104 protein-coding genes, 1 tRNA gene and 1 riboswitch (1 of these 106 running past the window's edge) are annotated in these 115,343 nt (G+C 50.1%); of the genes, 51 read left to right on the top strand and 54 right to left on the bottom strand.

Translation table 11 applies throughout. The features are described from left to right. The 5 genes from KQY15_RS00520 to KQY15_RS00500 form a co-directional block, all read left to right on the top strand. Window positions 1–1,158: the 3' portion of a thiamine pyrophosphate-binding protein gene (locus tag KQY15_RS00520; protein ID WP_217666441.1), read on the top strand. The gene continues 438 nt to the left of window position 1, outside the view; 1,158 of the gene's 1,596 nt are visible here — the last part of the coding sequence; its start codon lies off the left edge, out of view; its stop codon occupies window positions 1,156–1,158. A gap of 88 nt (window positions 1,159–1,246) precedes the next feature. Beyond that, entirely contained in the window at window positions 1,247–2,566 is a 1,320-nt protein-coding gene (gene trhP / locus KQY15_RS00515; protein WP_217666440.1) for a prephenate-dependent tRNA uridine(34) hydroxylase TrhP, read from the top strand. A 2-nt stretch (window positions 2,567–2,568) separates the two neighbouring features. Then, the gene (locus KQY15_RS00510; RefSeq protein ID WP_217666439.1) at window positions 2,569–2,760 is read left to right on the top strand and encodes a YfhL family 4Fe-4S dicluster ferredoxin; all 192 of its coding nucleotides are present in this window, start codon (window positions 2,569–2,571) and stop codon (window positions 2,758–2,760) included. 126 nt (window positions 2,761–2,886) lie between these two features. After that, window positions 2,887–3,072, top strand: coding sequence for a hypothetical protein (locus KQY15_RS00505; protein ID WP_166840753.1), 186 nt, complete (start codon window positions 2,887–2,889; stop codon window positions 3,070–3,072). 98 nt (window positions 3,073–3,170) lie between these two features. Next, on the top strand, window positions 3,171–3,827 hold the full coding sequence (locus tag KQY15_RS00500; protein WP_217666438.1) for a hypothetical protein: 657 nt from the start codon (window positions 3,171–3,173) through the stop codon (window positions 3,825–3,827). 88 nt (window positions 3,828–3,915) lie between these two features. Here the strand turns inward: KQY15_RS00500 and modC are convergent, their stop codons facing one another. The 17 genes from modC to KQY15_RS00415 all read right to left on the bottom strand — a co-directional run bounded on the left by modC (window position 3,916) and on the right by KQY15_RS00415 (window position 19,492). Then, complete coding sequence (gene modC, locus KQY15_RS00495; protein WP_217666437.1) at window positions 3,916–4,986, bottom strand: molybdenum ABC transporter ATP-binding protein; 1,071 nt, start codon at window positions 4,984–4,986, stop codon at window positions 3,916–3,918. Further along, on the bottom strand, window positions 4,983–5,684 hold the full coding sequence (gene modB, locus KQY15_RS00490; RefSeq protein ID WP_217666436.1) for a molybdate ABC transporter permease subunit: 702 nt from the start codon (window positions 5,682–5,684) through the stop codon (window positions 4,983–4,985). The genes modC and modB overlap by 4 nt, the downstream gene beginning before the upstream one ends. 4 nt (window positions 5,685–5,688) lie before the next feature. Beyond that, a complete protein-coding gene (modA, locus tag KQY15_RS00485) occupies window positions 5,689–6,486 on the bottom strand; it encodes a molybdate ABC transporter substrate-binding protein (RefSeq protein ID WP_217666435.1) in 798 nt (265 codons plus the stop codon). 3 nt (window positions 6,487–6,489) lie between these two features. Then, complete coding sequence (moaE, locus tag KQY15_RS00480; protein ID WP_217666434.1) at window positions 6,490–6,939, bottom strand: molybdopterin synthase catalytic subunit MoaE; 450 nt, start codon at window positions 6,937–6,939, stop codon at window positions 6,490–6,492. 1 nt (window position 6,940) lies between these two features. Then, window positions 6,941–7,192, bottom strand: a complete 252-nt coding sequence (locus KQY15_RS00475) for a MoaD/ThiS family protein (protein ID WP_217666433.1) — start codon at window positions 7,190–7,192, stop codon at window positions 6,941–6,943. Continuing rightward, entirely contained in the window at window positions 7,189–7,698 is a 510-nt protein-coding gene (gene moaC / locus KQY15_RS00470) for a cyclic pyranopterin monophosphate synthase MoaC (protein ID WP_217666432.1), read from the bottom strand. The genes KQY15_RS00475 and moaC overlap by 4 nt, the downstream gene beginning before the upstream one ends. A 1-nt stretch (window position 7,699) precedes the next feature. After that, on the bottom strand, window positions 7,700–8,239 hold the full coding sequence (locus KQY15_RS00465) for a molybdenum cofactor synthesis domain-containing protein (RefSeq protein ID WP_217666431.1): 540 nt from the start codon (window positions 8,237–8,239) through the stop codon (window positions 7,700–7,702). Continuing rightward, a complete protein-coding gene (gene mobA / locus KQY15_RS00460) occupies window positions 8,226–8,792 on the bottom strand; it encodes a molybdenum cofactor guanylyltransferase (protein ID WP_217666430.1) in 567 nt (188 codons plus the stop codon). Before mobA ends, KQY15_RS00465 begins: the two co-directional genes overlap by 14 nt. A 1-nt stretch (window position 8,793) precedes the next feature. Further along, the gene (gene moaA / locus KQY15_RS00455) at window positions 8,794–9,765 is read right to left on the bottom strand and encodes a GTP 3',8-cyclase MoaA (RefSeq protein ID WP_217666429.1); all 972 of its coding nucleotides are present in this window, start codon (window positions 9,763–9,765) and stop codon (window positions 8,794–8,796) included. Further along, window positions 9,754–9,899: riboswitch (molybdenum cofactor riboswitch) on the bottom strand. Its footprint overlaps the gene before it by 12 nt. Window positions 9,900–9,949: 50 nt before the next feature. Further along, window positions 9,950–10,336: a nitrite reductase small subunit NirD gene (gene nirD, locus KQY15_RS00450; protein ID WP_217666428.1), complete on the bottom strand. Its 387-nt coding sequence runs from the start codon at window positions 10,334–10,336 to the stop codon at window positions 9,950–9,952. Beyond that, window positions 10,333–12,882: a nitrite reductase large subunit NirB gene (gene nirB, locus KQY15_RS00445; protein ID WP_217666427.1), complete on the bottom strand. Its 2,550-nt coding sequence runs from the start codon at window positions 12,880–12,882 to the stop codon at window positions 10,333–10,335. The genes nirD and nirB overlap by 4 nt, the downstream gene beginning before the upstream one ends. A gap of 21 nt (window positions 12,883–12,903) precedes the next feature. Then, the gene (locus KQY15_RS00440) at window positions 12,904–14,208 is read right to left on the bottom strand and encodes an NAD(P)/FAD-dependent oxidoreductase (RefSeq protein WP_217666426.1); all 1,305 of its coding nucleotides are present in this window, start codon (window positions 14,206–14,208) and stop codon (window positions 12,904–12,906) included. Beyond that, on the bottom strand, window positions 14,205–15,059 hold the full coding sequence (locus KQY15_RS00435) for an ABC transporter ATP-binding protein (protein WP_217666425.1): 855 nt from the start codon (window positions 15,057–15,059) through the stop codon (window positions 14,205–14,207). Before KQY15_RS00435 ends, KQY15_RS00440 begins: the two co-directional genes overlap by 4 nt. 39 nt (window positions 15,060–15,098) lie before the next feature. Then, on the bottom strand, window positions 15,099–16,085 hold the full coding sequence (locus KQY15_RS00430) for an ABC transporter permease (protein ID WP_217666424.1): 987 nt from the start codon (window positions 16,083–16,085) through the stop codon (window positions 15,099–15,101). Beyond that, window positions 16,082–17,488, bottom strand: a complete 1,407-nt coding sequence (locus KQY15_RS00425; protein WP_217666423.1) for a CmpA/NrtA family ABC transporter substrate-binding protein — start codon at window positions 17,486–17,488, stop codon at window positions 16,082–16,084. The genes KQY15_RS00430 and KQY15_RS00425 overlap by 4 nt, the downstream gene beginning before the upstream one ends. A 262-nt stretch (window positions 17,489–17,750) precedes the next feature. After that, entirely contained in the window at window positions 17,751–18,917 is a 1,167-nt protein-coding gene (locus tag KQY15_RS00420) for a CmpA/NrtA family ABC transporter substrate-binding protein (protein WP_217666422.1), read from the bottom strand. Next, window positions 18,914–19,492: an ANTAR domain-containing response regulator gene (locus tag KQY15_RS00415; RefSeq protein ID WP_217666421.1), complete on the bottom strand. Its 579-nt coding sequence runs from the start codon at window positions 19,490–19,492 to the stop codon at window positions 18,914–18,916. Before KQY15_RS00415 ends, KQY15_RS00420 begins: the two co-directional genes overlap by 4 nt. Window positions 19,493–19,880: 388 nt before the next feature. Here KQY15_RS00415 and KQY15_RS00410 point away from each other — a divergent pair, with 388 nt between their 5' ends. Together KQY15_RS00410 and cobA are read left to right on the top strand one after the other, a co-directional pair. Beyond that, the gene (locus tag KQY15_RS00410; protein WP_217666420.1) at window positions 19,881–22,595 is read left to right on the top strand and encodes a nitrate reductase; all 2,715 of its coding nucleotides are present in this window, start codon (window positions 19,881–19,883) and stop codon (window positions 22,593–22,595) included. Further along, the gene (cobA, locus tag KQY15_RS00405; RefSeq protein WP_217666419.1) at window positions 22,582–23,400 is read left to right on the top strand and encodes a uroporphyrinogen-III C-methyltransferase; all 819 of its coding nucleotides are present in this window, start codon (window positions 22,582–22,584) and stop codon (window positions 23,398–23,400) included. The genes KQY15_RS00410 and cobA overlap by 14 nt, the downstream gene beginning before the upstream one ends. Window positions 23,401–23,464: 64 nt before the next feature. Here cobA and KQY15_RS00400 read toward each other — a convergent pair. Then, window positions 23,465–23,541, bottom strand: a tRNA-Val gene (locus KQY15_RS00400). 251 nt (window positions 23,542–23,792) lie between these two features. Between KQY15_RS00400 and KQY15_RS00395 the strand changes: the two genes are divergently transcribed. Further along, a complete protein-coding gene (locus tag KQY15_RS00395) occupies window positions 23,793–26,657 on the top strand; it encodes a S9 family peptidase (protein ID WP_217666418.1) in 2,865 nt (954 codons plus the stop codon). 29 nt (window positions 26,658–26,686) lie between these two features. Here KQY15_RS00395 and KQY15_RS00390 read toward each other — a convergent pair whose 3' ends face one another. Next, window positions 26,687–27,697 (bottom strand): DUF3080 family protein, encoded by a 1,011-nt coding sequence (locus KQY15_RS00390; RefSeq protein ID WP_254795376.1) that lies wholly within the window; start codon window positions 27,695–27,697, stop codon window positions 26,687–26,689. After that, window positions 27,657–29,042, bottom strand: a complete 1,386-nt coding sequence (locus KQY15_RS00385) for an MATE family efflux transporter (protein WP_217666417.1) — start codon at window positions 29,040–29,042, stop codon at window positions 27,657–27,659. The genes KQY15_RS00390 and KQY15_RS00385 overlap by 41 nt, the downstream gene beginning before the upstream one ends. Window positions 29,043–29,098: 56 nt before the next feature. Between KQY15_RS00385 and KQY15_RS00380 the strand changes: the two genes are divergently transcribed. Next, the gene (locus tag KQY15_RS00380; protein WP_217666416.1) at window positions 29,099–29,725 is read left to right on the top strand and encodes a riboflavin synthase subunit alpha; all 627 of its coding nucleotides are present in this window, start codon (window positions 29,099–29,101) and stop codon (window positions 29,723–29,725) included. Window positions 29,726–29,739: 14 nt separating this feature from the next. Here the strand turns inward: KQY15_RS00380 and KQY15_RS00375 are convergent, their stop codons facing one another. From KQY15_RS00375 to KQY15_RS00365, 3 genes are read right to left on the bottom strand one after another with little or no spacing between them, the layout of a single operon-like run. Then, entirely contained in the window at window positions 29,740–29,940 is a 201-nt protein-coding gene (locus KQY15_RS00375; RefSeq protein ID WP_213994714.1) for a CPXCG motif-containing cysteine-rich protein, read from the bottom strand. A gap of 15 nt (window positions 29,941–29,955) precedes the next feature. After that, window positions 29,956–30,708, bottom strand: coding sequence for a pteridine reductase (locus KQY15_RS00370; protein ID WP_217666415.1), 753 nt, complete (start codon window positions 30,706–30,708; stop codon window positions 29,956–29,958). Window positions 30,709–30,717: 9 nt separating this feature from the next. Further along, the gene (locus KQY15_RS00365) at window positions 30,718–31,578 is read right to left on the bottom strand and encodes a fructosamine kinase family protein (RefSeq protein ID WP_217666414.1); all 861 of its coding nucleotides are present in this window, start codon (window positions 31,576–31,578) and stop codon (window positions 30,718–30,720) included. A 173-nt stretch (window positions 31,579–31,751) separates the two neighbouring features. Here KQY15_RS00365 and KQY15_RS00360 point away from each other — a divergent pair, with 173 nt between their 5' ends. The 6 genes from KQY15_RS00360 to rplT all read left to right on the top strand — a co-directional run bounded on the left by KQY15_RS00360 (window position 31,752) and on the right by rplT (window position 37,120). After that, a complete protein-coding gene (locus KQY15_RS00360; RefSeq protein ID WP_308160212.1) occupies window positions 31,752–33,245 on the top strand; it encodes a methyl-accepting chemotaxis protein in 1,494 nt (497 codons plus the stop codon). Window positions 33,246–33,250: 5 nt separating this feature from the next. Beyond that, complete coding sequence (locus KQY15_RS00355) at window positions 33,251–33,778, top strand: DUF6436 domain-containing protein (RefSeq protein ID WP_217666413.1); 528 nt, start codon at window positions 33,251–33,253, stop codon at window positions 33,776–33,778. 185 nt (window positions 33,779–33,963) lie between these two features. Further along, on the top strand, window positions 33,964–35,874 hold the full coding sequence (thrS, locus tag KQY15_RS00350; protein ID WP_217666412.1) for a threonine--tRNA ligase: 1,911 nt from the start codon (window positions 33,964–33,966) through the stop codon (window positions 35,872–35,874). A gap of 41 nt (window positions 35,875–35,915) precedes the next feature. After that, a complete protein-coding gene (infC, locus tag KQY15_RS00345; protein WP_217667606.1) occupies window positions 35,916–36,458 on the top strand; it encodes a translation initiation factor IF-3 in 543 nt (180 codons plus the stop codon). Window positions 36,459–36,549: 91 nt separating this feature from the next. Next, window positions 36,550–36,747, top strand: coding sequence for a 50S ribosomal protein L35 (rpmI, locus tag KQY15_RS00340; RefSeq protein WP_027672243.1), 198 nt, complete (start codon window positions 36,550–36,552; stop codon window positions 36,745–36,747). A 16-nt stretch (window positions 36,748–36,763) separates the two neighbouring features. Further along, window positions 36,764–37,120 (top strand): 50S ribosomal protein L20, encoded by a 357-nt coding sequence (rplT, locus tag KQY15_RS00335; RefSeq protein WP_019676566.1) that lies wholly within the window; start codon window positions 36,764–36,766, stop codon window positions 37,118–37,120. Between the two features lie 141 nt (window positions 37,121–37,261). On the opposite strand, the gene KQY15_RS00330 is transcribed toward rplT, so the two are convergent. The 5 genes from KQY15_RS00330 to KQY15_RS00310 form a co-directional block, all read right to left on the bottom strand. Then, window positions 37,262–38,365, bottom strand: coding sequence for an META domain-containing protein (locus KQY15_RS00330; protein WP_254795375.1), 1,104 nt, complete (start codon window positions 38,363–38,365; stop codon window positions 37,262–37,264). 87 nt (window positions 38,366–38,452) lie between these two features. Beyond that, entirely contained in the window at window positions 38,453–39,334 is an 882-nt protein-coding gene (locus tag KQY15_RS00325; protein WP_217666410.1) for an alpha/beta fold hydrolase, read from the bottom strand. A gap of 65 nt (window positions 39,335–39,399) precedes the next feature. Beyond that, window positions 39,400–40,026, bottom strand: coding sequence for a uracil phosphoribosyltransferase (gene upp, locus KQY15_RS00320; RefSeq protein ID WP_217666409.1), 627 nt, complete (start codon window positions 40,024–40,026; stop codon window positions 39,400–39,402). Between the two features lie 36 nt (window positions 40,027–40,062). Further along, window positions 40,063–41,325, bottom strand: a complete 1,263-nt coding sequence (locus tag KQY15_RS00315; RefSeq protein WP_217666408.1) for an HD-GYP domain-containing protein — start codon at window positions 41,323–41,325, stop codon at window positions 40,063–40,065. Window positions 41,326–41,463: 138 nt separating this feature from the next. After that, window positions 41,464–44,067, bottom strand: a complete 2,604-nt coding sequence (locus KQY15_RS00310) for a TonB-dependent receptor plug domain-containing protein (protein ID WP_217666407.1) — start codon at window positions 44,065–44,067, stop codon at window positions 41,464–41,466. 481 nt (window positions 44,068–44,548) lie between these two features. Here KQY15_RS00310 and psrA point away from each other — a divergent pair, with 481 nt between their 5' ends. Together psrA and KQY15_RS00300 are read left to right on the top strand one after the other, a co-directional pair. Beyond that, a complete protein-coding gene (psrA, locus tag KQY15_RS00305) occupies window positions 44,549–45,223 on the top strand; it encodes a TetR family transcriptional repressor PsrA (RefSeq protein WP_217666406.1) in 675 nt (224 codons plus the stop codon). Window positions 45,224–45,234: 11 nt separating this feature from the next. Beyond that, window positions 45,235–47,556 (top strand): acyl-CoA dehydrogenase, encoded by a 2,322-nt coding sequence (locus KQY15_RS00300; RefSeq protein ID WP_217666405.1) that lies wholly within the window; start codon window positions 45,235–45,237, stop codon window positions 47,554–47,556. Window positions 47,557–47,634: 78 nt separating this feature from the next. Here the strand turns inward: KQY15_RS00300 and KQY15_RS00295 are convergent, their stop codons facing one another. Beyond that, window positions 47,635–48,810: a Leu/Phe/Val dehydrogenase gene (locus KQY15_RS00295; RefSeq protein WP_254795374.1), complete on the bottom strand. Its 1,176-nt coding sequence runs from the start codon at window positions 48,808–48,810 to the stop codon at window positions 47,635–47,637. Window positions 48,811–48,908: 98 nt separating this feature from the next. On the opposite strand from KQY15_RS00295, the gene KQY15_RS00290 reads away from it, so the two are divergent. Continuing rightward, window positions 48,909–49,358, top strand: coding sequence for a DUF4826 family protein (locus tag KQY15_RS00290; RefSeq protein WP_217666404.1), 450 nt, complete (start codon window positions 48,909–48,911; stop codon window positions 49,356–49,358). 94 nt (window positions 49,359–49,452) lie between these two features. On the opposite strand, the gene KQY15_RS00285 is transcribed toward KQY15_RS00290, so the two are convergent. From KQY15_RS00285 to KQY15_RS00265, 5 genes are all read right to left on the bottom strand, one after another. Beyond that, on the bottom strand, window positions 49,453–50,607 hold the full coding sequence (locus tag KQY15_RS00285) for a ribosomal protein uL16 3-hydroxylase (RefSeq protein WP_217666403.1): 1,155 nt from the start codon (window positions 50,605–50,607) through the stop codon (window positions 49,453–49,455). A 68-nt stretch (window positions 50,608–50,675) separates the two neighbouring features. Beyond that, window positions 50,676–52,046: an adenylosuccinate lyase gene (gene purB / locus KQY15_RS00280; RefSeq protein ID WP_217666402.1), complete on the bottom strand. Its 1,371-nt coding sequence runs from the start codon at window positions 52,044–52,046 to the stop codon at window positions 50,676–50,678. Between the two features lie 15 nt (window positions 52,047–52,061). Further along, the gene (hflD, locus tag KQY15_RS00275; protein ID WP_217666401.1) at window positions 52,062–52,691 is read right to left on the bottom strand and encodes a high frequency lysogenization protein HflD; all 630 of its coding nucleotides are present in this window, start codon (window positions 52,689–52,691) and stop codon (window positions 52,062–52,064) included. A 2-nt stretch (window positions 52,692–52,693) separates the two neighbouring features. Next, window positions 52,694–53,797: a tRNA 2-thiouridine(34) synthase MnmA gene (mnmA, locus tag KQY15_RS00270; protein WP_217666400.1), complete on the bottom strand. Its 1,104-nt coding sequence runs from the start codon at window positions 53,795–53,797 to the stop codon at window positions 52,694–52,696. 123 nt (window positions 53,798–53,920) lie between these two features. After that, the gene (locus tag KQY15_RS00265; protein WP_217667602.1) at window positions 53,921–54,466 is read right to left on the bottom strand and encodes a pseudouridine synthase; all 546 of its coding nucleotides are present in this window, start codon (window positions 54,464–54,466) and stop codon (window positions 53,921–53,923) included. Between the two features lie 305 nt (window positions 54,467–54,771). Between KQY15_RS00265 and KQY15_RS00260 the strand changes: the two genes are divergently transcribed. Continuing rightward, on the top strand, window positions 54,772–57,000 hold the full coding sequence (locus tag KQY15_RS00260) for an NADP-dependent isocitrate dehydrogenase (protein ID WP_217666399.1): 2,229 nt from the start codon (window positions 54,772–54,774) through the stop codon (window positions 56,998–57,000). A 138-nt stretch (window positions 57,001–57,138) separates the two neighbouring features. On the opposite strand, the gene cspD is transcribed toward KQY15_RS00260, so the two are convergent. Continuing rightward, window positions 57,139–57,351 carry a cold shock domain-containing protein CspD gene (gene cspD / locus KQY15_RS00255; RefSeq protein ID WP_019676583.1) on the bottom strand — a complete coding sequence of 71 codons (213 nt, stop codon included), beginning with the start codon at window positions 57,349–57,351 and terminating at the stop codon, window positions 57,139–57,141. Window positions 57,352–57,543: 192 nt separating this feature from the next. Here cspD and clpS point away from each other — a divergent pair, with 192 nt between their 5' ends. After that, entirely contained in the window at window positions 57,544–57,864 is a 321-nt protein-coding gene (clpS, locus tag KQY15_RS00250; protein ID WP_213994697.1) for an ATP-dependent Clp protease adapter ClpS, read from the top strand. 52 nt (window positions 57,865–57,916) lie between these two features. Then, a complete protein-coding gene (gene clpA, locus KQY15_RS00245) occupies window positions 57,917–60,184 on the top strand; it encodes an ATP-dependent Clp protease ATP-binding subunit ClpA (protein ID WP_217666398.1) in 2,268 nt (755 codons plus the stop codon). Window positions 60,185–60,255: 71 nt separating this feature from the next. Here the strand turns inward: clpA and infA are convergent, their stop codons facing one another. The 4 genes from infA to trxB all read right to left on the bottom strand — a co-directional run bounded on the left by infA (window position 60,256) and on the right by trxB (window position 62,983). Beyond that, complete coding sequence (gene infA, locus KQY15_RS00240; RefSeq protein WP_019676586.1) at window positions 60,256–60,474, bottom strand: translation initiation factor IF-1; 219 nt, start codon at window positions 60,472–60,474, stop codon at window positions 60,256–60,258. Window positions 60,475–60,570: 96 nt separating this feature from the next. Beyond that, a complete protein-coding gene (locus tag KQY15_RS00235) occupies window positions 60,571–61,299 on the bottom strand; it encodes an arginyltransferase (RefSeq protein WP_217666397.1) in 729 nt (242 codons plus the stop codon). Then, window positions 61,292–62,008: a leucyl/phenylalanyl-tRNA--protein transferase gene (gene aat, locus KQY15_RS00230; protein ID WP_217666396.1), complete on the bottom strand. Its 717-nt coding sequence runs from the start codon at window positions 62,006–62,008 to the stop codon at window positions 61,292–61,294. Before aat ends, KQY15_RS00235 begins: the two co-directional genes overlap by 8 nt. 18 nt (window positions 62,009–62,026) lie before the next feature. Then, window positions 62,027–62,983 (bottom strand): thioredoxin-disulfide reductase, encoded by a 957-nt coding sequence (gene trxB / locus KQY15_RS00225; RefSeq protein WP_217666395.1) that lies wholly within the window; start codon window positions 62,981–62,983, stop codon window positions 62,027–62,029. Window positions 62,984–63,373: 390 nt separating this feature from the next. Here trxB and KQY15_RS00220 point away from each other — a divergent pair, with 390 nt between their 5' ends. Continuing rightward, window positions 63,374–64,912, top strand: a complete 1,539-nt coding sequence (locus KQY15_RS00220) for a S8 family serine peptidase (RefSeq protein ID WP_217666394.1) — start codon at window positions 63,374–63,376, stop codon at window positions 64,910–64,912. 57 nt (window positions 64,913–64,969) lie between these two features. On the opposite strand, the gene trhA is transcribed toward KQY15_RS00220, so the two are convergent. Beyond that, window positions 64,970–65,629, bottom strand: coding sequence for a PAQR family membrane homeostasis protein TrhA (trhA, locus tag KQY15_RS00215; protein ID WP_217666393.1), 660 nt, complete (start codon window positions 65,627–65,629; stop codon window positions 64,970–64,972). A gap of 168 nt (window positions 65,630–65,797) precedes the next feature. Here trhA and KQY15_RS00210 point away from each other — a divergent pair, with 168 nt between their 5' ends. Beyond that, window positions 65,798–67,072: a glycosyltransferase gene (locus KQY15_RS00210; RefSeq protein WP_217666392.1), complete on the top strand. Its 1,275-nt coding sequence runs from the start codon at window positions 65,798–65,800 to the stop codon at window positions 67,070–67,072. Window positions 67,073–67,096: 24 nt separating this feature from the next. On the opposite strand, the gene KQY15_RS00205 is transcribed toward KQY15_RS00210, so the two are convergent. Next, window positions 67,097–67,504 carry a hypothetical protein gene (locus KQY15_RS00205; RefSeq protein ID WP_217666391.1) on the bottom strand — a complete coding sequence of 136 codons (408 nt, stop codon included), beginning with the start codon at window positions 67,502–67,504 and terminating at the stop codon, window positions 67,097–67,099. Window positions 67,505–67,641: 137 nt separating this feature from the next. On the opposite strand from KQY15_RS00205, the gene KQY15_RS00200 reads away from it, so the two are divergent. Together KQY15_RS00200 and KQY15_RS00195 are read left to right on the top strand one after the other, a co-directional pair. Continuing rightward, window positions 67,642–68,403 (top strand): Nif3-like dinuclear metal center hexameric protein, encoded by a 762-nt coding sequence (locus tag KQY15_RS00200; RefSeq protein ID WP_372449304.1) that lies wholly within the window; start codon window positions 67,642–67,644, stop codon window positions 68,401–68,403. After that, window positions 68,400–69,188 carry a methyltransferase domain-containing protein gene (locus KQY15_RS00195; RefSeq protein WP_217666390.1) on the top strand — a complete coding sequence of 263 codons (789 nt, stop codon included), beginning with the start codon at window positions 68,400–68,402 and terminating at the stop codon, window positions 69,186–69,188. The genes KQY15_RS00200 and KQY15_RS00195 overlap by 4 nt, the downstream gene beginning before the upstream one ends. Before the next feature lie 11 nt (window positions 69,189–69,199). On the opposite strand, the gene tamB is transcribed toward KQY15_RS00195, so the two are convergent. Together tamB and tamA are read right to left on the bottom strand one after the other, a co-directional pair. Further along, window positions 69,200–72,820, bottom strand: coding sequence for an autotransporter assembly complex protein TamB (gene tamB, locus KQY15_RS00190; RefSeq protein WP_217666389.1), 3,621 nt, complete (start codon window positions 72,818–72,820; stop codon window positions 69,200–69,202). Further along, entirely contained in the window at window positions 72,817–74,529 is a 1,713-nt protein-coding gene (gene tamA / locus KQY15_RS00185; protein WP_217666388.1) for an autotransporter assembly complex protein TamA, read from the bottom strand. The genes tamB and tamA overlap by 4 nt, the downstream gene beginning before the upstream one ends. Window positions 74,530–74,864: 335 nt before the next feature. Here tamA and KQY15_RS00180 point away from each other — a divergent pair, with 335 nt between their 5' ends. Beyond that, window positions 74,865–75,983, top strand: coding sequence for a beta-ketoacyl-ACP synthase III (locus KQY15_RS00180; protein WP_217666387.1), 1,119 nt, complete (start codon window positions 74,865–74,867; stop codon window positions 75,981–75,983). Window positions 75,984–76,035: 52 nt separating this feature from the next. Here the strand turns inward: KQY15_RS00180 and KQY15_RS00175 are convergent, their stop codons facing one another. Beyond that, on the bottom strand, window positions 76,036–76,344 hold the full coding sequence (locus KQY15_RS00175; protein ID WP_217666386.1) for an isoamylase early set domain-containing protein: 309 nt from the start codon (window positions 76,342–76,344) through the stop codon (window positions 76,036–76,038). A 475-nt stretch (window positions 76,345–76,819) separates the two neighbouring features. Here KQY15_RS00175 and KQY15_RS00170 point away from each other — a divergent pair, with 475 nt between their 5' ends. Genes KQY15_RS00170 through KQY15_RS00155 form a run of 4 tightly spaced genes read left to right on the top strand, consistent with a single transcriptional unit; the run spans window position 76,820 to window position 83,535 of the window. Next, window positions 76,820–78,055 (top strand): efflux RND transporter periplasmic adaptor subunit, encoded by a 1,236-nt coding sequence (locus KQY15_RS00170; protein WP_217666385.1) that lies wholly within the window; start codon window positions 76,820–76,822, stop codon window positions 78,053–78,055. A 1-nt stretch (window position 78,056) separates the two neighbouring features. Next, window positions 78,057–81,578 (top strand): efflux RND transporter permease subunit, encoded by a 3,522-nt coding sequence (locus KQY15_RS00165; RefSeq protein ID WP_254795373.1) that lies wholly within the window; start codon window positions 78,057–78,059, stop codon window positions 81,576–81,578. 38 nt (window positions 81,579–81,616) lie between these two features. Further along, the gene (locus KQY15_RS00160; RefSeq protein WP_217666384.1) at window positions 81,617–83,242 is read left to right on the top strand and encodes an L-lactate permease; all 1,626 of its coding nucleotides are present in this window, start codon (window positions 81,617–81,619) and stop codon (window positions 83,240–83,242) included. 29 nt (window positions 83,243–83,271) lie between these two features. Continuing rightward, window positions 83,272–83,535 (top strand): putative signal transducing protein, encoded by a 264-nt coding sequence (locus tag KQY15_RS00155; RefSeq protein ID WP_217666383.1) that lies wholly within the window; start codon window positions 83,272–83,274, stop codon window positions 83,533–83,535. Between the two features lie 10 nt (window positions 83,536–83,545). Here the strand turns inward: KQY15_RS00155 and KQY15_RS00150 are convergent, their stop codons facing one another. The 3 genes from KQY15_RS00150 to pabB all read right to left on the bottom strand — a co-directional run bounded on the left by KQY15_RS00150 (window position 83,546) and on the right by pabB (window position 87,241). Continuing rightward, on the bottom strand, window positions 83,546–84,928 hold the full coding sequence (locus KQY15_RS00150; protein ID WP_254795372.1) for an L-serine ammonia-lyase: 1,383 nt from the start codon (window positions 84,926–84,928) through the stop codon (window positions 83,546–83,548). A 308-nt stretch (window positions 84,929–85,236) separates the two neighbouring features. Next, window positions 85,237–85,839 carry a CoA pyrophosphatase gene (locus tag KQY15_RS00145; protein WP_217666382.1) on the bottom strand — a complete coding sequence of 201 codons (603 nt, stop codon included), beginning with the start codon at window positions 85,837–85,839 and terminating at the stop codon, window positions 85,237–85,239. Then, window positions 85,829–87,241 (bottom strand): aminodeoxychorismate synthase component I, encoded by a 1,413-nt coding sequence (pabB, locus tag KQY15_RS00140; protein ID WP_217666381.1) that lies wholly within the window; start codon window positions 87,239–87,241, stop codon window positions 85,829–85,831. The genes KQY15_RS00145 and pabB overlap by 11 nt, the downstream gene beginning before the upstream one ends. Window positions 87,242–87,338: 97 nt before the next feature. Here pabB and KQY15_RS00135 point away from each other — a divergent pair, with 97 nt between their 5' ends. From KQY15_RS00135 to bktB, 4 genes are all read left to right on the top strand, one after another. Beyond that, window positions 87,339–88,871, top strand: a complete 1,533-nt coding sequence (locus KQY15_RS00135; protein ID WP_217666380.1) for a fumarate hydratase — start codon at window positions 87,339–87,341, stop codon at window positions 88,869–88,871. 70 nt (window positions 88,872–88,941) lie between these two features. Beyond that, a complete protein-coding gene (locus tag KQY15_RS00130) occupies window positions 88,942–90,978 on the top strand; it encodes a S9 family peptidase (protein WP_217666379.1) in 2,037 nt (678 codons plus the stop codon). A gap of 59 nt (window positions 90,979–91,037) precedes the next feature. Continuing rightward, window positions 91,038–91,397, top strand: coding sequence for an MmcQ/YjbR family DNA-binding protein (locus KQY15_RS00125; RefSeq protein ID WP_217666378.1), 360 nt, complete (start codon window positions 91,038–91,040; stop codon window positions 91,395–91,397). 3 nt (window positions 91,398–91,400) lie between these two features. After that, window positions 91,401–92,588 (top strand): beta-ketothiolase BktB, encoded by a 1,188-nt coding sequence (gene bktB / locus KQY15_RS00120; protein ID WP_217666377.1) that lies wholly within the window; start codon window positions 91,401–91,403, stop codon window positions 92,586–92,588. Between the two features lie 16 nt (window positions 92,589–92,604). Here the strand turns inward: bktB and KQY15_RS00115 are convergent, their stop codons facing one another. Next, entirely contained in the window at window positions 92,605–93,252 is a 648-nt protein-coding gene (locus KQY15_RS00115) for a DsbA family oxidoreductase (protein WP_217666376.1), read from the bottom strand. A gap of 76 nt (window positions 93,253–93,328) precedes the next feature. Continuing rightward, the gene (locus tag KQY15_RS00110) at window positions 93,329–94,198 is read right to left on the bottom strand and encodes a LysR family transcriptional regulator (protein ID WP_217666375.1); all 870 of its coding nucleotides are present in this window, start codon (window positions 94,196–94,198) and stop codon (window positions 93,329–93,331) included. Between the two features lie 316 nt (window positions 94,199–94,514). Between KQY15_RS00110 and KQY15_RS00105 the strand changes: the two genes are divergently transcribed. The 5 genes from KQY15_RS00105 to KQY15_RS00085 all read left to right on the top strand — a co-directional run bounded on the left by KQY15_RS00105 (window position 94,515) and on the right by KQY15_RS00085 (window position 100,954). Continuing rightward, a complete protein-coding gene (locus KQY15_RS00105; RefSeq protein ID WP_443627106.1) occupies window positions 94,515–95,624 on the top strand; it encodes an S-(hydroxymethyl)glutathione dehydrogenase/class III alcohol dehydrogenase in 1,110 nt (369 codons plus the stop codon). A gap of 301 nt (window positions 95,625–95,925) precedes the next feature. Next, window positions 95,926–96,777: an S-formylglutathione hydrolase gene (gene fghA, locus KQY15_RS00100; protein ID WP_217666374.1), complete on the top strand. Its 852-nt coding sequence runs from the start codon at window positions 95,926–95,928 to the stop codon at window positions 96,775–96,777. 129 nt (window positions 96,778–96,906) lie between these two features. Then, window positions 96,907–97,320 (top strand): HIT family protein, encoded by a 414-nt coding sequence (locus KQY15_RS00095; protein WP_217666373.1) that lies wholly within the window; start codon window positions 96,907–96,909, stop codon window positions 97,318–97,320. 68 nt (window positions 97,321–97,388) lie between these two features. Further along, window positions 97,389–98,810, top strand: coding sequence for a sensor domain-containing diguanylate cyclase (locus tag KQY15_RS00090; RefSeq protein ID WP_217666372.1), 1,422 nt, complete (start codon window positions 97,389–97,391; stop codon window positions 98,808–98,810). Window positions 98,811–98,929: 119 nt separating this feature from the next. Beyond that, on the top strand, window positions 98,930–100,954 hold the full coding sequence (locus KQY15_RS00085; RefSeq protein WP_217666371.1) for a bifunctional metallophosphatase/5'-nucleotidase: 2,025 nt from the start codon (window positions 98,930–98,932) through the stop codon (window positions 100,952–100,954). On the opposite strand, the gene chrA is transcribed toward KQY15_RS00085, so the two are convergent. Continuing rightward, complete coding sequence (gene chrA / locus KQY15_RS00080) at window positions 100,951–102,291, bottom strand: chromate efflux transporter (RefSeq protein WP_217666370.1); 1,341 nt, start codon at window positions 102,289–102,291, stop codon at window positions 100,951–100,953. The two genes, KQY15_RS00085 and chrA, sit on opposite strands and share 4 nt — an antisense overlap. A gap of 10 nt (window positions 102,292–102,301) precedes the next feature. Beyond that, complete coding sequence (locus tag KQY15_RS00075; protein ID WP_254795371.1) at window positions 102,302–102,766, bottom strand: Lrp/AsnC family transcriptional regulator; 465 nt, start codon at window positions 102,764–102,766, stop codon at window positions 102,302–102,304. Window positions 102,767–102,921: 155 nt separating this feature from the next. On the opposite strand from KQY15_RS00075, the gene KQY15_RS00070 reads away from it, so the two are divergent. From KQY15_RS00070 to KQY15_RS00040, 7 genes are all read left to right on the top strand, one after another. Beyond that, a complete protein-coding gene (locus KQY15_RS00070; protein WP_217666369.1) occupies window positions 102,922–104,136 on the top strand; it encodes an aspartate aminotransferase family protein in 1,215 nt (404 codons plus the stop codon). A gap of 3 nt (window positions 104,137–104,139) precedes the next feature. Next, window positions 104,140–105,180, top strand: a complete 1,041-nt coding sequence (gene astA / locus KQY15_RS00065; protein ID WP_217666368.1) for an arginine N-succinyltransferase — start codon at window positions 104,140–104,142, stop codon at window positions 105,178–105,180. A gap of 92 nt (window positions 105,181–105,272) precedes the next feature. After that, window positions 105,273–106,076 (top strand): DUF1338 domain-containing protein, encoded by an 804-nt coding sequence (locus KQY15_RS00060; protein WP_217666367.1) that lies wholly within the window; start codon window positions 105,273–105,275, stop codon window positions 106,074–106,076. A gap of 131 nt (window positions 106,077–106,207) precedes the next feature. Further along, window positions 106,208–106,630: a hypothetical protein gene (locus tag KQY15_RS00055; RefSeq protein WP_217666366.1), complete on the top strand. Its 423-nt coding sequence runs from the start codon at window positions 106,208–106,210 to the stop codon at window positions 106,628–106,630. 51 nt (window positions 106,631–106,681) lie between these two features. Then, window positions 106,682–107,935: a serine hydrolase domain-containing protein gene (locus KQY15_RS00050; RefSeq protein ID WP_217666365.1), complete on the top strand. Its 1,254-nt coding sequence runs from the start codon at window positions 106,682–106,684 to the stop codon at window positions 107,933–107,935. Window positions 107,936–107,991: 56 nt separating this feature from the next. Further along, window positions 107,992–108,771: a substrate-binding periplasmic protein gene (locus KQY15_RS00045; RefSeq protein WP_217666364.1), complete on the top strand. Its 780-nt coding sequence runs from the start codon at window positions 107,992–107,994 to the stop codon at window positions 108,769–108,771. 151 nt (window positions 108,772–108,922) lie between these two features. Beyond that, window positions 108,923–110,386 carry an FG-GAP repeat domain-containing protein gene (locus KQY15_RS00040; RefSeq protein ID WP_254795370.1) on the top strand — a complete coding sequence of 488 codons (1,464 nt, stop codon included), beginning with the start codon at window positions 108,923–108,925 and terminating at the stop codon, window positions 110,384–110,386. 32 nt (window positions 110,387–110,418) lie between these two features. Here the strand turns inward: KQY15_RS00040 and KQY15_RS00035 are convergent, their stop codons facing one another. The 3 genes from KQY15_RS00035 to KQY15_RS00025 are packed head-to-tail and all read right to left on the bottom strand — an operon-like array spanning window position 110,419 to window position 112,646. Beyond that, entirely contained in the window at window positions 110,419–110,814 is a 396-nt protein-coding gene (locus KQY15_RS00035) for a CBS domain-containing protein (RefSeq protein WP_217666362.1), read from the bottom strand. Window positions 110,815–110,823: 9 nt separating this feature from the next. Beyond that, window positions 110,824–111,174: a P-II family nitrogen regulator gene (locus KQY15_RS00030; RefSeq protein WP_217666361.1), complete on the bottom strand. Its 351-nt coding sequence runs from the start codon at window positions 111,172–111,174 to the stop codon at window positions 110,824–110,826. Then, window positions 111,171–112,646 carry a DUF1538 domain-containing protein gene (locus KQY15_RS00025; protein ID WP_217666360.1) on the bottom strand — a complete coding sequence of 492 codons (1,476 nt, stop codon included), beginning with the start codon at window positions 112,644–112,646 and terminating at the stop codon, window positions 111,171–111,173. The genes KQY15_RS00030 and KQY15_RS00025 overlap by 4 nt, the downstream gene beginning before the upstream one ends. Before the next feature lie 196 nt (window positions 112,647–112,842). Between KQY15_RS00025 and crcB the strand changes: the two genes are divergently transcribed. From crcB to KQY15_RS19135, 5 genes are all read left to right on the top strand, one after another. Further along, window positions 112,843–113,238 (top strand): fluoride efflux transporter CrcB, encoded by a 396-nt coding sequence (gene crcB / locus KQY15_RS00020; protein WP_217666359.1) that lies wholly within the window; start codon window positions 112,843–112,845, stop codon window positions 113,236–113,238. Further along, a complete protein-coding gene (locus tag KQY15_RS00015; protein WP_217666358.1) occupies window positions 113,232–113,657 on the top strand; it encodes a fluoride efflux transporter FluC in 426 nt (141 codons plus the stop codon). Before crcB ends, KQY15_RS00015 begins: the two co-directional genes overlap by 7 nt. Continuing rightward, complete coding sequence (locus KQY15_RS00010) at window positions 113,647–114,228, top strand: hypothetical protein (protein ID WP_217666357.1); 582 nt, start codon at window positions 113,647–113,649, stop codon at window positions 114,226–114,228. The genes KQY15_RS00015 and KQY15_RS00010 overlap by 11 nt, the downstream gene beginning before the upstream one ends. A 78-nt stretch (window positions 114,229–114,306) precedes the next feature. Beyond that, complete coding sequence (locus tag KQY15_RS00005; RefSeq protein ID WP_217666356.1) at window positions 114,307–114,945, top strand: SOUL family heme-binding protein; 639 nt, start codon at window positions 114,307–114,309, stop codon at window positions 114,943–114,945. 95 nt (window positions 114,946–115,040) lie between these two features. After that, entirely contained in the window at window positions 115,041–115,163 is a 123-nt protein-coding gene (locus tag KQY15_RS19135) for a hypothetical protein (RefSeq protein ID WP_302850286.1), read from the top strand. The last annotated feature ends 180 nt before the right edge of the window (window positions 115,164–115,343 follow it).

Here is a 115,343-nt window from a genome sequence, read left to right as displayed (position 1 = left end):
CTGGCACTGCAAACGGCAAAAGAGCAGAGCCGGCCGGTACTGCTTGAAATTCCCCGGGACGCGGTGCAATTTAATACCAGCCCGGCGGGGGCTTACCAGCCAGCCGTCGTACCACAAGATCAACTGGCGTTGGCGGTGGCGCAGCTAGCCAAGCGGTTAGCCCTGGCTAAGCGGCCGGTGATCCTGGCCGGCGTTGATGTAAGGCGGTTTGATGCCGTCGCTGAGCTGGAAGCCCTAGCCAGCAAACTGAATATTCCCTTGGTCAGTACCCTGATGGGCCGTGCCAGTTTTAATCAGCAACATCCGCTGTACGGCGGTATTTTTCTGGATAAAACCGATGTCCGGCCCACTCAATTGCTGCGTGAAGCTGATCTTATTCTGCAAGTCGGTGTAATTAAAACCGACAGCAACTTTGCTGCCCATGCTGAGTTGTTTCCCCCTGAAAAAGTGCTTTGTCTGGAACAGCAGCAACTGGCCTTAAAGCCGTTTTTATCCACTATGCTGGCCCAAGCAATTACACCGTTTGCCAACCCTATGCCAGCTGCACCAACGCTGGCCGTGGTGGATAAATGGCAACTGACTGCCAGCAGTCTGGTGCAGCAGCTGGACCAGCTTTTAAGCGAGCGGCATGACACCGTGCCGCTTATATCCGATATTGGCGATTGTTTATTTGCCTCTTTGCATGCCAAGCCGAGCTTAATGTTAGCCCCGGCGTTTTACGCTTCTATGGGGTATGCAGTGCCAGCGGCCCTGGGTGTTCAGGCCGCTACCGGCTTGCGGCCGGTGGTGCTGGTAGGAGACGGTGCGTTTTTAATGACCGGGCTCGAACTTGGTCATTTTTCCCGCTATGGTTTTGCGCCAATTATTGTTCTTTTTAATAATCAACGCTGGGACATGATTGATGCTTTTGCCCCTGGCCTAAACTGCACCGACTTGCATCACTGGCAATATGCTGAGCTGGCGCGCAGCATGGGCGGGCACGGTATGGCAGTAAGTACTCTGGAAGACTTTAGTCAGGCGTTTAGGCTGGCAAGTGAAAGCGCCAAGCGCTTTAGTCTGATTGAGGTAATGTTACCCAGAGGCAGCCGAACCGAACGTCTGACTAACTTTGCAGCTGGTTTTAAAGCAGCAGCCAGGGTTGGCCTGACGCCATGCTAAAGCGGGCGACATTGCGGCAGATCAAAACTGTTGACGCTGCAAACGCTAGAATAGCCACCATTTTTCAAGTTCGAACAGCAGGTAACCAATGTTAAAACCTGAATTGCTGTCACCCGCCGGCAGCCTGAAAGCGATGCGCCTCGCATTTGCTTATGGTGCCGATGCGGTATATGCCGGTCAGCCGCGCTATAGCTTAAGGGTGCGTAATAATGAGTTTGATTTAGCCTCCCTTGCCACCGGCATCAGTGAGGCGCATGCGCTGGGTAAAAAATTCTATGTAGTGGTTAATATTGCGCCGCATAACAGTAAACTGCAAAGCTTTGTCGCTGATATGGCACCGGTTGTGGCACTGCAGCCAGATGCACTTATCGTCTCCGATCCCGGAGTTGTCTATCTGCTTCGCCAGCATTTCCCAAAGCAGCCACTGCACTTGTCGGTGCAAGCCAATACGGTAAATTGGGCTGCAGTGAAGTTCTGGCAGACGCAGGGGGTAGAGCGGGTTATTTTATCGCGCGAGCTGGCGGTGGAAGAAATAGCTGAAATTCGCCGCCAGGTACCCGGGATGGAGCTGGAAGTGTTTGTACACGGTGCGCTCTGTATGGCCTATTCCGGCCGTTGTCTGTTATCGGGTTATATTAATAAACGCGACCCGAACCAGGGTGCCTGTACTAATAGTTGCCGCTGGCCTTATCAGGTGCATGCCGCCACAGAGGATGAAGCAGGCCAGTTTAAACCTATTTCCACACCAGCACTACTGGAAGAGCAGGGCCGCCCCGGCGAGCTGATGGCCATTGATGAAGACTTGCACGGCACTTATATTCTAAATTCCAAAGATTTACGGGCTATAGAGCATGTACCGGCACTGACTGCGATGGGGGTGCATTCGCTTAAAATAGAAGGCCGAACTAAATCACCTTATTATGTGGCACGTACCGCTCAGGTATACCGCCAAGCTATTGATGATGCGGTTGCCGGTAAAGCGTTTGACCCACAGTTACTAACTGAGCTTAACGGCATGGCCAACCGTGGTTTTACTGAAGGTTTTTTGCGCCGGCATAAACCGCAGGACACGCAGAACTACGCCACCAGCCACAGTGCTGGCGAGCAACTCTTGGTTGGCGAGTTTATTAGCGAGCAGGACAGTGAAGGCTTTGCCCTGTTGGAGGTAAAAAACCAGTTTGCGGTGGGTGATAGCCTGGTGCTGATGATGCCTGAGGGGAACCAAAGCTTTACCCTGCAAGCGCTGCGCGATAAGCAGGACAACGCCATTGTACTGGCGCCCGGCGCTTGCTATCAGCTTAAGGTAAAGTTACCTGCGCAGCACAATCTTAGCTTTGCCATGCTGTTAAAGCAGCTGCCTGCAGTGGCAACAGCCAGCAATGACCTAGCCATTAATGCGGCAGGTTAGCCATGCCTGCTGTAATTGAAGCCAGCTGCATTAATTGTGATATGTGTGTGCCAGAGTGTCCGAACGACGCCATCATTATGGGCACCAAACATTATCAGGTTGACCCGCAGCTGTGTACCGAATGCATTAGCTACTATGATAAGCCTACCTGCATTGCCGTTTGCCCGATAGATTGTATTGAGTTAGTTGAGTAAGGATTTACTGCCGGTTGCGTACTGTAACCGGTTAAATTGCGCTATGCTTTAACTTAATTGAAACGTTACCCGTCGGCGGCCGTGACTTATATCGTTCAGATCCGGGCAAGCAAGTTGGAGAGCAAGATGTCTGATGTGAAAGAAAAGATAACTGAGATTGTTCAATCCCAACCGGATGATGCCAGTTATGAAGAGATTTTGCGCGAGTTAGCATTTGAACATATGGTTCAGCGCGGCCTGAAAGATGTCCGGGAAGGACAGGTAGTCTCCAATATGGTAATGGAACAACAAATACGTTCATGGTCGAAATAAACTGGACTGCAGAAGCGCAGCGCTGGATGCGCGATATTTACGACTATATTGCAGTTGATAATCCGCTTGCTGCGTAGAGCCATACTTATAGGTGTAATATGGAAGAGAAGCTAGCGGCTCTAGGAGAACTCCAAAAAAATTTTGAATCTGTCGGAAGAGAGCTTTTTGAAGCTTGTGAAGGCCAACTATTCCCTGCAGACGCGCTATTTCTTGCCAGTTGCAACAGAGCTCTTCAGGTCTTACACGGATTTATGCTGATCTTGCGGAATAATGGTTACTCATGTGGCGTTGCACTACTAAGAATTCAACTCGATTCTATTCTCCGTCTACACGGAATTACACTAACAGCTGACCCACATGACTCTGCAAACAAGGTTATCCAAGGAGAAAAACTTTCCAAGATAAAAGACAAAGCTGGAAGACAGCTTTCAGACGCATACCTTGTAGATCGGTTAACGGAAATAAACCCCTGGTTAAAAGATACCTATAGGCATTGCTCTAGCTACATCCATCTTTCAGATACCAGCTTTCATCATCTACTAGACAAGTCAGAACAAGTTCCAAATACAAATGAGAGAAAGCTCTATATTGGCTCAGATGAGTCAGAAATTGCAGAAAAATATAAGATTGAGCTAATACAGGCATTCAGCGTTGCTACTGAGGGGATTCAAAAATTGACTAAAGAGTGGACAATTAAACGCCACATATTTGGCTGCCCAGAAGTACTAAAGAAACAATATACTACGACAGCTTAACAACGCACTTAAGTGTGACACAGGTTGCATGATTTCAATACGTTTGCGTAATCAATCACTTTTTTGCTCCCCGAAAAAACTACATTCATTAATCCAGCGCCACTGCCTTAATCTGCGCATATACCTGCTGACCAACCTGTAATCCCAATCTTTCAACAGAATGTTTGGTTAGCAGTGCCTGCAGTGGCTGTCCTTCCAGTGTTAGCTGTACCAGCGTTTCTGCCGGGTGCGGCGCGATGTTAAAACCGCTGATACTTACCTGTAACTGATTGCTGACTGAGCTGTCGCTAAGCGGCTTCAGGCTTAGCGCAACATCGCGCGCCTGAATACGTAAGCGGTATGAAGTGGGGGAATAGCTGGCGGTGTTGGCATGTTGCGGTGCTGGCAGTTGTAACTGCTGCTGGCCGATGCTGAGCTTAAGCAAGTGGTTGTTGCTGCCTTGGCTTTGCGCGTGCAGCAGCGACATAGCGCCGATGGCGGCCAGTTCGGGTTGCAATAATTGCTGCTGTAGCGGGCCCTGGCTGTGAATGCGGCCGTGCTGCATTAGTACCAAATGATCGGCTAGTTTTACTACGTCATCCAGCTGATGGCTAACCAGCAGTATAGGTATGCCGGTGGTGTTAGCGATGCGCTGTAAAAATGGCAGAATTTCACTGCGGCTTTGTTGATCCAAAGATGCCAAAGGTTCATCCAGCAGCAATAACTGTGGCTGGCTTAGTAAAGCGCGGCCTAGTGCTACCCGCTGGCGCTGGCCGCCGGATAATTGGCCGGGTGCTTGTTCCAGTAACGGTGCCAGCTCCAGTAACCGGATAACCTGCTCTGGCTTAAGTTGTACTGCAATATGTTTTGCCAGCCGCTTAAAGCCATACAGCAGGTTTTGTTTAACCGATAAATGCGGCAGCAGGCTGCTTTCCTGAAATACCATACCAATCCGGCGCTGATGCACCGGCACAAAGCGGCTGCCTTGTTGCCATATTGTGGCGCTACATTGCACAGTAGCATCAGCATGGCGATCCAGCCCGGCGATAGCGCGCAGCAGGGTGGTTTTGCCACAGCCAGAGCGGCCAAATAAGGCGGTTACGCCCTGCAGCGGCAGGCTGTTATTGAGCTGCAAAGTAAAAGCATCGCGTTTTACCGTTAGTGTAACCGCTAACATCATAACGGCGCCTCACGTTCAAAGCGCCGGTGCAGGCCGTACACAATAAACAGCACCACGAAAGCGCTGATTAACAAGCCAAGCGACAGTTGATGCGCCTGAGCATAATTCATCGCTTCGGCGTGATCATAGATCAGCACCGACAGCACCTGGGTTTCGCCGGGGATGCTGCCGCCGAGCATTAAAATTACCCCAAATTCGCCCATGGTATGGGCAAAGGTCAGGGTAGCGGCGACAATAAAGCCACCGCGACACAGCGGCAGCACCACGCTAAATAGCTGATCGAGCTTGCCTGCACCCAGGGTAGCAGCCACTTCCAATGGCCTTGGCCCCATCCGCCGGAAGCTTTCCAGCAGCGGCTGCACGGTAAAGGGTAGTGAATAAATTACCGAGCCAATTAAAATGCCGCTAAAGCTAAACGCCAGGTGATTAAGCCCCAGTTGCTGCAGTGTACTGCCGACAGCACCATGCGGCCCCAGCAACAGCAGCAAGTAAAAGCCCAGCACTGTCGGCGGCAACACCAACGGCAGCGCCACTATCGCCTGAATAGCGGTGCGCAGCTTGCTTTGGCTAAGCGATAACCACCAGGCCAGCGGTGTGCCCAGTAGCAATAAAATAAGCGTGGTATATAAACACAGCTTTAACGTTAGCCGGATGGCTTGCCAGTCCTGCGGGCTAAGGGTCAGGAAAAGTTCAGGCATGGTGTTACTCCTGCTCGCCTTGCCGAGCACTAACAGGAAGTTCGAAACCATAAGCTTGCATAATGGCTAGCACATCTTTGTCAGTCATAAAGGCAGTAAACTGCTGTGCGGTGTTGTTATTAGCACCGTGGCGGGTAATAACATAGGCCTGGCTCAGTGGCTGGTGCAGCTCTGCCGGAATAAGCTGATAACCGTGGCTTGCTCGTTTAGAAGAGTTAGCTAATTCGGGAAACTTGGCCAGCGCCAGGGCAATAATGGCAATGTCGGCCCCACCGCTTTGCGCCATTTGCGCGGTTTGGGCGATATTCTCGCCATAAACTAATTTAGCTTCCACAGCAGGCCAGACACCAACTGCTTGCAAAGCTTCTTTGGCGCGCAGGCCATAAGGTGCATGGGCGGGCTGGGCGATGGCCAGGCGGCGAAAATTCAGCTCTGTCAGTTGCGCCAGTTCAATACCCGCCATATTCTGGCGCGGGCTCCACAGCACAATCCGGCCCAGTGCATAAAGTTGCGGCTGCGATAGCGCATGCCCTTCAGCATAGAGTTGCTCGGCAAACTGAATATCCGCCGAGAAAAACAGATCATAGGGCGCACCATGGCGGATTTGGGTGCTAAGTTTGCCGCTGGAGCCGTAAATGACCCGTACCTCGGCCGCTGGCTGTTGCTGGTGAAATAGCGCAATTACATCATCCAACGCATAACGTAAGTCTGATGCGGCGGCTATGGTCAGCTTGTCGCTGGCATAAACCGGTAGGGCGTAAACCAGACAAAGCAGGCAAAACAGCAATCCACTGTGGATCATACCTTACTCCCAGCGCGCCAGCGCCTGCTGATCACTGGCTTTGGCCTCAACCCAGTAATCACCCGCTGCGGTATGTTCTTTTTTCCAGAACGGTGCGCGGTTTTTCAGGTAATCCATAATAAATTCACAGGCGGCAAAGGCCGCGGCACGATGCGCGCTGGCAATGCCCACAAACACAATTTGCTCATTCGTTTTAAGCGTGCCCACCCGATGAATAATGTGCACTGCGCCAAGCTGCCAGCGTTGTTGTGCCTGTTCGGCAATAGCGACAAGGGCTTGCTCAGTCATACCTGGGTAGTGTTCCAGCGTCATACTGTGCAGGATGTTATTGCTAAGCTCGCGTACCAGGCCACTAAAAGTTACAACAGCACCACATGCTGAATGGCGGCGTAGCTCGTCATATTCACTCGCCAGGCAAAAGTCATCGCATTGTACAGCCACAAATACGCTCATATTAACCACCAGTAATCGGAGGGAAAAACGCCAGCTCATCGCCATCGCGTACCGCGGCACTTAACGGTACCAGTTGCTGGTTCACGGCACAGAGTAAATCGGTGCGACTAAGCTCTTGATGCCACAAACTGTCGTGGCCTTTGAGCTGCTCCAGTACGGTGGCAACACTTTGGGAGTTGCTGTCACACTGAAGCAGATATTGTGAGCAATCCAGCCGCTCGCGTAGCGCGGCGAAAAACCGGATCTTAATCATTGAGGCGTCTCCAAATTATAATGTCCCGACTTACCGCCGGTTTTTTCCAGCAACCTGATATCGCTGATGGTCATGGCTTTATCCACTGCCTTACACATATCGTAAATGGTCAGCGCGGCGACACTGACTGCGGTTAAGGCTTCCATCTCCACCCCGGTTACACCACTTAGTAAACAGCTGCTTTCTACCCTAATCTGACCTTGCTCGGGCTTTAGCTCAAAATCGACAGTTACTTTGCTGAGCATTAATGGGTGGCATAGCGGGATCAGCTCGCTGGTTTTCTTTGCTGCCATAATGCCGGCAATCCGGGCCGTGGCCAGTACATCGCCTTTTTTCAGCAGGGCTTGTTCAATTAAATGAATTACTTCTGGCGTAGTTTGCACCAGCGCACCGGCCCTGGCCAGCCGGGTTGTTGCGTGTTTAGCGCTAACATCAACCATGGCCGCGGCGCCGCTCTTATCGATGTGAGTAAGTCCGTTATTAATAAACTGTTCTGTTTCTGACATCTCAGGCTCCACAGCTATTGGTTGGGCTGTTTTTAACATGGGCTAAAAAATTACAGGGGCCGGTATGGCCATCCAGCTGCGGTAAGATCAGCTGTTGCATGGCAAGCGTGCAAGCCCCGCCAGAGCCCGGCATCGCAAATAACAAGGTGCCATTCGCTATGCCGGCCAACGCGCCAGATTGCAGTGCGGCCGAGCCTAACGCGTTAAACGATAACTGGCGAAATAGCTCACCAAAGCCCGGTACTGTGTCATCCAGGAGTGGCGTTGTGGCCTCCACCGTGCAATTACCCTTGGCATATCCGGTACCACCATTAAGCAGCACCACCTGGATGGTATCGCTGGCTATCCACTGACTTAACACAGCACGTATTTGATATTTGTTATTCGGCACTAATGTCCGTTCGGCCAATTGATGCCCCGCAGTTTGCAGCAGCTGACACAGTAATTCACCACTACTGTCGGTGTTGCTGGTACGACTATCTGATACAGTAAGTACGGCTATCGTCAGCGGGTAAAACCTGCTTAAATCAGGCCTTGGCATAATGCTCTCCGTTATTCAGTAAATTCAGGCAAAGCTGCCAGTCTTGTGGAGTATTGGTATTAAGCAGTTCAGTGGTCGGAGCCGGTAGGTATACGGAATTTAGCTTTGCTAACAGCGCTTTAACCGAACGCTGGCCGTTTTGTAGTTGTTTACTAATCATGGCACTAAGTGTCGGGTTTACCGGCAGTACGCAGGGCAGCGGGCTATTTGCAAAACAGGCGGCTTGACCAGCTGCGTGTTGCAGCAGCCGCTGCAGACTAAGTGTGCTCAATAATGGCGTATCTATCGGTAATACCAGTAACTGCGAGCTGCGACAGTGCACAAGTGCCGCCAAAATACCGGCTAAGGGCCCCTGTTGCTGAGTCTGATCGGCAATAAATCCCGGTTGATTGCGACTAACCAGCACCTCACAGGCACCAGTAGCCAGCGCAAGTTGTTGCATATGCTCAAGCAAACTCTGGCCATTCAGGCTTAACAGCGCTTTATCCTGGCCCATCCGGCTGGACTGACCCCCGGCTAAAATCAGGGCGCTAAATTGCATACAACTGCTCATCTTAGCCGCCAATCTGGGCTAAATGGCGGGTGCTGCCACTGTAGTCTTGTTGCAGCTGATGGCTGAAAGCTTTGCCTTGCACTGCCTGCTGTAAAAACCGCATCAGTGGCGCACTGTCATCGCTCTGCAGCAAGCTTCGTAGCTCCTGATGGCTGTCGGTAAACAGACACAAATACAGCTGGCCCACGCTTGAAACTCTAAGCCGGTTGCAGTCGGCACAGAAGTCTTTGCTGTAAGGCATAATCAGACCAATCCGCCCCTGATAATCTGCATGTGAGTACTCCAGCGCCGGACCGTCAGTTTTCGCTTTGACGTTCAGCTGCCAGCCCTGATCCAGTAGCTGTTGTTGAATGCTGGCACCACTTAGATGTTGGCGCTGATAAAAATCAGCATTATCGCCAGTGCGCATCAGCTCAATAAAACGCAGCGCAATATCCTGCTGCTTCACAAACTTAAGAAAATCCGGCAGGGCCAGAGCATTGTGCTGTTTTAGCAGTACGGTATTAATTTTTACCTGCTTAATGCCAATGGCTTTAGCATGGGCTATGCCTTCTAAGATGTCGGCTAATTTGTCCTGGCCGGTGACCAGGTGAAAGGTGTCGGCATCCAGACTATCGACGCTAACGTTTACCGCATCCAGCCCGGCTTCTTGCCAGGCCAGCGCATCACGTTTTAACCGGTAGCCGTTGGTGGTCAGTGCCACTTTTTCAATACCGGGCACCGCTTTGCAGATAGCGATAATTTCGGTTAAGTCTTTACGTAAGGAGGGCTCGCCGCCGGTGATCCGTATTTTACGGGTACCTAACTTAGCAAATGCCGTAACCAGGCGTTTAATTTCGCTCAGGGATAATTCACCGCTACGGGAGTCACAGTCATTGCCATCAGGCAGGCAATAGCTGCAGCGAAAATTGCAGATTTCAGTAACAGACAGCCGCAAATAGCTAAAGCGGCGCGCATAAGCGTCAGTTAACATAGTTCACCTTTCCAAATGGGGAGGTAAGGCCGTTTCCAGACTTACCCGGTGGCGTTAGTGCCACGGCAAAGGCCTCATGGCAGTATTGCTTTGCAATACTGCTTTAGAGCGCCTTGCTCGGTGTTGTGGATATAAGCTTAAAAGCTTTGCATCCTTATTGTTATTGCCATTAAGGGGCGCTTTACTACTCCGTTGGGGGTAGTATCCACACCTGGCCATCCAGCAGCTGCACATTAAATACCTGTAATGTCAGCGCGCTATCGCTTAAGCACTGGCCGTCGCTGAGCCGGTACTGTTGTTTATGTAGTGGCGCCGCAACATAAAACTCGCCGCCGCTTTCACCAACCAGGCCATGGGCCATTACCGGTGCGCCGGTTGCAGGGTCGATATGGCTGACGCCATACAGCTCTACCGCTTCGCCGGGTAAGTAAAACAGCGCTATAGCATACTGGCCAAACCTTGCTGCCACACCGGAAAAGGGCGCTAAGTCTTGCTGCTGGCACAGTGCTATCCAATCGGCTTGTGGCGCGTGGTCAGTGTCAGCCGTTATCGCGTAAGCAAGCTGGCTCATAGGGTGGTCTCCTTGCTTTCAATGGTAACGTCGATGTTAAGCTGGCGACTGGGAATAAGCTGGCCGCGCTCCGGCATAAAGCCGAGCTCACTACGCGCCGGCGCTGCGGCGTTAACATAGCTGTTAAAGCGGGCACGCTGCTCTGGATCCTTTAGCACGGTTTGCCATTCGCACTGGTAGTTGGCAATCAATAGTTGCATCTGCGCTTCGAGCTCTGCAGCTAAGCCTAAGCTGTCGTGAATAATCACATCACGCAGATAATCCAGCCCGCCTTCGAGGTTATTCATCCAGCTGGCGGTGCGCTGCAGGCGGTCGGCGGTTTTGATATAAAACATCAGCAAGCGGTCGATATAGCTCAGCAGTTGTTCGTCGTTAAGGTCGGTGGCAAAGAGGTCGGCGTGGCGCGGTTTCATGCCGCCATTACCGCAGACATACAGGTTCCAGCCATTTTCGGTGGCAATAACACCGACGTCTTTGCTTTGCGCTTCGGCGCATTCGCGGGTGCAGCCGGATACGGCCATTTTAATTTTGTGCGGCGCGCGCACGCCTTTGTAGCGGTTTTCCAGCAAAATCGCCATGCTAACGCTGTCCTGCACGCCATAACGACACCAGCTGCTGCCAACACAGGATTTTACTGTGCGCAGCGACTTGCCATAGGCATGACCGGTTTCAAAACCGGCATCAATCAGCTGTTGCCAGATCAGCGGCAGCTGATCCAGCGTCGCGCCAAATAAATCGATGCGCTGGCCGCCGGTGATCTTGGTATACAGCTGGTATTGCTCCGCCACCTTGCCAATGCTGATTAACATGGCCGGGGTAATTTCGCCGCCCGGAATGCGCGGCACTACCGAATAGGTGCCGTTTTTCTGCATATTGGCAAGGAAAGTATCGTTGGTGTCTTGCAGCGCCACATGCGGTTTGGCCAGCACAGGCTCGTTCCAGCAACTGGCCAGAATCGACGCCACCGCCGGTTTGCAAATTTCACAGCCATGGCCGCGACCGTGGCTTTTGATCAGCTCGTTAAAGGTTTTGATGCCATCGACCCGAACCAGATGATACAGCTGCTGGCGGCTGTAGCTAAAGTGCTCGCATAAGTCGGTGCTTACCGCCACACCGCGGGCCGTGAGTTCGTGCTCGACCACGCTTTTTAACAGCGCGGCGCAGCCACCACAGCCGGTGGCGGCCTTAGTGCAGCTTTTAATGCCGGCTAAATCCTGTACGCCGTTATCCAGCGCAGCACAAATGGCGCCTTTGCTGACATTATGACAAGAGCACAAAGTAGCGCTAGCGGGCAGGGCCGCCGGGCCCAGCAGCGGCTTGCTGCCGGATTGCGGCAGCATCAGGCTGTGCGGGTCGGCTGGCAGCGTTATGCCGTTCAGCGCATATTGCAATAAGCTGTCGTAATAGCTGTTATCGCCGACCAGCACCGCGCCCAGCAGTTGTTTGCCGTCACTGCTTAACACTAATTTGCGGTACTCGCCCAGTAAGTCATTGCGATAACGCAGGCTGATGCTACCCGGCGTACGGCCATGCGCATCGCCAATGGAACCGACATCGACCCCGAGTAATTTCAGCTTGGTCGACATATCGGCGCCGCTAAAACTCTGGCTGCTATCGCCAGTTAGCACAGCCGCCGCGGTACGCGCCATCTGATAACCAGGCGCCACTAAGCCAAATAACTGGCCCTGCCATAAGGCACACTCGCCAATGGCAAAAATATCGGCATCGCTGGTTTGGCACTGGTTGTTAATCACAATGCCGCCGCGTGGGCCCAGCTCCAAGCCTGCTTCTTTGGCCAAAGCGTCCTGCGGCCGGATGCCAGCCGAGAACACAATAAGATCGGTTTGCAGCACACTGCCATCAGCAAAGTTAAGCTGTAAGCGCTGCTCTGTGCCTGGCGTGATGCTGCTGGTGGCTTTGTCGGTATGTACGCTTACGCCTAACTGCTCAATTTTACTGCGCAGCAGCTCGCCGCCGTCTTTATCCAGCTGCACCGGCATCAGTTGCGGCGCAAACTCCACTACATGCGCCTCCAGGCCCTGCAGTTTCAGCGCATTAGCTGCTTCGAGGCCCAGCAGGCCGCCGCCGATCACCACGCCGACTTTGGCGCTCCGGCTGCTGGCACTGATGGCCTCAAGATCCGCTATGGTGCGGTACACCAGACAGTGGGCGTTATCGTTACCGGCAATCGGCGGCACAAAGGGGTAAGAGCCGGTAGCCAGTACCAGCTTGTCGTAAAAGTAACGTGCCTTAGCGGTGGTGACCGTTTTGGCGGCGCGGTCAATCGCCAGTACCGGCTCGCTCAGCTTTAACGCGACCTTGTTGTCGCTATAGAAGCTGTCCGCAGCCAGTTGCAGTTTGCCGGCATCGCCATCGCTAAAGTAATCGGATAAATGCACCCTGTCATAAGCGGGCCTGTCTTCGCCGGCAAAAACGGTAACTTGCCACTGCGTGGCATTGGCCTGGGCCAGAAATTGCTCAATAAAGTGCTGGCCAACCATACCGTTGCCGATCAGCAGCAGCTGTTTTGTGGTGCTTGTTGTCATCGTCTTGCTCCTTTGCGCACGTCAGGCGGCATCTTGTTGAGATTGGCTTTCTGCAGCGAGCTCTGCCGCTGCGCTGTCGGCCAGGCCAAGCAGTAGGCTGCTGCGACAGCCATGATAGGGCTGCTGCTGGTTAATCAGCTGGCTCAGTTGTTGGCTCAGGCGGGTATCGCCATACAGCACAGCGCCGGCTAAATAAGGCCCGCGCCACCAGAGCCGGCGATATTCATTAAGTTCGCTATCGAGATAATCGGTGCAGCCATCAAAGCTGTCGGGGCTGGCACAGAGGCTGGCAATATCGCCACAGGAGCTAAGCGCAATACCGCTGATTTTCAGCTGAGTTGCCGTATTTTCGCTGCAGTAGCTCGCTGCTTTGCCGCACAGGGTTTGCGCCAGCTGTGTCGCCTGGGCATTAATTGGCGCGACTAAACCAAAGGTTTCGCCGTTAAGCTCTATACATTCGCCCAGCGCATAAATGGCGCTGTCTGAGCTCTGTAACTGGCGGTTAACGATGATGCCCTGCTTAACAGTTAAGCCGGACTGTTGCGCCAGGCTGATATTCGGCCTGATGCCCAGTGCCAGCACGACGATATCGGCTTTTAACTGCTGGCCGCTTTTCAGCCTGACAGCCTGCAATTGGCCATGTTTATAATTCAGGCGCTCAATTTCACTGTTGGTCAAAATGCTTAAACCGCGCGCGCTAAGTTGTTGCTGCAATAAAGTGGCGGCAGGGGCGTCAAGCTGGCGGTTTAGCAAATAAGCACCGCGCTGCAGCAGGCTGACCTGCATGCCAAGCTTGCGCAGGCCTTCGGCCGCTTCCAGGCCAAGAAAACCACCGCCGACCACCACCGCATGCTGCAATTGCTGGCCGGCCAGACGCAGCGTGGCTAAATCCTGCCAGTTACGAAAATGGCAAAGGCCAGGCTGTAACTGGCCGCTGCTATCGTTGGACTTCTCTTTGGCACTCTCCCTGGCATAAGCCGGTGTCAGCGGCAGGGCACCACAGGCCAGCACTAACTGCTGGTAACGGCGGTAGCGGCCGTGGCGGCTGATTACCAGTTTGCGCTCGCGATCGATCAGCACTACCGCATCATCGCAAATCAGCTCGATATTGTGTTTAGCGTACCAAGCCGGGCTTACCAGTTCGGCGGCGCTATCGGGCAGCTCGTTGCTTAACAGGCCGGATAGCAGCACACGGTTGTAGGCCGGTTTAGCTTCAGCGCCAAATACCACTATCCGCGTGGGCCGGTTCGGTTGTTGCACCAACTCGGCCAGCAGGCGCTGACAGGCCATGCCATTGCCGATAATAATCAGCTCTGCCTCTGTCATGCCCGTTTCTCCTGTGTTTGTGCTACTGCAGGCGCTTTTGCCGGCTCAGCTTTCGGCAGTACTTCCACTTTGCGCTGCTTTTCATACAAAAAGCTCAGCACGGCATGGCGGTAATGGTTATAAGTCGGGCAATCGGCCAGCGCGATGCGATTGCGTGGTCGTGGCAGCTCAATGTGCAGTATTTCGCCGATGGTAGCGGCCGGGCCGTTGGTCATCATTACGATGCGATCGGATAACAGCACCGCTTCATCGACATCGTGAGTGATCATAATCACGGTGTTGTTAAGCCTGGCTTGTATTTCCATCAGCGAGTCCTGCAGATGGGCGCGGGTGAGTGCATCTAAGGCGCCAAACGGTTCGTCCATCAGCAGTACCTGCGGCTGCATCGCTAAGGCGCGGGCTATACCGACGCGCTGCTTCATGCCGCCGGAGATTTCCGCCGGGCGCTTATCGCGGGCATGGCTCATTTGCACCAGTGCCAGGTTATGCTCTATCCAATCGCGCATTTCGGTTTTGCTTTTCTGGCCGCGAAACACTTGCTTTACCGCCAGTTCAACGTTCTGGTACACGCTAAGCCAGGGCAGCAGCGAGTGGTTTTGAAACACTACCGCGCGCTCAGGCCCCGGCGCATTAACTTCTTTCTGGTTTAAAATAACGCCGCCTGAACTTGCCTGCAGCAAACCGGCCACCAGATTTAATACCGTTGATTTACCGCAGCCGGAGTGGCCAATCAGGCTGATAAATTCGCCTTTGCCGATATCCAGATTGACGTTTTGCAGCGCGACAAAGGGGCCCTTTGGCGTTGGGAAGCTGATACCCAGCTGGCTAAGTTGTAAATGGGCTTTTTGCATCACCTGTCTCCTTATTCTTTAGCGGTTATCCGTTATCTGCTACCTGAGCTGGGCGCTCTTATCCCAGTTCACCCGCTGCTGCAGTTGCAGCATCAGTCTGTCCAGTGCATAGCCGATTAAACCAATGACCAGCACGGCGACGCAGATGCGGCTGAGTGAGTCGGACGAGCCGTTTTGAAATTCATCCCAGACAAACTTGCCAAGGCCAGGGTTTTGCGCCAGCATCTCGGCGGCAATCAGCACCATCCAGGCAATACCGAGTGATAAGCGCAGGCCGGTAAAGATCATCGGCACCGCCGAGGGCAGCACAATGCGCCGCACATGCGTTAGCCAGTTCAACTGCAATACCCGGCTGACGTTTTGCAAATCCGGTGAGATATTACTGACACCAACAATGGTGTTAAGCAAAGTAGGCCACAAGGAGCACAGCGTAACGGTAAATACCGACACTAAAAATGAGCGCGCAAACAGCGGCTGCTCGCTTTGATACAGCGCGCTGACCAAAATGGTCACCAGTGGCAACCAGGCCAGCGGCGATACCGGCTTAAACAGCTGGATCAGCGGGTTAAAGGCGCTGTACAGCCGTGGGCTAAGGCCGATAACAATACCGGCTGGTATCGCCACTAGTGATGCCAGCACAAAGCCGGTGAGTACGGTATACAGGCTGGTAAAAATCTGGCTAAAAAAGGTTGGCCGGCCGTTATAGGGCCGTACTGTTATTACCGCATCGGGGTTAGCGGCTAAACTGGCGGCATTACGCTGTTGCTGGCGCTGATAAAACGCTGCTTCGCGCTTTTTTTCTGCCTTGTGCTCGGCGACCAGGCCAGACCATTGCTGGGCTACCTGCACCGGGCCGGGAAAACTGCCGAGTGAAGTGGTGATTTGGCTGGCCAGCAGCTGCCACAGCAGGATAAACACGGCAATACCTGCTGCCGATAACAGGCTTTGTTTCAGCCAGTTTTGCAGTTGCTGTTGGGCGGGTAGATAGCGTTGCACCCGTGACCATTGTGTTGGAATAGCGCTCATTGTTGTGCTCCTCTCATCTTTTTGCCGTTGGCAAAGGTGTAGTCTTTTAAGCCAATGGCAAATTGCTTTAAATAGGCGTTTGGCGCTGTGGCATCAAAGGGTTTACCGTCGATAAAGCGGGTGGCATCAAGCGGCCGGTAGCCCGTTTCTGTGGCAAAGTCGGGAAAATCGGCAGCAGAGAGCTTGCCTTCGGCTATCAGTGCTTTGGCGGCGCGCTGATACAGTGCCGGCTGAAACACCTGTTTGGCAATATCCTGATACCAGCTATCTGGTTTGGCCTCACTGATTTGGCCCCAGCGCCGCATCTGGCTTAAATACCACACAGCATCCGAGTAGTAGGGGTAGGTGGCGTGGTAACGGAAAAACACATTAAAGTCTGGCGTGGCGCGGATATCATCACGGGCATAGGCAAAGACGCCGCTCATGCTATTGGCGATAACCTTTTCATCAGCACCAACATAATAGGGCTGCGAAATCAGTTTGGCGGCGGCAGCTCGGTTAGCGTTGTTATCTGCATCCAGCCAATGGCCGGCGCGGATCAGCGCTTTTACCAGATGAAAATGGGTTTCGGGGTAACGCTCAGCCCAGCTTTGGCTCACCCCAAACACCTTCTCGGCCAGGTTGGTGTGAATGTCGTAGTTAGTGACCAGCGGCACACCCAAATCGCGCAGCACCGCCTGCTGGTTCCACGGCTCGCCAACGCAGTAGCCATCGATAGTGCCGGCTTCCATCGTCGCCGGCATTTGCGGTGGCGGCGTAACCGAGAGCAATACCTCAGCTTGTCGCTGGCCACTGTTATCGCCATGCTCCGGCGCATAAAACCCCGGGTGTACGCCACCGGCCGCCAGCCAGTAGCGCAGTTCGTAGTTATGGCTCGATACCGGAAACACCATACCAAATTGCAGCTTTTCACCCTGTTTGGTTTTGGCTGCCAGCGCTGTTTGCAGCGCCTCAGCGCTAACCGGATATTGCGGTTTGCCATCGCTGTTGCGCGCAACTGTAGCGGCTATCTGCTGCCATACCGCGTTGCTGACGGTGCAGGCATTGCCGTTTAAGTCCATCACCAAGGCAGTTTGCATCGCCGCCTGGGTGCCTATGCCAATACTGGCGGCTAAGGCCTGACCAGCCAGCATATGGGCGCCGTCGAGCTGGCCGTCTATCACCCGGTCCAGCAGCACTTTCCAGTTGGCCTGGGCCTCTAACTGCACATACAGGCCTTCATCTTCAAAGTAACCCCGCTCCAGCGCTACCGCCAGCGGGGCCATATCGGTCAGCTTAATAAAGCCCAGTTTCAGATCCGGTTTCTCCGGTGCAGCAAAGGCCGGTAAGCTACAACTTAAGTTCAGGCTTAAACCCAGTGCCAGTAACAAACGGCGGCGGTTAATGCGATTCGGCTGTGTCATTAGTGCTGTCCTTTTAGAAAAACAGGGCGAAAAAAAACGCCATCTGGCTGCACCCTGTTGCGGATACAGCCAGATGGCGCCTTTGCCATTAGCTTGTTAGCTGGTTTTATCTTTTGGTTGCCTCTTTGCAACCTGTAACTAAAACAAAGCAGCTAGTGTGCCAGTTTTAAAAGGTGATTATTTTCAATTGCTTAATATTTTTTGGTAACTTGTTCCTGCAGTGTTCAGGCACAATAACAGTGCAAATTGCACCAGCATGGCCCTATTGCTGCACAGCAGCCAAGGGTTTGCTGACCCCAAACAGCTGGCCATCAACAAAGCGGCTGCCAGCATCATTTACGCCAGCGTTGCCTTCCAGCCGCCAGTCCTCTGCCGGCGCATTAAAGCCGAGGCTGGCGGCAACCTGGCGGTACAAATCTGGCCGGTACACCTGGTTTAACAGCGGATGATCGAGCGGCCCCTGCCATTGCTGCAGGTGGCGCATTTGCTGCAAAATAAAGGCGCCTTGCGAGCGCCACGGCATATTAAGCGCTGCGCCAAAAAACGCTTGCGGCACCGCCGGGTTAAACAGACTAGCGTGGTTTAAGTCGCTATCTGCCAGGGCTAAATATTGGCTTTGCGCCAGCCAGTGCCACAGCTGGGCGGTTTTATCGCTATTGCTTTGGATGTCGTGCAGCCAGTGGCAGGCTTGTAACAGTGCAGTAAGTAAGGCCAGATAACACTGCGGTCGGCTGTTTGCAAATTGCTGGCTTACCGCAAATACCTTTTCCTGCCAGTTATGCCACAGCTGATCGCAACTGGTGACAATGGCACCGTGGCCGCTTAACTGCGCCAGGCTGCTCCACGGCTCACCAACACAAAAGCCGTCAATCGCGCCGTCTGCCAGTTGTGCTGCCATTGCCGCCGGTGCCACACCTATTACGTCAACCTGGCGGGCGCTGATACCGGCAGTGCTTAACCAGTAATGCAACTGATAATGATGGCAGGAATAAGGCGATACCGTGGCCAGGCGCAGCGGTTGCTGGCGTTGCGGTACTTGTTGTAGATACTGCTGCAGTGCCTTACCACTGGCCAGTGGGCAGGGTAGTTTGGCCGAGTCCAGATCCAGCTGCTGCAATAAGCGGTTGGATAAGGTTATCGCATTGCCACCGCTGCTCAGTACCAGTGCTGTAGTCATTGGCACGGCTGTCGCACCTAAGCCTAAGCTGGAGGCCAGCGGCAGCGGTGCTATCATCTGAGCGCCGTCCAGCACGCCAAAGGCGACTTTATCGCGGATACTGGCCCAGGATGCTTCGCGCTGCAGCGACACCTTCAGCCCTTGGGCGGCAAACAGCCCTAGCTCTTTGGCTAGGATAAGCGGCGCGGCATCCAGCAACGGCACAAAGCCCAGCGTTAGTGTTTGCTGTCCGGTCTGATAACGCCCTGTCATAGTGCCTCCAGAATAGTAATCACATCTTTGGCGACGTCGGCCATTTTTTGTTGCCGGTCCATTGCCAGCTTACGCAGGGTGCTAAAGGCTTTGGCTTCATCCATTTGCTGCTTTTTTATTAGCAGGCGCTTGGCTTTATCAATCAGTTGCTGCTCTGCCAACTGGTTCTGGCTGCTGTGCAACTGCTGGCGTAATTGCTGAAACTCGTTAAAACGCGCCACTGCCACGTCGATAATCGGCTTCACCCGTTTTGCTGTTAAGCCATCAACAATATAGGCACTGACACCGGCCTGAATAGCCCGCTTAATGCTGTCTGGACTATCATCGGGGCCGGCAAAAAACACTATAGGCCGCGGGTTATGCTGGCTTATTACCGTCATATGCTCCAGCGTATCGCGATCGGGCGAGTCCATATCAATAATAATAATATCCGGCTGCACCCGCTCGACGTGATAGCGCAGCGCAGCCGTGCTGGTTAGCCGGCATACCACCTGATAGCCGTGCTCGGCCAGGGCGTGTTCTACCAGCATCGCCCGCTCAGTTTCATCATCTACCAGCATCACTGATAACGGCATTTTCTCCACTGTACAGCTGTCCGTTATTAACGTTAGTTAGTAAGTGTGTAGCAAGAGCTGTTCCAGCCTGTCGTTATTGTTGCTGTGGTTGGGCTGACAGCGGCATCAGGCATTCGGGCTGGCTGATGAAAGCGGCTGAAATGCTCTTTTTTGGTGCGGCCTGCACTGTGCTAAGGCGCAGTGGCCGGCTGCTACAGCGGCGGTTTTTTAGTAACGTATTGATAATAAATAAAGTTACGAGTTGGCATCGTGTTTGCAAAACCTTAATTGCACTAAGAGGTAATAACAAAGCAAACAGTTTCACGAGCAATGGCGCTCGCTGTGTCTCCGGTTTTCCGGTTGCCGCAGCGGGCGTTTTTTTTCGCCTTTTCGAAGATGGCCCAAACACATGAGCGACACTTTAAGCAACATCTTAACGACCTGCCCCTATTGCGGCGTCGGCTGTGGCGTTCGCGCCAGCAACGCAGAGCAAGGCCCGACAGCGCAGGGTGCTCATCTCAGGATCAGGGGCGATGACGCGCATCCAGCTAATTTCGGCCGGCTTTGTGTTAAAGGTAGTGCGCTTGGCCAGACCCTGGGCACTAGCGGCCGTTTATTACAGCCAGAAGTTAATGGTGCAGACTGTGATTGGCCAACGGCCATTCGCGCGGTGGCAGAAGGCTTACAGCAGACCATCGCTGAGCACGGCCCCGGCGCCGTGGCCATGTATTTATCCGGCCAGTTGCTGACCGAAGATTACTATGTCGCCAATAAGCTGATGAAAGGCTTTATTGGCAGTGCGCACGTGGATACTAATTCGCGCTTATGTATGGCTTCCACCGTGACCGGGCATAAACGCGCCTTTGGTGCCGATGTGGTGCCAGGCTGCTATGACGATATTGAACAGGCTAGCTTGTTTGTGCTGGTGGGGGCCAATATGGCCTGGAACCATCCGGTATTATTTCAGCGCATCCAGGCTGTGTTGCAGGCTAAGCCGGACGCCAAATTGGTGGTGATAGACCCAAGGCGCAGTGCCAGCTGCGAGGCTGCGCACTTACACTTAAAACTGCGCCCCGGCACCGATGTGCTGCTGTTTAATGGTTTACTCAGTTTTCTAGCGCAGCAGGGCAAGCTAGATCAGCGTTTTATCAATTTGCATACCGAGGGTTTTGCCGACGCGCTGGCCAGTGCGCAGCTGCAAGCAGCGACAGTGGAGCAGGTAGCCATTGGCTGTGATTTACCCTTAGAGCAGGTTTTGCAGTTTTACCGCTGCTTTGCCGATGAAACGTTTAGCCTGACGCTGTTTTCGCAAGGCGTAAATCAGGCCATTGATGGCACCGATAAAGTTAATGCCATTATCAACTGCCATCTGGCGACCGGCCGCATTGGCAAGCCGGGCTGTGGCCCTTTTTCGCTGACCGGTCAGCCCAATGCGATGGGCGGGCGCGAAGTCGGCGGCCTGGCCAATCAGCTGGCGGCCCATATTGATTACAGTAACCCGGCGCAGCAAGCTTTAGTCGGTGAGTTCTGGCAGGCACCAAACCTGGTCGCCACGCCGGGTTATAAAGCGGTAGAGCTGTTTCAGGCGATTGAGCGTGGCGAGATTAAAGCCGTGTGGATAATGGCGACCAATCCGCTGGTCAGTATGCCGCAGGCCGATAAGGTAAAAGCCGCGCTAGCCAAGTGCCCGCTGGTTATCGTTAGCGATATTTATCAGCATACCGATACGCTGGATGTTGCCAGCATTAAATTGCCGGCGCTGGGCTGGGGCGAGAAAGATGGCACAGTGACTAATTCTGAACGGCGCATTTCACGCCAGCGCGCGCTATGCCCACCACCAGGCCAAGCCAAAGCCGACTGGCAAATTATCTGTGAGGTTGCCCGCGCTATGGGCTTTAGCCAGGGCTTTAATTTTGCCAATGCTGCAGAAATTTTTGCTGAACATGCCGCGCTGTCTGCATATCAAAATAACGGCGAACGTGCTTTTAATATCTCGGCGCTGGCACAACTTAGCGCTGAGCAATACCAGCAACTTGCACCTATCCAATGGCCGGTAACCGATAGCAACCCACAGGGTATGGCGCGCTTATTTGCTGATGGCCGGTTCTTTACTGCCAGTGGCCGGGCACAGTTTATTGCGCTACGCCAGCGCGGCTTGACTCAGGCAACGCCGGCGACGCCGCTGTGGCTAAACAGTGGCCGCTTGCGCGATCAGTGGCATAGCATGACCCGTACCGGTGAGGTCGCCAGCTTAATGCAGCATAGGCCGGAGCCTTTTGTTTCGCTACACCCCGCTGATGCTGCCTTATACGGCCTCAGTGAGGGCGAGCTGGTACAACTAAGTAACGCCAGCGGCTGCTTGCTGCTGCGTGTTGAAATCAGCGATAACCAGCGCCCCAGTGAGCTGTTTATACCGATGCACTGGAGCGCCCAGTTTGCCAGCCAGGCCCGGGCTGATGTGTTGTTTGCGGCCGATACCGATCCGATTTCCGGCCAGCCGGCGTTAAAGCTTAGCCAGGTGGCGCTAAAGCGTTTTGTTGCCAACTGGCAGGCACTGTTGTTCACCCGCCAACCCTTAACGCCTGAACAACTGCAATTATTTAGCCCGCATTATCTGGCGCGGGTGCCACTTAGCGACTGTCAGAGCTACCGGCTGGCAGTGACTACCTCACTGGCTGAGATCAGCCTGTTGCTGCAACAGCTGCAATTAGCCCCAACTCTGCATTGCAATGATAGTCAACATGGCGAATTAACCAGTTATCGCGCGGCAGCTATCCGGGACAACCAACTGCAATGGCTGCTACTGGCCGGCACCGCATTAACCGATACCGATCAGGTTTGGCTGAACCAGCAATTTACTGCGCCGTTAAGCCTTGACAGTCGCCGGCGCATGCTAAGCGGCAGGGCCGGGCAGGGTGGGCCTGTCGATAACAGCGCGCTGATTTGCAGCTGTTTTAATGTCCGAAGCAAAGCGATTTGCCAGGCGATAAAAAAGGGGGCTGACAGCACTGCCAAGCTTGGTAAGCAGCTGCAATGCGGTACTAACTGTGGCTCCTGTTTACCGGAGCTAACGGCGCTAATTGCGCAACAAAAGAGTAAGGAGCTTAGCGATGTTACCCATTAATACTGTTAACCGGCGCGGCCAGTTAACTAAAGCCGGTGCAGTGGCGCTGGTAGGCGCCGGCCCGGGCGCCGCAGATTTACTGACCCTGCGCGCTTTAAAGCTGATGCAGCAGGCGGAAGCTGTAGTCTACGACCGGCTGGTAAGTAAAGAGGTGCTGGCGCTTATTCCGGCTGGCTGTCCGTGCTTTGATGTCGGTAAAAGCCGTGGCCTGCATCGTTATTCGCAGGCAGAAATCGGCGCCTTGCTGGTGCAACTGGCCCAGCAGGGCTTAAAAGTAGTGCGGTTAAAAGGCGGCGATCCGGCTGTTTTCGGCCGCTTAGCCGAAGAGCTGGATGCGTTGGACAGCGCCGGCATCCAGTGGCAAATAGTGCCCGGTATCAGCGCCGCTTCTGGCTGTGCTGCCGCGACCGGCATACCGCTGACTGAGCGTGGTATTGCCCAGCAGCTGCGCTTTATCAGCGCGGTGGATAAAAACAGCGATACTACCCAAGACTGGGCCAGTCTGGCCAAACCCGGCCAGACCCTGGTGTTTTATATGGGGCTGAATGCGCTTGGCGAGATTAGCCAGCAGCTGATAGCTCATGGCCTGCCAGCTGACTGGCCACTGTTACTAGTGGAGAACGGCAGTAGGCCGCAACAACGGCAAGTGTTAAGCAGCCTGGCCGATGCCACCCATGCCGCAAAAACCATGGCACTGCAATCGCCCTGTTTAATTCTGGTGGGCCAGGTGGCACTGCGCCAACGCGATGCCGGGCAAATGTTAGCGCAGCTAAAGACACAGCTCGCCAGTGAGGTGGCAGCGTGATACGACCACAACAAAAACGCCGCTAAAGCTTAATCAGCTGAGCGGCGTTTTTGTTTGAATTTATTGGTGCGTCCTAGTGGACTCGAACCACCGACCCCCACCATGTCAAGGTGGTGCTCTAACCAGCTGAGCTAAGGACGCACACTTATTGTTGCAGCGCTTAGCTGACAACGGCGGCTATGTTATTGTGCTGCTGACTGGTTGGCAAGTGTTTTTCGTGTTTTGCCTGACGTTTGGCTGAAATTTAGCCGGCGATAGCGTAATTAACCGCAGCTGCATTGGATTTGGTCGTATCCAGGCTGGCTGGCTGCCTGCTGTTAGCCCCTTTTGCCCCGGCTTATGATAACTTCAGGGTATAAACACAAAAAAGTAATGTCGTTTCTGAGGGTTTTATGTCCAATACTATTCGCGGCGTCAGTCGGCTCTTTGCCTGCTTGCTGTTAGCCACAGCCAGTGCGGCTTGTGTACATCATGCTACATCAACGCCGGCAGTTGCTCCGGCAACGCAAGCCGTTATTGCGTCAAGTGCTGTTGATACTGCTGGCTTAAAGCCGTTGGCGCTGACTGATGTTATGAAGTTCAGGGAAATAAGCCAGCGACAAGTGAGCGAGAACCAGCAAGTAATGCTCTACACCGCTGAGCCGGATTTTGGCGACAGCACCGGCTATCTGATTAATTTGCGTAGCGGCCAGCAATTCAGTGTAGAGCGGGGTGATAAGGGCCAGCTTACCGTAGATGGTCGTTTTGCCCTGTTTCGCCAGCAAGCGCCTTTACTGGCGCGTGAGCAGGCAACAGATAAAAAAGCCCGGGAGGCACTGGCGCAAAATGCAGTACTGCTAAACAGCGAAACGGGCGAGCAGCGGGTGATTGCAAATATTGATCGCTTTGCATTTAGCGGTGATGGTAACTACGCATTGTTACTGGTGCGTAAGGCGGATAGCAAAGACCGGACACAAACCTTGCAGGCGCTGGAACTGGCCAGTGGCAACATGCAAACCCTGGCTCAGGTAACCGATTTTGCGGTGGCGGCAGAGGGCGCACTGGTGGCCTGGGTTGCTGAGTTACAAGCAACAGAGAGCGCCGACCCGCAAACTGACAAACAACCTGCACAGCAGCAGCTGCTGGTATGGGACAGCGCTGCTAACAAACAATTTACTGCACATGATGCAACAGCACAAAAGCTGCACCAGCTGAAGTTTAATGAGCAGGGCAGTCAGCTGGTGTTTTTCAGCGGGCCCGACAGCGATCAGTTAAAAGCCTCTAACCAGACAGAGGCAGCTCAGCAGTTATGGCTCTGGTCCTTGCGAGATAACCACGCGCAGCAGCTGAATACCACGCGTGAAGGCTGGTTACTCAGCGAGCACTATGCGCCGCGTTGGACCGAGGACGGCAAGCGGCTGTTTATCGGTCACCGGCCGGATCCTGGTTCAAAGCCAGCTAAAATTGAACCGCCACAAACTGAAGCTGAGCTTTACAATGTTGAGCGGCTACTGGCTGATCGGCGATTGCAGGTATGGCATGGTGATGACGAGCGGATTAACAGCCAGCAAAAAGCAGAATATAAACAGGCGGCAAAGCGCACTGCAGCGTCAGTTATCTGGTTAGACAGTTTAAGGATGGTGGTATTAAGTGATGATATCGACGAGCAATTGCAATTTAGCGAGCATTCAGCCGCGCAGTTAATCAGCAACAGTAAACCATATTTTAAACAAATGACCTGGAACGGACGTTTGCATGATGTTTGGCACGTTAATCTGAGCAGCGGTAAGCGTCAGCAAGTGTTCAGTGCCAACCGTAGCCATGAATCTGCATATTTATCACCCACAGGTCGTTACGTAGTGTATTTGCAGGATGGGGCGTATCAGCTATTTGACAGTACAACCGGCAGTACCCGTCCGTTGGCAGCAGACGTACCGGTATCATGGGTAGATGAGCTGAATGACCGGCCAGTGGCGGCAGAAAGTTATGGTGTCGCCGGCTGGTTAGCGGATGAGACTGCGGTGCTGTTGTATGATCGCTTTGATATCTGGCAGGCAAGCCTGAATGGTAGCAGCCAAAAACTGACCAACGGCCGTGCTGCTATGCAACAATTCAGAGTAAAACAAACCGGTGATGAGCTGGCGCTGGCCACGGATGCCGCGCTATTGCTTGGCATGTATAACGAGCAAACCAAACAATATGGTTTTGCCCGTTTGCAGCTGGCTAAAAATGCTGATGCAAGCGAGTTGACAGTGCTGCTGCAAGGCAAAAAGCGTTATGACATTGTCGACACCCTGAACGATTTCAGCGAGGCTCAGCCGCACTATTTGTATTCCGAGCAGAGTTTTCGGCAATTCCCTGATTTATGGCTGGCCAGCGCAAATTTTAGTGAGCGGCGGCAACTGACCAATGTTAATCCGCAGCAGGCAGATTTTATCTGGGGTGACAGCCATTTAATTGAGTGGACCAGCGCGACTGGTGAGCCTTTACAAGGGGTGTTATTAACCCCGGATGGCTATGATGCCGTTAAGCGTTACCCGGTAGTAGTGTACTACTACGAAAAGTTCTCGCAGCGATTGCATCACTATAACCAGATGAAAGTGAATCACCGGCCGAATTTCCCTTATTATCTGGGCCAGGATTATCTGGTGTTTCTGCCTGACATTCACTTCAGGCCTGCGGCACCGGGTCCCAGTGCTACTGAGTCACTGGTGCCAGGCTTACAAAAGTTAATTGATATGGGCATTGCCGATCCCAAAGCCATTGGTTTGCACGGCCATAGTTGGTCGGGTTATCAGACTGCTTTCGTTGTTGCTGAAACGGATATGTTTGCGGCAGCCGTTTCGGGCGCGCCGGTTGCGAATATGACCAGTGCCTACAGTGGTATTCGCTGGCAAAGTGGCCTGGCCAGGCAGTTTCAGTATGAAACCGGTCAGAGCCGGCTCGGTGTGTCGATGTTTGAAGAGTTAAAGCCATATATTGATAACTCGCCGGTATTTTTCGCCGATCAAATAAATACGCCAATGTTGATTCAGTTTGGTGATGAAGACGGTGCCGTGCCCTGGGAGCAAGGCATAGAATATTATCTGGCGCTGCGCCGGTTAGGTAAAGAGGTGGTAATGCTGCAATATGAAGGCGAACCACATCACCTGCAGCGTTTTGCCAATAAGCTGGATTACAGTATCAAGATGCGTGAATTCTTTGATCATTATTTAAAAGGTGCACCGGCACCCAAGTGGTGGACAGATGGCGAGCCATACCGGCAGTATGAAAAGTAGTTTACCTGATCAGCAACACGAATAATGCCTTAGCCTGGCGTAAGACCGGCCGGGCATTGCTTGTTTAACTGCTGCCACCACTGCACATGCAGCATTAATTGCTGCTGCAGTTGTGCGGCAGGTTGCTGATAACGTTGTTGCAGCGCCGGGTAAATTGCTGTGTCCTGATAAAGCCTGGTAATTAACGGCCATAGCTCATTATGGTAGCGAGTGAGTTCTGCCAGGTGGGCCTGCACTTTACCAATAAAAAATTTACTGAATACGGTAGTTAATATTGTAAGTTGCTCAGTGCTGCGCCCGTTTGGACACAAGCTGTCTGGAGCTATTGCCAGTAATTGCGGGTTAAACTGGCTAAACCAGGCCGCACTGTAACGCAGGCTTCCTTGCAGTTTTGCCGGGAAATCATGTTGGTAAAGCGCGGCCAGACTTTGTTCAATATCCAGCTCTGCAGCCTGCTGCCATTGTTGCTGCTTAATCAGAGTTGTCAGGTAAATCAGGTTTTCCAGAGCGCTGCTGGCTGGCACCAAGCCAATGCCATCGCCCGGTATTATTCGCAGGTTGTTTACCTGCCATTGCCGGTGCAGAGTGTCATCGGCGAGTAACATATTGCTAAGGGCGACGGCAATGCTTTGCTGTTTTTCGTGTTGCCAGCTGCTTATTTGCTGCTGCAGCTCAGGGCTGATGTCTTGCTGATCACATTGCTGCAGGCGGGCCAACAGCCGCAGTTCATAATGCAGTTGCATACTGGGCTGAAATACCCGGCCCAGACCACTGTTTCGCTCGCCAATTAACTGATCCAGGCCGCACTCCCGGCTGGCCCATGCGTCGCGCAAATCCAGCCTGATATCAGGCAAAGGTTGCCTGAGCTCGCCTGGTCTTGGCAGGGGCGGTAAGGTGGCAGCTTGTATGTCAACGTTATCGAGTTGCAATACCCGGGTCAGGCGCTGCTGGTAATCGGTTAAGCTTGCTTTAGTATCCGGTTTGCTGCAACCACTAAGGCTAACCAAGGCTCCCAGTATTAGCAGCATGCGCAATTTCATTATCAATTCTCTTTATATGTTTGCGTAAAATAACGGCCAGCATAATTGCGGCGGTACTCAGGCCAATAATAATCCCTATCCAGAAACCATGGGCACCCATAGGCTGCACCAGCCAGTCAGTTAAACCTAATACGGCGCCCAGGCCAAAACCGATTGGCCAGTAGGCAAACAGGGTAATGTAAAACACTGGCTTGGTTATTTTCATACCACGCAATGCGCAAGCCGATACTACCTGAATGGCATCAGATAACTGGTAAAAGCAAGCCAGAATCAACAGCGAGCTGGCCATGGCAATAACCGCCGGATTGGTCGAATACAGTGATGCCACATAAGTGCGCATAAAAAAGGTGAAACAGGCGATAAAAAACGACATAAAAATCGCCATGCATAAGGCGGTGCTAATAGCAGTTTTCAGTTCTCTGTTGTTCTGCTGGCCCACTAGATGACCCACCCTAATGGTGGTAGCTAAACCAAAGCTCAGCGGCAACATAAACACCAGCGCACTGTAATTATTGGCCACCTGATGGCCGGCCACCACTATTGGCCCCAGATGGACTATCGCCAGCGGAATACAGGCAAATAACGTAACCTCAAAGAAGATAGAAAAAGCGATAGGGGTGCCGAGGCAGACGATGTACCAGATATCTTTAATATTTGCGCTAAGCTGCTTCGGCCAGTGCCGGTAGGGCCTGGTAGTGCGGCTATACCAGCCGTAGATAAGCATAGCAACAAACATGGCCAGAAACACCAGGCTGGTGGCAATACCACAACCGGCGCCGCCCAGTGCCGGCATGCCCAGCTTGCCGTAAATAAAAATATAGTTAGCCGGAATATTCACCAGAATGCCGACAAAACTGATCCACATACTGGCTTTGGTATTACCTATGCCTTCAAATAAATTACGAATAACAATGTAACCGGCAGCGGGGAAAAGCCCCCAGCTGACGTAATAAAGATATTGCAGGGTTTTATCGCGAAGCTCCGGCTCCATATTTAACATGCCAATCGGGATATCGGCGAACAGCATCAGGATAAATAATAAGCCAGCCAGCAGCATTCCCAGATACAGGCTTTGCAGGGTAAAATGACTGACAGGTTCGGTTTGCCGGCTACCATAATACTGGGCCACAATTGGCGTTAAGGCTAGCAGTAAACCTTGCAGCGTCAGCACCACCGGCAGCCAAAGCCCCGACGCGACAGCAAGGGCTGCCATATCGGTGGCACTGAAACGACCGGCCATTACCGTATCGACAAAATACATCATGGTTTGGGTCAGCTGGGCCAGCATTATTGGGCCAGTCAGTTTTAACAGAGTTTTGGCTTCAAAGCGGGAAAAGGGTACCATGCGCCATCATTCGGGTTGGCCATTAATGGCGCGCAATTTAGCACAATTGAGGTTTTATGTTTACCGGAATAGTTCAGACAACCGCGCAAGTGCGCGAAATTCGCGACGAAGGGCTGCTGCGTCGCCTGACATTAACGGTGCCGCCGGCTAATTTACGAGCGTTGGAGCGCGGTGCCAGCATTGCTATTAATGGCGTGTGCTTAACCGTTACGACCTTTGACAGTGATGCTGGCTGGGTAAGTTTTGATGTCATTGCAGAAACGCTGGATAAAACGAACCTGGGTAAGCTGGAATTGGGCAGTAAAGTTAATCTGGAACGTTCCCTGACCTTTGGCAGCGAACTGGGCGGCCATATTGTGTCTGGCCATGTTCAGACCACTGCAACCCTAACCAGACTATTGCGTGACCAGCATAAAGTCAGCATGGAACTCAGTTTGGATAAAAGCTTTTTGCCTTATATTCTGGCCAAAGGTTTTATTGCTGTTGAGGGCTGCAGTTTAACGGTAGGCGAGGTGACAGATAGTGGCTTTAACCTGTATCTGATTCCGGAAACCCTGGCGATCACCACCCTTGGCGATAAGCGCGAAGGCGATATATTGAATATTGAGCTGGATCAGCAAACCCTGACCATAATTAAAACAGTTGAGCGGGTTATGGCGCAGCGCTTTGGGGCTGAGCCATAGCCTGTGCTAACCGTTTAGTAATACTGCTCGTCGTCAGCATCGACAAAGATCTGCACGCTGTGATGCTGAATATCTTTATGTACTTTTAGGTGGATAGGATTGCAGCAGTTGCTGCAATCTTCAATGTAATCCTGATCATCGTCAGTCACTTCTACGTCTACGTGCACCGGATGACCACAAAAAGGGCAACTGATGGTTTTGGTTAATATACTCATACTGCCTCCATTCGCTCAGGCTTTTTGTGCTGCCCCAAGGCTGCGACCGCCGTCTACGGCAATAATCTGGCCACTGATATAGGGCGATTGAAGTAAAAACAGCACCGTATTGGCGATATCGTCCGGCGTGCCAGTTCGTTGCAGCGGTATTTGCTGCAAAATTTCGGCTTTATCTGCCTCAGCTAACTGCTGACTGGGCCACAAAATAGCCCCCGGGGCGATGCCGTTGACTCTTATTGTAGGCGCTAATTCACGGGCCAGCGATTTTGTCATCATTAACAGGGCAGCTTTAGCCATGCAGTAAATACTGTGGTCCTGCAACGGCTGACTGGCATGAATATCAACCATATTGATAATACAGCCGTTATTGTTGGATAACGCCGGCGCCAGCGCCTGCGCTAAAAAATATGGCGCTTTAACATTACTGCCAAATAAATCGTCCCAGTTTTCTAAGGTGGCGCTGGCCAGTGGGGTGGGGTAAAAGCTGGACGCATTATTTACCAGTACATCAAGCCGGCCAAAACAACTAAGTGCCGCGGTACCAAGTTGGGCAACGGCCTTGTTGTCAAGCAGGTTGGCCTGCAGGGTGAGCGCACTATTTGGCCGCTGCTGGTTAAGGCTGTCTGCCAGGCTGCTGGCTGCATCTGCAGAGTGATTAAAATGAATGATAACCCGGTAGCCGGCCTGATGCAGGCGGCAGATTATTTGCTTTCCTAAACGCTTGGCACTGCCGGTAACCAACGCGACCGGGCTGTCTGAACCTGACATAGATACGTCCTAATAAAATTGCTGTTTTATCATCTCCTGAGCTTGTACCAGAAAACTGCCACGAAACAAATACGCATGATTTAGCACGTGGTATAAATTATAAAGATCTTTACGCTCGGTGTAGCCGTCAGGCAGTTTATTAAACTGCAGGTAGCTCTGATAAAAAGTGTCAGGGAAACGGCCAAACAAACCGGTGAAAGCAACATCAGTTTCCTGGTCGCCATAATAGCAGGCAGGGTCGAAAATTACCGGCGAGCCAGCCAGGAAGCCGACATTACCTCGCCATAAATCGCCATGCAGTAAGCTGGGGGAGGGTTGATGATGGGCTAGCCGCTGCCGGCATTGTTCGACCAGGTAGTCGATATTGCCAAAACCAAAGCCCTGCTCAAGCAGCAATTGCAGTTGCCAGCCAAGGCGCTGTTCAGAGAAAAAAGTGCTCCAGTTACTCTGCCATTTATTGGGCTGCGGGGTGCGGCCAATGGCATTGTCCCAGTCAAAACCAAACATGGCCTGTTCATGCTGTTGGTGCAAAAGTGCCAGTTGCTGGCCCAGCTGCTGCCAACCGCTGCCACTTTCCTTTACCAGAGGCAGGTATTCTAATACCAGAAAGGCTTTATCTATGGTTTGGCCATAGCACACTACATCAGGAACCCTGATACAGTGATGTTGGCGCAGGGTTCTGAGGCTCAGTGCTTCGGTTTCAAATTGCTCCAGCTGCTCGCGCTGATTAAGCTTGACGAAAAAATCACGACCATTACCGCTTATTTTAAACGCCAGATTAATATCGCCACCGGTGAGCTGAGTTTTGTCTTCAACTTTAAAGTCGATATCCAGTTCACCGTTAATACTATCTGCAATCGCCTGCCACATCGGTTAGCTCCCTGTTCCGCTGTCAATTTATTATGGCTGATAAACCAGAAAGATCACTGATCGAAAATAGCCTTTTATGACGTAAAACAAATTTTAAAACGAAAGTGGTTGCTATAGTTACCAGCAATGTTAATTTTCATGTTCGCGCCCATCTGATACTGCCAGGAGTTTACGTGGCTATTGTTACCCCCCGTTTTCGTGTGCAAGCATACAATATTCTGAGTGCGGCTAATCTTGCGCTGTTTGTCCTGGCATTGGTACTGGCCAGCTGGCATGGCACCTGGCTACCCGCGTTGCTGATAGGTTTGCCCAGTGCCTTATTGCCAATAGTGTTTTACCGCTTACTAGGTGATCAATTACTGGTCAGGGTGAGTTTTGGTATCAGCTTTATGTTTTTTGCAGCACTGCATATTCACCAGTCTGCAGGAATGCTGGAAATGCATTTTGGTATTTTCGTGTTGCTGGCATTATTAATTGCTTTTAGGGACTATCTGGTCATTCTTGCAGCGGCAGTTACGATTGCCGTGCATCACCTGTTGTTTATGTGGTTGCAAATGCAAGGTGCCGGTATTTATTTAGTTCCGCCACAGAGTTTGTCGTTTGGAATTATTATGGTGCATGCTGCGTTCGTGGTAGTGGAGGCCGCAGTATTAATGATAATTTCCAGACAAAGTTATCGTGAGGCCAGCGTTGGTCAGAGTTTATTTGACGTTACCGAGCAGCTTCTAACCAGCGATGGCAAGGTAGAACTTACTTATCGTTGCGCTGATTTGAACTCACGGGTGATTGACAACTTTAATGCCGTGTTTAATACCCTGCACAAAACACTGACCACTATCGAACAGCAGTCTGCAACATTAAACCAGGAGTCAGGTATTTTAAGGGCCGAAGGCGACGCGCTGGCACTGAGCATGCGCAATGAGATGAGTGAAGTGGAGCGGATAGCAGCAGCTACTGAGCAAATGTCGCACAGTATTCAGGATGTGTTTAATTTGTCGCAGCAGGTACTGCAATTTGCCAAAGCGGCAGAGACGGCAGCAGATGAAGGTAAATCTTCAGTAAGTAATACTATTAGCTCAGTTCAGCAATTGGCCAGTCAGCTGAGCGATACCGGCAATAAAGTAAATGACGTGGCCAGTGCTACGGTAGATATCCGTAAAGTGCTGGACGTAATTCAGGCTATTGCCGAGCAGACAAACTTATTGGCCCTTAATGCGGCAATAGAAGCTGCCAGAGCGGGCGAGCAAGGTCGCGGCTTTGCCGTTGTGGCTGATGAAGTGCGTACCCTGGCATCGCGCACCCGTGGCTCAACTGATGAAATTAAACAGTTGATTGAACGGTTGGTCGACAACAGTTCCCAATCAGTCACCGAGGTTAAACGCAGTGTGGAACAGTTGGAGGATACTCGTCAACACGCTGAACAAAGTGGTCAGCTGTTGCAAACTATACTGGAGCAAGCCAGACGGGTTGCTGATTCAGCGGATACGATGGCAAATGCGTTGCAGCAACAAAGTGCGTCTGGTAAGAATGTTGCGCAAAGTGTGCAGCAGCTTAATCAAATGACATCAGAGCAAAATGAACTTGGTATTAAAGTGCTGCAAAGCGCCGATAGTCTAGAGAGAATAACGGTGGCACTGACTAAAGAGTCGGCAAAATTCCGTCTTTGACAGCAATGATGACAAATCAACGGCGGGTGATGTTGCTGCTGCCGCTATTTGTTGTTTGGGTAGTGGTGGCCAGTGCTGGTTTGTTTTATTTTGGTAATCAGCACTATGGCCAATTTGCAGGCGAACTCGACTGGCAGAATTCTGTAACGACTGAATTTAATCTGTCTGCGCTTAATGTTGAAGTGACGCCGGGTATCCAGGTTGTGCATGTGCAGCAGCCAAATTGTATCTGTAATAGCAGAGCAGAAAATCATATGGCTTTATTTGCCGGTGATTATCAGGTGCCTGGTTCATCTCAGCACCGACGCCAGATAGCTGAGGTTTTAGCCGCTGGCTTCTTACTGCCTGCAAGCCCGGCAGTGCTTATTTTTGAGAACGGCCGGTTAATTTATGCCGGACCTTACGCCACCGGCCCACTTTGCTCAGTTTCTGATAGCTTAATCGCGCCTATTTTACGAAAAGAAGTGCGACTCCCCGGTCTTTGGCTAAATGGCGAAGCTAAAGCGTGTCGCTGCTCGTTTAAAGCAGAGTAAGCAGACCAAAGTAGTCAAGCCCTGCGCCTGATGTTACTATAGCGCCGCATTTACTTTTTCCAAGCCACAAGCTCTGGCAAATGACTTTTGGTGTAAGCCATTAACTGTCGAAGCGGGTTTGGTGAATACTATCATTATTAAACAAGTGACCCTTGGTGTGGGCCACCACTGTAAAAGGATATATCATGCCAGTTATTACTCTGCCTGATGGCAGCCAGCGCGCTTTTGATTCTGCTGTTTCTGTTATGGATGTTGCCAAAGACATCGGTCCCGGTTTAGCGAAAGCCACCATTGCCGGTAGGGTAAATGGTCAGTTAGTGGATGCCTGCGATCCTATTACTACTGATGCAACCTTAAGCATTATTACCAGCAAGGATCAGGACGGTCTGGAGATTATCCGCCATTCCTGTGCTCATTTATTAGGCCATGCAATCAAACAAATGTGGCCCAACGTGAAAATGGCGATTGGCCCGGTAATTGAAAACGGCTTTTATTATGACGTCGATTTAGACCAGCCTATCAGCAGCGACGATTTAGCTGAGCTCGAAGCGCGGATGCTGAAGCTTGCTAAAACCGAATATGACGTTGTTAAGCATAAAGTCAGCTGGCAGGAAGCATTTGATACCTTTAAAGCCCGCGGCGAAAGCTACAAGATGGAAATTCTGGAGCAGAACGTCAGTAAAGACGATAAGCCAGGCTTGTACCATCATGAAGAATACATTGATATGTGTCGTGGCCCGCATGTGCCTAATATGCGGTTTTGCCAGCACTTTAAAATAATGAAGGTAGCCGGCGCTTACTGGCGTGGCGACTCTAAAAACAAAATGCTGCAGCGGGTATATGGCACCGCCTGGGCTGATAAAAAGCAACTGGCAGGTTATTTAACCCAGCTGGAAGAAGCGGAAAAACGCGACCATCGTAAAATTGGTAAAGCGCTTGGTTTATTCCACTGGCAGGAAGAGGCGCCGGGCATGGTGTTCTGGCACAATGATGGCTGGACTATTTTCCGTGAGCTGGAAAGTTTTGTTCGCGAAAAGCTGGGTGAATACGACTACGATGAAGTAAAGGGTCCGTTAATGATGGACCGGGTGTTGTGGGAGAAATCAGGCCACTGGGAAAAATATGCTGAAAACATGTTTACCACCCAGTCTGAACATCGCGAATATGCTATCAAGCCAATGAACTGCCCGGGCCATGTCCAGATTTTTAATCAGGGCTTAAAATCTTACCGCGATTTACCACTGAGAATGGCTGAGTTCGGTTGTTGTCACCGCAACGAGCCATCAGGTGGTTTGCACGGCTTAATGCGGGTGCGCGGCTTTACTCAGGACGATGCGCATATTTTCTGTACCGAAGATCAGGTGCAGGCTGAAGTGACTAAATGTATTCAAATGGTGTTTGATGTCTATAGCACCTTTGGTTTTAAAGACGTTAAGGTAAAATTGTCTACCCGGCCGGCACAGCGGATTGGTTCAGATGAAAGCTGGGATAAAGCCGAGCAGGGCCTGATTGAAGCACTGAAAAGCAATAATATTGACTATGATTTGCAGCCGGGTGAAGGCGCATTTTATGGCCCTAAAATCGAATTCACGCTGCATGATTGCTTAAACCGGGCGTGGCAGTGTGGCACCATTCAACTTGATTTTGCCTTACCTGGCCGCTTAGGTGCCACCTTTATCTCGGAAGGGGGGGATAAGCAGGTACCGGTAATGATCCACCGGGCAATTCTGGGTTCACTTGAGCGGTTTATCGGTATTTTAATCGAAGAATATGCTGGCCTGTTTCCGGCATGGCTGGCACCAATTCAGGTGGTGGTGATGAATATTACCGATAAGCAGGCCGAATATGTGCAAAATTTAGTAAAAACTTTCAAATCTCACGGTATTAGAGTCATAAGTGACTTGAGAAATGAGAAGATAGGCTTTAAAATCCGCGAGCACACGCTTAAGCGTATTCCGTATCTGGTCGTCGTAGGCGATAAAGAGATGGAAGCGGGCGATATCGCCTTAAGAACGCGTAAAGGTGAAGACCTTGGGAAAATGTCGGTAGCGGCTTTTGTTGAAAAGCTGACCACCGAAATTAAAGCCAGGGTATAAACAATTAAGCGTATAAGAATAATTTTTCGGAGGAACATACTATTAAAGTAGGAAAGAAAACATTACCTGCAAACCGTCCTAACAGGATAAACGAAGAAATTAACCTACCGGAAGTGCGGTTAATTGGCGTCGAAGGTGAGCAACTGGGTGTAGTAAGTATTGCTGAAGCCATCAAATTGGCTGAAGACAGTGGCAACGATTTAGTAGAGATCAGCCCGACAGCCGAACCACCAGTTTGTAAGTTGATGGACTACGGTAAGTTCCTGTTTGAAAAGAGTAAAGCTCTGAAAGAGCAGAAGAAGAAGCAAAAACAGATCCAGATTAAGGAAATAAAATTCCGGCCTGGAACTGACGAAGGCGATTACCAGGTAAAACTACGCAACCTGCGTCGCTTCATTGAAGAGGGTGACAAAGCTAAAGTAACGCTGCGCTATCGTGGTCGTGAAATGGCGCATCAGGAAATCGGTATTGAGATGCTTACTCGAATTAAAGAGGACTTATCTGATATCGCTATCTGCGAATCTTTCCCTTCACGGGTGGAAGGTAGACAGATGATCATGATGCTGGCCCCAAATAAGAAGTAATAAGTGCCTTCAAGTTTAGGAAACTGCGGCTTGCTGCAGTTTTTTAACGCCTTATTATTCGTTGTAATTTAACAATGCGAGTTTAAATACTATGCCAAAGATGAAAACCAATAAAGGTGCCGCGAAGCGTTTCAAAAAAACCGCTTCTGGTAGCTTTAAACGTAAACAATCACACCTTCGCCACATTCTGACGAAGAAGACTTCTAAGCGTAAGCGTCAGTTAGGTCCAAAAACCTTAGTCGCTAAAGTAGACATTGCCGGCTTAGTCCGTTGCATGCCGTACGCATAAATCATAGGAGTCAGAAATGCCAAGAGTAAAACGTGGTGTGACGGCGCGCGCGCGTCATAAGAAGGTGTTAAACCAGGCCAAAGGTTACTACGGTGCCCGCAGTCGTGTTTATCGTGTTGCGTTCCAGGCCGTTATTAAAGCCGGTCAATATGCTTATCGTGACCGTCGTCAGCGTAAGCGTCAGTTCCGTCAACTGTGGATCGCTCGTATCAACGCAGCGTCACGGATGAACGGTTTATCTTACAGCCGTTTCATTGCAGGCCTGAAAAAAGCCTCTGTTGAAATCGATCGTAAGATCCTGGCCGACATCGCTGTATACGACAAAGCCGCTTTCACTGCTTTAGTTTCTAAAGCAAAAGAAGCCTTAGTCTGATATAAGCTGATAGCATCGGGAGCCACTTAGCGGTGGCTTAAATACCCTCAACACCTTTGGTTTGAGGGTATTTTTTTATCTGAAATTTATTAAAAAAAACGGCCTTTAATTAAAGACCGCCTTCGACAAAAAAGTATTAGCCTAGTTCAGCGCCGGTTTTAGTTCGATTAGCAGGTTATTGTCTTTAAACAGCTGTAATTTATCCCCGTTAACCTCGGCTCTGTCAGCTGCTTGCAATGAACTGGTAAACTGTTGCTCAATCTGACTGGTTTCGCTGCAGTATTTCTGAGTGCTGGCAAGACCTGCTACATTCAGCCGGTTGGCTTGTTGTTTATAGCTGCCATTAAAACTGTTGCAGCCGGCAAACCCGTACAAGCGGTCTTGTGAGTCAAAAATCATCCGCACATTCAGCTGCTGCGGCAAATAACGGCCGGCCAGTTTTTCAGCGCGCCAGACAATGCCCTGAATTTGTCCGGGCGCATACGGATCGGGGCAAACGGCATTTGGCCAGAACTGCTCAAACTTCTCGATAAGTAGCTGGGTTTCTCCCTGGGCATTATTTTGTTTACGGCCAACCAGGGTGGCAATAACCGCATTATTTCGCAGCCTTTCGTCTTGCTGATAATGGCGCATCATTGGTAAGTGATGCTGGGTATTGGCCACCGGCAGACTTTCGCCAGACTGGCACGAGGTAAAGGTTGCCTGGTTATTCTGCAGTAAATACAAGCCCAGCATAGGCTGCCGGGTATCGAGTTTAACAAAGTCAGATTCCCGTTTTAGCTGATAATTCAGTGCCGAGCTTATTGGTTTGCCCGCCAGGTCCAGCATGGCCAACTGATTGTTGTTAGAAAAGTAAAATGCCGGTAATGTGTGCTGCTGATTAACCAGATGCAGGTTACGTTTTTCCAGTAACCAGATCCCTTTAATAATGTTAATGTCACCACGCTCCAGATATTCCTGGCGCACTTCAAAGCGACCATCGCGATATAAATTCAAATGATACTGAATGCCCGGACAATCTGCACAGGGCAGGGTACCGGTAAAGCTAATATCACTGTCGATAAAAATCTGTTCAAAATTGGTGGCAATCGCTTCGGTAGTTTCACTGTCCGGCACTACATCGTCCTGCTCTGCAGTTGCTGCCGGGCCTGGGGCACTGACGTTGTCAGCTGCTACCTGTTCAGGAGCAGGCAGTTGGCTGCAGCCTGCCAACACCAGTGCCACTAGTAATAAGGACTTTCTCATCTGCATACCCTGATTTGAATTTGTTGCATTATAACGTAAAGCGGCACTTATTATAACGGCAATTTTAACCCGCTTATAACGGCAATGTTACCCGACAGCAGGCTTTAAATACTGCAACATCAGTTTGGCTGTAACGTCAGGCTGCTCTTGCATAAAACAATGGCCGCCCGCTGTTATAACACTGGTAACGGCAGGGTTTCGTCGCTGCCATTTCTTAACGGCTTTACTGATAAAGGAATAACTGTTGCTGCCATATATTACCAGCGTTGGTGAGCAGGGTTGGCTCAGTTGCTGCCAGAGCTTTTCAGGGTAAGAGCTGAAAATTTCAGCTTCACGTTCTGGTTTGCATTTTAAACTAATGCCGTGGTCAGAGGCTGCCAGGGCGTGATCAATATAGGCTGCCAGCGCTTCCGGCTGCCAGTTTTTAAACATGCCACGATTGTGGAGGTAGCTATGTGCTGTGTTTTTATCCGGCCAGTGCTGGCGCCGGCGCAGTGCTGCTTTTGCCATTGGGTTTCTGTGGTACAGGCCCACGCCCCGAAGTGATCGCATTGCAACCAGCATGGTTGGGGTAAACAGCACCGGATCAAGTAACAGGGTTTGCTGAAACGGGCTGCTTGGTTTGCTATTGATGAGCGCCGTTAGCACACCACCGAAACTGTGACCAACGCCAATCACCGGCTGGCCGGCAAACAAATGCTGATGGGCCAGCCAGGCAGCTTCAGCAAGGTCGGCACTGGTATTCCAGCCTAAAAACGGGCCACCATGATCACTTTCACCATGGCCCTGCGCGTCTGACAGGAAAAAATCGAAGTGATCTGCTAAATGTTGCAGTAATGGCAGGTAAGTGCGGCTGCAAAATCCATTGCCATGTAACATGTGTAACACCGGCTTACCGCTGGCGGCAGTATGGTAGCCGCGCAACGTAAAACCGAATTTAGTAGGGTAATGCCAGGGGGTTAAATCCACAACTCGTGTCCGTTTACGAAAAATGGCACCAAAGTGCCACGTTTTTCGGTGTCAGGCAACGAAGATTAGCGTGTGCCAAATAATTTGTCACCAGCATCACCCAGACCGGGTAGAATATAACCTTGCTCATTAAGCCCATGGTCGATAACCGCAGTATAAAGTTCAATATCAGGGTGTGCCTGGCCGAGCGCGGCAATACCCTCAGGGGCAGCTACCAGTACCAACGCCTTAATACGCTGGCAACCCTGTTCTTTAAGTAAATTGATAGTGGCAATCATGGAACCGCCGGTGGCCAGCATAGGGTCAATCACCAGCGCCAGCCGCTGGTCTAGATTTGCTGCCAGTTTATGGAAATAGGGTACCGGTTGCAGACTGGCTTCGTCGCGGTAGATGCCTACCACACTTATCCTTGCGCTGGGCAGCAGATCCAGCACGCCATCAAGCATCCCTAAGCCCGCTCGCAATATGGGTACAATAGTCACTTTTTTACCCTGAATTTGCTCAATCTGACATTCACCATTCCAGGTGTTAATAGTGGTGGTCTCGGTGGATAGATCTTTGGTGGCTTCATAGGTAAGCAGAGTCCCCAGTTCACCAGCCAGTTGCCTGAACTGCTTGGTACTGATATCCGCATCCCTGAGCAGGCCAATTTTATGCTGAACCAGAGGGTGTTTAACTTCGGTAACATGCATCTGGAATTCCCCGTGTTTTTGTTGATTTTACATTGATTAACCCGGTTTGCCCTGCACATAATAACTAACCTGTGCTCTGGGGTTCAGGTACTCTCGTACCCGCTCAGGCAGGCTGGCAATCGAAAGTACTTTACTGATACTAAGGTCGTCGCTATCCAGACTAATAACCGGGGCTTCCAGGCGTGGTACCTCCGGATCGTAAATCATCACATTCGGTTGCAGCAAACTATCACTGTTAACTGACATGACCATGGCAATTCGTTGATCACTTAACATTACCACGGTGCCCGGTGGGTAAACGCCCATCATTTTGATCATTACCCGCATGGTTTTGTCATCCAGCTTGCCTTTCATACTGCGATAAAGGTAAGCCAATGCATGATGAGGCGAACGGGCTTTGGCAGGGTCAGCCGGATGACACAAATTATCAAATTCATTGACCACGGCAACGATGTGCGCCAGCCTATTGATCTGCTGGTCGCTCAACCCCTTAGGATAGCCTGAACCGTCCAGATACTCGTGGTGCTGTTCAATAACGGGCCAGGCTTCCAGCGGAAAAGTTTCTGCCAGTCCAACCAGATCTGTGCCGTACTTCGTATGTAATTTTAATAAGTTGTGTTCCGGAGTGGTTAATGGTGTTGTTTTACGCAGGATCTGGCTCGGTATTTTAAGTTTACCAATGTCATGAAACAATGCACCAACGCCGACGATTTTGATATCGGCTGCTGAAAAACCAAGGTTACGGGCTAGCATCATACTAACGATAGATACGTTAAGCACATGGTAATAAAGGGTTTCCTGTTCTTTATTGCCGGAGGAAATTAAATGCAGAATGAGGCTTTCTGCATTGATGATGGTGTCAACTAACTGGCTGATTAACTGAGAAGCTTCGGCAATGGCGTTAAGTGGCCGGCTGCTAATCTGCTTCATCAGTTCACGAACCTGATTTAACGAATGGTTAAAGGCTTTCTCTGTTTTTTGAATATCCCGCCGGTGGGCTTTAGCTTGCTCAATGCGACGCATTTTCTCATTCAGCATCTTTGCCTGAGCTTCAGACATTTTGCTGTTAAACTCTATTTCATCGGAAGTCGATAATTCGGTTGGCTCCGCAGTTATCTGTTTGCTTTTTTCAGGGTAAAAATACACAAACTCTAACCCAAGGCTTTTCAAAATGTGTAATTGCTGCTGGTTTTCAACCAGCATATTATTTGAAAGAAACGGATGCTTCATCCAGCCGCTGGGAAGCTTTATGGCGTAGCCTAATTTAATTTGTTCTGGTTTTATTTTCAGGGCAGACAACTGCTACTCCGTTTTCAACGAACAACGACTCAGATACTGAGTTTAAGTAAGGATAGGCCCAGGCGCCAGCGTTAACTGAAAGATAAGGGGCTTTTCAGCCCCTTTATTGTGTTGAATCAGTAAAAAAAGCTAAACACCTTAGAAATTTACGGTATATCTGACAGTCCAGAGGGTACCAATCCAGTCATGCACTGAGCTGGCATAACCATTAGTGGGTGACGACGCATAAGGCGGCTCTTCATCCGTCAGGTTACGCACTGTCAGTAACAGCCGTTGGCTGTCTGTTAGTTCGTAACCAATGCTGCCGCTGAAAACCAGCCAGGCGTCAACTGTCTCGTTACCACCAAATTTGAAATCACCGTCACCCAGCTCACTGATATAGTGCGCAGATAAACTGGCGCTCCAGTTATTCAGGCTCCAGTCTGTGCCAAAATCAGCGACAAAGTCTGGCCGGGCAATTTCATTAGCACCACTTAATTTACCCAGTAAGTCGTCGGTACCACTTTCCGGATTGATCTGCCGCTCGTACGAGAACGTTTTAGTACCGGCAGCATAGAATTTAAAGGTACCCAGGCTGTCAGTGGTTAACTGATAATTCAGTTTAACGTCAATACCGTCTGTTTCCTGGCTGCCCACGTTGAAAAAGCCGGTTCTGAGGAACACTAAATCGTTACCGGCATCCAGCACACAACCAAACTCGCCGTTCAGGGCATCAATACTGGTGGTTGTCGGGGCAGTACCGGCAATACAGGCTTTGAGGGTGGTGTTGGCATCAACATCAACAATATCCGTATGTTCATAGCGCCAGTAATCTGCAGTAATTTGCAGGTTATCTGTCAGGTTCCATGAGACACCCAGGTTAACTGCTTCCGAGTTTTCAGCATTCAGGCCCCGGTTGCCAAGGGTTTCCTGATCAAGCTCTAACTCACCGGCAGTCGCACCAAAATCACCACACAGTGCATCAAATGGCTGGTCTGCACCACAATTGATATAGGCGGAGCTTAACGATTCACCGGCACCTAACTGAGACAGTGATGGAGCACGGAAACCAGTGCTCCAGGATGCTCGGACGATTAAATCATCAGTTGCCCGGTAACGAAGCGATAATTTAGGGTTGGTATCACCACCAAAGTCGCTGTAATGATCGTAGCGAAGTGCGGCAATCAGATCCAGGTTATCAGCGAGTGGCAGGTTGAACTCACCGTAAGCAGCATATTGGGTGCGGTCTGCAGCGGCGTCACTTGCACCTAACGCGAACACGCCACCATTTTGGGCAATCGGGGCAGGGCGGTCAAAGATGTCTTCACTTCTGAATTCACCACCAAATACGGCGCTGATATTGCCAGCTGGTAACTCAATGGCTAAATCGCCGGCAACATTAAAGTCAACCGAGAACACTTCAGATTCACCAACCCGTGGTGCCAGCTCACGAACAGCAGCAATAGCATTGGCACTGTTATCCCTGCCTAAATTAAATGGGTTGAAACTGCCAGCTGCAATAGCATTGTTTACTTTATCAATGCCCATATAACCCTGAACATGGGTAATTTCGTTCTCTGTTTTGCCATAGGTTGCGGCACTTTCCCATGACCACATGCCGAGGTCGCCGCGCAGGCCTGCCAGAACCCGATAGCTGGTGGTATCATAATCCTGCACCCGGGTTTCCGGAAAACGTGAACGAACCCGGATTTGGTTTACTTCGCCATCTGCCGCATCGATATCACGCGCCCATTGTGGTACCAGCGGGGAGTCGCCGGCTACCCGGACATCGAAGGCTGCAGCTGAGTCGTAGGCCGAACCGGTATTATTTTGCAGCATGGCTTCAGCAAAAAACTCGTTGCCGTTAGCCAGCCGGTAATTGTGGTGTAAAGTGGCGCCAATTGCGGTAGTGTCTGGCTGGATGGCCCGCTCAATAACATAATCATAACGACAGCGGGTGCCGCCGTTGCTGACGTTATCACCACACCAGGGCTCAGCATAGTCGCTACCATCAATACTGACCCGGGTGCTGGATGTGAGTGTAACGTCAATCGGCCGGTCACTGTTAAACAACGCATTCCGATCGAAGTAGTCTACTACCAGCGTGGTATTGCTGTTCTCTGTATTAAAACCACCAACGTAGGTCAGGTTAGTCCGGCCAAAGTTACTGCTCTTGGTATCATCACCGTAAGAAACCGAAACTTCATGACCCTCCACATCTTTACGCAGGATAAAGTTAATTACCCCGGCTATAGCGTCAGAGCCATAAACCGACGAGGCGCCATCGGTTAACACTTCTACCCTCTCTAATGCTGACATCGGGATAGCGTTAACGTTAACGAAGGAATCAAAACCATTGGTAAACGAATCTACCGCAACCCTGCGGCCGTTAACCAACACCAGAGTTGAGCTGCTGCCCAGGCCCCGCAGACTGACACCGGACGACCCTGCAGGCGCGCCATCCGCACCACCGACACCACCGTTTTCAGTAAAGGTACCGGCGCTGGATGCTTGTGGCAGGTCGCGCAGAAACGAGCCTACGCTGTCATAACCCCTTTTTGCCATGTCTTCACGGCTGAACACCTGCACCGGATTCGCACCCTCCATGTCAACGCCTTTTAAACGCGAACCGGTGATCTGGATTTTTTCAATTTTCTGCTCTTCAGCAGTGGTTTCCTCAGCTGCCATTACGTGCTGGCCGGTAGCGGCCAGCATGACGGCCACGCTCAAGGTGGATAGCTTCATTTTTGCTTTAACGTACATACACATTCCTCTGGATTACAAACGTTGCCTTTAGCGGCAATCTGATTAAAAAAGGGAAAAATGCGTCAAAGCAGAAACGGGGGTACACCCTGCAGGCAATTTAAAGCAGCAAAACACTGGAATAGGTTTAAATGCTTTTTTAATGGCGCTGCACGGGGGGAGCCTCTGCCTGACGCAGAGGGAGAACTAATTATTGAACCATTCAGACAGGTAGAACGGAGAGCAATAGTAACAATGATTGCGGGCGCATTTTTGCATCAGGCTACTCTCCGGTTAGTTTTGTTAACAGCAAAGTTCGCTCAGCGGCCAGATAAAGTCAAGCGATTTTTTCAGCCTGAAGTTTCCTTGTTGATTACTGCTTAGAAATGAAGCATTTAGCTAAAACATAATGGTGATATCGGACCAGTTTGCTGTTTGGCGCTTGACATAGCATTGGTTCAAACGTACATTTCAAACACCTGTTTAAATTTGGGCGATGATGATGGTCGCGAAGCAAAATACTCAACAAAAAATTCTTGATGCAGCCCAAAGTCTGTTTGCTGAAACCGGTTTTAATGACACATCGTTGCGCCAAATAACCAGTGCGGCAGAAGTGAATCTGGCTGCAGTTAATTATCATTTTGGCTCGAAAAAAGAATTGATACAGGCGGTACTACAACGTTATTTACGGGTACTGATGGCCCGCTTGGATCAGGAATTCAGCCGTTTACTGGCAGCACAGCAACCCAATAATCTGACCCAGGTGCTGGCAGTATTCGTTAAACCGCTGCTGGAACTTAATTCGGTACACCACAATGGTACCCGGATTTTTCTGCAGCTACTGGGGCGGGGCTATACTGATGTACAAGGCCATTTACGTTGGTTTATCAACCATCATTATGGCCGGGTGCTGGATAAGTTTGTATTGCTGGTGCAGCAATCCTGCCCTCAGCTACCTGCCAGTGAGTTGTTCTGGCGCTTGCATTTTTCGCTGGGTACGGTGGTGTTTACCATGGCATCAAACGAGGCGCTGGCCGAAATTGCCCAGGCAGATTTTAGTGAAGAAGTTGATATTGAAGGTGTAATTCAACGTCTGTTGCCTTACCTGGCAGCAGGTATTGCCGCGCCCGTTTATAGCCGTTCAAACCCTCAGCAGCAGTTGCGCTCTGGTACTTAAAGGAAAGTGTTATGGAAATATTGTTAATTTTGGTTTTGGCTGTGGTTGTGGTGCTCGGGGTTACCGATATCCGGCGAAGCCTTATCAGTAAACCGGTTTTTGCGGTATTTAAAAAGATCTTGCCGCCATTGTCTGACACTGAACGTGAAGCGATGGAAGCCGGTGATGTCTGGTGGGACGGTGAGTTATTTAAGGGCAAGCCAGACTGGCAAAAACTTCACAGTATTCCCAAAGCTGAATTGTCTGAAGACGAACAGGCCTTTATGGACAATCAGGTTGAGACCCTGCTGGCGATGCTGGACGACTATAAAATAGTTCAGGAAGATCGGGATTTACCTAAAGCAGTCTGGGACTACATAAAGACTGAAGGTTTCTTTGCGATGATTATTCCCAAAGCCTATGGCGGCCGGGAGTTTTCTGCTATCGCTAACTCCACTATTGTCTCGCGGATTGCCACCAGAAGCTTAACAGCTGCGGTAACGGTTATGGTACCTAACTCGTTGGGGCCGGGCGAATTACTAATGCATTATGGTACTCAGGAGCAAAAAGACTTTTGGTTGCCAGGCCTGGCTAATGGCACTCATGTTCCGTGTTTTGCCTTGACTGGCCCTGAAGCCGGTTCTGACGCAGGCGGCATTCCTGATACCGGGGTAATTTGTAAAGGTGAATATGAAGGTAAAGAAGTTGTAGGCATTAAGCTTAACTGGGATAAGCGCTATATTACGCTGGCACCGGTTGCCACCGTGCTGGGTCTGGCTTTTAAACTGTATGATCAGGAAAAATTAATAGGTGATAAGACGGAGCTGGGTATTACCTGTGCCCTTATTCCGACCAGCCATCAGGGCGTGGAAATTGGCGATCGCCATTTTCCAATGAACATGGCCTTTATGAACGGTACCACTTACGGTAAAGATGTATTTATTCCACTGGACTGGATTATTGGTGGTCCGGACTATGCCGGCCGGGGCTGGCGGATGCTGGTTGAGTGTTTATCGGCGGGACGCGGCATCTCATTGCCGGCGCTGGCAACAGCAACCGGCCATTTAGCTACCAGGATGACCAGTGCTTATGGCTATGTTCGCCAGCAGTTTGGTATGTCGATTGGTAAATTTGAAGGTGTCCAGGAAGGTATGGCACGTATTGGTGCCTTCACCTATACCCTGGAAGCGATGCGGGTAATGACTGCAGGGGCGATAGATTTAAAATTAAGTCCGTCAGTGGTAACCGCCATTGCCAAGTACCATATGACAGAAATGTCGCGCACCCTGTTAAATGATGCGTTCGACATTCACGCCGGACGTGCTATTCAGTGTGGACCAATGAATTATCTGGCGCATGGTTATATGGGGATCCCGATTTCCATTACCGTTGAGGGCGCTAACATCCTGACCCGGAATCTGATGATATTTGGTCAGGGGGCGACCCGTTGTCACCCGTATGTACTGGCAGAGCTGGAAGCTGCGGCTAACCCTGATGCAGAAGAGGGCCTGAAGCAATTTGATAAGCTGCTGCTGAATCATGTTGGTTTTGCGGTTGGAAATACCTTTGCAGCATTGTGGCAGGGGCTGACAGCAGGGGCCTTTAACAGCGCGCCGGTGGCTGGTGAAACCGCCCGTTATTATAAGCAGTTAAGCCGGATGAGTCGGGCGCTGGCACTTAGCGCTGATGTATCAATGCTAATGTTAGGTGGCGATTTAAAACGCAAAGAAATGTTATCTGCCCGTCTGGGTGATGTGCTGAGCCAGTTGTATATTGCCTCGGCCGTACTGAAGTTTTATGAAGATAACGGCCGTCAGCATGCCGATTTGCCCTTTGTTCACTACAGTGTGCAGCGCTCATTATTTGAAATTGGTAAGGCCTTTGACGGTTTCCTGGCGAATTTCCCCAGCCGGATAGTGGCGCGGATTATTCGCACTCTGGTGTTTCCGTTTGGTATTGGCTATAAAATGCCGGAAGATGATATTGCCATCGATATCTGCACTGCACTGGCGAAACCGGGCGTGATCCGGGACCGTCTGACGCATCTGTGTTTTATTGGCCAGGGTGAAGATGACGCTACCGGCCTGATGGAATCAGCGTTTATCGCTATGCATAAAGCGCAGCCTCTGCTGAAGAAAATTTATCAGGCGCAGCGAGACGGTAAAGTTGGCCGGAAGTTGCCAATGGCAGAGACCATTGAGCAGGCATTAGCGCAGCAGGTTGTTAGCGATACTGAAGCAGCACAGTTAACCGAGATGAACCGGCTACGCTTCAAATCAATTTCAGTTGATAGTTTTAAACCTGGTGTATTATCAAAAATGGCGATCAGCAAGCAAGCTTCTGCTAAAGCCTGATCGCAATTTGCTTAAAATAAAAACCGGAGTCAGGCACTCCGGTTTTTTTATTGTGTTTATGTCAATAAAAAGCAGATTTTATTGTTGCTGGCCACGGCTGATAATCTCCTGCGCCATCACATCTGCAATTTCGCTGGTGGGTTTATCTTCAGCATCGGCGCGCTGAAAAATATTCAGTAGAGTCTGATAAATCTGGTTAACTTTGGCAGTTGACTCATCAGCGTTATATCCCTGAGGCCGCATTTCACAAGCAACGTTGATAATACCACCGGCGTTAATCACATAATCCGGTGCATATAAAATACCGCGCTGGCGCAGCATTTCACCATGGCGGGCTTGTTTTAATTGATTATTGGCACAACCAGCAACCACCTTAGCTTTCAACAAACCGATAGTATCATCGTTCAGAGTTGCACCCAGCGCACACGGGGCGTAGATGTCGGCTTCGACTTCATAGATGCCGTGCAAACCTACCGCTGTTGCTCCAAACTGAGTTACCGCCCGGTCAACAGCCGCCTGATTAATGTCGGTGACAATAAGTTTGGCGCCTTCTTTGTGTAAATGCTCACACAGGTAAAAGCCAACGCTGCCAAGGCCTTGTACGGCAATTGTCTTGCCTGCCAAATCAGCCGTGCCAAACTTATGCATCGCAGCCGCTTTAATACCCTGATAAGTACCAATAGCAGTAAACGGGCCGGGATTGCCACTTTTTCCTTCCAGACCTGCAACATATGGCGTGACTTTATGGACCTGCATAATATCGCCGGTGGTAATGTTTACATCTTCAGCACTGTAGTAACTGCCGCTAAGCCGGTGCAGCATGCGGCCGAAAGCCTGAAACAATGCTTCAGATTTAATGGTTTTTGCATCACCAATAATGACTGATTTACCACCGCCTAACGGCAAGCCTGCCATAGCATTTTTGTATGTCATACCGCGGGATAACCGTAATACATCCGCAATGGCTTCTTCATCAGAAGCATAGTTCCACAAGCGACAGCCACCGACTGCGGGGCCTAAACGGGTGCTGTGAACAGCAATGATTGCCCGTAAACCAGTTTGCTGGTCACTACAGAACACCACTTGCTCATGGTTATCGAATTCAGGATGATTAAATACTGCCACGTCTGATTCTCCCTCGGGTTTAATCTGGCTGTTTATCAGCGGCACTTTGCCACTTTTTTGCGCCGCGAAATGTAACATTTCAACCCGGGTTACGCTATGTTTCGAAAAAAATAATAGCTGGTCAGACAAGCTAATTGCTGGCAATCATTACCGCTGCTTGATTGTGTTGCCAGACTCCCTTAAAGTACCGGGCACAGAGGATAAACATTTAATTGGAAGCGGATAAAATGAGTGAGCAGTTAACTCAGACACAGCAACAGGAACAACAGGCACTTGCTGAACAACAGCGGGCAGAGTGGGTTAGAAATCAGTATCAGGCGGCAAACCGCTATCTGGCAGGGCTGGGCATAGTTCCGGATAACGTAGCTGTAACAGAAAGCTGTTATCTGCCACCGTTAGTTGCGCTATGGAAACTGAACACCCGCGACAAAAAGTCATACTGGGTGATAAGTGGTGATTTACCCACCGACCATATGCCGTATTCGGCAGCAGCCACAGCACGCGATGCCATGCGGTCTTTTTCATTAAACTGGCAATTAAAAGCTGAAAAAATTGTTACCAGTGAATCGATTGATAAAACTCAGCAGGATTTTGCCAATTTGCTGGTAGCCCGTGCTCAGGGATTATACGAATTATTTGAAGATGACAGTTTATGGCAGGGCCAGAGCGGGGCATAAACTGTAACGAAGAACATACAAACAATAAAAAAACCGCAATAGTGCGGTTTTTTTATTCAGACCCGTTGTATGCTCTGGCACCCGGGTGTGCACCTTAATCAGTAAAGTGCCAGTAGCCCAGATTAATTAAATGCACCAGTAATCCCAGCCGTTCTGGTAATTCCAGAAAATGACGGCATTGCTGCTCGTCAAGTACCCGCTGCTCAGTAAGCAGTTTAGCGGTGGTTAGCTCATTACCCGGCAACAGGTACTGCTCACCATTAATAAATAATGCGATATCCGCATCAGCACTGGCCTGATGGTAGCAACAGCGTAAGCCGCCGGTCAGGCTCAGCTCTGAGCCTTCTTCCAGATATTCAGCGATTTCATCGGCCTGATAATGCGGTTCCGGTTCCTGTAAATCCAGTTCGTGTTTGGCTCTGCTGATATATTGGCCAAACCATAATGGCAGGCTCTGTTCATCGCTAACCAGTTGTTGCAGCAACTGTTTAACCTGCGCCAGATCGGCACTGGCCAACTCGCCGATATTCTGACTAACCTCACGTGCCGGGTCGCTAAAACGTGTGCCGGAAATGTCGTTATCAATCAGATAATCGGCCAGGCCGGTTAGCAGATCTTTTTGTGCCGGTGCCCGAAAGCCAACGGAGTAATTGAGGCTGTTTTCCAGCGAAATGCCCTCGTGCGGACAGCCAGGCGGGATATACAGAATGTCACCAGGTTCCATCACAACATCGATACAGGCCTGAAACGGGCTTACCTGTAATAGTCTTGGATGAGGACAAAACTGCTCGAGAGTGTTGTCTGGCATGCCAACCCGCCAGTGCCTTTTACCCTGACCCTGGATAATAAACACATCATACTGGTCCAGGTGCGGGCCGACACCGCCACCCGGGGTCGAAAAGCTAACCATCAGATCGTCAATTCGCCAGTTGGGAATAAATCGGAACGGATCCAGCAGCCGGGCAGCGTCAGCATGCCAGTGATCCACTGCCTGAACCAGAATGGTCCAGTCCCGTTCGCCAAAGGTGCTGAAATCGCTTACTGGTCCTGTTTCCAGTTGCCAATCACCGTTAGCACAGTGCACCACTCTTGATTCAACGTCCTCTTCAAGCGCCAGGCCGGCCAGTTCATCGGCCGACAGCGGATCGCTAAAATTGCTAAAGCCCTGTTTGAGCAACAGTGGTTTTTTTTGCCAGTATTCGGCTAAAAACCGCTCCGGACTAAGGTCAGCAAAATTCAGTTTATACATAAGGCTATTCCAACTAAAAAGGCATTGCTGTTGGCAATGCCTGTTGTGCTAGTGCAAAACGCGGTCGATTAGGCCAGTTTATCTACCAGCGCTATCGCATCACCAATGTAATTGGCAGGCGTTAACTGCTTTAACTCCGCCTTCACCGCATCAGGCAACTCCAGGGTATCAATGAACCGGGCTAAGTCGGCCTGGTTAATTCGTTTACCACGGGTCAGCTCTTTCAGTTTTTCATAGGGTTTTTCAATGCCGTATTTTCGCATAACGGTTTGCACCGGCTCGGCCAGCAGTTCCCAGTTTGCATCTAATTCGGCTAACAGCGCCGGGGTATTTACTTCCAGCTTGCTGATGCCTTTCAGCGTTGCCTGATAGGCAATTAACGTGTAACCAAAACCCATACCCAGGTTGCGCAACACCGTGGAGTCGGTTAAATCACGCTGCCAGCGCGATACCGGTAATTTTGCCGACAAATGGTTAAACAGCGCATTGGCGATACCCAGATTGCCCTCAGAATTTTCGAAATCTATCGGGTTAACTTTGTGCGGCATGGTTGAAGAGCCAATTTCACCGGCTACTGTTTTCTGCTTAAAGTGGCCCAAAGCAATGTAGCCCCAGATATCACGGTCAAAATCAAGCAGTATGGTATTGAAACGGGCAATGGCATCAAACAGCTCGGCGATGTAGTCATGCGGCTCAATCTGAGTAGTGTACGGGTTAAAGCTTAACCCCAGACTGCTGACAAATTGCTCGGCAAACTGGTGCCAGTCAAGTTCCGGATAAGCAGATAAGTGTGCATTGTAGTTACCCACTGCACCATTAATTTTACCCAGAATATCAATGGCGGCAATCTGATCACGCTGGCGCTTTAACCGGGCGTAAACATTGGCCATTTCTTTACCCATAGTAGTAGGTGAAGCAGGCTGGCCATGGGTGCGGGCCATCATCGCCACAGTTTTATGTTCAGTGGCCAGGTTTTTAATGGCACTTAACAGAGCATCACACTGTGGCAGCAATACCTCACTGCGGGCCTGACTTAACATTAAACCGTGAGACAGATTATTGATATCTTCCGAGGTACAGGCAAAGTGAATAAATTCACTGATGGCGTTCAGTTCACTGTTACCAGCCACTTTTTCTTTCAGCAGGTATTCTACTGCTTTGACATCATGGTTAGTGGTGCGCTCAATCTCTTTTACCCGCTCGGCGTCAGCCAGGCTGAAATTGTTTACAATATCATCCAGTAATTTGCTGGCCTCATCCGACAACGCCGGAACTTCAGTAATCGCTGCTGTGGCCGCCAGTTGTTGTAACCAACGCACTTCAACCGTAACCCGGTATTTAATCAGACCAAATTCACTGAAATACGGGCGTAGCTCAATTGTCTTGCTACCATAGCGGCCGTCAACCGGGGATATGGCGGTAAGGGCATTAAGATCCATGAAAACTCCTGAAGGTTAAGGTGTGGTTTGTGCCAGCAGATGTTTGGCAGCAGCAACCAGTTTACGACGTTGAAAAATAAAGTTAAGCCGGCTACCGCCAGCCTGACGCCACAGCACTGCCGCCCGCACAGCCGCCAGCAACAGCGCCCGCACTTTCTGCTGAACAACAGTTTGCTTCAGTACATCAGGCTGACCATAAACCTGAATTCGACTACCAAGGCTACTGATACAATCACTGTAGATGTCGGCCAACCGGCCAACAATAGTGTCGTCAGTTACGGCAAAATGCTGCAACTGGCGCTCAAGCTGAGCAAGTTGTTTGCCAAGTTCGGCCATATTAGCCCGGTTTTTATTCAGTTTTCTTTCCAGCGCCAGCACGCCTACCAGATACCGGGTAAACTCGACATCTCTTTTGGTACTGTCTTCCAGCTGGGTAATAATAGTCTGTAAACCACCGCTTATCTTGTTTAGATCATCGCCATATACCGCCAGTGGCGATTCGGGGTTAAGATTGGCAATGCTGGCAAGGGTCGTCTGATAAAGCTCCGGTTCCAGTTTGTTATGGCGGGCCAGGCTTTGCAGTAAACAAATGGCCTGGCTTAAACCCGCCAGGGCAATAATTTGGGTAGATAAAGAGGATTGCATAATTATTTAATAGCCTTGTCGATAATGCCGCCGCCCAGGCAGACGTCATCAAGATAAAATACCGCAGACTGTCCCGGTGTAACGGCTTTTTGCGGCTGGTCGAAAACCACGTTTACCTGGCCATCTGCCAGCGGGGTCAGGGTACAGTTGATATCCGTTTGCCGGTAACGGGTTTTGACAGTACAGCGCATTGGCTGTTGCGGCCCTTTACGGTCAACCCAGTCTAGCTGGCTGGCAATAAGGCCACTGGCCAGCAACGCCGGGTGATCATGCCCCTGGGCAACCAACAGCCGGTTTTGCTGCAAATCTTTGCCGACAACATACCATGGGTCGTCACTGCCTTCGCGCAGGCCGCCAATTTTTAAACCTTTGCGCTGGCCCAGAGTATGGTACATCAGGCCATCGTGCCGGCCCAGTAACTGACCATCGTCAATACTGACGATATCCCCCGGTTGGGCGGGCAGGTATTGTTGTAAAAAGTCTTTGAATTTACGCTCACCAATAAAACAGATACCGGTTGAGTCTTTTTTATCATGGGTAACCAGGCCCTGTTGCTCAGCAATGGCCCGAACGGCAGGTTTTTCAAGCTCACCAATTGGAAACAGCGTCTGAGCCACATGCTGTCCGCTGAGGGTGTATAAAAAATAGCTTTGATCTTTATTGCTGTCTAAACCACGTAGCAGCTGCCACTGGCCGTTTTCAAAACGGCGGCGCACATAGTGACCGGTTGCAATATAATCAGCGCCAAGCGCCTCTGCGGCAAATTCAAGAAAGGCTTTAAATTTAATTTCTTTATTGCACATGATATCGGGATTAGGGGTACGACCCGCCCGGTATTCAGCCAGAAAATACTCGAATACGTTGTCCCAGTACTCGGCAGCAAAGTTTACCTTGTGCAGCACTATGCCAAGTTTGTCACAAACTTGTTGCGCATCCTGCATATCTTCAGCTGCTGCGCAGTATTCATCATTGTCGTCTTCTTCCCAGTTTTTCATAAACAGGCCTTCAACCTGATATCCCTGCTGGATTAACAAATAGGCTGAAACCGACGAATCCACGCCGCCAGACATACCGACGATGACTTTTTTACTGCTGTTAGCTGACATTGCACCACACTGGTTCTGCTAAAAAGAAGGCGCGGAGTATAGCACTAATTTAACCGGTTAAAAATCGTTATCGCCAGCGTGGCCGCAGCTTATGTGCCGATGATATGAGTGAGCATTGCCGATTTACAGTTCAACAATACGATATTCACCCGGTTGCAGGTCGGTCAGTTGCCAATCGCCAATCTGACTGCGGATTAATCGCAATGTGGCAAAGCCGACCGCCGCAGTCATGCGCCGTACCTGGCGGTTCCTCCCTTCAGTGATGGTCAGACTGATCCAGCTGGTAGGAATATTAGCCCGGTAGCGAACCGGTGGAGTGCGCGGCCATAGCGGTGGTTCGCTTATGCGCTTTGCCAGGGCAGGCAGGGAAGGGCCATCTTTTAGCTGCACGCCCTGGCGCAGCTGCGTCAGGGCGTCATCGGTAATCTCGCCTTCTACCTGCACCCAGTACGTTTTGGGGGCCTTGTGCTTCGGATCACTGAGCTGATGCTGAGTCTGGCCACAGTTGGTCAGCAGTAGCAGCCCTTCACTGTCGCGGTCCAGTCTGCCGGCCGGATATACGTTTTTTAACGGTACAAAGTTGGCCAGGGTTGGCCGCGGTGGCGTGCTGTTGTCGGTAAACTGACTGAGCACATCGTAAGGTTTATTAAACAATACCAATAATGGAATTTCGACCTTGGTCCTATTGTTTTTTTTGTGATTTGGCTTATTTTGCCTGTGGCGAAAAGGCGCTGGCTGTTTCAAAGCGATTTCCTGTTAGTCAGTTGGCGTGATATCTGTGTCACCACTTTGCCGGCAAGGCGGCGCCTGTTTTAATCAGTTGGATGCTGATATACTAATGCCCGTTGTTTTTGCTGCGTTTTAAACAATAATTATCGTTTTACAGTGTTAGCGCGGTATTTCCAATCAGGCCACCGGGCCACCGGGGCCGCGGGCTTGTGTGGACATTGTGCGATTACAATACAGGAACTAACATGTCGAAAGAAAGTGCAACAATCATTTACACCATTACTGATGAAGCGCCAGCGCTGGCAACTCATTCATTGCTGCCTGTTATCCAGGCATTTTCTTCAGCTGCCGGTATTGCTGTTGAAACCCGGGATATTTCCTTGTCAGGTCGCATTATTGCCAGCTTTCCAGATTTTATAAAGCCTGAGCAGAGAATTAATGATGCATTGGCGGAACTGGGTGAAATGGCGAAAACGCCAGAAGCCAATATTATTAAGTTGCCTAACATCAGTGCATCAGTACCGCAGTTAAAGGCAGCCATTAAAGAATTACAAAGCCAGGGCTACGCGTTGCCAGAGTATCCGGCAGAGCCGAAAACTGAGCAGGAACGCGACATCAAAGGTCGCTATGACAAAATTAAAGGCAGCGCGGTAAATCCGGTGCTGCGCGAAGGTAATTCAGACCGCCGGGCCCCGGCATCGGTTAAGCAGTATGCCAAAAAGAACCCTCACAGTATGGGCGCCTGGCAGGCTGATTCAGCGTCTCATGTAGCCCATATGCAAAGCGGCGATTTCTATGGCTCTGAGCAGTCAGTTACGCTTACTGCGGCAGATTCGCTGCGGATCGAACTGCATCAGGCGGATGGCGCGGTTAGCGTATTAAAAGACAAAGTCGCCGTACAGGCAGATGAAGTTATTGATGCGGCAACCATGAATGCCAAAGCATTGCGCGAGTTCTTTGCAGCAGAAATTGCTGACGCCAAAGCGAAAGACGTATTATTTTCACTGCATTTAAAAGCCACCATGATGAAAGTGTCTGACCCTATTATGTTCGGTCATGCTGTTAAGGTGTTCTATCAGGAAATTTTCAGTAAATATGCCGCTGAATTTGCTGAGGTTGGGGTAGATGTAACGAATGGTCTGGGCGATGTCTACGCCAAAATCAGCAGCTTACCGGCAGCGAAACAGCAGGAAATTAAAGATGCTATTGCTGCGCTGTATACCGAAAAGCCGGCAATGGCGATGGTGAACTCTGATAAAGGTATTACTAACCTGCATGTACCGAGTGATGTGATTATCGATGCCTCGATGCCGGCGATGATCCGCAGCTCAGGCCAGATGTGGGGCCCGGATGGACAGTTAAAAGACACCAAAGCAGTGATCCCTGATCGTTGCTACGCCGGTGTGTATCAGGAAACCATTAATTTCTGTAAAGCAAACGGCGCCTTCGACCCGCGCACTATGGGCTCAGTACCAAACGTTGGTTTAATGGCGCAAAAAGCTGAAGAATATGGCTCGCATGATAAAACCTTTGAAATCGGCACAGCCGGAACAGTTAAGGTAATCAACAGTAAAGGTGAAGCGGTATTTAGTCATCAGGTTGAGAAAGGCGATATCTGGCGGATGTGCCAGGTGAAAGATGCGCCAATCCGCGACTGGGTCAAGCTTGCGGTAAATCGTTCACGTTTAAGTGGCACGCCGGCAGTATTCTGGCTTGATAGCAAACGGGCACATGATGCGCAGCTGATTAAAAAAGTAGAACATTATTTAAAAGATCACGACACCAAGGGTCTGGATATTCAGATCATGGCACCGGTAGAAGCAACCCGTCATACTCTGGCCCGGATTAAGCAAGGCCTTGATACGATCTCTGTTACCGGTAACGTTTTACGAGACTACCTGACTGATTTGTTCCCAATTTTAGAATTGGGTACCAGTGCTAAAATGTTGTCTGTGGTGCCACTGATGAACGGCGGCGGCTTGTTTGAAACCGGCGCTGGTGGTTCAGCACCGAAACATGTCGAGCAATTTGTTGAAGAAAACCATCTGCGCTGGGATTCACTGGGTGAGTTTCTGGCACTGGCGGCTTCGCTGGAGCATTTGTCACAGGTTACCGGCAACAGTGCGGCCAAGGTGCTTGCCGACAGCCTGGATAAAGCAACGGCCACATTCCTTGATAACGACAAATCGCCGCGTCGTAAAGCCGGCGAGCTGGATAACCGTGGCAGCCACTTCTATTTGGCGCTGTACTGGGCACAGGAGCTGGCGAATCAAACTACTGATACTGAACTGGCTGGCCGCTTTAAAAAGCTGGCAGAAGCAATGCAGGCCAATGAGCAGCAAATTTTAGCTGAACTGAATGGTGTTCAGGGCAAGCCAGTTGAAATTGGTGGTTATTACCGGCCGGATGATGAGTTGGTTAGTAAGGCTATGCGTCCAAGTACAACCTTGAACAAAACCTTACAAGCGTTATAAGCAGGCCGCTGGTGTCTTAACGTTACTGTCTGGCTTAGCCAGGCAGTGTGCAAATAGAAAAAGCAGGCATAATGCCTGCTTTTTTATTAGTAGATGCCGATGCCAGGTCGGTACCAATTTGGTACAACGATGGAAAAATTATTCTTCGCCGGGGAGCTTAATATTAACAGCATGCAGCCCTTTCGGGCCCTCAGACAGATCGAACACCACATCCTGGCCTGCTTTTAGCGTGCGGTAGCCATCCATGCTAATGGTAGAATAATGCGCGAAGATATCTTCATCACGGCCATCTTCACGAATAAACCCAAATCCCTTGGCATTATTGAACCATTTTACTTTACCGGTAGCCATACTACTTACTTCCTTCTCTTAGTTAGCTATATTCTGTATTCTGGTATGTACTTGAAGGGGACAAGTGCAGCCCCAACATCTAATGTAGATAATTTAAGCAAACAGTCAAGCTATTTGCAAAAATAGTGCGAATTTTTTACTAATTTTTAATATAAGCGCCTTTGCTGGTTGGCGCAGGCATGGCTATAGTTTATGAGCGGTAAGCAAAATTTAGACACGAAACACGACGACCTGGCAGAGCTGACCCGACAAAAGGTTACTCCGCCACCAATGTATAAGGTTATTTTGCACAACGACGACTACACTCCTATGGACTTTGTGATCGATGTGCTCACCCGTTTTTTTAATATGCAGTATGAAAAAGCCAGTGAAGTAATGTTGAAAGTACACTATGAGGGCAGTGCAGTATGTGGCATTTTTACAGCTGAAATTGCAGAAACTAAAGTACAGCAGGTGCAGCAGTATGCAAAAGAACATCAGCATCCGCTGCTGTGCACAATGGAGCGCGCTTAGGTATGTCTTGGCATGGTCTGGAAGTGGTTCTCAGGGGTATTGGGAGTAAGCTATGTTAAATAAAGATCTGGAACTAACGTTGAACTTAGCGTTCCGGTTTGCGCGTGAACGTCGCCATGAATATATGACTGTCGAACATTTATTACTGGCTTTGCTGGATAATCCGGCAGCGGGTGATGCATTAAAGTCATGTGGCGCTAATATTGATAAATTGCGGCTGGAACTGGCCAGTTTTATTGATTCAACTACCCCGGTATTGCCTGAGGGGGATGCTGAACGTGACACCCAGCCCACGCTTGGCTTTCAGCGGGTATTACAGCGGGCTGTTTTTCATGTCCAGTCTTCCGGCAAATCAGAGGTTACCGGTGCTAATGTTCTGGTTGCTATTTTCAGCGAGCAGGAATCTCAGGCCGTTTATTTGCTGAAAAAAATAGATATTACCCGGCTGGATGTGGTTAATTTTATCTCTCATGGTGTAACCAAAACTGAAAAGCTTGAACAGCATGATGACAGCCCGCAGGAAGAGCTGACGGATACTATCAGTGAAGAGAGTAAGTATCTGGAAAACTTTACCAGTAATCTGAACCTGCAGGCCAAAAACGGTCAGATTGACCCGCTGATTGGCCGCGACCGTGAAGTCGAGCGGGCAGTTCAGGTATTGTGCCGGCGCAAGAAAAATAACCCGTTACTGGTAGGTGAAGCCGGGGTAGGTAAAACGGCTATTGCTGAGGGGCTGGCATACCGTATTGTCCAGCAGCAAGTGCCGGAAGTGATTGCCAATGCTACCATTTATGCGCTGGATATGGGCGCTTTACTGGCGGGCACTAAGTATCGTGGTGATTTTGAAAAGCGCTTAAAATCGTTATTAAAAGAGTTAGAAAAAGAAAAAGACTCTATTCTGTTTATTGATGAAATTCATACCGTTATTGGAGCTGGTGCTGCTTCAGGTGGGGTAATGGATGCATCTAACCTGATTAAACCGCTGCTATCGAGTGGCCGTTTACGCTGTATGGGCTCTACCACCTATCAGGAGTTTAAGAGTATTTTTGAAAAAGATACTGCACTGGTTCGTCGTTTCCAGAAAATTGATGTAACAGAACCCAGTGTCGAGGATACCACCCGCATTTTACTGGGTTTAAAAGAACGCTACGAGCAACATCACAACGTGCGTTATACCCAGAAAGCGATTCGTGCTGCAGCAGAGTTGTCAGCTAAATATATTAACGAGCGGCACTTACCGGATAAAGCCATTGATGTCATTGATGAAGCGGGTGCCAGTCAGCGGCTGTTGCCTGCGTCAAAACGCAAGAAAGTTATTAATGTGGCTGAGATAGAGCATGTTATTGCCAAAATGGCCCGTATTCCGGAGAAATCTGTGTCAGCCTCTGATAAAGACGTGCTGGCAAACCTGGATCGCAACCTGAAGTTGGTCGTGTTTGGTCAGGATGAGCCAATAGAAGTGCTGACAGCAGCTATTCGCTTGTCACGCTCTGGTCTTGGCAATGAAGAAAAGCCGATTGGTAGTTTTCTGTTTGCCGGTCCAACCGGGGTGGGTAAAACAGAAGTAACTAAACAGCTGGCCAAGGTAATGGGGGTTGAGCTGCTGCGATTTGATATGTCGGAATACATGGAGCGCCACGCTGTCAGCCGGCTGATTGGTGCACCGCCAGGCTATGTCGGCTTTGAACAGGGCGGTTTACTGACCGATGCGGTTTCTAAACATCCTTATTCGGTGGTGTTGCTTGATGAAATCGAAAAAGCCCACAGTGATGTTTACAACATTTTGCTGCAGGTAATGGATCACGGTACCTTAACTGACAACAATGGTCGTAAAGTCGATTTCAGGAATGTGGTGCTGGTTATGACCACTAATGCCGGAGTACAGGAAACAGTCCGTAAATCAATTGGTTTTAAACAGCAGGATCACAGCCACGACGCGTTAAGTGAAATAAACCGGACCTTTAGTCCGGAGTTTCGTAACCGGCTGGACGGTATCATCTGGTTTAAACATTTACAGGCCGATATTATTCTGCAAATTGTCGATAAGTTTGTTTGTGACTTACAGGTGCAACTGGACAAAAAACAGGTATCGATGGAGTTAACCAGCGACGCCCGGCAATGGCTGGCTGACAAAGGATATGATCAGGCAATGGGAGCCAGACCAATGGCCCGGGTTATTCAGGAGCAACTGAAAAAGCCACTGGCTAACGAAATCTTATTTGGCCGCCTGCTACACGGAGGTGATGTTAAAGTCAGCCTGAAAAACGATGCGTTGTTCTTTGACTATCAGACCGAGCAGGATCTGGCATTAATGGATTAACGCAGTCTGTACTTGTATAAAACAAAACAAAAAACCCGGTAATAACCGGGTTTTTTGTGGCTACAGCAAGATTAACGCTGACGGAATACGATACGGCCTTTACTTAAATCGTAAGGCGTTAATTCAACGGTAACTTTATCGCCTGTCAGGATGCGGATATAGTTTTTGCGCATCTTACCGGAAATGTGAGCGATAACCACATGACCATTCTCCAGTTCAACTTTGAACATGGTATTTGGCAATGTATCCAGGATGGTACCTTGCATTTCAATTACGTCTTCTTTCGCCATTCAGCGCACTCGCCTCTATAAATTTGGGGTCAACCTTCAAAAAACTGCGCAGATTGTGCCGAAATCACAGCAATAAGTAAAGCAGCAAGCGCTTTTTTAGGCAAAAGAGTGCCATTGTCCCTGAATAAAGCGCTGTTGCGGCCTGAATTCTGCCTTATAGGCCATCTTCTGACACGCTGCTACCAGATAACCAAGATAGACATAGCTTTTATTATCCTGCAGGGCTTGCTGCAGCAAATACACGATGGCCAGTTTGCCTGGTGACATATGCTGGAATTGCTCAGCAAAAAACGTGTACACTGCTGAGTAGCTGTCGGCAAGTTCATCAATAATACTGACGCTGATCAGCTGTTCTGCATGGTATATCTCCAGAAATCTCACCGGCAGCCAGCTGCACTCAAGCATACTCTGAAGCTGGTCTTTATTTGCCGGATACATCACGCCATCGTCATGCTTAAAAGCGATATAAGCAGCAAACAGCGGAAAATACAGGTTGATATCGGGTTCTGCTACGATGCGATAGTGTAAACCGCTGCGCTGCGCCTTTTTTAACAGCCGGCGTTGACTGCGCGATGGCTGCCACTGCATTGGCGAAATCCTGACAGATTGACAGGCCCTGCACGCCGGACAGTGTGGGGTATAAGTTTGCTCGCCGCTTCGCCGGAAATTAAGGCTCAGTAAGTGCTGGTATAGCTCAGCGCTGATTGGCTCGTCCGGCATCAGCACGACTAATTGCTCCTGCTGGTCCGGCAGATAACTGCATGAAGCCGGCTCGGTTAAACCGAAGCGTAAATGGCGCTGTGTCGCAGAGAAAAGCTCAGTCATATGCCAAGCTTAGCACTTGTGGTTGCCAGTGGCCTGCTGGGCTCGTCAGAGCTGCCTGTTGTTGTAACAAACTCAGATAATCAGCCCGCCGGATAGTGGTGGCCCCCAATTGTTGCAAAAAAGGGTTGGGGATCTGGCAATCTATCCAGCCCGCTGAATAGTTGCCAAGGTGTTGTTGCAAGGCCAGTAAGGCAAATTTTGCGCCGTTGGGTATCCGGTTAAACATGGACTCGCCACAAAACAAGCCTCCGACGACAATACCGTACAAGCCACCAACCAGCTGATCAGCCTGCCATACTTCAATACTATGGGCATAGCCTTGCTGATGCAGCTGCTGATACGCCTGTTGCATTGGCGGCAATATCCAGGTTTCAGGTTGCTTGTTGCGGGGGGCAGCACAGCCTTGCACTACCTCGTTAAAGGCATGATTAACGGTCAGGCGCAGGGCAGATCGCTGCCATTGTTTACGCAGAGTGCGGTTAAACTTAAGGCTTGCTGGCGGAAAAACAGCGCGTATGGCCGGGCTCCACCATAACAACGGATCTCCTTCACTGAACCAGGGGAAAATTCCGCTTTGGTAAGCCAGTGCCAGGCGGGCAACTGACAAGTCACCACCCATGGCCAGCAAACCATCTGGTTGCTCAAGCGCCTGCTCAACCGGGGGAAACCATAGTTGGGCAGGGTCAAGCTCGGGAAGATAGATGGCCATGTCGACTGGCGGTGTTATTTATTTTACCAGACCATCCAGATAGCGTTCGGCATCAAGCGCTGCCATACATCCGGTACCGGCAGAAGTAATAGCCTGGCGATAGATATGATCTGAAACATCGCCGGCAGCAAATACCCCGGGAATACTGGTTTGGGTTGCATTGCCTTCAGTACCGCCGACAACTTTTAAATAGCCGCCATTCATTTCCAGCTGATCTTTAAAAATATCAGTATTCGGAGAGTGACCAATTGCTATAAACACACCTTGCAGTGCCAGCTCAGTTGCCGCTTCGCCTTTGGTTGATGCCAGTCGCACGCCGGTAACACCCATATCATCGCCCAGTACTTCTTCCAGGGTGCAATGGGTATGCAACACGATTTTGCCTGTCGCCACCTTCTCCATTAACCGGTCAACCAGAATTTTTTCTGCCTTGAAGGTATCACGACGGTGTACCAAATGAACTTCGCTGGCAATATTTGATAAATACAGCGCTTCTTCTACTGCAGTATTCCCACCGCCTACCACGGCCACTTTCTGATTGCGGTAGAAAAAACCATCACAGGTGGCACAGGCTGATACGCCGCGGCCACTGTAAGCCTGTTCTGATGGCAACCCAAGGTATTTTGCCGACGCACCGGTACAAATGATCAGGGCATCACAGGTGTAGCTACCGTTGTCACCGGTCAGGGTAAAAGGGCGCTGCTGTAAATCAACAGTGTGGATATGATCGAAGATAATTTCAGTATTAAACGCTTCGGCATGAGCCTGCATCCGCTCCATCAGCACCGGACCGGTTAAACCATGGGCATCGCCCGGCCAGTTTTCAACTTCGGTAGTGGTGGTCAGCTGGCCACCCTGTTGCATGCCTGTTAGCAGTACCGGTTTTAAATTTGCTCTGGCAGCATAAACTGCAGCGGTATATCCGGCCGGGCCTGAACCCAGAATTAGTAACCGACAATGCTTGCTGTTTGACATCTTTTACTCCAAAAAACGACTAAGTGAAAACGCAATGGGGACGATTCTAAAAGAATGCAATGACCATAGAAAGATCTGGTTGCGATTTAGTTCGGTGCTGGCTGTAAACTTAACGCGCAAAACTAGTATTCCTTAAACCTATAAGTCAGATTTTTTAGTTATATGAACAGCTGTTAAATTTCCTGAAAGAGGGTATTTGTTTCTAATCGTTGATTTTTTTTTCTGAAATAGGGCAGATGTATTTTTTTATAATTACTTTGTAAGACTTTTGTAATTGTTGTTTTTCTGAGCAACTGGTTAGTTAGACGCCGCAGGACGCAACGTATTAAGCAGGATGTCTGACAACTAATAAATGAACAACCTCATTATTACAAAATAAAAGGTACCACAATGAAAACTACAAAAACCCTCTTAGCACTTGGCGTAAGCAGTTGCTTCGCATTGGCATCAGCTACTCCGGCAATGGCTGACAGTCTGGTCGACGATAGCGATAAAAGCAGCCGTTATATTATCAAGTTCAAGCCTACGGCAGCAGTAATGAACAGCAACAATGGCCAGAGTGAATTTTCAACTCAGCAGGCGGAAACCGTATTGCGAGGCCATCAGGTTGCAGCATTAATGCATTTAAAGTCGGCCAATGCCAGTGTGGCTAAGTTATCTGCTAAGCAATTAAAGGCATTGCAGGCAAACCCGAATGTGCAATATGTTGAAGAAGATGCCAAACGTTATCTGATGGATGTTATTACGCCGATGGCGCAATCTACCCCTTATGGCATTAATATGGTGCAGGCCAATCAACTAAGTGATGGTAGTGCCGGCAATATTAAAGTTTGTGTCATTGATACCGGCTATACCTATGGCCATGAAGATTTGCAAAGCTCCGGTGTTACCGGCTATGCGTTTCCAGGCCATGGTAACTGGTATTCTGACGGTAATGGCCACGGTACTCACGTAGCGGGCACTATGGTCGCGCTGGACAATAACTCCGGCGTTGTCGGCGTTATTGGTTCAGGTCAGGCCGGTGTGCATATCGTTAAAATATTTAACGACTCAGGCAACTGGACCTATGCGTCCAATCTTATTCAGGGCATTCAGTCGTGTCAGGACGCTGGCGCCAAAGTGGTGAATATGAGCCTGGGCGGCGGTTCGTCGAACCAGACTGAAAATAATGCGATGAACAATTTCTATAATAACGGCATGTTACTGGTTGCTGCAGCAGGTAATGCCGGCAATACCAGTTTGTCTTATCCGGCGTCGTACAACTCGGTAGTATCGGTGGCAGCGGTAGATTCAAACCGCAACCTGGCCAGTTTCTCGCAGCGTAACTCGCAGGTAGAAATTGCCGGCCCTGGCGTAAATGTCAGTTCAACCTGGCGTAATGGCGGCTATAACAGTATTAGTGGTACTTCGATGGCGTCGCCGCATGTGGCGGGTGTTGCTGCTTTAGTGTGGAGTAATCACCCATCCTGTTCAGCATCGCAAATTCGTAATGCGTTGAATACCACAGCCCAGGACAGAGGCGCTGCAGGGCGTGATAACTCTTACGGTTTTGGTATCGTGCAGGCCAAAGCAGCGAGTGACTATATCACTAACAACGGCTGTGATGGCAGCGGTGGTGGTGGTACCCCTCCGGGCGGCGGTGCAACCTTCCCGAACCTGTCGGCGTCTACCGGTCAGTGGTTACGCGGCAGCTATCAGATCCCGGCTGGCGTGTCGCAAATCACCTTCCAGATTTCAGGTGGCAGCGGTGATGCTGACTTGTATGTACGTTATGGCAGCCAGCCAAGCACCAGTGCCTACACTTGCCGGCCATATTTAACCGGTAATAACGAAGTGTGCACCATTAACAACCCGCAAGCCGGTACCTGGCATGTTGGCATCCGCGCCTACAGCGCGTTTAGTGGTGTGACATACAGCTATCAGTACTAATCAATAATAACACCCGATAAGGTTGTTATAAGGGCTGCGCAAGCAGCCCTTTTATATTTATTGAGCAGGGGTGGCATGGGGCATTACATACCAATATACGGCTAAAAAGTGCAGGATGCTGCCGGCCAGGACGAACAAGTGCCAGATCATATGGTGCAGGTACAGGCTGCGCCATATGTAAAACAGCACGCCGCCCGAATAGGCCAGGCCGCCGGCCAGTAACAGCCACATTGCCGGCGCAGGCACGTTGGCCAGCATAGGTTTAATTGCTACCACCACTATCCAGCCCAGACCCAGATAAAGCGCCAAAGATAGCTTTTTGTATTTCAGCCCTGTTGCTAACTCCAAAACCACACCGATAATTGCAATAAGCCAGATTATGCCAAATAACATCAGCCCCCAGTCATGGCGCAGGCTAATCAGGGTAAAAGGGGTATAGGTGCCGGCGATCAGGATGAAAATAGCGGCATGGTCCAGCTGGCGCAGCCGGTATTTTAGCTGCGGGTGGTGAATGCTGTGATAAAGCGCAGAGCTGCCGTACAACAGAATTATACTGCTGCCATAAATTAAGGCACTGGTCAGTTGCCAGCTGTCACCATATTGCAGGCTTAAACGAAGCATTAACCACAGGCCAATAACGCCCAGTACCGCGCCAATGGCATGGCTTAGTGCATGTAACTGTTCTTCAAGCAGGGTGTAGCGGCTTATACTGGTCATACAGGCACCGGGTTATTTGGATTAAAATGGAATTAAGCTGGGTATCATAACAACAACCTGCCTCAGGTAAACCGCTAGCGGTAACTTAGCGCCAAAAGCATTGGTATTTGCGGGCAGCAGCGGTAAACTGCGCTTTTTTAGCAATGCCAGTTCATTAAAACCAACCTTATGCCTCTACTTATTATTCTGGGTTATGTCTGGCCCGAACCCAACTCATCTGCCGCCGGCAGCCGGATGCTTAGCCTGATCAAGTTGTATCTGAGCTACGGCTGGCAGGTGCAGTTTGCCAGCCCGGCTGAGCTGAGCCCGCATCGTTTTATGCTGGCGGAGCTTGGCGTAGCCGAACAGCAAATAAAATTAAATTGCGACAGTTTTGATAACTGGCTTACAGAACAAAACCCGCAGGCGGTGATGTTTGACCGCTTTATGCTGGAAGAGCAGTTTGGCTGGCGGGTAGAGCAGGCCTGCCCCGGTGCCATGCGTATTCTGGATATGGAGGATTGTCACGCGCTGCGCCAGGCCAGACAACTCTGTCACACCCAACAGCGACCGGTTGATGCAGCGGCGCTAAATTCCGAGTTGGCCCTGCGGGAAATTGCAGCAATTTATCGCTGTGATCTGACCCTGGTTATCTCAGAGGCTGAAATGCAGCTGCTGCAACAGCATTATCAAGTGCCGGCAGCGCTGTTGTGTTATTGCCCATTCTGGTTAGAGCGTTTGCCAGCCAACCCTCAAACTGACTCCCCGGCAGAGGGCGTGCCGCAATTTAACGAGCGGCGGCATTTTATTGCCATTGGTAATTTTCGCCATGCCCCCAACTGGCAGGCGGTACTTTGGTTAAAACAGCAGATCTGGCCGCAGATCCGCAAACAGCTACCAGCTGCCGAGCTGCATATTTACGGCGCTTATCCTCCGCCAAAAGCTACAGCACTGGATAACCCCAATCAGGGTTTTTTAGTGAAAGGCTGGGTCGCTGACAGCAAGCTTGTAATGCGCCAGGCCAGGGTATGTTTAGCACCTCTGGCGTTTGGTGCAGGCTTAAAGGGAAAACTGCTGGAAGCAATGTGCCAGGGTACGCCCAGTGTCACCACCGATATTGGCGCCGAGGGCATGAATAGTGATAGTGGCTGGGCGGGCACTATTGCCAACGACAGTGCTGGCATTGCCAAATCGGCAGTCGCGCTGTATCAGGATCAGCATTGCTGGCAACAGGCACAACAGCGGGGTTATCAGATAGTCAGTAACCGGTTTGGGCCCGAGCAGGCACTGCGGGTATGGCGGCAGATTGAGCGGGTGCGAACGGATTTGCAAAATCAGCGGCAGCTGAACTTCACCGGGCTGATGCTCAGGCATCATGCCTATCGCAGTACTAAGTTTATGGGGCAGTGGATCGAAGCGAAAAGCAAACTGGCGCAAATTGCGCCAGTATCGGATAACGAATAGCTAACTGAGTGTAATTACCAGTTGTTAACGCGAACCACGGGGTGGCCGTTGCTTGCTATCGTTAATTTTCTCAGCCCAGAATGCAGCAGCAGCGCCCGGCGTTGTTTTTGCTGGTTTTGCAGCCTTGGTTTTGCTTTTCGCTGCTGGTTTTGCAGCCGGTTTCGCTGCCGCGGCTGGCTTTTTCTCTGCTTTCGCCGGTTTTTCGGCTTTTTCAGCCTTAGCCGGTTTTTCTGCTTTGGCTGCAGTCGCTTTGGCTTTACCGCCTTTGCTGTAACTGTCAGCTAATTCCGCCAGTTCAGCCAGACGGATATTTTTACCGCCATCAACACTGAACCAGCCTGGTTTTTGTTCCAGTTGTGGTTCTTTACCAAATTTAGCTTTATAAGCTGCGGTAAAATCAGTGATTACCTGATCTTTATCCAATTTTGTCATGCTAGGTACCTGTGCGTGAAAATTAATCGTTGCCCGCTATTTATACATCAAAACACTATCAATAGACAAATCTGCCTGCTTTTTAACGGTTTTTAAGTACAATGGCGATTATAGCGAGCTAGATATCCGGAGTTTATATGCTGCAACGGCAACAACTGGTCAGGGTGCTTGCAGAATTACTGCAAAGCGAAAGTGTGCGTGATTATTGTCCGAACGGTTTACAGGTGGAAGGCAAACACGACATTAAACGGATAGTAACAGGCGTCACTGCCAGCCAGGCCCTGGTTGACGCTGCGATAGCATGGCAGGCTGATGCTATTGTGGTGCACCATGGCTACTTCTGGAAAAACGAAGCCCCGGTTATTACCGGCATGAAGAAACGTCGCTTACAGGCGTTGTTGGCCAATGACATCAATTTATTTGCCTATCATTTGCCTCTAGATATTCACCCCCAGCTTGGCAATAATGCTCAGCTGGGCAGGCTATTGAACGCACAGGCTATTTCGCCGATGCTGACGGTAGACCCTGTTGGTGTGGTAATGCAGGGTGAATTTAGCGCACCCCGCAGTTTAGCTGACGTGGCCAGCTTGTTGCAGCAGCAACTTGGCCGGGATGTACTAATCCATAACGCGAGTAACGATAAGCCGGTAGCTAAGCTGGCCTGGTGCACCGGTGGCGGCCAGGGCTATATCGAACAGGCAGCCGCAGCCGGCGCTGACGTCTTTATTACCGGTGAAGTATCAGAGCAAACCATTCATGTATCTCGTGAGCTGGGTATCCATTTTATTGCTGCCGGCCACCATGCAACGGAGCGATACGGCGTGAAAGCCTTGGGTGAATATCTGAGCGCTAACTATCCGTTAGAGGTTAAATTTATTGATATTGATAATCCGGCATGAACAAAACCACTGATCGCAGTTTCGACGGTATCAGCGCGAAGTTTCAGCGTAATATTTACCAGAGTACCAAGGGTGAGATCCGCCAGCAGGTACTACTGCGTGATCTAAGCCGCCTGGCTGTGTTACAGCAGCCCTGTCAGGTGCTGGATGTGGGAGCAGGACAGGGCCAGATAAGCCTGGCGCTGGCGAAAATGGGACATACCGTCCATTTAACCGATATTTCGGCTGAAATGCTGGCTATCGCAGCCGAAACGGCAACGGCACAAGGTCTGGCAGTAGCGGGGCCTGCTGCACAACTACGTTTCAGCCAGCAAAGCCTGGCTGAATTAAGCCGTGATGTGCAGCGCCAGTATCCATTGGTGCTGTGCCATGCCATGCTGGAATGGTTAGCTGAGCCCGCCATCGCGTTAAGCCAGCTCAGCCAGTTGCTGGCACCGGGCGGGGTGTTATCACTGATGTACTACAACAAAGATGCCATGCGGCTCAGTAATATTTTGTATGGCAACTTCGACTATGTATCAGCAGATTTTAAGGTAAAAAAGAAAGTCAGTTTAAGCCCGCAAAACCCACTGGAACCAAAGCAGGTAGAGCAGTGGTATCAGCAAGCCGGTTTTACGCTTATCAGTAAAACCGGGGTACGTTGTTTTCACGATTATCTGCAAAACCGTAGCCAGCAACAAAGCCATTTTGACCAACTGCTAGAACTGGAATTAAAATATAACCAGCAGGAACCTTATGCATCAATCGGCCGCTATACTCATTTGCTGCTGACCAGGCCAGAGTAAGCGGCGCTTACTTAGTCAAATTCAAACCGGTATAACAAGTCAACGGCATTGTCTAACCCCGACACCGCTTCCAGATACAGGCTTTGCATTAACCGGTAGCGCAGGGTGAATTCGCCAATCGGCTCAAAAATGCCAACGCCGTATTTAATTTGCAAATCACGGTTCAGGTAACCACTTACCGTTACCTGCGAGTTGTCACCGGAGCCGGCGGTATCCAGGGTCAGGTTACTTACGCCAAAAGCTTCGCCAATTTCACCTACCAGGCTGCCACTTGACGCAATGCTCATACCAATAAGGCTGGTGGTGACGGCATTAGCGGCGCTGCCAGATTCGCTGTCCAGGTCGCGACCGGCCAGCAGATAGGACAGGGCATTTGCCTGGGGCATGGCCGGTTCGGAGAAAATAGTAATCTGGGGCCGGTCTGCCGGACCGGTAACCCGGATACCGGCGACCACATTGTCTTCCATATTGGCAGGGTTACGAATGGCTTCAACATTCAGATAGGGTTGATCGGGCGGACCACTGAATGTCATTTTGCCCTGACGGATCAGTAAGTCCTGGCCGTAAGACCGAAAAGTGCCGTCTACCAGTCGCACTTCGCCATTAATGGTTTGCTTGTTTTGCTTCTGGCGAACCTGCAAATTGCCACGAAGCAGGGTTTCCAGTCCAAAAGCATTCAGTTGCACCTTTTCACCAAGCTGCACCCTGATATCCGCTGCAAGCGGCATGGCCATTGCTTGCTGCTCGGTTACCTGCTCGCCGTCTGCCGTCAGAATAACCGTATCAGCTGACAAGCCTATAGCGTTTGGCGGCAGTTCATCAATACTGAGATTTGCTGATGGGATATCAATACTGCCGCTTATGTTAGCCAGGGTCGGGCTGGCGTTTATCTGCAGATCAGGTTTTACCTGCAAACTGCCTTGTTCAATCTGAATACTTAATGGGTCACCCTTAACTGCCAGCTTAGCCCGCCAATCGTCGAGCTGTTGCCAGTCAGCACTACCTGTCAGGCTTAAATTTCCCTGTGGTGTCACGATATCGCCCAGCAATTCTGCCTGTTCGCCGTTAAAATTCACCTGCAACTTGCCATCGTTAATGTCAGCCGGAGCAAGTTTACCTTTTACCCGCAGCTGTCTGAGTGCCAACTTGCCTGCCAGTTGTGGGCTTTCGACGGTACCCTGCGCGCTGATATCGGCATTTATTACACCTGCCAACTCACTGTATTCATCCAGCAAAGGCTGCAGGAACTCCAAAGTGAAGTCAGTAACACCAAAGTTACCGGTTAAAGGTCGGTTGCTGCTACTGACATCACTGATATTTAGCGCAGCAGTTAATGGTGCCTGCTCATTTAACGTAGCCTGCATCGTGATGTTAAGCTGATCATCTTTTAAAACACCCTCTAAGGTAAGTTGTTGCCAGCTGAGCTCTACCGGGGGCTGGGTTTGTTCAGTTAACGCACCGGCGCGACTCGTTACTGTAACTTCAACCTGTGGCCGCTGGCCCGGTTGCCAGCTTGCCATGGCGTCGGCGTTAAGTTCGCCGCGCAGATTAAACGCTAACGGCACAAATTGATTTAAACTTACCAGTTCGAATTGTCGCAATTCAATAGCGGCCGCCATACTGTTACCACTGAGGCTGACGTCGTCCGTTAAACATAACGATGCCGGGTTTTGTCGCCAGCAATGCTGACTGATTTGCAGTTGCTGCTGAGCATGGCGGTAACTGATATCAACCGGTTGTTGCAGCTGCCAGATCCCCTGCGGACTACCAAGCTCAGCGCTACTTAAGCGGCCCTGCCAGTGATTGCGGGCAATAAGCTGACCACTCAGTTGCAATGCACTATCTGACAAAGGCGATTGCAACGTCACTTCGGCCTGATGTTGCTGCTCATTGCCCGAAGCTTTTACACTCAGCTGTGAAACCTGGTAACCCTGCAGCAGCCCATCACTGGCAAGCAGCGATATGTTCGCCTGTAACTGCTCCTTTAACTGCATTTGCAGGTCAAGCTCTAATTGTTCCAGCCGATCAGCGCCATAGCGCAGAGAACCGGCGCTGATATTTGCGGTTAACTCTGGCTGGCGCTGAGCACCCCGTACGCTAATCTCTGCATTGATCACGCCACTTGTCCCGGGCAGGCTGCTGTTTAAATCGGGTATGGCAACGGTTGCATCAAGCTGCCACTGCTCTGCCAATGTGCCAGATAGGCTGATCTGATTGTCAGCATGACGGATTATCAGCTGCTCACTTTGTAACTTATAACGGTTTGCTGGCTGATTAAAACTGGCCGAGAGGTCGCCGCTGAAGTTAATTGTCTCATCGCGCAAGCTGCCATCAATTGCCAGTTCATTTAACGTCGTCTGCCAGCTGCCATCAGCAGCCAACGCGCCATGGTTTAAAAGTTCACCGCTTAACTCACCGCTGTACTCCGGCCAGAATACCTCTGGCTTAATATTGTTAAGCTGTATTGCTGTCTGCCAGTTCAGTGTTGGGGCCAATTCTACCGTGGCATTGCCGTTAATGGTGCCATCCAGGGTGTTGAGCTTAAAACGGCTAATCGACAGTATTGCTTCGGCCAGCTGATACTGCCCGGCGGCACTGAGGCTGATTTGCGGCACTGTCTGGTGTGACACACCGCCATCCAGCGTAAATTGCAGCTGTTCTAAATCACCACTTGCCGTAATGTTACCGCTTGCCAGTTGCCATGCCCTGTTGTCATCGGGGGGCCAGCTGAAGGCCTCATACTGCGCGGTAACCTTTAGAGGTAACTTGTCAGCCAGCAGTGCCAGTTCAGCTTCGGCATTGGCAGTAATAGTGCCTGAGGCTCGAACATCAATTGCTAATTCAGCCAGGCTGCCACTCAGACCAATATTCAGTTGTTGCTCAGCCAACGGCGCTTGTTTAATAACGGTGCTGAAGCGGCCACTTAACGGATAATCTCCCTGTAGGGTAATTTCCGCGGTAGCGCTGAGATTGGCGACGGGGTGGCTGGCCTGTAAATCGAGTAAGCGGATATTGTGCTCACGGGCTTGCAGACTGAAGGTAACGTCCGGCAACGTTGTTTCGGTGTCCTGCTGCAGCAGACTGGCCCCGCTCAGGCTGAAGCCGTTAACAAACACTGAAAACGGCAGGCGGATATCAGTTAACTGCGGGGGAGAGTAGCTAAAAGGCTCTGTCGGTGGCTTGCTGGCCGCTGCCAGCTCTATTTGCAGCTGATTAAGCTGACTGTCGTTGAGTTGCAGCTGCCGGCCCCAGGCTTCTATTGCTGTACTAAACCGGTTGAAACGCACGGTATTGGCACCGATTGTTGCCGTTGCATTTTCAATAGTCAGCTCGGACACACATACTTTTAGTTGAAAAAAGCAGGCGTTATTAATATCAAGCTGTACCTGAGCCAGCTGCAGCTGAGTGGTATCGCTCTGCCAGCTGACCTCACTAAGCTGCATACCACCGAGCAGGCTGCCACGCTGCGCCGTTACCGTTAATTCCGGGACATACTTCTGGCCTAGCCATAATCCCAGCTTCAGACCAGCAGGCGTGTATAACAGCACGACCAGCAGCAACACCACAACTAGCAGCGGCAGTAGCAAAGTCCAGTTCAGCCATTTCAGTGTTTTATGTATAACCGGGCTCATAGTTCAGGCCCCAGCGCAAAATGGATCTGAAAGGCATTTCGCTCGCCGCTATCCAGACCGTAGCCAAAATCAAGCCGCACCGGGCCAACCGGTGATCCCCAGCGAATACCCAGCCCAACCCCGCGTTTAAAATCAGGACTGTCGTTCCAGGCGCTGCCATAATCAAAAAAGCCGGCCAGCCACCAGTTACCTTTCACCCGGTATTGGTATTCCAGTGATGCCGCAACCATATAACGGCCACCAATTAATTCATTATCATCGTTCAGCGGCGCAATGGTTTCATAACCATAGCCCCGCAAATTATTGTCACCGCCGGCAAAGAAACGCAATGAAGGGGGGATCTCGGTAATATCATCAATCACCACAGCGCCTGCATCGAGCCGGGTAACAAACCGGTGGTTACGATCGAAACTGCCGATCCAGCCGGCACGACCCCGGAATCGGACGAAAGGCGTGTCGGAGCCCCAGGCCGGCTCTGAAAACTCTACTCCCAGTAATAAGCGATCTGCCGAACGTGGCATATTGCCCCAGCTTTGTCTGGAGCGGCTAAAACTTATGCCTGGCATGATCAAACTGGAGCTGGCATCCTGATCTGCCTGAATAAAGTCTTCATACAAATAACGTAAAGAAACGGTTCGATACCACTCGTTACTTAATAACCAATGGCGCTCAAGGGCAATATTAATTTCTTTACTGCGGGTATCCAGATTGTCACGATTACGTAAGCCTACTTGTAGCTGGTAGTAGTCAGAGGGGGCTGTACTCAGTGGCATCCGGTAGGCGGATTCCAGTGTTTGCTCAACTTCTGAAACCTCAAAATTATTGTGCAGGCTATGCCCGCGATCATTTAACCAGGGTTTTAACCAGTTTACTTTCAGCCGGGGGCCAACAACATCAGAGTAGCCAATACCAGTTTCCACACTGTTGCGCAGCCTGGGTTCAAGCTTCACGGTAATAGGCAGGCGAAAATCAGCGATCTGCTCGGTATCGCCTTCAATGGCAATAGACGAAAACCAGTTGGTATTGGCCAGGCTCTGGTTAAACTCGCCCAATTCACTGGCCAGATAGGGCTGGCCTGGCTCAAACGGGATCAGTGACTGCATCCATTCGTCACGAATTTGCTGGCCACTAAAGGTTACCTCACCAAATTTATAGCGGGTGCCACTGGCAAAGTGCAAATAAATATTGGCCTGCTGCAACTCCGGGATTACTTCTAAGGTGCTGCGGCTGAATTCGGCGTCAAAATAGCCCTTGCGCAGCGCGAGGCTGCGTAATTCGCTTTTTAAACTCTCGTATTTGCCATGATGTAATACATCACCAACTTTAGGTGCCTGTCGTCTTAACAAGCCACTGAATTGCCGATCATCAACCGCATCGCCGGTAAGCTTTATATCGGCGGTGTTTATCCGGATTGGCTGACCAGCATTAACCGTAACCAGTAAAGTTGCGTTACCGGACTTTTCTGAGAGGGTAAACTCGATTTCGCTCTGGTAATAACCCAAAGCCTGTAACGCAGTTTCAATGTCTTGCTGTAACTTCATCTGAAATCGCAGCGAACCTGAAATATCAGTTTTGTTGTAACTGGCAAGATGATTTTTAACGTTTTGTTCTAACTCACCGCTAAGCCCCTGTATTTTTAATTCAGTTTGGGCCTGGATGCTGAAACTTGTCAGAAATAAGAGACTGATTGTTTTTCTTAATAACGACATGCGGTTAATCTGGTATCCTGTTAACAATGCACCGGTAAGTGTGGGAACTGTTCTCTTCGGGAAACACGTATCAGAGAAACGATAGTATGACGCACAATAAATAGCAGTGTATAGCATCTTTGCTGGATGCCGGCTTAACACTGGCAATGATAATGACAGGCATGCTAGCAGACCAGGTTCACGCAATCCACTAAACGCAAAGTGGATTTTTCGTTATACTAAGCGCCAGACATGGCCAGCGGCTGCACCATAATACCGGTAAAACTATAGCAAAAAGCCGATGGCATATCACAACCTGATAATAAGAACGTTGCAACCAGACAAGGTGTAATTTAATGCAAAATATTGTAATCAGTGGTTCAGGGTTATTTACACCCACCGCTACCATCAGCAATGACGAGTTGGTTGCCAGCTATAACCAATATGTTGATCTCTTTAACAAGCAGCATGCGGCTGAAATCAGTGGTGGCCAGCTTGAGGCACTGGAATATTCCAGCAGCGAATTTATCGAAAAAGCGTCGGGCATTAAATCACGGCATGTGTTGTATAAAGAGGGGATCCTTGACCCGGCAATTATGCATCCGGTGTTTGTAAAGCGTGATGAAAATACCCCACCTGAAATGGTTGAAATGGCTGTGGCAGCTGCCCGTGAAGCAATGGCGCAAGCCAATAAAACAGCGGCAGACATTGATTTAATTATTTGTGCGGCTTCTAATATGCAGCGGCCTTATCCGGCGCTGTCAATTGAATTACAAAATATTCTTGGGGTAAATGGCTACGCTTTTGATATGAACGTAGCATGCTCGTCAGCCACGTTTGCCATTAGCAATGCGGTTAATGCCATTCGCGGTAACACCGCCAAAGTGGTGTTGGTGGTTAATCCGGAATTTGCTTCGCCGCAGGTCGATTATAAAAACCGCGACAGCCATTTTATTTTTGGCGATGTTTGCACTGCTACCATTATTGAAGCGCAAAGCAGTTGTACTACTGATAATGCATTCAAAATTCTCGGAATGCGGCTGAAAACCAGTTTTTCTAATAACATTCGTTGTGATATTGGTTACACCGAACATTGTTTTAGTGACAATAATCCTAAGGTTCCGTTTTTTAAGCAGCAAGGGCGTAAAGTATTTAAAGAACTACTGCCGATAGTCGCTGAAGTTATTCAGGACGAGATGGCAGCGCAGAGCATCAGTGCTGATCAGCTGAAACGACTCTGGCTGCATCAGGCAAATATTAATATGAATATCTTTGCCGCTAAAAAGATTCTGGGCCGGGATCCGTTGCCGGAAGAGGCACCTCTGGTGCTGGACAGTTATGCTAATACCGCATCGGCTGGTTCAATCATTGCGTTTCACAAGCATAAAACCGGGCTGAACAGTGGCGATAAAGCTGTATTGTGCTCGTTCGGGGCCGGATACTCTGTGGGCTGCCTGATGCTGGAACGCTGTTAGGTTAAGACTAACAAACGCTGACAGCACCTATGACGCTGTCAGCGGTTAGCTGTTACAAACGGATAACCGAGTTATGGTCATATGATAATGGCGACGGTAAATAGGCATCGGCCGCATCGTCATTTAGCCAGGTGCCACCGTTAACCAGATACCGGAATTGATATTCCCGATCATTTTCCAGTGTCAGGCTGGCACTGAAATCACCCTTTTTACTTTTTTTCATTGGTAACGCACTGGGATCCCAATTATTAAATTCGCCAAGCAGGGAAACAGATTCAGCATCGGCTAATTGCTCAGCGCTGAGTTTAAAAGTTACTTTGCAGGCTGGTTTAGTTTTCAAATATTGTTTGGTGATACTCATAATAATTCCCTCAATCTGGCTGCGCTTACAGCCTGCTTAAGCATATTGCTGCTGCGATAGTGAATACTGCCAAAAATACTAGCCGCAATTTGTGACTGAAAAATGACCAGATTGGTCACTACTGCTACGATAAATCAGCAGGGTTTAGTCGGCAAATAACTTTAAGTTGTAGTGTTATAACTGGCATTCAAACAGCTGTTTTAATTGTAGGCGTTTGTAACAAAATATTACCCGGTTCTGGCGATAGCAGCTTTATAAATCGGCCAAAGCTTATCGGTTACCAGATGCTGAAAAGGGAATACACCGCGTGGGTAAAGGGCTGGGCTGTAGCCGGATGAATTTAAATTGGTTTATCAGCGGTGATGTCGCCGCACTATTTGCCTGTTTCAGGATACAAAGATTAACAGTCGCCGGCATACAATTGCAGTTGCAACACTTATGATGCGACAAGTTAAATTTGACAGGTGGATAAGTCATGTCTTCATTTTTTGTAAAAGTAATACTTCCGGTAATCGTTGTTGTGGTAGCCATTGCTGGTGCAGTGGGCTTATCAAAAATGCGTCAGCCACCGGAAAAAAATGATGAAAGCCGGCCGGCTATTCTGGTGAATGCTGTTGCTATTAAACCAGATAATATTGTCTATCAGATTAAGTCACAGGGGATGGTGACACCAAAACTGGAAACCAGTCTTGTTTCTGAAGTAAACGGCAGGGTTGTCGAAGTAGCAGAGCAATTTGTTGCCGGTGGTTTTTTTACAAAAGGTGACGTGCTGGTCAGGGTGGAACAAAGTGATTATTTAACCAACGTCAAGGCGGCACAAGCTGCACTTGCCAATGCCCAGGCGATGCTGGCAGAAGAAAAGGCACGCGTCAGAGTGGCCGAAGAGGAATGGCGCTCTTTTACCGATGGAACTGCACCGGCACTGGGCTTACGCCAACCACAGCTAGCCAGTGCACTGGCCAGTGTTCAGTCAGCTGAGGCGGAATTAGAGAGAGCAAAACGTGATTTGGCCCGCACTGAAATTCGTGCACCTTATGATGGCATGGTGCGTAGCCGGGCCGCAAATATTGGCCAGTTTATCAGCCGTGGTTCTGTGCTTGGCAGTATAGTGGGGACTGAGGTGGCTGAAATTCGTTTACCGCTGACAGACATCGATATGGCATTTTTAGCTATGCCCGGGGCAATGGACACGGAAGCTAACACTGTTACTTTAAGCAGCACGGTAGCGGGGCAGCAACTAACCTGGCCGGCAAAGCTGGTAAGAACGGAAGGCATTCTGGATGAGCGTAGCCGGGTTATTTATGTCGTGGCTGAAGTCACCGACCCTTATCAGCGCCAAAAGCAGGCCCAGAATCAACCCGTATTAAATTTTGGTCGTTTTGTTGGGGCGACTATTACTGGTACTCAGGCCGAACAAATTGTCAGGGTTGAGCGGCATTTGTTGCTGCCGGGTAATCAGGTGCTGGTGGTTGATAAAGACAATACCCTGCAATTTCGCCAGGTAGAGGTTGACAGAGCAACGAATGAGTTTGCTTATATTCAGGCCGGTTTAGAACCCACTGACCAACTGGCGTTGTCTGCCATTTCCAATCCACTGGCCGGCACGGTGGTCAGGGTTGCTGGTGCTGGCAGTGATGAGCCGCAAAGCACTGACGGTACCCAGTTAGCTGAAGCCGCCGCCGCGAAAGCTGATAAGGTAAAGGAGCAATAATATGGATACCAATAAAGGTATTATTGCCTGGTTTACCCGTAACAGCGTGGCAGCAAATCTGCTTATGGCCATTATTCTGGTGGCCGGTATTGCGTCAGTACTGACCATAAAAAAACAAGCTTTCCCGGAAATAGAACTGGAAGTGGTAAATATCCGGGTGCCCTATCTTGGCGCGGCACCACAGGAAGTTGAAACCGGCGTTATTGATAAAATTGAGCAAAGCCTGCGTGGCGTTAATGGTATTAAACGTATTCGCTCTACCGCCGTTGAAGGCCTGGCAACCGTGCGGGTGGAAGTGGCTTCCAACTATGAAGTACAGGAGGTAATGGACGAGATTAAAACTCAGGTTGGTTCTATTTCATCATTACCAGAGCAAACCGAGCGACCGGTAGTGTACCGGGTACGCTTTCAAAGCAATGTAATGTGGTTATCCCTGTATGGCGATGCACCGGAGCGGACGTTAAAAGAGCTGGCTAAAGATATCCGGGACGAAATTAAAAAACGACCCGGGGTCAGTAAGGTTGATGTAATTGCGGCCCGGGATTACGAAGTAGCCGTTGAAGTTTCAGAACTGAAATTAAAAGAATATGGGTTAACCCTGGATCAGGTTGTTGCGGCAATCCGGGCCAGCTCAGTTGATTTACCCGGCGGCGCTATCCGCTCTGAAAGTGGTAATATTCTGCTGCGCACTAAAGGTCAGGCCTATAACCAGGCTGATTTTGACAATATCGTTCTGCTGAAATTTGCAGATGGCACCCGGTTAACGCTGGGTGAGATCGCGACCGTAACTGATGGTTTTATCGAGCGTAGCCGCTTAGCAACCTTCGATGGTAAAAACAGTGTTTCCATCCGCATCGATGCGGTTGGCGAAGATGACACGCTACAGATCGCTGATACCGTAAAACAGTATGTGAAGGATAAAAAAGCCAGTTTACCACCCAGTGTCCAGTTAGATTACTGGGGTGATTCCAGCTATTACCTGCAGGGCAGGCTGGATCTGATGACTGACAACTTATTGTACGGCGTAATCCTGGTACTGCTGGCGTTAACGCTGTTTCTGGAGTTCCGGGTAGCATTCTGGGTAATGGTGGGCATACCAGTATGCTTTTTAGGTGCGCTGGCGATGTTGCCATTGTCAATGTTTGACGTCTCGATCAATATGATCAGTTTATTTGGTTTTATTCTGGTACTGGGAATAGTAGTGGATGACGCCATTATTATTGGTGAAAGTGCCTATACCGAAATAGAAAAACGGGGTAAATCAACAGCAGCGGTTATTGCCGGCGCGAAAAAAGTCGCGATGCCGGCAACCTTTGGTGTATTAACCACAATTGCCGCATTTGTACCCATGTTAATGGTGGGCGGTGGTCAGTCTGCTATCTGGGAATCTATTGCCTGGGTGGTGGTGCTGTGTCTGGTTTTTTCTATTATCGAATCAAAACTGATTTTACCAACCCATATTGCCAATATGGATACTAAGCCCTGGGACCCTGATAAAGGTGGGATTTACGCACTGGGTCGTTTTGGCAGCAATACCTTAAAGCGGGTTCGTGAAGCGGTATCCCGTGGCCTGTTTCGCTTTATTCACAACACTTATAAGCCGTTTATCGAAGCTTGTATTCGCCTGCGTTACCTGACTATGGCGGGCTTTTTTGCCATGCTGATTTTAATGATTGGGGTGCTACAGGGTGGTTTTGTGCGCTGGGTATTCTTTCCGGACATCCCGAGCGACTTTATTCAGGCCAATGTGCAAATGGAAGAGGGTGCCTCGAACGAAGCTACGGTTTTGGCTATGCAGGAAATTGAAAAAGCCCTGCTGCGCGCTAACACAGAACTGGGCCGTGAGTTTAATGAAGACGTGATTAAACACCGGCTGGTTTTTTTAAACAGCGATACCGCTGGCCAGTTGGTGGTTGAACTGGAAAAGAGTGAAAACCGGGAAATTGACGGCTTTGAAATTGCGCGACGCTGGCGTGAGCAGGTGCCGGAAATTCCTGGCCTGAAATCTTTTAAAGTGAACAGCTCTACTATGGGCGGCGGCGGTGCTGATATTGCATTGCAACTGCGCGGCACCAATCTGCAAAACCTGCAGCTTGCTACGCAAGAATTAAAAGCACGTCTGGCCGAATACGCCGGTGTGTTTGATATTGAGGATAATTTGCTGGGTGGTAACGATGAAATTGTGCTGGCGTTAAAACCAGAAGCTGACTTGCTTGGGATAAGCCTGGCTGATTTAGCCCGCCAGGTACGTTATGGGTTTTATGGTGCAGAAGCACAGCGTCTGCAGCGTAATGGCGAAGAAATTAAAGTGATGGTGCGTTACCCACAGGAAGAACGCCGTTCTATCGGTGATTTGGAGAATATGCGGATACGAACAGCCAATGGTGGCGAAGTGCCGTTTTCGCGGGTGGCCAGCTATACCATGCAACCGAGTTTCAGCGCAATTAACCGGGTAAATGGCGAACGGGCAGTTACCATTACTGCTGCTGCCGATAAAACATTAATTGAGCCGGGCGTGGTGGTTCGTGAAGTACAGACTAAAATTATAAAAGAACTGGAGCAAAAGTATCAGGGCGTAACCGGTTCATTGGACGGTGCCAGCCAGGATGAACTTGATGCTCAGGTTGATCTAATGAAAGCCGCCGTGCTGGCACTGTTTGCCATTTATGCCTTAATGGCGATTCCGTTGAAATCGTACAGCCAGCCATTAATTATTATGAGCGTAATCCCCTTTGGCTTAATTGGCGCGGTTATTGGCCATATGCTGCTGGGCCTGAGTATGAGCATTATGTCAATTTTTGGCCTGGTTGCACTGGCCGGCGTTGTGGTAAATGATAGCCTGATCATGGTCGACTTTGTAAACAGAGCGCGCGAGCAGGGCATTGCCATTAAGCAGGCGGTGGTAGAAGCCGGTACCCAGCGTTTTCGGGCAATTTTACTGACATCACTCACCACTTTTGTCGGTTTGGCGCCTATTGTACTGGAGCGCAGTTTACAGGCAAAAATCGTGGTGCCGATGGCGGTATCACTGGCGTTTGGTATTTTATTCGCTACGGTCATCACCTTGGTGCTGATCCCGGCGTTGTACGTTATTCTGGAAGATACCAAGAAAGCTGTACCTCAGGCGTTAAGCAGCTTCAGCCGGGCTATCCGCAGCTATGCAGTATTTAATCAGCCAGACAGTCGGCGTGAGTTCTGGCAGTTTATCTGGATGCATTTTGGTTTGCTGCTGATCCTGTTAATCGTTGACGGTATCATTGCCGCTACTGGCTTATTATCAAACGGGGTTATTGCCCTGAGTTATTTAATTGCCATGACCCTACCGGTAACTGCAGCAATCTGCCGGCGCTTAACCGATTTGCAATTCAGCCGCTGGTGGGCGTTACTGCTGGTTATTCCGCTGCTGGGTTTTTTCAGCTTATTGATCATAACCTTACTGGCCGGAAACAGTGATAATGTTGGCCCGACTGAGCCAGAGCCCACTGCGGGGGAACAGCCATTGTTAAATGAGAGCGGCTATTAACCACACCAATAACAAACCGGAGGCGCTCAGCTGAATTGATGACTGTCTGGCAATGGTTAACAGCGGCGATGCCGCTGTTAAGCGTGTTTATGCTGCTGGTGTTGCTGCGCATGCCGGCACGCCGTGCGATGCCGCTAAGTTTTATGATCTGTGCCGTGCTGACATATCTGGTATGGCAGGTGCCGTTGCGGCAACTGGCTGCTGCCAGTGCGGAAGGGGTAGTTATCGCCGCCACTATTGTCTGGATCGTATTTGGTGCGGTTTTGCTGCTTAATGTGTTAAAGCAAACCGGCGCTCTTGATGTTATTAAAGCTGGCTTCGGCGCAATTTCTGCTGATAAGCGGGTGCAATTAATCATTATTGGCTGGCTGTTTGGCAGTTTTTTAGAAGGCGCAGCCGGTTTTGGTACGCCCGCGGCTATCGCAGCGCCATTGCTGGTGGCTCTGGGGTTCAGCCCGTTGTCAGCTGTGGTACTGGCGTTGGTCGCTGATTCGAGTGCGGTCTCTTTTGGCGCTGTCGGTACCCCGGTGCTGGTTGGCATTGCTCAGGGCGTGCCTGGCATCGGGCCTGATACGGTGTTACAGGTAGCGTTAACCGCCATCAGTATTGATATCGCCGTTGCCTCCTGTTTGCCGCTGTTGATGGTAGTTATGCTAACCCGCTTTTTCAGTGAGCAAAAAAGCTGGCGTGCTGGCTTTGCTATTGCCCCTTTTGCATTGCTAAGTGGCTTAGCCTTTACACTACCGGCTTATCTGGTGGCGTTATTGCTGGGCCCTGAGTTTCCATCGGTACTGGGCGCCTTGATAGGGCTGGCGCTGATTTGTACCGCCGCCCGTTACGGTGTGCTGTTACCGGCAACACCCTGGTTGTTTAAACCTGACGACACAACACCCGCTGAGGCTGAACAAGCTACAACAATAACGCCAGATATCCTGTCAGCCGCACCTGCCTTACCATTATGGCGTGCCTGGCTACCCTATGTGTTGGTGGCCATGTTACTGATATTAAGCCGGATCCCGGGTTTGCCTTTTAAAACCGGCTTACAGCAGCTGGCCTGGCACTGGCCTGCGATTTTTGGTACTGAACTGACCGTCACAGTCAGCCCGTTATATTTACCGGGCAGTTTATTTGTGCTGGTGGCGCTGGTCAGTTGTTTTTTCCTGCGGGGCTCTGCAACGATGCTGCGAAACGCGGTGACGCAAAGTGGCCGGATGCTGCTGCCGTCGGCTATTGCGCTGGCAGGCGCGGTACCAATGGTCCGGATTTTTCTGCAATCTGACGTTAACAGCGCTGGTTTACCCGCCATGCCCCTGGCATTGGCTGCTGAGGCTGCCCGCTATCTGGCCGACAGCTGGTTATGGATAGCACCATTTATCGGCGCACTGGGTTCCTTTATTGCTGGCTCAGCGACGTTCTCAAATTTAATGTTTGGTAGTTTTCAGCAAGCAATGGCTGCGCAGGCTGATTTGTCGTTAACCTTAACACTCGCATTGCAGATGCTGGGGGCCAATGCCGGCAATATGATTTGTGTGGTGAATGTGGTAGCGGCTGCCAGTGTGGTCAATTTACATGGGCGTGAAGGAGATATTATTCGCTATACGCTGTGGCCGATGTTATTTTACTGTTTAGCAGCCAGTAGCGTGGCATGGTTGCTGTTACGATAAGATGTTTAGGCAGGCGTTGTATGGGAAGTATGAAAATAATTTTTAAAGCAAACGATATTCTTGAGGCCCATATTGTCGCAGGTATGCTGCAATCATATGGCATTGAGGCACATGTTGGCGGCCACTACTTACAAGGTGCAGTAGGTGATGTGGCGCCACTGGGCATTGCCACTATTCTGGTGCAGGAAGAAGATAGCGAGCAGGCTGAGCAGATCATCGCAGAGTATCAGGATAACTCTGCTACCAGCAGTGAACCGGATGATCCACTGCTGGCATCAGAGCCTGCAAAATAATTACTGCGGTTTAACACTCGATAATATTAACCGCCAGACCACCGCGCGAGGTTTCTTTGTACTTGGTTTGCATATCGCGGCCGGTGTCCCACATGGTTTTAATCACCTTATCCAGCGAAACCTTTTGATCACCACTGCCACGCAGCGCCAGTCGTGAGGCGTTAATTGCCTTAATTGAGCCCATGGCATTGCGCTCAATACAAGGCACTTGCACCAGGCCACCTACCGGATCGCAGGTTAAGCCCAGGTTGTGCTCCATGCCAATTTCAGCCGCATTTTCCACATGCAGCGGTGTGCCGCCCTGTATTTCCGTCAGCGCTGCCGCCGCCATCGAGCAGGCTACGCCAACTTCGCCCTGACAACCCACTTCGGCACCGGAGATAGAGGCGTTTTTCTTATATAAAATACCAATAGCTGCGGCGGTTAGCAGATAGCGGGTGGCAATTTCCGGGCTGACCGATTGAATAAATTTATCATAATACATCAGCACTGCCGGAATAATGCCGGCAGCACCATTGGTGGGCGCGGTAACCACCCGGCCACCGGCGGCGTTTTCTTCGTTTACGGCCAGGGCAAACAGGTTAACCCAGTCCATTACCTGCAACGGGTCGCTACTTTTTTCCGACATCAGCCGCTTGTATAGCGCCGGTGCCCGCCGTTTTACTTTTAAGCCGCCAGGCAGAATACCTTCGGTTTTAATACCGCGCTCAATACAGGCGCGCATGGTAAGCCAGATATTATTCAACTCACTCTCAATCTGGGCTGGCTTGCGCAGTACCTTTTCATTCTCCAGCATTAAGCCGGAAATCGACAAGCCGTGTTCTTTGCATAAGGCCAACAGCTCGGTGCCGGATTCAAACGGGAACGGCGGTGGGTTATCAGCAGCAAACTGGCTGGCTGCTTCCTTTTCTTTGGCGAAGTCTTCTGCTTTAACAATAAAGCCGCCGCCAATCGAAAAATACACTTCGCGTAGCAACTCGTTTTTATCACTGTCAAAAGCCACCAGTTCCATGCCGTTGGAATGCTCTTTTAAAGTTTTACGCCGGTGAAACACAATGGCGCCTTCGCGCGGGAATTTAACGCTGTGGCTTTGCGCTAACTGCAGCTTCTGGCTGTCATGCACTTGTTTCAGTAAGCCGTCGATAGTATCGGGATCGATGGTTTCCGGTAAATAGCCAGACAAACCAAGGATCACGGCTTTGCCGGTACCATGGCCAATGCCGGTTTGGCCCAGCGAGCCGTAAAGGTCAACTTTTATGCTGGCAACCTTATCAAGCACCTCAGTTTCACTGAGGTTATCGGTAAATTTTTTAGCGGCGCGCATCGGGCCAACAGTGTGCGAACTGGAAGGGCCAATGCCAATACTGAACATGTCAAAAGCACTGATAATCATATTGGGTATCTGTTAGTTTACTTTATGAAATTGCGGCCATTGTAACGGAAGCGGGCCACGACTGTAAGCGGGTTGGTAACTGGTCGGGTGTTATTACAGCTTGTAAAGGCGCCAGAACTTTGGGGAAGGGGATTCGGACGAGAATCGGTTTGCTCTAAGCCAACCGTTGAAGCCCCGGACGGGCGGAAACGAGCCCCCAGGGATGGGTTCACGGCGTGTTGGCGTGAACAAACCGGTTCGACTCATTTTAGTCTTTACATTGGGTATTCAATGTTGTGTACCTTACTTTCCGTAAACTAAATCTTACATTAAGCCAGTTGCAAACAAAGCTGATGCATAATGGCGGCGGTGGCGCCCCAGATAAACTTATCCTGATATGGCATAAAATGCAGATCCCGCGTTTTACCGCGCAAGGTTAACGCTAGCTGATGACGGTTTTGCTGTGGTAAAAAATGGCTTAGCGGCACTTCAAATACGGCGGCCACTTCAGATACCTGCAGCTGAAACGCACGTTGCGGCTTAAGCAGGCCAACCCAGGGTTCAATAATAAAGCCAGTGGTGGTGTCCTGCGCTGGTAACCGGCCCAGCAGGGTAACTTCAGTGCTGGCCAGCCCTATTTCTTCTTCCGCTTCACGCAGTGCTGCCTGGTTGCTGCTTTCGCCTGGTTCAATCCGCCCACCCGGAAAGCTGATTTGGCCCGGATGATGGCGCAGGTGCAGCGCCCGTTGGGTAAATAATACTTTAAGCTCGTTACCATAATCCACGACGGGCACCAGTACCGCAGCATGCTGTGAGGTGTTTTGCGGCTTATTTGCTAACGGCACCGGCCCTTTTACCGCAGGCAGCGGCGCCGCGGCTGTGGCCGGGTTAGGCGTTAATAGAAAGCGGCTGCTAAATTGTTCAGCCAGCATCGGCGGTGTCCTGCATTTCAGCAAAAGAACTGCCTTCGGATTTACTCAGTTGAACCAGTACCGGCAGTATCTTATTTACCTTATCTAAGGTTTCCTGATACTCGCTGGCCGCTTCCGAGTCGGCAACAATCCCGCCACCGGCCCAGCAATGAATTACGCCTTCGCTGCAAACCAGGGTGCGAATGGCGATGTTGGTATCCATATCACCGTTATTATTAATATAACCTATCGCACCGCAATAGACTGAGCGCCGGTGCGGCTCAAGCTGTTCAATAATCTGCATTGCCGCTACTTTGGGCGCGCCGGTAATAGAGCCGCCGGGAAAGGCGCCACGTAGTAAATCGCAGGCGCTGTATTCTGTGGCTAACTCGCCGGTAACAGTGCTGACTAAATGATGCACTGCCGGAAAGCTTTCAATAGCAAATAACTCTGGTACTGCAACACTACCAACGCGGCATACTTTGCCTAAATCGTTGCGCAGTAAATCAACAATCATCACATTTTCGGCCCGATCTTTCTCAGCCTGCTGCAAGGCAGTGGCGGCTTGCTGATCGAGCTCTGGATTTGAATGGCGGGGACGGGTGCCTTTAATCGGTTTGGTTTCAACCTGGCGGTTTTTTAACTGCAAAAAACGCTCTGGCGAAATACTCAGCACTGCGCCTTGCTGCAGATTGATAAAGGCGGAAAACGGCGCGGCGTTTGCTTCGCGCAGTGCCAGATAGGCTTGCCACTCGTCACCCTGATAACCAGCACTGAAGCGCTGGGCCAGATTAATCTGGTAACAATTGCCGTTTAACAAATGCTGTTGAATTTGGTCGAAGTGCTCGGTGTATTGCTGCTGGCTGAGATTAGCCTGCCAGTTGCCGGTTAATTTAAATGGCGTAGGGGCTGCCGCTTGTGTCAGCTGGTACTGTAATTTCTGCCACTGTGTCCTGGCATCGCCCAGATAGTCAACACACCATAACTGTTGTAACTGTTTATCCAGTACCAGGGCTGTGCGGTAAAAGCCTATGGCCATATCCGGCAGCTGAATGTCATGTTTGCTTAGTACCGGCAGCTGCTCCAGATAGCGGCCTAAATCATAACCAAAATAGCCCAGCGCACCGCCGCTAAAAGGCAGCTCGCTGTCTACCGGCTCAGGAAAATAGCGTTTCAGCGCACAATCTAACACGGTAAAAGGGTCTTGCGGGTAATCGTGGCTGCCGTGTTCATCCTGTAAGGTGGTTACGCCATTAGTTGCGGTCAGGGTAGCCAGTGGCTGCATAACCATAATTTGGTAACGGCTGTTTGGGTGATTACCTGCCGCCGAGTCAAGAAGCATTGCCCAGGGCTGACTGGCAAAGTGGCCAAAAAATGTGGCTAAATCCGCTGGTGCGGTTTGTGGAATTAAATACTGCTGCATAGAAGGCTAGCCGCTGTTTTCGATGCGGGGTATCATACCAGCACAGGTTGCAATAGTTAATGATTAAGCCATTAATGGCATTAGAGGAAAAGTAAGCATGACGGTCATTCGCCAACAAGACTTTATCGAGAGCATTGAAGATGCGTTGCAGTATATCTCGTATTATCATCCGCTGGATTTTATCCAGGCGCTGGAGCAGGCTTATCATAAAGAGCAAAATAAAGCTGCCAAAGACGCTATTGCCCAAATTCTGATCAATTCCCGCATGTCGGCCGAAGGCCACCGACCCATTTGTCAGGACACCGGTATTGTTACCTGCTTCGTCAAAATTGGCATGGATGTGAAGTGGGATAAAACTGACATGACCGTGCAGCAAATGGTCGACGAAGGTACCCGTCGCGCCTATTTAAATCCGGATAACCCGCTGCGCGCCTCTATTGTTGCCGACCCGGCCGGCGCACGGAAAAATACCAAAGACAATACGCCATCAGTGGTGCATATCGATTTAGTCGCCGGCCACCATGTCGAGGTAATGATCGCCGCCAAAGGCGGTGGCTCAGAAAATAAAACCAAGATGGCTATGCTTAACCCGTCAGATTCTATTGTTGATTGGGTGCTGGAAACCTTACCGAAAATGGGCGCTGGCTGGTGTCCGCCGGGTATGCTGGGTATCGGTATTGGCGGTACTGCCGAAAAAGCGGCAGTGCTGGCAAAAGAAGCGCTGATGGAGCCGGTGGATATTCAAGAGCTTATTGCGAAGGGCGCTGAAACAGCTGATGAAAAACTTCGCTTAGAGCTGTATGAAAAAGTTAACAAACTGGGCATCGGTGCTCAGGGTTTAGGTGGCTTAACTACCGTGGTTGACGTGAAAATAAACAGCGTACCAACCCATGCTGCCAGTTTGCCGGTAGTGATGATCCCGAATTGTGCGGCTACCCGTCATGTGCATTTCCACTTAGATGGCAGTGGCCCGGCCGATATTAAGCCGCCTAAGCTGGAAGACTGGCCACAGGTAACCTGGGAACTGGGTGCCAATGTTCGTCGGGTTAACCTGGATACCGTGACGCCGGCTGATGTGCAAAGCTGGCAGGCTGGTGAAACCGTACTGCTAAGCGGCAAAATGCTGACCGGTCGCGATGCGGCTCATAAACGCATTGCTGATATGCTGAACAAAGGCGAAGGCTTGCCTGAAGGTGTTGACCTTAAAAACCGCTTTATTTACTACGTTGGCCCGGTGGATGCAGTGCGTGACGAAGTGGTTGGCCCGGCCGGCCCGACTACCGCTACCCGGATGGATAAATTTACCGACATGATGTTATCGCAAACCGGTTTGCTGGGGATGATAGGTAAATCAGAGCGCGGCGATTTAACAGTAGAAAGCATTAAAAAACACAAAGCGGTGTATTTAATGGCGGTGGGCGGTGCGGCTTATCTGGTATCGAAAGCCATTAAAAAATCCCGGGTGGTTGCTTTTGCCGATTTAGGGATGGAAGCGATTTACGAGTTTGAAGTGGAGGATATGCCGGTAACAGTGGCGGTAGACTCCAACGGTAATAACGTGCATAAACAGGGCCCGGCAATCTGGAAAGCAAATATTGCTGAACTGGACGCTAAACTAAAAGCAAAATAATAACGATATTAAAGCGCTGGTTGATACCGGCGCTTTGCTTTAATTTTTATCATCCTGAAGGGGAGCAACAATGAAATACTCACTGATGCTGTTAAGTGCCTTAGCTGCCGCACCATTGGCCGCGCCACTGGCAGCGAAAGCGCCACTAACGGTCGAACACCTGAACCAGTTTAACAAAATCAATGCAATCAGTCTGTCAAACGATGGCCGCTATCTGGCTTACGTGCAAAGCAACGGCGGCTTTACACCGGCCGATACCAGCACTGATATTTATTTAAAAGATTTGCGTGCAGACACGCCTGCGCTGCGCTTAACTCAAAGCGCTGCCAGTGAACGGGCACTGGCCTTTAGCAGTGATGGCCAGGCGTTATATTTTCTGGCCGATCGCAGCGGCAGCAGCCAGCTATGGCGCTTACCGTTAACTGGCGGTGAAGCATTACAAGTGACTGATTTACCACTGCCGGTAGAAGGCTTCAAAGTCGCGGCTGATGGCAAAAGTCTGGCGTTGTCGCTCGCGGTATTACCGGGCTGCGCCACCTTACAATGTACTGTCGATGCCAAAGCCGCTGAAAAAGAACGTAAAGACAGTGCCCTGGTTTACGACAGTCTGATGGTGCGGCACTGGGACCATTGGCGCACGCCTTATCGTAGTCAGTTGCATATTGCGACGGTTGCCGAAAATAATGGCATGGTTACCGATGCCAAAAACTTAATTAGCGACTGGGACACTGATATTGCCGGTATAGATCAGGTGGCGTTTACTCCTGATAACCAGCATCTGGTATTCAGTGCTAAAGCACCGGCTAACGATCAGGCCTGGCATACCAACTACGATATTTTTCAGGTATCGGTTAATGGTGGCGAAAAAGTTAACTTAACCGCAGATAATAAAGCCTGGGACGCCAAACCAAAATTCTCGGCAGACGGTCGTTTTATGGCCTATTTAGCCATGAGTAAACCCGGCGCAGAAGCAGACCGCTTTGGTTTAATGTTGTTGGATATGGTGACCGGGCAGCGTAAAGAGCTGGCGGCAGACTTTGATCGCTCTGTCAGTGATTATCAGTTTGGCAGCGACAACCGTACCATTTATGTCACGGCGCAGGATCTGGGGCAGTACAGTATTTTTGCCATTAACACCAGTTTTGGTGATGTGCGCAAAGTCTATGGCAATGGCTATGCCGGTAATTTACAGGTGGCCAGTGACAAACTGGTGTTCACCAACCACCGGTTAGATATGCCGGCAGAAGTATTTCAAATCAGCCCTGATGGCAGTCAGTTAACCCAGTTAACTGATGTGAACGCCAAATGGCGTGAGCAGGTGCAGTTTGGTGACTATGAGCAGTTCAGTTTTAAAGGCGCCAACGATGCCACCGTTTATGGTTATCTGGTAAAACCTTGGAATTTTGAAGCCAGCAAAAAATATCCAATGGCGTTTTTAGTCCATGGCGGCCCGCAGGGCAGTTTCGGTAATATGTTTAACGAGCGCTGGAATGCCCAGATGTATGCCGCCAAAGGCTATGCGGTGGTAATGGTCGATTTTCATGGCTCTACCGGTTATGGTCAGGCGTTTACCGATTCAATCAGCCGTGACTGGGGTGGTAAGCCTTTAGAAGATTTGAAAAAAGGCTTTGAGTACATTGTGAAGGCGCAACCGTGGATTGATGGTGACCGTGCCTGTGCCCTGGGTGCCTCTTACGGTGGTTACATGATGAACTGGATTGCCGGCAACTGGCCAACCGGTTTTAATTGCCTGGTTAACCATGCCGGCTTATACGATATGCCAAGCTTTTACGGCAGCACCGAAGAGCTGTGGTTCCCGGAGTATGATTTAGGCGGGCCAGCCTGGCAGGAGGGCAGTGATTATAATAAATTTAACCCGGCTGCCCATGCAGATAAATGGCAAACGCCAATGCTGGTGATCCACGGTTTAAAAGATTACCGGGTGCCATACGCCCAGGGCTTAGGCGCCTTTACTAACCTGCAACGCAAAGGTATTGATTCACGTCTGGTTATTTTCCCGGATGAAAACCACTGGATCTTAAACAAAGATAACAGGGTGCGCTGGTACAACGAAGTCTTTGCCTGGCTGGAGAAGTATACTAAATAGTCAGGGCGTGATTAGAAAAAAGCCGGCCTTCGTACTATCTGATGAAAGAGGGGGCAGTGATGTTTAGTTTTGAACAATGTCGTGACTATTGTCTGATGCAATTACAAAGCGTAGAGGACTTTCCTTTTGGCCCTGATATTTACGTGTATAAAACAGGCAAGATATTCGCTATTTTAAGTGAACAGGACGGCATCGCCCGGGTAAACCTGAAATGCGACCCGGCAGAAGCACAAATGCTAAGGGACATTTTCCCGGCAATTACCCCCGGCTATCACATGAATAAACAGCATTGGAACACCGTGCTACTTGATGGCAGCGTGCCAGAGAATGAGATAAAGCGCCAGATAGACAACTCTTATCAGCTGATTGTAAAAAGCCTGCCAAAAGCAAAAAGGCCACTGTTAGCACAGCAGGAATAATCAATGAAACTATCAGATATCGTGATACTGGATGGAGCCCGCACGGCTATTGGCAGTTTTGGCGGTGCTTTGGCTGGGTTGAGCCCGGCCGAACTTGGCACAGCAGTCGCTCAGGAGTCTCTGAACCGTGCTAACGTCTCGCCGGCTGATGTTGATCATGCTGTGTTTGGCCATATTATTACCACTGGCCCGGCAGATGCCTATCTGGCAAGGCATATTGCACTCAATAGTGGCATGCCACCAACGTCTGCTGCTTTTAACGTTAACCGCTTATGTGGTTCAGGCGTTCAGGCGGTGATATCGGCCGCGCAAATGATCCAGCTGGGGCAAAGTCATATCGCATTGGCTGGCGGAAGCGAGAGTATGAGTAACGGTGCGTACTTGTTACCAAACGCCCGGCGCGGTATACGGATGGGCCATGCCAGTATTACCGATTTAACCCTGGGTATTTTATCCGATCCCTTTGGCAGCGGTCATATGGGGATTACCGCCGAAAACGTTGCTGAAAAATATGGCTTTAGCCGTGCTGATTTAGATGCATTTGCCCTGAACAGCCAGCAACGGGCTGCCAACGCGCAGCAGCAGGGATATTTTAGCGAACAAATTGTGCCGCTAACGGTAAAAGTAGGCCGTACTGTTCTGGAGTTTAATCAGGATGAGCATATTCGCGCCGATACGTCACTGGCAAGTCTGGCCAAATTAAAACCGGCGTTTAAAGCTGCTGGTATTGTTACCCCGGGTAATGCGTCGGGTTTAAATGATGGTGCGGCTGCGATGGTACTGACCAGTATGGCCGAGGCAAACAAGCGCGGCTTAAAGCCGCGGGCCCGTATCCTGAGTTATGCTTTCGCCGGAGTAGAGCCGGGTGTAATGGGGCTGGGACCAGTGCCTGCGGTGCAACAGGTATTGGCGCAAAGCGGTTTAACGATTGCGGACCTGGATGTTATCGAATCTAATGAAGCCTTTGCAGCGCAGGCACAGGCAGTTAAGCAGGCCCTGGGCCTGGACCCTGCAAAAGTTAACCCTAATGGTGGTGCTATCGCGCTGGGCCATCCGGTAGGCGCCACCGGTTCGATACTGATCATTAAACTGTTAGCTGAACTTAAACGGATCCGGGGCCGCTTTGGTTTGGTGACCATGTGTATTGGTGGCGGTCAGGGCATAGCGCTACTGCTCGAATCTTTGCAATAGCGCTAATTAATACAGGTTAAGAGGGGCTTTCGCTGGTAATCTGTTTCAGGGCTTGCGCCAGTTGCTCTGGCTCCTGAGCGCCGGATATCAGGTATTTCTGATTAATAATAAACGCCGGCACTGATGAAATGCCGGCCTGCTGGTAATTAGCAATATCCTCGCTGACATCTTTTGCGTAGTCGTCGCCTGCCAGAATACGCTTAGCCTCTGCCTGATCCAGCCCGGATTTTGAGGCGCACTCTGCCAATACCTCGCTATCGGAGACATCTTTCGCCTTGCCAAAATAAGCATCAAACAAGGCCAGTTTCATCGCAGTAGCTTTATCTTCGGTGGCCGCCCATTTCACCAGGCGGTGGGCATCAAAGGTGTTGCAGGTAAACCGTTGCTGCATTTTTTCAAAATTAAGGCCAAGCTCACTGGCAATATCCATCATATTGGCCTGGGCAGCGCGCATTTCATCTTCACTGCGGCCATATTTGCGGCTAAGTGCCGGTAAAATAGGCTCTTGTGGGGCGTTTTTGTCAGGGTTAAGCTCAAAGGCATGCCATTCCAGCTTAACCTTTAAGTCGGGTAACGTCTGCAGTGCCTGCTGTAAGCGGGCATAACCAATCGCGCACCAGGGGCAGGCGATGTCAGAGACTAAATCAATTTTTAACGCTGTCATGCTGACAAATCCTTACTGTGTGTTGAGGTAACAACTCATGGTTATTGCAAAAGCATGTGGGCGTAATACCACAAATTCAAGCTAATTGCTCTGCCAGGTAGTCAACCAACACCCGCACTTTGGCCGATAAATGGCGGTTTTGCGGATATATCGCCCAAATGCCATCATCCGGTTGACGAAACTCGTTTAATACTGCAACCAGTTCGCCAGTTTGCAGTTTATCCAGCAGGTAGTAGTCGGGCAGTTGAACTAAGCCTAAACCTTTTAATGCGGCATCAAGTAACGCAACACCGCTGTTACAGATAATCCGGCCCTGTGGTTTAAACTGCAGTATTTTTCCCTGCTGAATAAAGCGCCACTGGGTGACGGTGCCGGTTAAGCACTGATGCTGCGCCAGCTCAGCGATACTTGTGGGTGTGCCGTTTGCTGCAAGATAAGCCGGCGAAGCCACAACATATTGGGTGCGGCTGGCCAGTTTACGGGCAATCAGGCTGGAGCTTTCCAGGGTGCCCAGCCGGATAGCCAGATCAAACCCGCCCTGAATTAAATCAAGCTTGTTATTTGATAGTTGTAAATCCAGTTCGGTATCAGGGTAAAGCCTTAAAAAATCATGTAGCAGTGGCGCAATGCGGGTTTCACCGTAAAACACCGGTGCAGTCAGTTTAATTAAACCACGTGGTGTGGCTTTTAAATTGGCCAGCGTACGGTTGGCTTCTTCTAAACTGCTGACCAGGTGGCGACAGTGCTGCAAATACAGGTTGCCTTCTTCGGTCAGGTTGACGTTGCGGGTGGTGCGATACAACAGCTTAATGGCCAGCTGCTGCTCCAGCTCGGCAATATTACGGCTGACCTGAGCCACCGAAATACCCAGCTGTTTGGCAGCTTTGGTAAAGCTGTGCTGTTCGGCTACTGCCACAAATTCACTAATTCCGGTCCATTGTTTCATGCTATACCTTGAGTGCAGAAAACCAGGCTGCTTGGTAGATCTAGTTAGCCTTTGCCTGGTAAGGCAGCGGTTGGAACCCCGTTTTGGTTGCCACAGAGTGTCTGAGCCCTGCCGCAGGCATAAGGGCGAGTTGCTGTGGCAAGCCAGGGCGGGCGTTGCAACGCAAGCTGCCTGCAGACCTACTATTACAAATTCGCAAAACTGATTTGCATTTTAACTGAATTAACCCGGATATGGAAAAGATAAAAAACGCGTTATAGTTAAAGCCGTTAAATTTAAAATTACCGAGTCGTTAAAAGGATACCCTATGAAGATGATCAAAACCCGCGCCGCTGTCGCCTGGGGCCCAGGCCAGCCGTTGTCGATTGAAGAAGTCGATTTAATGCCACCACAAAAAGGCGAAGTGCTGGTAAAAATTATTGCTACCGGGGTATGTCATACCGATGCCTTTACCTTATCAGGTGAAGACCCTGAAGGCATTTTTCCGGCCATTTTAGGCCATGAGGGCGGCGGTATTGTTGAGGCAGTAGGTGAGGGCGTAACCTCAGTAGCGGTGGGCGATCACGTTATTCCGCTATATACCCCGGAGTGCGGTAAATGTAAGTTCTGTTTATCCGGCAAAACTAATCTTTGCCAGGCCATTCGCGCCACTCAGGGCAAAGGCCTGATGCCGGATGGCACCACAAGGTTCTCAAAAGACGGTAAGCCGATTTACCACTACATGGGCACGTCAACGTTTTCTGAGTACACGGTGCTGCCGGAAATCTCCCTGGCCAAAATCAATAAAGAAGCGCCACTGGAAAAAGTGTGTTTGCTTGGCTGTGGCGTTACCACTGGTATGGGCGCGGTAATGAATACGGCCAAGGTAAAAGAGGGCGATACGGTTGCGGTGTTCGGCCTGGGTGGTATTGGTTTATCGGCTATTATTGGTGCGGTAATGGCTAAAGCCAGCCGGATCATCGCCATTGATATTAATGAAGATAAGTTTGATATTGCCAAAAAGCTGGGTGCAACCGATGTGGTTAATCCGCAGAAGTTCGATAAGCCCATTCAGGAGGTTATCGTTGAAATGACCGACGGCGGTGTCGATTTCTCGTTTGAGTGTATCGGTAACGTTAACGTAATGCGCTCGGCACTGGAATGCTGCCATAAAGGCTGGGGTGAATCAGTCATTATTGGCGTGGCCGGTGCCGGTCAGGAAATATCAACCCGGCCGTTTCAGCTGGTCACCGGCCGGGTATGGCGCGGTACTGCCTTTGGTGGGGTAAAGGGGCGCAGCGAACTGCCGGATTATGTTGAGCGCTATTTAAACGGTGAGTTTGAGCTGGATACCTTTATTACCCACTCTATGCCATTAGAACGGATTAACGAAGCCTTTGATTTAATGCATGAAGGTAAGTCTATCCGGACTGTAATTCACTTTTAGAAATTAATTATTCTGGCTCAGGACAACAAAATATTTTGGGCAAAGACAATGTCAGAACAGAGACGGATTAGAACCCCGTTTAGAAACTCTGGCAGATAGAGACTGGCCGGATTACAACGCCCGCCCTGGCTCACCACAGCAACTATGCCGGGCTGTCCTGCCCGGCACCAGAGGCCAGCTAAAGCTGTTCAAATTCGTTCCTGACGAATTTGTCGTCTTTGCTAGCTTATTCGCTCAGACACTCTGCGGCGACCAGAACGGGGTTCTAATCCTCTCTGGTCGTCATCAATAAGGAAAGCCAATGACAACTTCAGCATTAACCAGGGTTAGCGAACAACTTTGTTTTGGCGGTAAACAAATCAGGTTTACCCATCAGTCAGCCGTAACCAACTGTGAAATGCAGTTCTCGGTATTTCTGCCGCCTCATGCACAAACCGGCAAGGTACCGGCGCTGTATTGGCTGTCGGGTCTGACCTGCACTGATGAGAATTTCTCAGGTAAAGCCGGCGCCCAGCGGGTTGCTGCAGAGCTTGGCATAGCGCTGATTATTCCCGATACCAGCCCGCGCGGCGAAGGCGTGCCGGATGATCCGGACGGTGCTTACGATTTTGGTTTAGGTGCCGGCTTTTATGTCAATGCCACCCGTGAGCCTTTTGTAAAACACTATCAGATGTATGACTATATCGTCAGTGAATTACCAGCATTGGTTGAAGCCGAACTGCCGGTATCAGCAGTGCGGGCCATTAGTGGCCACTCTATGGGCGGCCATGGCGCGCTGGTTATTGGCTTGCGTAATCCTGAGCGTTACCGCTCAATATCAGCATTCTCGCCAATTTGTAATCCTGTCAACAGCCCCTGGGGTATCAAAGCTTTTAGTGGCTATTTAGGCGATGATAAAAGCCAGTGGGTTCATTATGACGCTTCAGTGCTGCTGGCGAAAACGCAAAAGGCGTTACCAATCTTAGTGGATCAGGGTACTGCTGATAACTTTTATCCACAGCAATTGCAAACGGACAGTTTATCGGCAGCGGCCAGACAGAGCGGGGCAGATGTGCAAGTCCGGCTGCAGCAGGGTTATGATCACAGCTATTACTTTATCGCCAGTTTTATTGAGCAGCATATTCAGTTTCACGCAAAGTTTTTGGTTGGTTAACCTAAACTCTGAAAAGCGGCTGGAACCCCGTTTCGGTCGCTATTCATTTATCATCCACTGGTAATTTCGCTCTCGATACTGGCATAATCAGCTTACTTTGCTGTAACAGCCCGCAACAAGGAGCATTGCATGAGCTACGATACCAATAATATTTTTGCCAAAATTCTGCGTGGTGAAATACCCAGTTTTAAGCTGTACGAGGATGACTACACCCTGGCGTTTATGGATATTATGCCGCAGGCAGATGGTCATGCACTGGTGATCCCTAAATTCGAGGCTGTCACCTTACTGGATATTCCGGCTGACCAGCTTAGCCATACCATGACAACCGTGCAAAAAGTGATGGCGGCGCAAAAGTCAGAGCTCGGTGTGGAAGGTGTTGTGCTGATGCAGCTAAATGGTGAGGGCGCAGGGCAGAGCGTACCGCACCTGCATTTTCATTTAATACCGACTCATTTGTCAAAATTAAAGCGACACGGTTCTGAGCAAGGCGATATGGACAAAATAAAAGCGCTGGCTGCGAAAATAAGCGCGGCCCTTTAATGCGAAGCAGCGACAAAAAAATGCTGGCTGCTATCGGCGCTGCAGGTCGGCTGCAGGTCTAGAATTTAATGCAGCTACTTAATAAGTTAAGCATGTTGTTACCCTGGCGCAGTGCCTTGCTGCTCTTCTTGTGGCTGGGGGTATGGGCTTTAGGCTTGCTGGTCGAATATGCGCCGCACGCCTCAGTCTGGTTCCCGGTTGCTGGCCTGACTTGTGCCGCCATGCTGGTGGTTGGTGTCAGAGCAGTACCTGCTATCTTAATTGCGGCCGTTATTATTACTTTCTGGACGGCCGTTCAGTACGATATTGATATGAGCAACCGACAACTGACGGAAGCCGGTTTGCTGTTTGGGTTAGCCCACATTTTTCCATACTATTTAGGGGCGGTGACGCTTCGAAAACTAACTGCTGTTTCAAAGTACAATCTGCCGCTGTTTGTCGTCAGTTTTCTGGTGCTTGCCGTTGGCTGCTCATTACTGGCAACTGCAGCAGTGCTTAGCTCTCTGGTATTTACCGGTTTGATGCCGGCGGCCGACGTTTCCTCAACCTGGTTGCCGTTCTGGATAGGCGATATGGCCGGGGTAGTAGTGATTGCGCCGATGTTTGCCAGTATTTTGCTGTATATGTTTCCGCAAACCAAGTTTAATATTCACAGTGTTATTGGGTCTCACTCTAAGTTGCCGTCAAACCAGTTCAAATATAAATCAGGCCTGACCATCGTCATGCTGATACTTGCTATGGTTATTGCGTGGTACAGTGACTCGTCAGAAAGTGCCTTTGCTATCTTTTTTCTGGTGATCCCCCATATGTGGATTGCTTGTACCGAAACCCCGTTTATTACTGTGCTAAGTCTGGCGCTAACCAGTTTTATGATTGCTTTGCTGGTTAATTTATTCGGGCTGATGGATAACGTTATGGTGTATCAGTTCGCGATAAACGTCATCGCGGCTAACGCATTATTTGGCCTGACTGTACCAGCACTAATGGCTTCAAATAATCAGTTGCGCATGGTGGCAGCAACAGACACCTTAACCCAGGTTGCATCCAGAAGTTATTTACAGCAACGGGCAGACTTAGAGATCAGGCGAAGTCTGCAGCAAAACGAACCATTATGCTTTATGGTGTTTGATATTGATCACTTTAAGCAGATCAATGATCAGTATGGCCACAGTGTCGGCGACGAGGTGCTGCGGCAAGCCTGTCAGCACGCCCAGCAGATGTTAAGGCCGGCAGATCTTATTGGTCGCTACGGCGGCGATGAGTTTGTGGTGGTGTTACCGAATACAGCGAAAGAGGCCGTGGTCGCTATTGGTAACCGGATCATTGAAAGTTTGCTGCAAATTGAGATAACAAAGCAGCTAACTGTGTCTGCCAGTTTTGGGGTAGCAGCACTGCAGCAAGGTGATAATTTCCACAGTCTGTTTGAACGGGCGGATGCTGCGCTATACCGTGCCAAACAGCAGGGGCGAAGCCAGGTTGCCTGGCATTAGTTGCCAGCTGGCATGGTACTGCTAAACAAATCTACCAGTTTTTCACTATTTTCTTGAGCTTGACGATAATTGTGCTTAAGGTGATCGCAAGTTATCAGTTTGGCGAAACGGACCTGTTTATGTTGTTTTCTCAGCGTGTTACAACGTTAATTGCGACGCTATCTGCTTGTGCAGTTATCAGCGGTTGCGCCGGCCAGCTTGCTTCAGATACCGACACCTCATCGGAAGCCGGCCTAAAACTTACTTTAGTGCATATTAATGACACTCACTCTCAATTTGATCCAACTCCGGCCAAAGTTCAGGGTCCGGATGGTGCGCCACTTTATACCTTTATTGGCGGCCACCCACGGCTATTAACTAAAGCGCAGCAATTACGGGCAGAGGCGAGGACTAACGGGGTTCCATCGTTATTTTTACACGGGGGTGATGCCTTTAAAGGCAGCGCCTACTTCGAACTGTTTGAACAGAAAATTAATATCGATATTTTAAACCGGATGGAACTTGATGCGATGGCGCTTGGCAATCATGAATTTGACATCGGCCTGGCAAAACTTGCTGATTTTGCTGCCAATATCAATTTTCCGCTGCTGGCCGCCAACGTGGATGCCCGGGCTGAGCCGGCGTTAGCTGCTGTTAATAATTTTAAAGCATATCAGTTATTTGTATTGGACGGCAGCGAGCTTAAATCGGTGGCAACTATCGAAGATGCTATGGGTAAAACCACTGTCGCAGTATTTGGTCTGGCGCTGGAAGACATGCGTGGCATGGTGCCCGCTACTGGTGAGCTGGTATTTGCTGCTGAGGTAGCATCAGCGCAGGCAACAGTGGATTATCTGCAAGCGCAGGGCATCAACCACATTATTGCCTTAACCCATTTAGGGCATCAGCGCGATTTAACACTGGCTAATCAGGTTAATGGCATTGATGTTATTGTCGGTGGCCACTCACACAGCTTACTGGGCGATTTCCGGCAGTGGTATCTGGGCCAGCAGCCGCCTTATGCCGCGCTTATTGCTAACCCGGATGGTATCGGCCAGACGTGCATCGTTCAGGCCGGCCAGTTTGCTCAGGCGGTGGGAGCCGCGCAGCTTATTTTTGATAACGCTGGCCGGTTACGGCAGTGCGACGGCGAGAATACCATTCTGGCCAGCCGCGATTATTTTCAGCTGGCACTGCGCAGTGAGGCCAGCCGGATTGCTCAGGCAGAGCAGGCAGCCACTGAAAGTTATATCAGCCAGCTAACACGTACGGCAATTACTGAAGAGCATCCGCAAATTCGTCAGGTATTAAATGATGTTTACCTGCCGGCAGTACAAAAGGCTTATGGTGAACAAATCAGTGTAACCGAGCAAACAATATCCCATGTACGGTTGCCGGGTACCGGCGGCAGCGACCAACATGGTTCTCAACTTGCTGGTCACATCACCGATGCAATGTATTACTGGCTTAATCAGCCGGCCGTGCGCGCTAAAACCGGGCGTCAGGTTGATTTCACCCTGATTGGCGCCGGTAATATCCGGGCAGATCTGGCGGCAGGTGCTATTTATGAAGGCCATATCCGACTTGAAGTTCTTCCTTTTGATACGCCGCTTAGTATTCTGACACTAACCGGCAAAGAACTTAGTGAGTTACTGCAGCAGGTGATCAGTGCTACCTTACCCGAGGGAGCGCATGCCGGTAAATTTCCGTACGGCAGCCATATTCGCTATGTCGCCATTGAGAATACTGCTGGCGAAGCGATGCTGGAGCAATTGCAATGGCGTAAAGGTGACAGTTGGCAGGATATTGAGCCTGACCAGAGTTACAGCCTGGCGACCACTAACTATTTAGCCAATGGCAATGATGGCTGGCAACGGCTGCAGCAAGTTCAGCAACAAAGTACTGATCGGATTGATGTTATTATTGCAAAGCAGCAACTGACTATTTATCCGCTGAAGCGGGTAGATGCGATCACCGACAGCAGTGGCCAGCAGGCATTTATGCCGCACTACCAGCATGCTGGCGGTCTGCCATGTAAAACAGCAGAAGTTGATTGCAAAGTCGCGGCTGCAGCGATGATTGATTATTTAAAAGCGACACCAGCCGTATGGCAACAGCAGCGGCCACCAACTGTTACCCTGCTAAGGCATCAGAGCAAACCTTAGATCAAACTAAGCAGCACGCCGGGAACGGCTGCTGCTGCCAGCACCCGCATAATGCTTTGTTTAAATTTAAACAGCGCGATTGCAGATATAACGCCCAGCAGCAAAGCAATAGCATCAAATTGGCCGCTAAAGCCTGCCGGCCACAATACAAAATAGCCAAAAAACAAAGCCAGGTTAACAATAACACCAACTACTGCAGCGGTTATCGCGGTTAATGGCCCGGTAAAAACGGCTTGCTGCCGACTGGCTTCTACCAGGGGGGCGCCGGCAATAATAAATACAAACGATGGCAGAAAAGTGAAAAAGGTAACGATGGCTGCTGCGATAAACCCGGCCTGAACCAGGCTGTCGGGGCCAAATATTTGCTGGCTCCAGCCCGCGACAAAGCCGACAAAGGTCACCACCATAATCAGCGGCCCTGGTGTACTTTCACCCAGCGCCAGACCATCGATCATTTGCAGTGCAGTTAACCACTGATATTGCTCTACCGTTGCCTGATAAACATAGGGCAATACTGCATAGGCGCCGCCAAAAGTCAGCAGTGCAGCCTTAGTAAAAAACCAGGCCAACTGCGTTTGGGTGCTGTGCCAGCCATAAATAGCAGTCAGCACACCAATTGCCACCAGCCAGATGGCGATGCCTATTGCCACTGCCATTACCAGTTTGCGCAAGCTAAAGCGCTGTACAGCAGGTGATGCACTGTCGTCATTAATAATGGCTGCGGTTTGCGCAGTGCTGGCTGCTTGCGCTGTTGTTGAGTGCTGAGTTGCTGGCGCCTTAAGCTGCGCTGGAAACCACTTCAACAAAATCCACCCGGTTAGCGCAGCTGTTAAAATAATCAGCGGAAAGGGCACATTAAAGCCGGCAATGGCCACTAAGGCCCACAGTGCCAGCAGTATCAAAGCGGGGCTGTGCAGGGTTTTCTTCGCTAGTCGCCAGGCAGCGAACAACACTATGGCAGTAACGGCTGGCTTTATGCCATACAGCACACCTTGTAGCAGCGGTAAATCACCGTGTGCCAGGTATAACCAGGCGAGTAACGACAAAATAAAGAAAGAGGGCAGAATAAACAGCCCCCCGGCAATAAAGGCGCCGCGTTTACCATGCAGCAGCCAGCCGATATAAGTCGCCAGTTGCTGTGCTTCCGGCCCCGGTAGCAACATGGTGTAATTTAAGGCATGCAAAAACCGTGTTTCAGATAGCCAGCGCCGCTTTTCCACCAGTTCCTGATGCATCATGCCCAGCTGACCAGCCGGGCCACCAAAGCTGATAAAACCCAGTTTCAGCCAGTACAAAAAGGCTTCGCGCAGACTGACCTGAGTTTGCTGGTTTGACATCTGTCGTTCCTTAGCGCTTAAATTTAGTTTCCAGAATAACCGAAGAGGTGGTGCGTTCCACCCCTTCCAGGTTGCCAATATCGTCCAGAATATGGCTGAGCTGTTCGGTATTCTGCGCCTGGACAATAGCTATCAAATCATACTCGCCGCTAATCGCATACAGTGCCGCTACCTGTGGTATTTGTTTCAGTTCAATATTGGTGCGGGCTGTTAGTTTCTGGCGCACTTTAATACTGACGTGTGCTGCCACCAGGGTGGCTAAATACGCATCACCATACTCTACTGTGTAGCCTTTGATGACACCACTTAATTCCAGCTTTTGCAGCCGGGTTTGCACGGTAGAGCGTGACACGCTGAGCTGACGGGCTAAATCAGAAATACTGGCCCGGGCGTTATGCTGTAATACCGCTATCAGCTTTTCATCTTCTTTGCTAATGGCGCTTCTATTAGCACTTTTCAGGGGATATTCTGGCAATTTGCTAAATCCTTCCGTCAAAATGACGTATTAACCTATTAAATTGTTAATAATGATACTGCACATTGCTAAAGCTCGCCAATATAATAGTGGTATTGATTCTGCCCCGACCAACTAATGATATAAACGGGGCCTTAGCTGACAGAGGTTTAAAAATGGTAGTAAGCAGAAGTTTATTTGATGAAGTGATGGTGCCTAACTATGCACCGGCGCAAATTATTCCGGTAAAAGGCCAGGGCTCTAAACTGTGGGATCAGGCTGGCAAAGAATATGTTGATTTTGCCGGTGGCATCGCCGTTAACTGTCTGGGCCATTGTCACCCGGCGTTAGTTACTGCCTTAAAAGATCAGGCCGATAAGCTGTGGCATTTATCAAACGTATTAACCAACGAGCCCGCCCTGTTACTGGCTAAAGCGCTGGTTGATAATACCTTTGCTGAAAAAGTCTACTTTGCTAATTCGGGTGCTGAAGCCAACGAAGCCGCATTAAAGCTGGCCCGTCGTTATGCCAAAGACAAATACGGCGAGCATAAAGATCAGATAATTTCTTTTAAACAGGGTTTTCATGGCCGCACTTTCTTTACCGTTACCGTTGGCGGCCAGCCAGCCTATTCAGATGGTTTTGGCCCTAAGCCAGAAGGGATCAGCCACGCCGAGTTTAACAATCTGGACAGCTTAAAAGCATTAATTAATGCCAACACCTGTGCGGTTATGGTTGAGCCAATGCAGGGCGAGGGCGGTGTTGTGCCTGCCACTAACGAGTTTATTAAAGGTGTGCGCGAATTGTGTGATGCTAACAATGCGCTGCTGATTTTTGATGAAGTACAAACCGGCGTCGGCCGTACCGGCGAGCTGTATGCCTACATGGCGTATGGCGTTACCCCGGATATTCTTACTACTGCTAAAGCGCTGGGCGGCGGCTTCCCGATTGGTGCCATGTTAACCACCACCGAAATAGCCAAGCACTTAGTGGTGGGTACCCATGGTTCTACTTATGGCGGTAACCCACTGGCTTGTGCGGTGGCACTGGCGGCAGTAGATACCGTAAACACCACGGCGGTACTTAACGGCGTGCATAGTAAAGCTGCGTTGTTTAAGCAGGAATTGCAGCGGATCAACGATAAATATCTGGTATTTAGTGAAGTACGTGGCATGGGCTTATTAATTGGCGCGGTACTCACTGCCGATTACGCCGGTAAAGCACGGGATATTATGCTGGCGGGCGCTGAGCATGGGGTAATGACTCTGGTGGCCGGGATGAACGTGGTGCGCTTTGCGCCATCACTGGTTATTCCGGATGCCGATATTATTGAAGGCATGGCGCGGTTTGAGCAAGCGATTGCTCAAATAGCAGCGGCAAAGCAGGCATAAATTATGTTGGTTATCAGGCCTATTACTTCCGCTGATTTTGCAGCGCTAAAGCAAATTGCCATTGAATCCGGTCATGGCTTTACGTCTTTGCCGGTGCACGATGGCCGCTTAACCCAGAAAATAAAGCATGCCGAGCAGAGCTTTAATGCCGACGTAACGGCGCCTGGTGATCAGGGCTATTTGTTTGTGCTGGAAGACACCGCTAACGGTGAAATCGTCGGTACTACCGGTATTGAAGCGGCAGTAGGCCTGCAAACCCCGCTGTATCATTTTCAGCAGAACACGGTTATTCACCATAGTGCTGAGCTGAACGTGATGAACCAGCTGCGCACCTTAACCCTGTGTAACGATTACACCGGCGCGTCAGAAATTTGTACCCTGTTCCTGCGCGAAAGCTACCGGCGTAACCATGCCGGGCGCTTTTTATCTAAGGTGCGGTTTTTATTTATGGCCGAGCACCCAGAGCGCTTTGCCAGCAAAGTGATTGCCGAAATGCGCGGCGCTGCCGATAAAGACGGCCAGCCACCATTCTGGAACTGGCTGCAAAAACTGTTTTTAACCATCGATTTCCCAAAGGCCGACCAGCTGATTGGTGTGGGTAAAAAAGCTTTTATTGCTGAGCTGATGCCACGCCACCCGATCTACGTTGGCTTGTTGCCCGACAGTGCTCAGGCGGTAATTGGTCAGGTTCATGAAAACACCAAACCTGCGCTGAGAATGCTGGAAAAAGAAGGTTTTACCCATCGTGGTTATATTGATTTATTTGATGCCGGACCAACGGTTGAAGCACCGTTGCATCAGATTAAATCCGTCGCTGCCAGCAGAAAAGTGCCGGTTAAAGTGGCTGCGAGCGCGGAGCAGGCGCAGGGCGAATACACCCTGGCCGTGGCCAATACCGCGATTAAAGATTTTCGGGCCAGCTTTGGTAAGGGCGCCCGTTTTGATGAGCAGAGCAATAGCCTGATTATCAGCCCGCAGCTGGCAGAAATTCTGCAGCTAAGTGATGGCCAAATGGCCCGATTTATTAATCTGGATCAGGCCTGACGCACTGGTATTGCAGTATACTGCGCACCATAAATTCAGGCTTATTAAATTAACGTTTTAAACATTGTGATTAGACCTAAACCGGAGTAGATATGCACACTGATGTAAATGCCCTGTTCGCCAACTTATGGCAAGACTATGTAGCGGTAACGCCGTCGGCCAAAAAAGTGCACCAGCTGCTGGGTTCGTCACAACAGGATGATGTGATAAACGATCATATCGCGCTACGAACCTTTAACCTGGAAAAAGTAGGCCTGGACAAACTGGCTGCGCATTTTCTGGCTTTGGGTTATGAAGAGTGTGGCGAATATCATTTTGAAGCCAAAAAACTGTATGCCAAACATTATGAACATCCGGATCGCAATCAGCCGAAAGTGTTTATCTCTGAGCTGTTACTCGACAAGTGTTCGGCTTATTTACGTGATACCATCACTGAACTGGTTGCGCAAATCCCGGCAGAAGCCGTAACGGCAGATAACTTTTTATACAGCGGCACCCACTGGCAGGTAAGCCAGGCTACTTATGAAAAGCTGCTGGCAGAAAGCGAATACGCCGCCTGGGTTGCGGCCTGGGGTTACCGTGCCAACCACTTTACCGTCAGTGTTAACGAGCTGGCCAGTTTCGATAGCCTTGAGCAGGTGAATACTGAGCTGAAACAAGCCGGCTTTTTACTGAACACCTCAGGCGGCGAAATTAAAGGCACGCCAGAAGTGTACTTAGAGCAGTCATCCACTCTGGCGGATTTACACCCGGTACAGTTCAGCGATACCGTAGCCACTATTCCAAGCTGCTTTTACGAGTTCGCCCGCCGTTATCCATTAAGCTGCGGCATGCTGTACAGCGGTTTTGTCGCTGCATCAGCCGATAAGATTTTTGAAAGTACTAATGCGCGGTAAACGACGTTCTTAAAGTACTTTAAATTTTTCAAAGGCCAGCATCTCGCTGGCCTTTTTTATACTTATCAGTGCGCAATTGCTCTATGCTTAGTTGATATGTATTTAATCAGACTTATGAAAGTCAATTTGCTATGAACCAATCAGAGCGATTTTCAGTTGAGCCAAACCAGCACGCTGTTGGTGGCTGGATTAGCTTTCTGGCTCATCTGCTGTTTATCCTTGCGGCCTGGACGCTGTTTATTAAATATCTATTCCCAATCGTCTATTCGCTGGCCTACGGTGAGCCGCTAACGCGCTATATTTACTGGGACTTATGGCCGATAGCCCATATCTGGCTTGGTTGGGCGCTGCTGGCACGCCCGCCCTATACCAGGGCACTGGCCATTGGCATGGCCGTTATTGAAATTGTCATTATCTGCACGCTGTTCGCCTGGTTTCTGGCCGAGCCAGACTGGACCATCTGGCGTACTAACTGGTTTGTAAATAAGGCCTTTGTGTTAACCTGCTTTATATTAATACTGGGCACCGCCCTGTACCGGCCGGCCAGACTGTAAAAGCCTGTTTTTGATCTCGCCCGCAGATGATTTAATAAGGAGTAGTACCGTATGTTTATCTCCCGACTTATAACACTCGTTTTGTCAGCGACTCTGCTCAACTGCAGTAGCCTCGCCAGTGCAACAGAAACAGCAGGCGTCACAGAAACAAAGTACAGCTTAGAGTCAGCCTACCACCATGCCAACGAGCCCATCGGTACCGTGCGGGAGGTGTATGATGGCAAGCTGTATCCGGATATTCAGGTAAACACCTTTCGTAATATCGACCGCTTGTTTCCAACCCGACAGGTAGCGCGTGGTGAGACGATTAGCGACATTCCGGTAAGTGACCAACCATTGCAGGGTTTTAGCTACACCGTTGGTGATCAGACCTACGATTTATACGATGTGCTGGCGATGAACCGGGTTAGCGGTATGCTGATTATTCACGATGGTGAAATTAAGTTTGAAAAGTACCTGCTGGGTAATAGCCAGCATAGCCGCTGGATGTCAATGTCGGTGGTAAAATCGATAACGGCTGTTTTAATTGGTGCAGCAATTCATGACGGTTATATAAAAAGTATCGACGATAACATTGTTAACTACCTGCCGCGTTTTAAAGGCACCGCTTATGATGGCGTCACGGTGCGGCAAATCCTGCAGATGAGCTCGGGCGTGGCCTGGAATGAAACCTATACTAACCCGGCGTCGGACCGGCGGCGGATGCTGGAAGCACAAATTAGCGGCAAGCCCGGTGCGGTGCTTGACTTAATGGCGTCACTGCCCAGAGCAGCTGCACCGGGAACTGTCTGGAACTACAGTACCGGTGAAACTCAGGTTGCGGGTGCGCTGGTTCGCGCTGCGACCGGTAAACCGGTAGCTGAGTATTTATCTGAGAAAATCTGGGTGCCGCTTGGCATGGAAAGCGATGCCAACTGGTGGCTGCAATCAACAGGTGGCCTGGAAGTAGGTGGTAGTGGTTTGTCGGCGACCCTCAGAGATTACGGCCGTTTTGGCCTGTTTATGCTCAACGATGGTGTAATTAACATTAATGGCAGGGCGCAGCGCGTGCTACCAGCGGGGTGGATGAGCGCTGCCAGTACACCGCAGGTAATAGGTGGCAATAAGGTAAATTATGGTTATATGCTATGGCCGATGCATGGCAACAGCTATGCAGCCGAGGGCATTTTTGGCCAGTATGTGTTTGTTGATCCTGCCACTAAGTTAGTGGTGGTGCAGTGGGCGGCTCAACCGAAACCACTGTATCGGGCCGGCCTTGATGAATATCGATTTTTTCAGGCACTTTCTAATCATTTCGCGTTATAGTTTGTCCTCTAACCGTCGCGAAAGTCCCGGCAACAGCTTATCAGAGAGCAGAGTAAATGCTATTTAACAGGTTACAGGTTTTGTCAGGTTTGCTGCTGTTATCATTGCTGGCACTGAGTAACAGTTTATCAGCTGAGCCAATAGAACCTTGCCAGTTTAGCGTGCGGATTGAATCAGAGCGCCAGCATGCTGCCGCCGGCTCGCATAACGACACTGAGGTGTCACAGCAATTTTATGCGATGCTGGACAGCCTGGCTGCAAAAGTTAACTGCAAACTGCAGCCGGTGGCGCTGCCCGCAGGCCGGGCAATTAAAATGCTGGAACAGGGCACACTCGATGTTATGGTAGGCATGTCAGAAACGGCTGAGCGTGCAACCTTCAGTTACTTTGTCGGGCCTCACCATATCGAGCGGATGGTGGTCATTGCCCCGCAAAGTATTGCTGACTCGATAACAAGCCTTGAGCAATTACTGGCGCTTGATGGCGTAATTTCTGTTACCGAAGGCGCCTATTATGGCCCGCAATGGCAGCAATTACTGCTTGAAAATCCGGCATTGGCAGAGCGGTTGTTTGCTGCCTCGGGTAATCAGCAAAAGCTGGCAATGCTGGTATCGGGCAGGGTCATTGCATCATTTGAAGATGAAGCCATAGTCGATGAGCTGCTCAAACGTGAGGAGCTCAGCACAAAGTACCGCAAACTTTTTGTCATTCATGAAAACCCTGTTTATTTTGCCTTCAGCCGTCAGTCGGTGAATCCGGCGTTGCTGGCACAGTTACAGCAGCAGTGGCAGTTAATGCAGGCATCGGGTGAAGTGGGGCGGCTTTCTCAGCACTAACTGGCAGCATTTGCCAATAACGCTGCAATAACGGATTGATCCGGCCTGCCGTGCGTGCTGTATTTCTTACAAATAAAACGATAGCCGCTTGAACCGGCCACTTCGCCTTATTTAAAACAACGGGTTATCATATTCAGGGATGGTTTTGTCTATGTTTCGGTTTTTATTGTTTGTATTGTTCAGCAGCACCGCTTTGGCCAAGCAGCTTGATAAAGTCACCATTGAGCTTGGCCATCCGGCCAACGGCAATATCGTACATCTGGACGAGGCCAGGCTGCTGGCAGTATCAGGTTTTAGTCAGTTTGAGCGCTGGTTAAGCCTGGTAAGTTTAACTGAAGATTTTAAAGTGCAGCCGGTGGTTATTCCTGCCAACGCTCAGTATTTCAGTCAGGCCAGGCTGGTTAGCGATGATCCCGGTCAGAACCAGCCTGTTAGCCGCCAGGCCCTGGTGTTTTTAACCCTGGATGGGATTAGCGCCTATTACCCGCAAACCAGCCAGACTAAGCCGTTAATCAGCAGCCCGTCGTTGTACCGGGTATTGGATAAAAACCGGTTGCGCAGTAGCGAGTTTGTACTGGAACTTGGTAGTGGTCGCGCAGACTTTTTGTTACCTGATTTTAATCACAGCCATTTGTTCCGGCAGCAACCGGATGGCAGTTTTAAACAATACTCATTAAATATCGATGCGCTGGTTACCAGCTGGCGAGACAGCCCAAGCTATGAGCCAAGGCAGCATTATATTGCTGATGTCGATTTAGATGGCCGGCTTGATTTAGTGTTTATAGCCGGCGGCAAATTTCAGGTTTTTTATCAGTTGGCAGATGGCGCGTTTAACACTGAACCGGTAACTCAGAACTGGCCGGTAGCGTTGTCGACCGAGCAGGAGGCAGACCAGCGAAACGACGCCGGTCGCAGCTACAGTGGCCAGAATATTGATAGCGTGCGCGACATGACCGATATTGACGGTGATGGCATTGCCGATATCGTGGTTAACCGCGAACAGCTGGCCGATGCGCTGGAGCGCAATAACAGCTTTCGGGTGCATTTTGGCGTGCAAACGGCTACCGGCTTGCAGTTTAACGCCGAGCCTGATACCCGGATAACCACTGACACGTCGCCAATAGCGGTAGTGATCGACGATTTTAACGCCGATGGCCGCAAAGATTTTTACATTTCCAGTACCCATTTTGGCGTGGGTACCATTGTTCGGGTATTGCTCAGGGGCAGTGCAAATCTGGATATTGATTTTTACCTGTTAAATGCACAGCGCCAGTACAGCAGCAAAGCAGATTTTCAGCAGAATGCGGTTATCGACGTCAGTATCAGTAACCTGCGTTACGATATGCCACTATTTGAACTGGCAGATCTGGACGGCAGCGGTCAGAAAAGCCTGATTGTTGGTGAGGGAGGTGACGAGCTCAGATTTTATAAACCTGAACCTGACCGTTTATTCAGCCGCCGTTCGGAGCGGGTTAGTATTACCCTGCCACGAGATGCCCGCAAAGTTCTGGTCGCAGATTTAACTGGCAACGGCAAAGACGATATTGTGCTGCCGTTCGATGCGCAGGACAAAGAACAACAGCGTAATCAGTTACTGCTATTACTTAACCCTTAGCCGTTAGCTGATAACGGGCTGGCCCGGCAAGGTTAGTCAATCATCAGTAAAATATCGCTGATCATGTCGTCCATGGTCAGCAAACCTACCAGTTTATTATCACTGGTAACCAGTAAACGTTTTAAGCGGTGCTGGCTCATTAAATCCGCAGCATGCTTAACCGCCATTTCCTGACTAATAGCGATAGCGGGTTTAACACAAACATCGTATACATTGATTAAATCAATATCGCCTTCTTCTGCAATAATGGTTTTTAAAATATTGGTGTAGGTGATCAGGCCATAGGCATCATGCGGGCTCTGCCGGTCAACCACTAAACACTTAATATTATGTTTCTTCATCATGCTCAGCGCTTCGCGCAGGGTGCTGAAGGGCGAAATGCAGATAACATTGGTTACCATCAGCTGCTTTACCAGTTTTATGGCCATTTTTTGCTCCTAATCGTTTTGTTCTCGCAGATGTTGTTCAAATTTTAATACCTGGCTCATATCCAGCCCGGTTAAATGATCAATAGGAACCGTAAAGGCGATACCTCGCGAATTACCATCATCCAGCAGCAAGGCCTGCATACTTTTTAAAATTGGTAAGGACAAATGCTTGGCCACTACCATAAGTAGCACTGTCTGGCTGCCCTCGAAGGTCATACCGAAAAAAGTTTTGCGATTGTCTGCAGCAATGCCGCGGCCGGACAATATGGTAATGCCGGTAGCACCCGCTTTTTTCGCCTGACTGATGGCTTGTTCTTCCAGCTCATCGGGGGCAATAACCACTATTGCTGAAAATTTCATGAAGGATCACTCCTGATTTGGCTGAACCGTTCTACCACTATGGCGTAGAGCATGACGGTTATGATCGGAAAAATAGAGGCAAAAGCAATTAAGCCAAAGCCGTCGATTAGCACATTACGGCCTTCAATTGAGCTGGCCAGGCCAATCCCCAGAGCAGTGACGAGCGGCACGGTCACCTCTGAAGTGGTAACGCCGCCTAAATCAAAGGCCAGCGCGACAATATACTTTGGGGCAAATGCGGTCAGGATAACAACCAGCAGGTAGCCAGCCATAATATAATAATGAATAGAATCGCCACTGATAATACGGTATACACCAACGGTAATACCAATGGCGACGCCCAAAGCAACAATAAGCCGGATCACAGCGCCCTGTAATTTGCCGCGGCCGGCCTGCTCGGCCTGATTACCTATGGCAATGAGTGCCGGCTCTGCCATGGTAGTGGCGAAGCCTATCATAAAGGCAAACAGTAAAATTAAGCTGTGGTAACCTTTACTGATTAACTGTTCTGCCATCAGGCTGCCAACCGGAAACAACCCCAGCTTCAGGCCCAGCACAAAAGCGTACAGGCCCAGTAATACCATAGCGAAGCCAGCAATAACTTTTACCGGATGTGCCAGCGGCCGGCGTAAAATAAGATATTGAAACACCAGCACCACCAAAATCATTGGCAGAATATCTTTAAGCATAGTGGCCAAGTCGAGCAGGGCGTTGACTAACCAGTGCAACTGACTCTGCACCGCGTCAACCGGGGTTACGGCAGTGGCGCTACTAAAGTTATATACCCAGATACCATAAACCTGAACGCTGATCATCGGCACCATTACCGCCAAAGCCACCAAACCAAAGCCATCGGTCAGTGGATTACGGCCTTTAATTGAATTCGCCAGGCCCAGACCTAAAGCGGCTATAAGTGGTACAGTAACAATGTTGGTGGTAACGCCACCTGAGTCGTAAGCCAGGCCGACAATCTCAGCCGGAGCAAAAAAGGTCACCAGCAACACTATGATATAACCGCCAATCATTAACCAGTGAATAGGCCAGCCTAGAATAATTCGAAGCACACCCAGGGCCATTACCGCACCGACTGACAATGCCACAATCAGCCTTAAGGTTAAGCCGTTAACCCGGCCTTCACTGATGTTCTCGGCCTGCTCAGCCACGGCAATCAGTGCTGGTTCGGCAATTACCGCCGCGAAGCCGATAGCAAAGCCAAAACACATTAATAAAGGTAAAGAGCCTTTGCGGGCAAACTGATTGGCCAGGTTTTTACCAACCGGGAAGATACTGAGCTCTAACCCCAGTAAAAACAGGGCGATACCAATGGCAACGATAAATAAACCAATGGTAATACTAAGTGGCTCACTGGGCAGGCTCTGGAAAATAGCGAACTGAAAAAACAATACCACCAATACTATCGGCAACAGGTTTTTTAAAGCATGCAGCAGTTGTTGTATAAATTGCTGTAGCACTTTATCTCCTGAATTTTTGCCGGCGGTAATAACCTAAGTGTAAGGTAAAGTAACAACAACCCCAATTAAAAAACCTTATTAATGAATTGATATACCGCAAATTGTTTGGGTAAAACCGTTGCAGCACCTGCTTGACAGGCTCTGGTCAGCCGGTTAGTGTCTGCAGCATTTTCCCGACATCAATTTAAGTTTGCCCTTGAACGACATCATCCTGTCCGGTTCGATTGTTTTGCCATTGGCACTTGCTGCCGCCGCAGGTGGCATGCTGCGTTTTGCTGTTGCCAATACCCTGGCCAGATTTTGGGGTGTGCAGTTTCCGCTTGCTACCTTACTGGTAAATAGCAGTGGCGCCCTGGCAATCGGTTTTATCGCAGCATTGTTGTTAGCAAAACCCGATTTTTCTGATTGGGGCCTTGCTTTCAGCGTCGGTTTTTTAGGTAGCTATACCACGGTATCATCGTTTAGCCTGCAAACTATTATTTTGTGGCAAAGCCACCATTACCGTAAGGCATTGCTGAATATTGGCTTATCATTTGGCTTGTGTTTAAGTTTGGTATTCGCCGGTTTTAGTCTGGGTAACCTGACATGGTAAGGCCCGGTTTATATGTGGCAGTTGGCCTTGGCAGTGCAATAGGGGCCTTGTTGCGGTTTGCTTGTTCGCTGTGGCTGGCCACGCCTGATGGCAGCTTGCCGCCAGCCACCTTGCTGGTGAATATTACCGGTTCATTCTGGATTGGCTGCTATGTAAGCCTGACCGGGCCGGATGGTTGTTGGCGGGTTTCGGACTGGCAAAAACAGTTTATGCTAAGCGGGGTCTGTGCCGGCTTTACCACTTTCTCGGTATTCAGCCTGGAGTTTATGCAATTGCTGCAGGCCGGGCAGATACTGCTGGCTTCGGGGTATGTTGTTTTGTCATTAATACTCTGGTTGCTGGCCTGCCTGGCAGGTTTAACTTTGGGCAGTAGAATAAACAGGGGCCGTTCTTCTGATAAAGGTGCAAATGGTGTTTAAATTATTAATGATTGCTGCAACTGTTTTGCTGCTAACTGCTTGCGACAAGATGCAAACCCTGTCGGAAGCCGAACAAATAGAGCGGACAATTCGCCAGGAAGTAAGCCGAGATTTAACGGGCTTAAATGCCTTAACAACCGCGGCAGCTGCCACAGACTACGACGGCTTTGCCTGGCGCCGTGGTGAGAAAATTCAGATAAGGCAGCGTCAGAATGGTGAGCTAGCTTTGCTGGAGCAGGCCGAAGCGCCCGACGTTATTGCCACAGCGGTAGAGCACCGCATTCCCAGCTTTAGCCTGGTGCGTTATCAGCAGGGCTGGCTGGTGGTATTTCGTACCTATGTCAGCAACCATTGCCAGGTAGTGTATGCCTATGCCTATCGTGGCCAGCTGCCAGATACCCCAAAATGCACTGAACAAGAATTTGCCAGTAGCGCAAATGGCCGCTGTCAAAGCCCGATTAATGACGAGTGGCAGGTGTTTAAAGAATGGTTTTTTGCCGAGTCACTGGTGGCAGAGGGCAACCCGGTTTGTGCTGCCAAGGCAGAGCAGGGCTGGCAGGCACCAAAATAATACTCTCTGAAAATAATTGCTACCTATTACAATTTCCTGCGTATAAGCCGTTAAGTTTCAGAATTTAAGGGCTACACCATGAAATTACTGTTGTTTGTTATTGCTTCGCTATCACTGGTTGGCTGTTCAGTATTTGGCCAGAGTAATGTTGAAACTGCGCCTTATACACTATTAAAAGCCGACCCTGAACAAAATATTGAAGTGCGTATTTATGACGAGATGATACTGGTGTCAGCTGAAATGTCGGGTGAGGGACGCAACAGTGCCTTTCGTAAATTGTTCCGCTATATCAGTGGTGAGAATGAAGGTGCAAACGAGATATCCATGACCGCTCCGGTGTTTATGGGACAAGCAGAACAAGCTGAAAGCAACAATAAAGGCACTGAAATTGCCATGACTGCACCGGTGTTTATGGAGACTAAGGCTGGCACACCGAAGATGTCATTTGTGATGCCAGCAGAGTTTACCCTGCAAACCACGCCAAGGCCAACAAACCCGGATGTAACGGTTTCAGAGCTTAAAAATTACAAAGTCGCGGCTATTACCTTTAGCGGCACCCTAAGCAGACGCAATGTTGCTAAACACACCGAAGTTTTAACTAACTGGATAAGCACCAACGGCTACGCTGCTATTGGCCAGCCAGTAGAAGCGGGCTATAACGGGCCAATGACCTTACCGATGCTGCGCCGTAATGAAGTGCTGATTGAAATAAAGTAATAACCTGAGAGGCGGCTATTGCGCTTTGGGCAATAAGGGCCATACTGCTAAACGTAAGGCGCCGCGGGCCCTTACGTAAAACACAGGTGATTAAAATGAGCAAAGGCCAGGACAGTAAAAAAGACGTTAAGAAGAAACCGCTGTTAACCGCTAAAGAAAAAAAAGCGGCTAAAGCGTCGAAGAAAAACGAAAAAAATGTGTTAGGGCATCAGAACTAGCACAAGTACTACTTTACAAGACTGCGCAGCGGGTAAATCCGCTGCCTGCAATTTTTATTGTATATTTAACCATCAGGGTTGTCCCTTATCATTGCTGGGCCGCTGTAGTGGCACACTAAATTTGGCCACCTGATTAGAGGTGTTATCATACACCTCATAGATGATTAGGTGACACTATGA

Origin of the sequence: Arsukibacterium indicum, assembly GCF_019100565.1 — a bacterium.
GTDB classification, from domain to species: Bacteria; Pseudomonadota; Gammaproteobacteria; order Enterobacterales; family Alteromonadaceae; genus Alishewanella; species Alishewanella indicum.
This window is presented reverse-complemented; position numbering and strand designations above follow the sequence as displayed.

Excerpts from the sequence above, each read along its gene's own strand:
- trhP (WP_217666440.1), top strand. The coding sequence starts at position 1,247 with ATGTTAAAACCTGAATTGCTGTCACCCGCCGGCAGCCTGAAAGCGATG.
- KQY15_RS00510 (WP_217666439.1), top strand. The coding sequence starts at position 2,569 with ATGCCTGCTGTAATTGAAGCCAGCTGCATTAATTGTGATATGTGTGTG.
- KQY15_RS00505 (WP_166840753.1), top strand. The coding sequence starts at position 2,887 with ATGTCTGATGTGAAAGAAAAGATAACTGAGATTGTTCAATCCCAACCG.
- KQY15_RS00500 (WP_217666438.1), top strand. The coding sequence starts at position 3,171 with ATGGAAGAGAAGCTAGCGGCTCTAGGAGAACTCCAAAAAAATTTTGAA.
- modC (WP_217666437.1), bottom strand. The coding sequence starts at position 4,986 with ATGATGTTAGCGGTTACACTAACGGTAAAACGCGATGCTTTTACTTTG.
- modB (WP_217666436.1), bottom strand. The coding sequence starts at position 5,684 with ATGCCTGAACTTTTCCTGACCCTTAGCCCGCAGGACTGGCAAGCCATC.
- modA (WP_217666435.1), bottom strand. The coding sequence starts at position 6,486 with ATGATCCACAGTGGATTGCTGTTTTGCCTGCTTTGTCTGGTTTACGCC.
- moaE (WP_217666434.1), bottom strand. The coding sequence starts at position 6,939 with ATGAGCGTATTTGTGGCTGTACAATGCGATGACTTTTGCCTGGCGAGT.
- KQY15_RS00475 (WP_217666433.1), bottom strand. The coding sequence starts at position 7,192 with ATGATTAAGATCCGGTTTTTCGCCGCGCTACGCGAGCGGCTGGATTGC.
- moaC (WP_217666432.1), bottom strand. The coding sequence starts at position 7,698 with ATGTCAGAAACAGAACAGTTTATTAATAACGGACTTACTCACATCGAT.
- KQY15_RS00465 (WP_217666431.1), bottom strand. The coding sequence starts at position 8,239 with ATGCCAAGGCCTGATTTAAGCAGGTTTTACCCGCTGACGATAGCCGTA.
- mobA (WP_217666430.1), bottom strand. The coding sequence starts at position 8,792 with ATGAGCAGTTGTATGCAATTTAGCGCCCTGATTTTAGCCGGGGGTCAG.
- moaA (WP_217666429.1), bottom strand. The coding sequence starts at position 9,765 with ATGTTAACTGACGCTTATGCGCGCCGCTTTAGCTATTTGCGGCTGTCT.
- nirD (WP_217666428.1), bottom strand. The coding sequence starts at position 10,336 with ATGAGCCAGCTTGCTTACGCGATAACGGCTGACACTGACCACGCGCCA.
- nirB (WP_217666427.1), bottom strand. The coding sequence starts at position 12,882 with ATGACAACAAGCACCACAAAACAGCTGCTGCTGATCGGCAACGGTATG.
- KQY15_RS00440 (WP_217666426.1), bottom strand. The coding sequence starts at position 14,208 with ATGACAGAGGCAGAGCTGATTATTATCGGCAATGGCATGGCCTGTCAG.
- KQY15_RS00435 (WP_217666425.1), bottom strand. The coding sequence starts at position 15,059 with ATGCAAAAAGCCCATTTACAACTTAGCCAGCTGGGTATCAGCTTCCCA.
- KQY15_RS00430 (WP_217666424.1), bottom strand. The coding sequence starts at position 16,085 with ATGAGCGCTATTCCAACACAATGGTCACGGGTGCAACGCTATCTACCC.
- KQY15_RS00425 (WP_217666423.1), bottom strand. The coding sequence starts at position 17,488 with ATGACACAGCCGAATCGCATTAACCGCCGCCGTTTGTTACTGGCACTG.
- KQY15_RS00420 (WP_217666422.1), bottom strand. The coding sequence starts at position 18,917 with ATGACAGGGCGTTATCAGACCGGACAGCAAACACTAACGCTGGGCTTT.
- KQY15_RS00415 (WP_217666421.1), bottom strand. The coding sequence starts at position 19,492 with ATGCCGTTATCAGTGATGCTGGTAGATGATGAAACTGAGCGGGCGATG.
- KQY15_RS00410 (WP_217666420.1), top strand. The coding sequence starts at position 19,881 with ATGAGCGACACTTTAAGCAACATCTTAACGACCTGCCCCTATTGCGGC.
- cobA (WP_217666419.1), top strand. The coding sequence starts at position 22,582 with ATGTTACCCATTAATACTGTTAACCGGCGCGGCCAGTTAACTAAAGCC.
- KQY15_RS00395 (WP_217666418.1), top strand. The coding sequence starts at position 23,793 with ATGTCCAATACTATTCGCGGCGTCAGTCGGCTCTTTGCCTGCTTGCTG.
- KQY15_RS00390 (WP_254795376.1), bottom strand. The coding sequence starts at position 27,697 with ATGAAATTGCGCATGCTGCTAATACTGGGAGCCTTGGTTAGCCTTAGT.
- KQY15_RS00385 (WP_217666417.1), bottom strand. The coding sequence starts at position 29,042 with ATGGTACCCTTTTCCCGCTTTGAAGCCAAAACTCTGTTAAAACTGACT.
- KQY15_RS00380 (WP_217666416.1), top strand. The coding sequence starts at position 29,099 with ATGTTTACCGGAATAGTTCAGACAACCGCGCAAGTGCGCGAAATTCGC.
- KQY15_RS00375 (WP_213994714.1), bottom strand. The coding sequence starts at position 29,940 with ATGAGTATATTAACCAAAACCATCAGTTGCCCTTTTTGTGGTCATCCG.
- KQY15_RS00370 (WP_217666415.1), bottom strand. The coding sequence starts at position 30,708 with ATGTCAGGTTCAGACAGCCCGGTCGCGTTGGTTACCGGCAGTGCCAAG.
- KQY15_RS00365 (WP_217666414.1), bottom strand. The coding sequence starts at position 31,578 with ATGTGGCAGGCGATTGCAGATAGTATTAACGGTGAACTGGATATCGAC.
- KQY15_RS00355 (WP_217666413.1), top strand. The coding sequence starts at position 33,251 with ATGATGACAAATCAACGGCGGGTGATGTTGCTGCTGCCGCTATTTGTT.
- thrS (WP_217666412.1), top strand. The coding sequence starts at position 33,964 with ATGCCAGTTATTACTCTGCCTGATGGCAGCCAGCGCGCTTTTGATTCT.
- rpmI (WP_027672243.1), top strand. The coding sequence starts at position 36,550 with ATGCCAAAGATGAAAACCAATAAAGGTGCCGCGAAGCGTTTCAAAAAA.
- rplT (WP_019676566.1), top strand. The coding sequence starts at position 36,764 with ATGCCAAGAGTAAAACGTGGTGTGACGGCGCGCGCGCGTCATAAGAAG.
- KQY15_RS00330 (WP_254795375.1), bottom strand. The coding sequence starts at position 38,365 with ATGAGAAAGTCCTTATTACTAGTGGCACTGGTGTTGGCAGGCTGCAGC.
- upp (WP_217666409.1), bottom strand. The coding sequence starts at position 40,026 with ATGCATGTTACCGAAGTTAAACACCCTCTGGTTCAGCATAAAATTGGC.
- KQY15_RS00310 (WP_217666407.1), bottom strand. The coding sequence starts at position 44,067 with ATGTACGTTAAAGCAAAAATGAAGCTATCCACCTTGAGCGTGGCCGTC.
- psrA (WP_217666406.1), top strand. The coding sequence starts at position 44,549 with ATGGTCGCGAAGCAAAATACTCAACAAAAAATTCTTGATGCAGCCCAA.
- KQY15_RS00300 (WP_217666405.1), top strand. The coding sequence starts at position 45,235 with ATGGAAATATTGTTAATTTTGGTTTTGGCTGTGGTTGTGGTGCTCGGG.
- KQY15_RS00290 (WP_217666404.1), top strand. The coding sequence starts at position 48,909 with ATGAGTGAGCAGTTAACTCAGACACAGCAACAGGAACAACAGGCACTT.
- KQY15_RS00285 (WP_217666403.1), bottom strand. The coding sequence starts at position 50,607 with ATGTATAAACTGAATTTTGCTGACCTTAGTCCGGAGCGGTTTTTAGCC.
- purB (WP_217666402.1), bottom strand. The coding sequence starts at position 52,046 with ATGGATCTTAATGCCCTTACCGCCATATCCCCGGTTGACGGCCGCTAT.
- hflD (WP_217666401.1), bottom strand. The coding sequence starts at position 52,691 with ATGCAATCCTCTTTATCTACCCAAATTATTGCCCTGGCGGGTTTAAGC.
- mnmA (WP_217666400.1), bottom strand. The coding sequence starts at position 53,797 with ATGTCAGCTAACAGCAGTAAAAAAGTCATCGTCGGTATGTCTGGCGGC.
- KQY15_RS00260 (WP_217666399.1), top strand. The coding sequence starts at position 54,772 with ATGTCGAAAGAAAGTGCAACAATCATTTACACCATTACTGATGAAGCG.
- cspD (WP_019676583.1), bottom strand. The coding sequence starts at position 57,351 with ATGGCTACCGGTAAAGTAAAATGGTTCAATAATGCCAAGGGATTTGGG.
- clpS (WP_213994697.1), top strand. The coding sequence starts at position 57,544 with ATGAGCGGTAAGCAAAATTTAGACACGAAACACGACGACCTGGCAGAG.
- clpA (WP_217666398.1), top strand. The coding sequence starts at position 57,917 with ATGTTAAATAAAGATCTGGAACTAACGTTGAACTTAGCGTTCCGGTTT.
- infA (WP_019676586.1), bottom strand. The coding sequence starts at position 60,474 with ATGGCGAAAGAAGACGTAATTGAAATGCAAGGTACCATCCTGGATACA.
- KQY15_RS00235 (WP_217666397.1), bottom strand. The coding sequence starts at position 61,299 with ATGACTGAGCTTTTCTCTGCGACACAGCGCCATTTACGCTTCGGTTTA.
- aat (WP_217666396.1), bottom strand. The coding sequence starts at position 62,008 with ATGGCCATCTATCTTCCCGAGCTTGACCCTGCCCAACTATGGTTTCCC.
- trxB (WP_217666395.1), bottom strand. The coding sequence starts at position 62,983 with ATGTCAAACAGCAAGCATTGTCGGTTACTAATTCTGGGTTCAGGCCCG.
- KQY15_RS00220 (WP_217666394.1), top strand. The coding sequence starts at position 63,374 with ATGAAAACTACAAAAACCCTCTTAGCACTTGGCGTAAGCAGTTGCTTC.
- trhA (WP_217666393.1), bottom strand. The coding sequence starts at position 65,629 with ATGACCAGTATAAGCCGCTACACCCTGCTTGAAGAACAGTTACATGCA.
- KQY15_RS00210 (WP_217666392.1), top strand. The coding sequence starts at position 65,798 with ATGCCTCTACTTATTATTCTGGGTTATGTCTGGCCCGAACCCAACTCA.
- KQY15_RS00205 (WP_217666391.1), bottom strand. The coding sequence starts at position 67,504 with ATGACAAAATTGGATAAAGATCAGGTAATCACTGATTTTACCGCAGCT.
- KQY15_RS00200 (WP_372449304.1), top strand. The coding sequence starts at position 67,642 with ATGCTGCAACGGCAACAACTGGTCAGGGTGCTTGCAGAATTACTGCAA.
- KQY15_RS00195 (WP_217666390.1), top strand. The coding sequence starts at position 68,400 with ATGAACAAAACCACTGATCGCAGTTTCGACGGTATCAGCGCGAAGTTT.
- tamB (WP_217666389.1), bottom strand. The coding sequence starts at position 72,820 with ATGAGCCCGGTTATACATAAAACACTGAAATGGCTGAACTGGACTTTG.
- tamA (WP_217666388.1), bottom strand. The coding sequence starts at position 74,529 with ATGTCGTTATTAAGAAAAACAATCAGTCTCTTATTTCTGACAAGTTTC.
- KQY15_RS00180 (WP_217666387.1), top strand. The coding sequence starts at position 74,865 with ATGCAAAATATTGTAATCAGTGGTTCAGGGTTATTTACACCCACCGCT.
- KQY15_RS00175 (WP_217666386.1), bottom strand. The coding sequence starts at position 76,344 with ATGAGTATCACCAAACAATATTTGAAAACTAAACCAGCCTGCAAAGTA.
- KQY15_RS00170 (WP_217666385.1), top strand. The coding sequence starts at position 76,820 with ATGTCTTCATTTTTTGTAAAAGTAATACTTCCGGTAATCGTTGTTGTG.
- KQY15_RS00165 (WP_254795373.1), top strand. The coding sequence starts at position 78,057 with ATGGATACCAATAAAGGTATTATTGCCTGGTTTACCCGTAACAGCGTG.
- KQY15_RS00160 (WP_217666384.1), top strand. The coding sequence starts at position 81,617 with ATGACTGTCTGGCAATGGTTAACAGCGGCGATGCCGCTGTTAAGCGTG.
- KQY15_RS00155 (WP_217666383.1), top strand. The coding sequence starts at position 83,272 with ATGAAAATAATTTTTAAAGCAAACGATATTCTTGAGGCCCATATTGTC.
- KQY15_RS00150 (WP_254795372.1), bottom strand. The coding sequence starts at position 84,928 with ATGATTATCAGTGCTTTTGACATGTTCAGTATTGGCATTGGCCCTTCC.
- KQY15_RS00145 (WP_217666382.1), bottom strand. The coding sequence starts at position 85,839 with ATGCTGGCTGAACAATTTAGCAGCCGCTTTCTATTAACGCCTAACCCG.
- pabB (WP_217666381.1), bottom strand. The coding sequence starts at position 87,241 with ATGCAGCAGTATTTAATTCCACAAACCGCACCAGCGGATTTAGCCACA.
- KQY15_RS00135 (WP_217666380.1), top strand. The coding sequence starts at position 87,339 with ATGACGGTCATTCGCCAACAAGACTTTATCGAGAGCATTGAAGATGCG.
- KQY15_RS00130 (WP_217666379.1), top strand. The coding sequence starts at position 88,942 with ATGAAATACTCACTGATGCTGTTAAGTGCCTTAGCTGCCGCACCATTG.
- KQY15_RS00125 (WP_217666378.1), top strand. The coding sequence starts at position 91,038 with ATGTTTAGTTTTGAACAATGTCGTGACTATTGTCTGATGCAATTACAA.
- bktB (WP_217666377.1), top strand. The coding sequence starts at position 91,401 with ATGAAACTATCAGATATCGTGATACTGGATGGAGCCCGCACGGCTATT.
- KQY15_RS00115 (WP_217666376.1), bottom strand. The coding sequence starts at position 93,252 with ATGACAGCGTTAAAAATTGATTTAGTCTCTGACATCGCCTGCCCCTGG.
- KQY15_RS00110 (WP_217666375.1), bottom strand. The coding sequence starts at position 94,198 with ATGAAACAATGGACCGGAATTAGTGAATTTGTGGCAGTAGCCGAACAG.
- fghA (WP_217666374.1), top strand. The coding sequence starts at position 95,926 with ATGACAACTTCAGCATTAACCAGGGTTAGCGAACAACTTTGTTTTGGC.
- KQY15_RS00095 (WP_217666373.1), top strand. The coding sequence starts at position 96,907 with ATGAGCTACGATACCAATAATATTTTTGCCAAAATTCTGCGTGGTGAA.
- KQY15_RS00090 (WP_217666372.1), top strand. The coding sequence starts at position 97,389 with ATGCAGCTACTTAATAAGTTAAGCATGTTGTTACCCTGGCGCAGTGCC.
- KQY15_RS00085 (WP_217666371.1), top strand. The coding sequence starts at position 98,930 with ATGTTGTTTTCTCAGCGTGTTACAACGTTAATTGCGACGCTATCTGCT.
- chrA (WP_217666370.1), bottom strand. The coding sequence starts at position 102,291 with ATGTCAAACCAGCAAACTCAGGTCAGTCTGCGCGAAGCCTTTTTGTAC.
- KQY15_RS00070 (WP_217666369.1), top strand. The coding sequence starts at position 102,922 with ATGGTAGTAAGCAGAAGTTTATTTGATGAAGTGATGGTGCCTAACTAT.
- astA (WP_217666368.1), top strand. The coding sequence starts at position 104,140 with ATGTTGGTTATCAGGCCTATTACTTCCGCTGATTTTGCAGCGCTAAAG.
- KQY15_RS00060 (WP_217666367.1), top strand. The coding sequence starts at position 105,273 with ATGCACACTGATGTAAATGCCCTGTTCGCCAACTTATGGCAAGACTAT.
- KQY15_RS00055 (WP_217666366.1), top strand. The coding sequence starts at position 106,208 with ATGAACCAATCAGAGCGATTTTCAGTTGAGCCAAACCAGCACGCTGTT.
- KQY15_RS00050 (WP_217666365.1), top strand. The coding sequence starts at position 106,682 with ATGTTTATCTCCCGACTTATAACACTCGTTTTGTCAGCGACTCTGCTC.
- KQY15_RS00045 (WP_217666364.1), top strand. The coding sequence starts at position 107,992 with ATGCTATTTAACAGGTTACAGGTTTTGTCAGGTTTGCTGCTGTTATCA.
- KQY15_RS00040 (WP_254795370.1), top strand. The coding sequence starts at position 108,923 with ATGTTTCGGTTTTTATTGTTTGTATTGTTCAGCAGCACCGCTTTGGCC.
- KQY15_RS00035 (WP_217666362.1), bottom strand. The coding sequence starts at position 110,814 with ATGGCCATAAAACTGGTAAAGCAGCTGATGGTAACCAATGTTATCTGC.
- KQY15_RS00030 (WP_217666361.1), bottom strand. The coding sequence starts at position 111,174 with ATGAAATTTTCAGCAATAGTGGTTATTGCCCCCGATGAGCTGGAAGAA.
- KQY15_RS00015 (WP_217666358.1), top strand. The coding sequence starts at position 113,232 with ATGGTAAGGCCCGGTTTATATGTGGCAGTTGGCCTTGGCAGTGCAATA.
- KQY15_RS00010 (WP_217666357.1), top strand. The coding sequence starts at position 113,647 with ATGGTGTTTAAATTATTAATGATTGCTGCAACTGTTTTGCTGCTAACT.
- KQY15_RS00005 (WP_217666356.1), top strand. The coding sequence starts at position 114,307 with ATGAAATTACTGTTGTTTGTTATTGCTTCGCTATCACTGGTTGGCTGT.
- KQY15_RS19135 (WP_302850286.1), top strand. The coding sequence starts at position 115,041 with ATGAGCAAAGGCCAGGACAGTAAAAAAGACGTTAAGAAGAAACCGCTG.